103 protein-coding genes and 18 tRNA genes (2 of these 121 running past the window's edge) are annotated in these 110,576 nt (G+C 59.8%); 58 read left to right on the forward strand and 63 right to left on the reverse strand.

The features are described 5' to 3' along the window. From AC22G1_RS06650 to AC22G1_RS06665, 4 genes are all read right to left on the reverse strand, one after another. A protein-coding gene (locus tag AC22G1_RS06650; RefSeq protein WP_487316063.1) for an EAL domain-containing protein crosses the window boundary here: on the reverse strand, positions 1-925 show its 5' portion. Its footprint begins 872 nt before the window's first position; only the first 925 of its 1,797 coding nucleotides appear in the window; its start codon is at positions 923-925; its stop codon lies off the left edge, out of view. 516 nt (positions 926-1,441) lie between these two features. Next, positions 1,442-1,517: transfer RNA gene (locus AC22G1_RS06655), tRNA-Asn, on the reverse strand. 40 nt (positions 1,518-1,557) lie between these two features. Then, positions 1,558-1,633 (reverse strand) — tRNA-Asn (locus AC22G1_RS06660). Positions 1,634-1,689: 56 nt separating this feature from the next. Beyond that, a tRNA-Asn gene (locus tag AC22G1_RS06665) sits at positions 1,690-1,765 on the reverse strand. A 606-nt stretch (positions 1,766-2,371) separates the two neighbouring features. Between AC22G1_RS06665 and AC22G1_RS06670 the strand changes: the two genes are divergently transcribed. Next, positions 2,372-3,697, forward strand: coding sequence for an MATE family efflux transporter (locus tag AC22G1_RS06670; RefSeq protein ID WP_487316064.1), 1,326 nt, complete (start codon positions 2,372-2,374; stop codon positions 3,695-3,697). Then, the gene (uvrB, locus tag AC22G1_RS06675) at positions 3,694-5,706 is read left to right on the forward strand and encodes an excinuclease ABC subunit UvrB (protein ID WP_487316065.1); all 2,013 of its coding nucleotides are present in this window, start codon (positions 3,694-3,696) and stop codon (positions 5,704-5,706) included. The genes AC22G1_RS06670 and uvrB overlap by 4 nt, the downstream gene beginning before the upstream one ends. Before the next feature lie 173 nt (positions 5,707-5,879). Here uvrB and AC22G1_RS06680 read toward each other — a convergent pair whose 3' ends face one another. Both AC22G1_RS06680 and AC22G1_RS06685 read right to left on the reverse strand, forming a co-directional pair. Further along, positions 5,880-7,193, reverse strand: coding sequence for a sigma-54-dependent transcriptional regulator (locus AC22G1_RS06680; RefSeq protein WP_487316066.1), 1,314 nt, complete (start codon positions 7,191-7,193; stop codon positions 5,880-5,882). Continuing rightward, entirely contained in the window at positions 7,174-8,460 is a 1,287-nt protein-coding gene (locus AC22G1_RS06685; RefSeq protein WP_487316067.1) for an ATP-binding protein, read from the reverse strand. The genes AC22G1_RS06680 and AC22G1_RS06685 overlap by 20 nt, the downstream gene beginning before the upstream one ends. Before the next feature lie 217 nt (positions 8,461-8,677). Here AC22G1_RS06685 and AC22G1_RS06690 point away from each other — a divergent pair, with 217 nt between their 5' ends. Then, positions 8,678-9,334 (forward strand): hypothetical protein, encoded by a 657-nt coding sequence (locus tag AC22G1_RS06690; RefSeq protein ID WP_487316068.1) that lies wholly within the window; start codon positions 8,678-8,680, stop codon positions 9,332-9,334. Here AC22G1_RS06690 and AC22G1_RS06695 read toward each other — a convergent pair. Beyond that, on the reverse strand, positions 9,327-10,223 hold the full coding sequence (locus AC22G1_RS06695) for a LysR substrate-binding domain-containing protein (RefSeq protein WP_487316069.1): 897 nt from the start codon (positions 10,221-10,223) through the stop codon (positions 9,327-9,329). The two genes, AC22G1_RS06690 and AC22G1_RS06695, sit on opposite strands and share 8 nt — an antisense overlap. Positions 10,224-10,371: 148 nt before the next feature. On the opposite strand from AC22G1_RS06695, the gene AC22G1_RS06700 reads away from it, so the two are divergent. Next, positions 10,372-11,763 (forward strand): aspartate ammonia-lyase, encoded by a 1,392-nt coding sequence (locus AC22G1_RS06700; protein WP_487316699.1) that lies wholly within the window; start codon positions 10,372-10,374, stop codon positions 11,761-11,763. Between the two features lie 24 nt (positions 11,764-11,787). Here the strand turns inward: AC22G1_RS06700 and AC22G1_RS06705 are convergent, their stop codons facing one another. The 14 genes from AC22G1_RS06705 to AC22G1_RS06770 form a co-directional block, all read right to left on the reverse strand. Continuing rightward, entirely contained in the window at positions 11,788-13,260 is a 1,473-nt protein-coding gene (locus AC22G1_RS06705) for a hypothetical protein (protein ID WP_487316070.1), read from the reverse strand. Positions 13,261-13,356: 96 nt separating this feature from the next. Continuing rightward, on the reverse strand, positions 13,357-14,133 hold the full coding sequence (locus AC22G1_RS06710) for a S1/P1 nuclease (RefSeq protein ID WP_487316071.1): 777 nt from the start codon (positions 14,131-14,133) through the stop codon (positions 13,357-13,359). Positions 14,134-14,220: 87 nt separating this feature from the next. Then, the gene (locus AC22G1_RS06715) at positions 14,221-14,520 is read right to left on the reverse strand and encodes a DUF6587 family protein (protein ID WP_487316072.1); all 300 of its coding nucleotides are present in this window, start codon (positions 14,518-14,520) and stop codon (positions 14,221-14,223) included. Next, positions 14,508-16,352: a ferrous iron transporter B gene (gene feoB, locus AC22G1_RS06720; RefSeq protein ID WP_487316073.1), complete on the reverse strand. Its 1,845-nt coding sequence runs from the start codon at positions 16,350-16,352 to the stop codon at positions 14,508-14,510. The genes AC22G1_RS06715 and feoB overlap by 13 nt, the downstream gene beginning before the upstream one ends. Beyond that, positions 16,352-16,597 (reverse strand): FeoA family protein, encoded by a 246-nt coding sequence (locus tag AC22G1_RS06725; RefSeq protein ID WP_487316074.1) that lies wholly within the window; start codon positions 16,595-16,597, stop codon positions 16,352-16,354. Before AC22G1_RS06725 ends, feoB begins: the two co-directional genes overlap by 1 nt. 159 nt (positions 16,598-16,756) lie before the next feature. Further along, a complete protein-coding gene (locus AC22G1_RS06730; protein WP_487316075.1) occupies positions 16,757-17,674 on the reverse strand; it encodes a LysR family transcriptional regulator in 918 nt (305 codons plus the stop codon). Between the two features lie 81 nt (positions 17,675-17,755). After that, complete coding sequence (locus AC22G1_RS06735) at positions 17,756-18,406, reverse strand: peroxiredoxin-like family protein (RefSeq protein ID WP_487316076.1); 651 nt, start codon at positions 18,404-18,406, stop codon at positions 17,756-17,758. Positions 18,407-18,448: 42 nt separating this feature from the next. Next, complete coding sequence (locus AC22G1_RS06740; protein WP_487316077.1) at positions 18,449-19,006, reverse strand: carboxymuconolactone decarboxylase family protein; 558 nt, start codon at positions 19,004-19,006, stop codon at positions 18,449-18,451. A 142-nt stretch (positions 19,007-19,148) separates the two neighbouring features. After that, positions 19,149-19,799: a DsbA family protein gene (locus AC22G1_RS06745; RefSeq protein ID WP_487316078.1), complete on the reverse strand. Its 651-nt coding sequence runs from the start codon at positions 19,797-19,799 to the stop codon at positions 19,149-19,151. Next, a complete protein-coding gene (locus tag AC22G1_RS06750) occupies positions 19,796-20,932 on the reverse strand; it encodes an FAD binding domain-containing protein (protein WP_487316079.1) in 1,137 nt (378 codons plus the stop codon). The genes AC22G1_RS06745 and AC22G1_RS06750 overlap by 4 nt, the downstream gene beginning before the upstream one ends. A 1-nt stretch (position 20,933) precedes the next feature. Then, the gene (locus tag AC22G1_RS06755) at positions 20,934-22,139 is read right to left on the reverse strand and encodes an MFS transporter (protein ID WP_487316080.1); all 1,206 of its coding nucleotides are present in this window, start codon (positions 22,137-22,139) and stop codon (positions 20,934-20,936) included. Positions 22,140-22,143: 4 nt separating this feature from the next. Continuing rightward, the gene (locus AC22G1_RS06760; RefSeq protein WP_487316081.1) at positions 22,144-23,262 is read right to left on the reverse strand and encodes an alkene reductase; all 1,119 of its coding nucleotides are present in this window, start codon (positions 23,260-23,262) and stop codon (positions 22,144-22,146) included. A gap of 29 nt (positions 23,263-23,291) precedes the next feature. Continuing rightward, complete coding sequence (locus AC22G1_RS06765) at positions 23,292-23,930, reverse strand: DsbA family oxidoreductase (protein WP_487316082.1); 639 nt, start codon at positions 23,928-23,930, stop codon at positions 23,292-23,294. 132 nt (positions 23,931-24,062) lie between these two features. Then, entirely contained in the window at positions 24,063-24,965 is a 903-nt protein-coding gene (locus AC22G1_RS06770) for a LysR family transcriptional regulator (protein WP_487316083.1), read from the reverse strand. Between the two features lie 117 nt (positions 24,966-25,082). Between AC22G1_RS06770 and AC22G1_RS06775 the strand changes: the two genes are divergently transcribed. Beyond that, positions 25,083-25,595: a hypothetical protein gene (locus AC22G1_RS06775; RefSeq protein ID WP_487316084.1), complete on the forward strand. Its 513-nt coding sequence runs from the start codon at positions 25,083-25,085 to the stop codon at positions 25,593-25,595. On the opposite strand, the gene AC22G1_RS06780 is transcribed toward AC22G1_RS06775, so the two are convergent. From AC22G1_RS06780 to queC, 5 genes are all read right to left on the reverse strand, one after another. After that, on the reverse strand, positions 25,592-25,855 hold the full coding sequence (locus tag AC22G1_RS06780; protein WP_487316085.1) for a Rho-binding antiterminator: 264 nt from the start codon (positions 25,853-25,855) through the stop codon (positions 25,592-25,594). The genes AC22G1_RS06775 and AC22G1_RS06780 overlap by 4 nt on opposite strands. A 3-nt stretch (positions 25,856-25,858) precedes the next feature. After that, positions 25,859-26,542 (reverse strand): hypothetical protein, encoded by a 684-nt coding sequence (locus AC22G1_RS06785; protein WP_487316086.1) that lies wholly within the window; start codon positions 26,540-26,542, stop codon positions 25,859-25,861. A 2-nt stretch (positions 26,543-26,544) separates the two neighbouring features. Continuing rightward, positions 26,545-27,240 carry an alpha/beta fold hydrolase gene (locus AC22G1_RS06790; protein ID WP_487316087.1) on the reverse strand — a complete coding sequence of 232 codons (696 nt, stop codon included), beginning with the start codon at positions 27,238-27,240 and terminating at the stop codon, positions 26,545-26,547. Between the two features lie 118 nt (positions 27,241-27,358). Then, positions 27,359-27,721 carry a 6-carboxytetrahydropterin synthase QueD gene (gene queD, locus AC22G1_RS06795; protein WP_487316088.1) on the reverse strand — a complete coding sequence of 121 codons (363 nt, stop codon included), beginning with the start codon at positions 27,719-27,721 and terminating at the stop codon, positions 27,359-27,361. After that, complete coding sequence (queC, locus tag AC22G1_RS06800; protein WP_487316089.1) at positions 27,718-28,386, reverse strand: 7-cyano-7-deazaguanine synthase QueC; 669 nt, start codon at positions 28,384-28,386, stop codon at positions 27,718-27,720. Before queC ends, queD begins: the two co-directional genes overlap by 4 nt. 71 nt (positions 28,387-28,457) lie before the next feature. Here queC and queE point away from each other — a divergent pair, with 71 nt between their 5' ends. The 4 genes from queE (at position 28,458) to AC22G1_RS06820 (ending at position 31,916) form a co-directional block, all read left to right on the forward strand. After that, complete coding sequence (gene queE, locus AC22G1_RS06805) at positions 28,458-29,123, forward strand: 7-carboxy-7-deazaguanine synthase QueE (protein WP_487316090.1); 666 nt, start codon at positions 28,458-28,460, stop codon at positions 29,121-29,123. Between the two features lie 33 nt (positions 29,124-29,156). Then, complete coding sequence (gene corA / locus AC22G1_RS06810) at positions 29,157-30,104, forward strand: magnesium/cobalt transporter CorA (protein ID WP_487316091.1); 948 nt, start codon at positions 29,157-29,159, stop codon at positions 30,102-30,104. Positions 30,105-30,215: 111 nt separating this feature from the next. Next, positions 30,216-31,385 carry a serine hydrolase domain-containing protein gene (locus AC22G1_RS06815; RefSeq protein ID WP_487316092.1) on the forward strand — a complete coding sequence of 390 codons (1,170 nt, stop codon included), beginning with the start codon at positions 30,216-30,218 and terminating at the stop codon, positions 31,383-31,385. Positions 31,386-31,397: 12 nt separating this feature from the next. After that, positions 31,398-31,916, forward strand: a complete 519-nt coding sequence (locus AC22G1_RS06820; RefSeq protein WP_487316093.1) for a GNAT family N-acetyltransferase — start codon at positions 31,398-31,400, stop codon at positions 31,914-31,916. 39 nt (positions 31,917-31,955) lie between these two features. On the opposite strand, the gene cysK is transcribed toward AC22G1_RS06820, so the two are convergent. After that, complete coding sequence (cysK, locus tag AC22G1_RS06825) at positions 31,956-32,924, reverse strand: cysteine synthase A (protein WP_487316094.1); 969 nt, start codon at positions 32,922-32,924, stop codon at positions 31,956-31,958. Positions 32,925-33,014: 90 nt separating this feature from the next. Here cysK and AC22G1_RS06830 point away from each other — a divergent pair, with 90 nt between their 5' ends. The 5 genes from AC22G1_RS06830 to AC22G1_RS06850 all read left to right on the forward strand — a co-directional run bounded on the left by AC22G1_RS06830 (position 33,015) and on the right by AC22G1_RS06850 (position 40,154). Then, positions 33,015-34,097, forward strand: a complete 1,083-nt coding sequence (locus tag AC22G1_RS06830) for an RDD family protein (protein ID WP_487316095.1) — start codon at positions 33,015-33,017, stop codon at positions 34,095-34,097. Further along, positions 34,094-35,206 carry a beta-ketoacyl-ACP synthase III gene (locus tag AC22G1_RS06835; RefSeq protein ID WP_487316096.1) on the forward strand — a complete coding sequence of 371 codons (1,113 nt, stop codon included), beginning with the start codon at positions 34,094-34,096 and terminating at the stop codon, positions 35,204-35,206. The genes AC22G1_RS06830 and AC22G1_RS06835 overlap by 4 nt, the downstream gene beginning before the upstream one ends. Before the next feature lie 180 nt (positions 35,207-35,386). Continuing rightward, positions 35,387-36,574 (forward strand): efflux RND transporter periplasmic adaptor subunit, encoded by a 1,188-nt coding sequence (locus AC22G1_RS06840; protein ID WP_487316097.1) that lies wholly within the window; start codon positions 35,387-35,389, stop codon positions 36,572-36,574. Next, on the forward strand, positions 36,571-39,717 hold the full coding sequence (locus AC22G1_RS06845) for an efflux RND transporter permease subunit (protein ID WP_487316098.1): 3,147 nt from the start codon (positions 36,571-36,573) through the stop codon (positions 39,715-39,717). The genes AC22G1_RS06840 and AC22G1_RS06845 overlap by 4 nt, the downstream gene beginning before the upstream one ends. Positions 39,718-39,860: 143 nt before the next feature. Next, complete coding sequence (locus tag AC22G1_RS06850; protein ID WP_487316099.1) at positions 39,861-40,154, forward strand: hypothetical protein; 294 nt, start codon at positions 39,861-39,863, stop codon at positions 40,152-40,154. Between the two features lie 47 nt (positions 40,155-40,201). Here the strand turns inward: AC22G1_RS06850 and cysZ are convergent, their stop codons facing one another. Continuing rightward, complete coding sequence (gene cysZ / locus AC22G1_RS06855; RefSeq protein WP_487316100.1) at positions 40,202-40,912, reverse strand: sulfate transporter CysZ; 711 nt, start codon at positions 40,910-40,912, stop codon at positions 40,202-40,204. Between the two features lie 196 nt (positions 40,913-41,108). On the opposite strand from cysZ, the gene smc reads away from it, so the two are divergent. From smc to AC22G1_RS06880, 5 genes are all read left to right on the forward strand, one after another. Continuing rightward, the gene (smc, locus tag AC22G1_RS06860) at positions 41,109-44,531 is read left to right on the forward strand and encodes a chromosome segregation protein SMC (RefSeq protein WP_487316101.1); all 3,423 of its coding nucleotides are present in this window, start codon (positions 41,109-41,111) and stop codon (positions 44,529-44,531) included. A 34-nt stretch (positions 44,532-44,565) separates the two neighbouring features. Further along, positions 44,566-45,420 (forward strand): cell division protein ZipA, encoded by an 855-nt coding sequence (gene zipA / locus AC22G1_RS06865; RefSeq protein WP_487316102.1) that lies wholly within the window; start codon positions 44,566-44,568, stop codon positions 45,418-45,420. A gap of 46 nt (positions 45,421-45,466) precedes the next feature. Then, the gene (gene ligA, locus AC22G1_RS06870) at positions 45,467-47,812 is read left to right on the forward strand and encodes an NAD-dependent DNA ligase LigA (RefSeq protein ID WP_487316103.1); all 2,346 of its coding nucleotides are present in this window, start codon (positions 45,467-45,469) and stop codon (positions 47,810-47,812) included. A gap of 7 nt (positions 47,813-47,819) precedes the next feature. Next, the gene (locus AC22G1_RS06875; RefSeq protein ID WP_487316104.1) at positions 47,820-48,215 is read left to right on the forward strand and encodes a hypothetical protein; all 396 of its coding nucleotides are present in this window, start codon (positions 47,820-47,822) and stop codon (positions 48,213-48,215) included. A 155-nt stretch (positions 48,216-48,370) separates the two neighbouring features. Beyond that, a complete protein-coding gene (locus AC22G1_RS06880) occupies positions 48,371-48,910 on the forward strand; it encodes a GNAT family N-acetyltransferase (RefSeq protein WP_487316105.1) in 540 nt (179 codons plus the stop codon). A gap of 27 nt (positions 48,911-48,937) precedes the next feature. Here the strand turns inward: AC22G1_RS06880 and AC22G1_RS06885 are convergent, their stop codons facing one another. Then, positions 48,938-50,044, reverse strand: a complete 1,107-nt coding sequence (locus AC22G1_RS06885; protein ID WP_487316106.1) for an amino acid permease — start codon at positions 50,042-50,044, stop codon at positions 48,938-48,940. 111 nt (positions 50,045-50,155) lie between these two features. On the opposite strand from AC22G1_RS06885, the gene AC22G1_RS06890 reads away from it, so the two are divergent. From AC22G1_RS06890 to AC22G1_RS06900, 3 genes are read left to right on the forward strand one after another with little or no spacing between them, the layout of a single operon-like run. Beyond that, positions 50,156-50,650 carry a cupin domain-containing protein gene (locus AC22G1_RS06890; protein WP_487316107.1) on the forward strand — a complete coding sequence of 165 codons (495 nt, stop codon included), beginning with the start codon at positions 50,156-50,158 and terminating at the stop codon, positions 50,648-50,650. After that, the gene (locus AC22G1_RS06895; protein ID WP_487316108.1) at positions 50,647-51,180 is read left to right on the forward strand and encodes a hypothetical protein; all 534 of its coding nucleotides are present in this window, start codon (positions 50,647-50,649) and stop codon (positions 51,178-51,180) included. Before AC22G1_RS06890 ends, AC22G1_RS06895 begins: the two co-directional genes overlap by 4 nt. After that, positions 51,180-51,680 carry a hypothetical protein gene (locus AC22G1_RS06900; RefSeq protein ID WP_487316109.1) on the forward strand — a complete coding sequence of 167 codons (501 nt, stop codon included), beginning with the start codon at positions 51,180-51,182 and terminating at the stop codon, positions 51,678-51,680. Before AC22G1_RS06895 ends, AC22G1_RS06900 begins: the two co-directional genes overlap by 1 nt. A 13-nt stretch (positions 51,681-51,693) precedes the next feature. Here AC22G1_RS06900 and AC22G1_RS06905 read toward each other — a convergent pair whose 3' ends face one another. Continuing rightward, entirely contained in the window at positions 51,694-52,764 is a 1,071-nt protein-coding gene (locus AC22G1_RS06905; RefSeq protein WP_487316110.1) for a M35 family metalloendopeptidase, read from the reverse strand. Positions 52,765-52,942: 178 nt separating this feature from the next. On the opposite strand from AC22G1_RS06905, the gene AC22G1_RS06910 reads away from it, so the two are divergent. The 5 genes from AC22G1_RS06910 (at position 52,943) to AC22G1_RS06930 (ending at position 59,210) form a co-directional block, all read left to right on the forward strand. After that, a complete protein-coding gene (locus AC22G1_RS06910; protein WP_487316111.1) occupies positions 52,943-53,617 on the forward strand; it encodes a GntR family transcriptional regulator in 675 nt (224 codons plus the stop codon). Further along, positions 53,610-54,080: a DUF2919 family protein gene (locus AC22G1_RS06915; protein WP_487316112.1), complete on the forward strand. Its 471-nt coding sequence runs from the start codon at positions 53,610-53,612 to the stop codon at positions 54,078-54,080. The genes AC22G1_RS06910 and AC22G1_RS06915 overlap by 8 nt, the downstream gene beginning before the upstream one ends. A 2-nt stretch (positions 54,081-54,082) precedes the next feature. Further along, the gene (locus AC22G1_RS06920) at positions 54,083-54,394 is read left to right on the forward strand and encodes a DUF6122 family protein (RefSeq protein WP_487316113.1); all 312 of its coding nucleotides are present in this window, start codon (positions 54,083-54,085) and stop codon (positions 54,392-54,394) included. Between the two features lie 512 nt (positions 54,395-54,906). Next, entirely contained in the window at positions 54,907-57,276 is a 2,370-nt protein-coding gene (locus AC22G1_RS06925; protein WP_487316114.1) for a glucose/quinate/shikimate family membrane-bound PQQ-dependent dehydrogenase, read from the forward strand. A 275-nt stretch (positions 57,277-57,551) separates the two neighbouring features. Further along, positions 57,552-59,210 (forward strand): FMN-binding glutamate synthase family protein, encoded by a 1,659-nt coding sequence (locus AC22G1_RS06930; protein ID WP_487316115.1) that lies wholly within the window; start codon positions 57,552-57,554, stop codon positions 59,208-59,210. Between the two features lie 61 nt (positions 59,211-59,271). Here AC22G1_RS06930 and AC22G1_RS06935 read toward each other — a convergent pair whose 3' ends face one another. Next, the gene (locus AC22G1_RS06935) at positions 59,272-61,605 is read right to left on the reverse strand and encodes a glucose/quinate/shikimate family membrane-bound PQQ-dependent dehydrogenase (RefSeq protein ID WP_487316116.1); all 2,334 of its coding nucleotides are present in this window, start codon (positions 61,603-61,605) and stop codon (positions 59,272-59,274) included. Between the two features lie 290 nt (positions 61,606-61,895). Between AC22G1_RS06935 and ppiC the strand changes: the two genes are divergently transcribed. Further along, complete coding sequence (gene ppiC / locus AC22G1_RS06940; RefSeq protein WP_198173973.1) at positions 61,896-62,189, forward strand: peptidylprolyl isomerase PpiC; 294 nt, start codon at positions 61,896-61,898, stop codon at positions 62,187-62,189. A gap of 24 nt (positions 62,190-62,213) precedes the next feature. On the opposite strand, the gene AC22G1_RS06945 is transcribed toward ppiC, so the two are convergent. The 6 genes from AC22G1_RS06945 to AC22G1_RS06970 form a co-directional block, all read right to left on the reverse strand. Next, positions 62,214-63,743, reverse strand: a complete 1,530-nt coding sequence (locus AC22G1_RS06945) for a glycoside hydrolase family 27 protein (protein ID WP_487316117.1) — start codon at positions 63,741-63,743, stop codon at positions 62,214-62,216. A gap of 444 nt (positions 63,744-64,187) precedes the next feature. Then, positions 64,188-64,263 (reverse strand) — tRNA-Val (locus AC22G1_RS06950). A gap of 130 nt (positions 64,264-64,393) precedes the next feature. Then, a tRNA-Val gene (locus AC22G1_RS06955) sits at positions 64,394-64,469 on the reverse strand. 76 nt (positions 64,470-64,545) lie between these two features. After that, a tRNA-Val gene (locus AC22G1_RS06960) sits at positions 64,546-64,621 on the reverse strand. Positions 64,622-64,752: 131 nt separating this feature from the next. After that, positions 64,753-64,828 (reverse strand) — tRNA-Val (locus tag AC22G1_RS06965). 73 nt (positions 64,829-64,901) lie between these two features. Further along, a tRNA-Val gene (locus AC22G1_RS06970) sits at positions 64,902-64,977 on the reverse strand. Positions 64,978-65,147: 170 nt separating this feature from the next. Between AC22G1_RS06970 and gltX the strand changes: the two genes are divergently transcribed. The 8 genes from gltX to AC22G1_RS07010 all read left to right on the forward strand — a co-directional run bounded on the left by gltX (position 65,148) and on the right by AC22G1_RS07010 (position 68,392). After that, positions 65,148-66,560, forward strand: a complete 1,413-nt coding sequence (gene gltX / locus AC22G1_RS06975; RefSeq protein WP_487316118.1) for a glutamate--tRNA ligase — start codon at positions 65,148-65,150, stop codon at positions 66,558-66,560. Positions 66,561-66,638: 78 nt separating this feature from the next. Beyond that, positions 66,639-66,714, forward strand: a tRNA-Ala gene (locus AC22G1_RS06980). Positions 66,715-66,889: 175 nt separating this feature from the next. After that, positions 66,890-66,965 (forward strand) — tRNA-Ala (locus tag AC22G1_RS06985). Between the two features lie 122 nt (positions 66,966-67,087). Beyond that, positions 67,088-67,163: transfer RNA gene (locus tag AC22G1_RS06990), tRNA-Glu, on the forward strand. Between the two features lie 155 nt (positions 67,164-67,318). After that, a tRNA-Ala gene (locus AC22G1_RS06995) sits at positions 67,319-67,394 on the forward strand. Positions 67,395-67,600: 206 nt separating this feature from the next. Beyond that, positions 67,601-67,676: transfer RNA gene (locus tag AC22G1_RS07000), tRNA-Glu, on the forward strand. 6 nt (positions 67,677-67,682) lie between these two features. After that, a tRNA-Ala gene (locus AC22G1_RS07005) sits at positions 67,683-67,758 on the forward strand. 469 nt (positions 67,759-68,227) lie between these two features. Next, positions 68,228-68,392, forward strand: a complete 165-nt coding sequence (locus tag AC22G1_RS07010; protein ID WP_417356435.1) for a hypothetical protein — start codon at positions 68,228-68,230, stop codon at positions 68,390-68,392. On the opposite strand, the gene AC22G1_RS07015 is transcribed toward AC22G1_RS07010, so the two are convergent. From AC22G1_RS07015 to pxpB, 7 genes are read right to left on the reverse strand one after another with little or no spacing between them, the layout of a single operon-like run. Next, positions 68,389-68,985: an arylesterase gene (locus AC22G1_RS07015; RefSeq protein ID WP_487316119.1), complete on the reverse strand. Its 597-nt coding sequence runs from the start codon at positions 68,983-68,985 to the stop codon at positions 68,389-68,391. The genes AC22G1_RS07010 and AC22G1_RS07015 overlap by 4 nt on opposite strands. Before the next feature lie 14 nt (positions 68,986-68,999). Continuing rightward, complete coding sequence (gene pcp / locus AC22G1_RS07020) at positions 69,000-69,635, reverse strand: pyroglutamyl-peptidase I (RefSeq protein ID WP_487316120.1); 636 nt, start codon at positions 69,633-69,635, stop codon at positions 69,000-69,002. Then, entirely contained in the window at positions 69,632-70,573 is a 942-nt protein-coding gene (locus AC22G1_RS07025; RefSeq protein ID WP_487316121.1) for a DUF979 domain-containing protein, read from the reverse strand. The genes pcp and AC22G1_RS07025 overlap by 4 nt, the downstream gene beginning before the upstream one ends. Then, on the reverse strand, positions 70,570-71,268 hold the full coding sequence (locus AC22G1_RS07030; protein ID WP_487316122.1) for a DUF969 domain-containing protein: 699 nt from the start codon (positions 71,266-71,268) through the stop codon (positions 70,570-70,572). Before AC22G1_RS07030 ends, AC22G1_RS07025 begins: the two co-directional genes overlap by 4 nt. Continuing rightward, a complete protein-coding gene (locus AC22G1_RS07035) occupies positions 71,265-71,945 on the reverse strand; it encodes a 5-oxoprolinase subunit PxpA (protein WP_487316700.1) in 681 nt (226 codons plus the stop codon). Before AC22G1_RS07035 ends, AC22G1_RS07030 begins: the two co-directional genes overlap by 4 nt. A 46-nt stretch (positions 71,946-71,991) precedes the next feature. Further along, positions 71,992-72,903, reverse strand: a complete 912-nt coding sequence (locus AC22G1_RS07040) for a 5-oxoprolinase subunit C family protein (protein WP_487316123.1) — start codon at positions 72,901-72,903, stop codon at positions 71,992-71,994. Next, positions 72,896-73,528 (reverse strand): 5-oxoprolinase subunit PxpB, encoded by a 633-nt coding sequence (gene pxpB / locus AC22G1_RS07045; protein ID WP_487316124.1) that lies wholly within the window; start codon positions 73,526-73,528, stop codon positions 72,896-72,898. Before pxpB ends, AC22G1_RS07040 begins: the two co-directional genes overlap by 8 nt. A 150-nt stretch (positions 73,529-73,678) precedes the next feature. Here pxpB and AC22G1_RS07050 point away from each other — a divergent pair, with 150 nt between their 5' ends. Both AC22G1_RS07050 and AC22G1_RS07055 read left to right on the forward strand, forming a co-directional pair. Beyond that, positions 73,679-74,368, forward strand: coding sequence for an ABC transporter ATP-binding protein (locus AC22G1_RS07050; protein ID WP_487316125.1), 690 nt, complete (start codon positions 73,679-73,681; stop codon positions 74,366-74,368). Next, the gene (locus tag AC22G1_RS07055) at positions 74,355-76,844 is read left to right on the forward strand and encodes an ABC transporter permease (RefSeq protein ID WP_487316126.1); all 2,490 of its coding nucleotides are present in this window, start codon (positions 74,355-74,357) and stop codon (positions 76,842-76,844) included. Before AC22G1_RS07050 ends, AC22G1_RS07055 begins: the two co-directional genes overlap by 14 nt. On the opposite strand, the gene AC22G1_RS07060 is transcribed toward AC22G1_RS07055, so the two are convergent. After that, a complete protein-coding gene (locus AC22G1_RS07060; RefSeq protein WP_487316127.1) occupies positions 76,841-78,172 on the reverse strand; it encodes an NAD(P)/FAD-dependent oxidoreductase in 1,332 nt (443 codons plus the stop codon). The genes AC22G1_RS07055 and AC22G1_RS07060 overlap by 4 nt on opposite strands. A 253-nt stretch (positions 78,173-78,425) precedes the next feature. Here AC22G1_RS07060 and AC22G1_RS07065 point away from each other — a divergent pair, with 253 nt between their 5' ends. From AC22G1_RS07065 to AC22G1_RS07110, 10 genes are all read left to right on the forward strand, one after another. Then, positions 78,426-78,860, forward strand: a complete 435-nt coding sequence (locus AC22G1_RS07065) for a protein tyrosine phosphatase family protein (RefSeq protein ID WP_487316128.1) — start codon at positions 78,426-78,428, stop codon at positions 78,858-78,860. Next, entirely contained in the window at positions 78,860-79,060 is a 201-nt protein-coding gene (locus tag AC22G1_RS07070; protein ID WP_487316129.1) for a YgaP family membrane protein, read from the forward strand. Before AC22G1_RS07065 ends, AC22G1_RS07070 begins: the two co-directional genes overlap by 1 nt. Before the next feature lie 9 nt (positions 79,061-79,069). Continuing rightward, positions 79,070-80,008, forward strand: coding sequence for an efflux RND transporter periplasmic adaptor subunit (locus AC22G1_RS07075; protein WP_487316130.1), 939 nt, complete (start codon positions 79,070-79,072; stop codon positions 80,006-80,008). Next, entirely contained in the window at positions 80,001-83,096 is a 3,096-nt protein-coding gene (locus AC22G1_RS07080) for an efflux RND transporter permease subunit (RefSeq protein WP_487316131.1), read from the forward strand. The genes AC22G1_RS07075 and AC22G1_RS07080 overlap by 8 nt, the downstream gene beginning before the upstream one ends. 8 nt (positions 83,097-83,104) lie before the next feature. Continuing rightward, positions 83,105-83,401, forward strand: coding sequence for a metal-sensing transcriptional repressor (locus AC22G1_RS07085; protein ID WP_487316132.1), 297 nt, complete (start codon positions 83,105-83,107; stop codon positions 83,399-83,401). 198 nt (positions 83,402-83,599) lie between these two features. Continuing rightward, positions 83,600-84,115 carry a DUF2589 domain-containing protein gene (locus AC22G1_RS07090; RefSeq protein WP_487316133.1) on the forward strand — a complete coding sequence of 172 codons (516 nt, stop codon included), beginning with the start codon at positions 83,600-83,602 and terminating at the stop codon, positions 84,113-84,115. Between the two features lie 53 nt (positions 84,116-84,168). Then, positions 84,169-84,867 carry a DUF2589 domain-containing protein gene (locus tag AC22G1_RS07095; protein WP_487316134.1) on the forward strand — a complete coding sequence of 233 codons (699 nt, stop codon included), beginning with the start codon at positions 84,169-84,171 and terminating at the stop codon, positions 84,865-84,867. 48 nt (positions 84,868-84,915) lie between these two features. Then, positions 84,916-85,119: a hypothetical protein gene (locus AC22G1_RS07100; RefSeq protein WP_487316135.1), complete on the forward strand. Its 204-nt coding sequence runs from the start codon at positions 84,916-84,918 to the stop codon at positions 85,117-85,119. Positions 85,120-85,131: 12 nt separating this feature from the next. Continuing rightward, positions 85,132-85,608, forward strand: a complete 477-nt coding sequence (locus tag AC22G1_RS07105; protein ID WP_487316136.1) for a hypothetical protein — start codon at positions 85,132-85,134, stop codon at positions 85,606-85,608. A 54-nt stretch (positions 85,609-85,662) separates the two neighbouring features. Then, entirely contained in the window at positions 85,663-86,580 is a 918-nt protein-coding gene (locus tag AC22G1_RS07110) for a hypothetical protein (protein ID WP_487316137.1), read from the forward strand. Here AC22G1_RS07110 and AC22G1_RS07115 read toward each other — a convergent pair. The 5 genes from AC22G1_RS07115 to AC22G1_RS07135 all read right to left on the reverse strand — a co-directional run bounded on the left by AC22G1_RS07115 (position 86,558) and on the right by AC22G1_RS07135 (position 89,905). Then, positions 86,558-87,895: a LuxR C-terminal-related transcriptional regulator gene (locus AC22G1_RS07115; protein ID WP_487316138.1), complete on the reverse strand. Its 1,338-nt coding sequence runs from the start codon at positions 87,893-87,895 to the stop codon at positions 86,558-86,560. The two genes, AC22G1_RS07110 and AC22G1_RS07115, sit on opposite strands and share 23 nt — an antisense overlap. Before the next feature lie 90 nt (positions 87,896-87,985). Further along, positions 87,986-88,576, reverse strand: coding sequence for a DUF1294 domain-containing protein (locus AC22G1_RS07120; RefSeq protein ID WP_487316139.1), 591 nt, complete (start codon positions 88,574-88,576; stop codon positions 87,986-87,988). Positions 88,577-88,583: 7 nt separating this feature from the next. Continuing rightward, a complete protein-coding gene (locus tag AC22G1_RS07125) occupies positions 88,584-89,024 on the reverse strand; it encodes a hypothetical protein (protein WP_487316140.1) in 441 nt (146 codons plus the stop codon). Position 89,025: 1 nt separating this feature from the next. After that, positions 89,026-89,451: a hypothetical protein gene (locus AC22G1_RS07130; RefSeq protein WP_487316141.1), complete on the reverse strand. Its 426-nt coding sequence runs from the start codon at positions 89,449-89,451 to the stop codon at positions 89,026-89,028. A gap of 73 nt (positions 89,452-89,524) precedes the next feature. Next, entirely contained in the window at positions 89,525-89,905 is a 381-nt protein-coding gene (locus AC22G1_RS07135; RefSeq protein WP_487316142.1) for a hypothetical protein, read from the reverse strand. A gap of 116 nt (positions 89,906-90,021) precedes the next feature. Here AC22G1_RS07135 and AC22G1_RS07140 point away from each other — a divergent pair, with 116 nt between their 5' ends. Beyond that, positions 90,022-90,270, forward strand: a complete 249-nt coding sequence (locus tag AC22G1_RS07140; protein ID WP_487316143.1) for a DUF6489 family protein — start codon at positions 90,022-90,024, stop codon at positions 90,268-90,270. 4 nt (positions 90,271-90,274) lie between these two features. Here the strand turns inward: AC22G1_RS07140 and AC22G1_RS07145 are convergent, their stop codons facing one another. Further along, entirely contained in the window at positions 90,275-90,565 is a 291-nt protein-coding gene (locus tag AC22G1_RS07145) for a helix-hairpin-helix domain-containing protein (RefSeq protein WP_487316144.1), read from the reverse strand. A gap of 37 nt (positions 90,566-90,602) precedes the next feature. Further along, complete coding sequence (locus AC22G1_RS07150) at positions 90,603-91,088, reverse strand: hypothetical protein (RefSeq protein ID WP_487316145.1); 486 nt, start codon at positions 91,086-91,088, stop codon at positions 90,603-90,605. Between the two features lie 60 nt (positions 91,089-91,148). On the opposite strand from AC22G1_RS07150, the gene AC22G1_RS07155 reads away from it, so the two are divergent. Further along, entirely contained in the window at positions 91,149-94,103 is a 2,955-nt protein-coding gene (locus AC22G1_RS07155) for a diguanylate cyclase (protein ID WP_487316146.1), read from the forward strand. A 42-nt stretch (positions 94,104-94,145) separates the two neighbouring features. Here the strand turns inward: AC22G1_RS07155 and katG are convergent, their stop codons facing one another. From katG to AC22G1_RS07175, 4 genes are all read right to left on the reverse strand, one after another. After that, a complete protein-coding gene (gene katG / locus AC22G1_RS07160) occupies positions 94,146-96,314 on the reverse strand; it encodes a catalase/peroxidase HPI (protein ID WP_487316147.1) in 2,169 nt (722 codons plus the stop codon). Between the two features lie 317 nt (positions 96,315-96,631). Beyond that, positions 96,632-97,585 (reverse strand): MBL fold metallo-hydrolase, encoded by a 954-nt coding sequence (locus AC22G1_RS07165; RefSeq protein WP_487316148.1) that lies wholly within the window; start codon positions 97,583-97,585, stop codon positions 96,632-96,634. 100 nt (positions 97,586-97,685) lie between these two features. Further along, positions 97,686-98,195: a hypothetical protein gene (locus tag AC22G1_RS07170; RefSeq protein ID WP_487316149.1), complete on the reverse strand. Its 510-nt coding sequence runs from the start codon at positions 98,193-98,195 to the stop codon at positions 97,686-97,688. 68 nt (positions 98,196-98,263) lie between these two features. Continuing rightward, positions 98,264-99,151 (reverse strand): TIGR01777 family oxidoreductase, encoded by an 888-nt coding sequence (locus AC22G1_RS07175; protein ID WP_487316150.1) that lies wholly within the window; start codon positions 99,149-99,151, stop codon positions 98,264-98,266. A gap of 122 nt (positions 99,152-99,273) precedes the next feature. Between AC22G1_RS07175 and AC22G1_RS07180 the strand changes: the two genes are divergently transcribed. Next, positions 99,274-100,311, forward strand: a complete 1,038-nt coding sequence (locus AC22G1_RS07180) for an AI-2E family transporter (RefSeq protein WP_487316151.1) — start codon at positions 99,274-99,276, stop codon at positions 100,309-100,311. Here AC22G1_RS07180 and AC22G1_RS07185 read toward each other — a convergent pair. The 4 genes from AC22G1_RS07185 to gloB form a co-directional block, all read right to left on the reverse strand. Further along, a complete protein-coding gene (locus tag AC22G1_RS07185; RefSeq protein ID WP_487316152.1) occupies positions 100,281-100,865 on the reverse strand; it encodes an LON peptidase substrate-binding domain-containing protein in 585 nt (194 codons plus the stop codon). The genes AC22G1_RS07180 and AC22G1_RS07185 overlap by 31 nt on opposite strands. A gap of 107 nt (positions 100,866-100,972) precedes the next feature. Beyond that, positions 100,973-102,457: a S10 family peptidase gene (locus AC22G1_RS07190; RefSeq protein WP_487316153.1), complete on the reverse strand. Its 1,485-nt coding sequence runs from the start codon at positions 102,455-102,457 to the stop codon at positions 100,973-100,975. A gap of 109 nt (positions 102,458-102,566) precedes the next feature. Further along, positions 102,567-104,153, reverse strand: a complete 1,587-nt coding sequence (locus AC22G1_RS07195) for a LysM peptidoglycan-binding domain-containing protein (protein WP_487316154.1) — start codon at positions 104,151-104,153, stop codon at positions 102,567-102,569. A gap of 27 nt (positions 104,154-104,180) precedes the next feature. After that, positions 104,181-104,966, reverse strand: coding sequence for a hydroxyacylglutathione hydrolase (gene gloB, locus AC22G1_RS07200; protein WP_487316155.1), 786 nt, complete (start codon positions 104,964-104,966; stop codon positions 104,181-104,183). Positions 104,967-105,059: 93 nt separating this feature from the next. Here gloB and AC22G1_RS07205 point away from each other — a divergent pair, with 93 nt between their 5' ends. Next, the gene (locus AC22G1_RS07205) at positions 105,060-105,764 is read left to right on the forward strand and encodes a methyltransferase domain-containing protein (RefSeq protein WP_487316156.1); all 705 of its coding nucleotides are present in this window, start codon (positions 105,060-105,062) and stop codon (positions 105,762-105,764) included. Here the strand turns inward: AC22G1_RS07205 and AC22G1_RS07210 are convergent. Together AC22G1_RS07210 and rnhA are read right to left on the reverse strand one after the other, a co-directional pair. Next, complete coding sequence (locus tag AC22G1_RS07210; protein ID WP_487316157.1) at positions 105,715-106,482, reverse strand: HAD-IIA family hydrolase; 768 nt, start codon at positions 106,480-106,482, stop codon at positions 105,715-105,717. The genes AC22G1_RS07205 and AC22G1_RS07210 overlap by 50 nt on opposite strands. 1 nt (position 106,483) lies before the next feature. Further along, positions 106,484-106,948, reverse strand: coding sequence for a ribonuclease HI (gene rnhA, locus AC22G1_RS07215; RefSeq protein ID WP_050660887.1), 465 nt, complete (start codon positions 106,946-106,948; stop codon positions 106,484-106,486). A 76-nt stretch (positions 106,949-107,024) separates the two neighbouring features. Here rnhA and dnaQ point away from each other — a divergent pair, with 76 nt between their 5' ends. From dnaQ to AC22G1_RS07245, 6 genes are all read left to right on the forward strand, one after another. Then, a complete protein-coding gene (gene dnaQ / locus AC22G1_RS07220) occupies positions 107,025-107,759 on the forward strand; it encodes a DNA polymerase III subunit epsilon (protein ID WP_487316158.1) in 735 nt (244 codons plus the stop codon). Then, the gene (locus tag AC22G1_RS07225; protein ID WP_487316159.1) at positions 107,756-108,976 is read left to right on the forward strand and encodes a hypothetical protein; all 1,221 of its coding nucleotides are present in this window, start codon (positions 107,756-107,758) and stop codon (positions 108,974-108,976) included. Before dnaQ ends, AC22G1_RS07225 begins: the two co-directional genes overlap by 4 nt. Positions 108,977-109,056: 80 nt before the next feature. Further along, positions 109,057-109,133 (forward strand) — tRNA-Asp (locus AC22G1_RS07230). Positions 109,134-109,236: 103 nt separating this feature from the next. Beyond that, positions 109,237-109,313, forward strand: a tRNA-Asp gene (locus AC22G1_RS07235). Positions 109,314-109,414: 101 nt separating this feature from the next. Then, positions 109,415-109,491: transfer RNA gene (locus AC22G1_RS07240), tRNA-Asp, on the forward strand. Between the two features lie 100 nt (positions 109,492-109,591). After that, positions 109,592-109,668 (forward strand) — tRNA-Asp (locus AC22G1_RS07245). Between the two features lie 391 nt (positions 109,669-110,059). On the opposite strand, the gene AC22G1_RS07250 is transcribed toward AC22G1_RS07245, so the two are convergent. Next, positions 110,060-110,576, reverse strand: partial view of an efflux RND transporter permease subunit gene (locus AC22G1_RS07250; RefSeq protein WP_487316160.1) — the end only. It continues 2,606 nt past the right edge of the window; 517 of the gene's 3,123 nt are visible here — the last part of the coding sequence; its start codon lies off the right edge, out of view; the stop codon is at positions 110,060-110,062.

A 110,576-nucleotide genomic window follows, 5' to 3' on the forward strand; every position in this document is an offset into this window, starting at 1 on the left:
TGGTGTCTTTAACCAGGGCGCCGCCAATGTAGGCGGGCATCTGTTCTTTGGACTGATTGCGAAGGGACATCAGCTCCGCCATCAGGTGCTGGGCAAACTGGTCCAGCTCGCCCAGCTCGCCGGTGGCAACCAGCACCATAAAATCGCTACCCGAGAGGCGATAGCTGCGGCACGCCAGCTTTTTGCCGGACTGGCGCTTTAAGATCTGGGCGAGCTCGCGCAGGTATTGGTCGCCGGCGCTGTAGCCGTCTTCGTCGTTGATGGCCCTCAAGGCCGTGGCGCGAATAAGCAGCAGGCCAACGGCGTTTTTGTTGGCTAGCTCGCGGCCTAATTGGTCGTTAAAGGCGCGGCGGTTGGGCAGGGTGGTAAGAGGGTCGCTCAGCACCTGCTGGCTCAAGGCCTTTATTACCCGTTGCTGTTCGGCGCTTTGCTGTAAGACTCGGGCGCGGGCTTCGGCAATGGCGGCCAGGGTGCCATTAAAGGCATCCACCGAGATGCTGCCGGGCAGCTCTTCACCTTCTTCCAAGTGGTCGATGAGCTGGCTCAGCTCTTGGTCAACGATTTTCAGGCGCTCAAGGATGCGCTTTTTAATGAGGTAGACGAGCACGCCACCTGCCAGGGGAATAAGCAGTGCCAGCAGCAGCGCTATCTCTATCTGGGCATAAAGGGCGGAGCTGTCCAGGCGCCAGCGCAGGGGGCCAAGTTGTTGCTCCTTAGCGCCCAGCAAGGCGCCCATAACGGAAGCGGCCAAGGCGCCGTGGCGAGGGGCGCGGGCCTGAGCCTCGGTGCCGGGGCGCTGCCATTGCAGCCAGTCCGGCGGCGCCGGGGAGTCGGGTTGCTGTTGCCAGGCAATGGCACTTTGCACCGCCAGTTGCTGTTGCTCGGCCAATTGGGCACGACCAATCATCACCAGGCTGAGGGTCATCAGCAGCCAAGCGACAAAAGTTAAGATAAGCAATGAAGAGGCAGACGCTGCACCGGGTTTCATTGTTTTAATTCCCCTCCAATGGGCACTCGGACGGTAGCTGTTGAATTTTAAACTAAAACAGCCTGACTCCAGATCTAAACCATAACCCCTGGCATTTCCATGACAGGCCTGGAAAAAGGCGACGAAGACCGCTGGCAATAAGCCAAATTTCTTATATTGGCGCCGGGTCAAGGAAATAAGGCCTTTTTAAGAAAGTCTGGCGGCGTTGCGCCAGCTGCGTATCGGCGGCCCATCGCCGCACTTTAACGAAGGATGCCTGGCTTTAATAACGATATAACCTGCTAAATGCCTGGCTTCTGCTGCTGTGGGCCTTTGGATTGTGGCTCCCCCGGCTGGACTTGTACGGGGCCGCCCAGATCTGTGACATGGCCTGCCATGCAGGCCTAGTGCTTTGGGGAACACCTATCAAAACCAGGAAAAGAAAAAGGCCAGCTAACGCTGGCCTTTTAGTATTGGCTCCCTCGACTGGACTTGAACCAGTGACATACGGATTAACAGTCCGCCGTTCTACCGACTGAACTACGAGGGAATAAATTGTCTCGCTTGCGCGAACCGCCGTAGCGGTGATTTGGCTCCCTCGACTGGACTTGAACCAGTGACATACGGATTAACAGTCCGCCGTTCTACCGACTGAACTACGAGGGAATAAATTGTGTTGCCCTAGGGGCTGACACCGCGCCAGGCGCCATGTCGTTTTAAACTGGCTCCCCCGACTGGACTTGAACCAGTGACATACGGATTAACAGTCCGCCGTTCTACCGACTGAACTACGGGGGAGCAACGGTGGCGAATGTTATCCACGGCCCCCGGGGCTGTCAACACTAATGATACCCAGAAAAGTCCGATTGCTTGCCTTTTGGGCAAGATGACGGCCCATTGACCAAAAGTGCGTTTTTTCGGCCTGCATGGCCGGTGGGGCGATCAGCTGCTTTCGTTACTTTAAACCGCAAATAAATGACTGATCCGTCCTCACGCCAGAGCCGGTAAGGGCTGGCTTAAGTTATCCACTTTTTCTGTGGATAACTCTGTGGGGAAAGGCGCAAGAGCCGCGCTTGGCGCGGCTTCGCCTGGAATTTGCGAAAAAAAAGCGCTATCGCCGTTCAGGTATTTATTGCTTATAAATCAAATGGTTAAAAGGTAAGTAATTTTCTTACAGTGGGGCGCTTTCAGCTTTGTGACAAAGCTGTAATAGGATATTCAAGGTGTGAATTAACTTGCCGAAATCGGCCGGGCCAGGAGGGAAATGCCCGTGGGGGCGCGTAAGATAACGGCTTGGCCTGAGCCTGGCAAGGGGTGAGTGGGAAAAAGGCAGAAAACATGGTCGTTTTCGGCTTGGGGGCGTAAACTGGCCGCTTTCACGTATTTCTGTCTGGATCTTCATTCATGGCGCGCGCTGCACACGATCTGCTAGCCGGGGACATCAACAGTACCCTCAAGCAGATGACCGTCTCCCTGATGTGGGGGATGGCGACCATGATGACTTTCAACCTGGTCGATACCCTTTTTGTCAGTCGTCTTGGCACCCACCCGCTGGCTGCCATCAGTTTTACCTTCCCCGTGAGTTTTTTCCTTATCAGCCTCACCATTGGTCTGGGGATTGGCACCTCTGCGGTGATCGGCCATGCCCTGGGGCGGCGCTGCGCCGAGCAGGCCAAAGAGCAAGGCAACGCCGCTATCTGGTTGGGAGTACTGCTGGTGGCGATACTGGCGGTACTGGCCTGGCTGCTGCAAGACCCCATCTTCTCGGCCCTTGGCGCCAGTGCCGAGCAACAAAAGCTTATCGCCCAGTACATGAATGTGTGGTTTGCCGGCAGCCCGATGCTGGCCATCCCGATGATCGCCAACGCCGTGATGCGTGCCAACGGCGACACCGTCACCCCCAGCCGCTTTATGGTGCTGGGCGGCATTATCAATGCGGTAATGGACCCGGTGCTTATTTTTGGCCTGGGGCCTTTTCCGCGCATGGAGCTGGCTGGCGCGGCCCTTGCCACGGTGCTGGCTTGGGCCGGCGGCTCGGTTGGGGTGCTGTTTATGCTGTATAAGCGGCAGCTGGCGCAGTTTTGCCTGCCGGGGCTTACCATGGTGCGCCACTGGCGCTCCTTGCTGGTGATTGGCTTGCCGGCGGCTGGCGCCAATATGATGACCCCGCTGGCCATGGCGGCCCTTACCGCCATGGTGGCGCAATTTGGCCCGGCTGCCGTGGCGGCCTATGGTGTTGGCTCGCGCCTTGAATCCCTCTCTACCCTGGTGGTGCTGGCGCTGTCCATGAGCCTGCCGCCCTTTATCAGCCAGAACATGGGCGCCGGGCAGCTCGAAAGGGTGCGAAGCGCCTACAAAGGGGTGGTGCGCTTTGTGCTGGGCTGGCAGGGCCTGTTCTACGTGGGTCTGCTGGTGCTGGCCTTTCCCATCAGCTGGGTGTTCGGTAAGGACCCCAAGGTAGCCGAGTGTATTCGGCTCTTTATCTTTATTGTGCCCCTGGGCTATGGCCTGCAAGGGGTGGTTATCCTCACCAATTCATCTTTTAATGCCATTCATCGCCCGGCCAAGGCACTGACCATGTCGGTGCTGCGCTTTTTTGCCGCTGCCGTGCCTTTGGCTTGGCTCGGCGGGCACTTTCTCGGCTTGCCGGGATTCTTCGCCGGGGTGGTGCTGGCAAATTTGATTAGCGCGACCATCGCCTACCGCTGGTTTACCAAGGAGACGGCATGAGCAAAGACTTTATCCTGCACTCGGCCTACCAACCGGCCGGCGACCAGCCCACCGCCATCGCTCAGCTGGTAGACGGCCTGGAGGCGGGCCTGGCCCACCAGACTCTCCTTGGGGTAACGGGCTCCGGTAAGACCTTTACCATGGCCAACGTCATTGCCACCCTGGGCCGGCCCACCATCGTCATGGCTCCCAACAAGACCCTGGCCGCCCAGCTTTATGGCGAGATGAAAGAGTTCTTCCCGGAAAACGCCGTGGAGTACTTCGTCTCCTACTACGACTACTACCAGCCCGAGGCCTATGTGCCGGCGTCCGACACCTTTATCGAGAAGGACGCCTCCATCAACGACCATATCGAGCAGATGCGCCTATCGGCCACCAAGGCATTGATGGAGCGGCGCGATGTGGTGATCGTTGCCTCGGTGTCGGCCATCTACGGCCTTGGCGACCCGCAAAGCTATTTGTCGATGATGCTGCACATCCGCCAGGGCGACATCATCGACCAGCGCGCCATGCTGCGCCGGCTGGCTGAGCTGCAATACACCCGCAATGAAGTGGCTTTTAGCCGCGGTACCTACCGGGTGCGCGGTGAGGTGATTGACATTCACCCGGCCGAGAGCGACGAAGAGGCGGTGCGTATCGAGCTTTTTGACGACGAAGTGGAACGGATCAGCACCTTTGACCCCTTAACCGGCCAGGTGCTCAGAAGCGGCCTTGGCCGCATCACCATCTACCCCAAGACCCACTACGTGACGCCCCGTGAGAAGGTGCTTGAGGCGGTGGAGAGCATCAAGGTGGAGCTTAAAGGCCGCCTTGAGGACCTTCGCAGCAACAGCAAGCTGGTGGAAGAGCAGCGCCTGGCCCAGCGCACCCAGTTCGATATCGAGATGATGGTGGAGCTGGGCTATTGTTCGGGCATCGAGAACTACTCGCGCTATCTTTCTGGCCGTAACCCCGGCGAGCCGCCGCCGACCCTGCTCGATTACCTGCCGCCGGACGGCTTGATGATCATCGACGAGTCCCACGTCACCGTCTCGCAAATTGGCGCCATGTACAAAGGGGATCGTTCCCGCAAAGAAACCTTGGTGGAATACGGCTTTCGCCTGCCCTCGGCGCTGGACAACAGGCCGCTTAAATTCGACGAGTTCGAGGCCATAGCGCCGCAAACCGTGTATGTCTCCGCCACCCCCGGCAAGTACGAGCTGGAGCGCTCGGCAGGGGAAATCGCTGAACAGGTGGTGCGCCCCACCGGCCTGTTAGACCCGGTGGTGGAAGTGCGCCCGGTTGGCACCCAGGTGGACGACGTGTTGTCAGAAATTGGCAAGCGGGTCGAGGTCAACGAGCGGGTGCTTATTACCACCCTCACCAAAAAAATGGCCGAGGATCTCACCGAATACCTAAACGAGCACGGAGTGCGGGTGCGTTACCTGCACTCGGACGTGGACACGGTGGAGCGGGTGGAGATCATCCGCGACCTGCGCCTGGGCGAGTTTGACGTGCTGGTGGGCATTAACTTGCTGCGCGAGGGCCTGGATATGCCCGAGGTGTCTCTGGTGGCCATTTTTGATGCCGACAAAGAAGGCTTCCTGCGCTCCGACCGCTCCCTTATTCAGACCATAGGCCGGGCCGCCCGTAACCTTAACGGCCGCGCCATCCTTTATGCCGATAAAATCACTGGCTCCATGCAGCGGGCCATGGATGAAACGGCGCGCCGGCGGGAAAAACAAGAAGCCTTCAACCTCGAAAACGGCATTGTGCCCAAGGCGCTCAACAAGAAAATTGCCGATATCCTGCAACTGGGCGACAAGAACGACAGCGACGGTAAGGCCAAAGGGAAAGGCAAGGGCCGCAAAGACAGCGCTCCTTTGCATCTGGACGCCAAAACCCTGGCCAGCGAGATGGAAAAAATCGAGAAGCAGATGTACCAGCACGCCCAGAACCTGGAGTTCGAAGAGGCGGCGCGCCTGCGCGATCAATTAACTACCATGAACGCGCAGCTTAAAGCGTTGTAAAAAAGGCGGCCTGTGGCCGCCTTTTTAAAACCCCAGCTCGCTGGCGTAGTAGTAAAGGGCCAGCATCACCAAGGTGATGATAATGAGCGCTGCTGCTTGCCAGAACTTTTTCATAAGGCGTTCCTGCTTTTTTCCTTACGTTAATGCCTGGGCGCCTTTTTGTTAACCGCTTTTTATGACAGGCCGTGTTTTTCCAGCCGGTATAACAAGGCTTTATAGCCAAGGCTGAGGTAACGGGCGGTCTGGCGTTTGTTGCCGCCGTTAAGGGCCAGGGCCTTGTCCAGGCAGTGGCGCTCAAAGGCTTCCCAGTCCAGCCCTCCGGCCGGCAGCTTGACGCTGAATTCGCTGGCACCCTCGCCAAGGGGGCTGATGGGCATGTCTTCTCCCAGCAGCACCAGCCGCTCCATGCGGTTGGCCAGCTCCCGCACGTTTCCCGGCCAGTGGTGGCTCATCAGCTTTTCCAAAAGGCCATGGCCTAAGGCCGGCGGGTTAAGGCCGTGGCGGCGGGCATAGAGCGCCAGAAAGTGGCGGCTAAGGGCCGGAATGTCGTCGCGGCGCTCGCGAAGGGGCGGCAGGGTCAGGGGCACCACGTTCAGGCGATAGAAAAGGTCTTCGCGAAAACGCCCGGCCTGCACCTCGGCTTTGAGGTCACGGTTGGTGGCGGCGATGATGCGCACATCGATGCTGCGCTCCTGGTGCTCGCCAAGGCGGGTCACCTTGCCCTCTTGCAGTACCCGCAGCAACTTACTTTGCAGCACCAGCGGCAGCTCGCCTATTTCATCCAAAAAGAGGGTGCCGGTGCTGGCCGCCTCAAACTTGCCGGTTTTGGCCTGGGTGGCGCCGGTGTAGGCGCCTTTGTCGGCGCCAAAGAGTTCGCTTTCGGCCAGGGCTTCAGGAATGGCGCCGCAGTTGATGGCTACAAAGGGCTTTTGGGCGCGGCGCGACAACTGATGCAGGGCGCGGGCCGCCAATTCCTTGCCGGTGCCGGACTCCCCTTCGATAAGCACGGTGGCGTCGGTGTCGCTGATGCGCGCCAGCCGGCTTTGCAGCTGCTGCATGGCGGCGGAATTGCCGATGATCTCGGTGAGCTTGTGCTGGTCGGCCAGGGCCTGGCTTAGCCGCTGGTTGTCGGTTTTGAGGCGCTGGGCGCGGCTGACTTTTTCAAGGGTCAGCTCCAGCTCCTGGCGGCTAAAGGGCTTGGAGAGGTAATCGTCGGCGCCCTGGCGCATGGCGTCCACGGCGTGGCTGATGGTGCCGTAGGCGGTCATCATCACAAAGGCCGGGCTCTGGCTAAGGCGCTGGGCGGCGCGCAGCAGCATCAGGCCGTCGCCGTCGCCAAGCTTCCAGTCGCTCAGCACCAAATCGACCTTGCCAAGATGCGGCTGGGCCTCGGCCACCGAGGCGGCCAGCACCAGCTCATAGTTGCCCAGCAGTTGGGCCAGCAATTGCCGTTGGTCGGCGTCGTCTTCAACCAGCAGCAGGCGCATGGCTGTTCTCCGGCAGATAAAGGGTGGCGACGGCGCCGCCTTGGGGGTGGTTGTCGAGGCTCAGGCGCCCGCCGTAACGCAGCCGCACCAGCCTTTCGGCAATATACAGGCCCATGCCGGCGCCGTCGGCCTTTTGGGTGGCGTGAGGGGTAAAGAGCCGGGCTTTGGCGGCGTCACTGAGCCCCGGGCCTTGGTCGCGCACCTCAATTTCAAGGCCACCGGCCAGTGCCGTCACCCTGAGGCTGGCCTCCTTGCCCGGGGCCGCCTCCAGGGCGTTACTCATCAGCGAATGCAAGATGGCGCGAAGCTCCGACTCGTCCCCTTTCAAGGTGCAATGCTGGGGCAGTTGCAGCTGCCACTGGCCGCCGATGCTCAGGCGCACATCGGCCAGCAGTTCGGCCAGCACCAGGGGCTGCTGGCGGTTTACGCCCTGGGCCGAGAGGGTCAGCAGCGCCTTGATGTTGCTGTCCATCTGTTTGAGTTTTTGGCGGATGGCGTTTTTTTGCGGCTCATCCAGCTCCCCTTCCAAAGTGAGGCCTATGGTGTGGATGGGGTTACGCAGGCTATGGGCAAGGCCACGGGCAATATCGCCAAGCTCTGCCAGGTGGGCCTGGGCCCGCACCCTTTCTTCTTCCTGGCGCAATCTTTCCAAGTCTCGGCTCATATGGTTAAAGCCTTCGATGGCGCTTTTCATCTCCCGCATGCCCTGGGGCTTTAAGGTGACCCCTTGCTCGCCTTTGGCAAGACGACTAAAACCGCTGGCCAGCAGCTCAAGGGGCCGCGAAAAGGCGTGGGCCAGCAGGTAGATCCCCAGCAGCGCCAGCAGCGAGGTGACCCCAAGGCCTATCCACAGCTTGATGTTGGCGCTTTTGACCACGGTAAAAGAAGGCGAAGGGGTGATGCGAAAGCGCTGCTGCTGGGCCTTTTTCAGCGCCTCACTTGCCTGGCGCCGGGCTTTTTCTACCTCCAGGCGCATTTTTTCCTGGTTGCGCTGGAGCTCGGCGCTTTTGATGCGCAGCACCTCTTGGCGCAACTGGGCGGCGTCTTTAGGGGCGTATTGGTCAAGCTCAGGCGGTACTTCGATATTCACCTCTGGCGGCTCCGGCACTTTGATGTCGTCCAGGACTTTATCCACCATTTCGTTGCTGATGGCCGCCACTTCAAAGTTGATGTCGTCTTTTAAGCTTCTCAGTAGCCACATCTGGGTGCCGGCCAGCAGCAAGAACAGGGCGCCAAAAAGGGCAAACAGGCTGTGTTTAACGCGCATAGAACCTCCGTTTGCAAGCACCCTAGCAAAGGGCCGGGGCGGCGCCTAGCGCCCACCGGCAGGCGCTTTGTTGGCCAGCGGGCGCCTCAAATGGGGGCAGAGTCCCCATATGGGGACATCCCAATTTGCCGTGTTTTTGTTAATGCACTGAATTTAAAGGCATTTGTGAGTTGGCATGACTTTCTCAATAGTGAGAGCCCAATCCAAGGAGCGTCTTATGAAAATGCTATCGCTATTGAGTCTTGCCACCCTGGCTGCCCTGCAAAGTGCCTGCGCCGCCGACGCCAATACCTCCAAAGCCGCGCCGGTGGCGATGACGGCCCCGAGCCCTGACGCCACGCCGCCCAATGCGCCACTCCAGGCGGCCCCAGAGGTGCCTAAGGACGTGCCTGCTGCCAGCGCCGAGCCAACAGCAATGCACAAGCACCGCTTGGTGATAAACACCGAGAATCACCACCTGGACTTGTCGGCGGCCAGTGACGAGGAGCTGCACCAGGCGTTGGTCAAGGAGCTTGGCAGCGAGGAAGAAGCGCGCCAGTTGGAAAAGGACATTACCCAGCAGCTAAAAATGGCCGAAATTGAGCGTGAAAAGGCAATGAAAATCGCCGAAGTGCAGCGCATCAAGGCCCAGAAGATAGCCAAGGTGGCCATGGCCCGCGCCCAAAAGGAGCTAAAGCGGGTACAGATTGAGCTCAAGGCCCACAGCGCCGAGCTAGGCAAGCTGCGGGTTATGCCGCCCATCCCGCCCCATATCGAGGTGCCAGACATCAAGGACGTGGATGTGATTGTCGATTTTATCGACCAGGCCGAGCTTAGCGACAGCGACCGCCAGACCATCGCCAAGGCATTGGAGCGCAGCAAGGCCGCTAAGTAGCGGCCAGTTGCTGCCAGAGCCGGTCAAGGGCGGCCTTGTGCACCAAGGTGCAGCGATAAAGGCGAATTTCAAGAGGGGCCTGGTAACGCGCCGGGCCCAGCTCTAAAAGGCGCCCGTCTGCGAGCTCCTGCTCGATGCAAAGCCTTGGGAGCCAGGCCACCCCCAGCCCTTTTAAGGCCATGCCTTTGAGGCCGTCGGCCATGGCGGTCTCAAAGAGGGTGCGAAGGCGAAGGCGAAGGCCGTCGTTGGCCAGCATCATGCGAAGGGTGCGGCCCAAAAAGGCGCCCTGGGTGTAGGCCAGCAGTGGCACGGTTTCGTCGGTTTCGAGATTCCAGCGCGCCAAGCCGTCTTCTCCTGGCGCGCACACTGGCACCAGGGCGGTGCTGGCAAGAGGCAGGGAAGGGAAGGTGGCGCTATCGAGTTGCAGGGCCGAGAGCGGATCGTAATAGACCAGCATCATATCGCACAGGCCTTCTCGCAGCTGGTGCACCGCCTCTTCCACGTTTAGCGCCGCCAGGCGGATGGACTGCTGGCTACCCAGAGGCAGCTGGCTAAGCCAGTCTGGGAAAAAGCTGTTGGCCAGGGAATGGGCGGCGGCGATATCCAGCACCTGGGCCTGGGCCGGTTGCAGGCCCCGCACCCTCGCCACCGCTTCGGCCAGTTGGTCGGTAACAGAGCGGGCGGTGAGCAAGAACAGCTGGCCTTCGCTGGTTAAATCCACCGGGGTCTTGCTGCGGTCAATCAGCGCCGCCCCTACGGCGTCTTCCAGGGCGCGAATGCGGCGGCTAAAGGCGGGCTGGGTAACGTGGCGGCGGGCGGCGGCCTGGGAAAAGCTGCGGCAACTGGCCAGGGCCAATAAGTCTTCAAGCCACTTGCTGTCGATATCCATGGGGTTGTCCGTTGGTTATGCCGAAACGGCATGAGCCTTGAAACAATAGCATTGGCAAAAGCCCTGGCCAAGGCCTCACCATAGCGCCACTTTTCACCCACAGAGCAGTACCGTGACCGCCTTTCCCCACCCCGCCAGTGACGCCCCCCTGTTTCGCCAGGAAAAAGACTTGTTAGGTTATTTGGATGTGCCTGCCGATGCCTATTACGGGGTGCAAACCCAGCGGGCTTTGGACAACTTCCAGCTGACCGGTGTGCCCCTGTATCACTTTCCCAAGCTGATTTTGGGCCTGGCCATGGTGAAAAAGGCGGCGGCGCTGGCCAACGCCGAGCTTGGCCATTTGCCGGCGGCTAAAAAAGACGCCATCGTGCTGGCCTGCGACCGCATCATCGCTGGTGAATTTCACGACCATTTCGTGGTGGACATGATCCAAGGCGGCGCCGGTACCTCCACCAACATGAACGCCAACGAGGTGATAGCCAATATCGCCCTTGAACACTTGGGTCATGCCAAAGGCGCATACCAAGAGCTGCACCCTAATAATGATGTCAACCTGTCCCAGTCCACTAACGACGCCTATCCCACCGCCATCCGGGTCGGCCTGCAACTGAGCCATGCCGAGCTGGTGGACAGCCTGGCGGCGCTGCGCGACGCCTTTGGCACCAAGGCCGGCGAGTTCAAAGACATCATCAAAATGGGCCGTACCCAATTGCAGGACGCAGTGCCCATGACTCTGGGCCAGGAGTTTGGCGCCTTCGCCACCACCTTGGGGGAAGACATCGAGCGTATCGAGGGGCTTTACGATCTGTTGCGGGAAGTGAACCTCGGCGGCACCGCCATCGGTACCGGCATCAACGCTGACCCTCGCTACGGCGCGCTGGCCACGGCCCATCTGTCCGACATTTGCGGCCATCCCATGCGTTTGGCCAAAGATTTGATTGAAGCCACCTCCGACATGGGCGCCTTCGTGCTCTTTAGCGGCATGACCAAGCGCCTGGCGGTGAAGCTTTCCAAGATTTGTAACGATCTACGCCTGCTCTCATCCGGCCCCCGTACCGGCTTTGGTGAAATCAACCTGCCGGCCCAGCAGCCGGGCTCCAGCATCATGCCCGGCAAAGTGAACCCGGTGATTCCCGAGGCGGTGAACCAGGTGGCCTACCAGGTGATTGGCAACGACTTGGCCATCACTCTGGCCGCCGAGGCCGGGCAGCTGCAGCTCAACGTAATGGAGCCGCTCATTGCCTACAAGATTTTGGAATCCATGCGCCTTCTGCGCCGGGCCATGGACATGCTGCGCGAGCGCTGCGTGGTCGGTATCAGCGCCAACGTGGAGCGCTGCGAGGCGCTGGTGAACCAGTCCATCGGCCTTATCACCGCCCTTAACCCCCATATCGGCTACGACAACGCCACCCGCATCGCCAAGGAAGCCCAGGTAACCGGCAAGGGGGTGCTGGAGCTGGTGCGAGAAGAAGGGCTTTTGGACGAGGCGCTGCTGGCCGAGATATTAAAGCCGGCCAATATGGTCCGGCCCCGGATGTAAAAAAGGCCCCGTTCGGGGCCTTTTTTATAAGCTGCTGTGGCTGCGGCTTAGCCGCAGGCTGTCACTGGCGGCAAGCGTACTGGCCTGGCTTTGCTGCTGGGCCAGGCTTTCAAGCACGGTGCCGTAGTAGAGGGCGTCGCTGCCGCCGAGGTTGTCGTCCCGCTGGTCTTGAAAGAGGGCGCTTTCGCTGCCACTTAGCAATTTCACCGTCACGCTGCCAGCGGCAAGGTCACTGGCGCTCATCAGCAGGTTGCCGCTGCTGTCTACCACCTTGGGCAGATTGACCTGGCTGGCGGCCGGGCCCAGCACCTGCATGGCCATGTACACCTTGCCGCTACTGCTGTAGGCCGACACCAGGGTGCGCTGGTAATCAAACTGGCTGGCCGAGGCGCCGCCCAGGGTGACGCAGGCAAAGCCGGCGCCGCTGCAGCTGGCGCTAGTTTGCGGGTCGGCGTCAGACAGATTAAGGCTGCCGAGCAAGTCTACGTCTACGCCAGCGTCCGGGGCGCTGATGGCGCTGTGGCGGGCGATGTCCCAATTGAGGTAGCTGCCGTTGGCGCGGTAGTACCAACTGGCGCTGGCCAGACTGTCGCTGTAGCCAAAACGGGTGTCGCTGGCGGCGAGGGTTTGCCAGTTGTAGATGTTGCTGTCAGACACCACTTTGAGCACCGCGTTGTCGGTGGCGTCCTCGTTTAAAAAGCTGATGGCCGGGGTTTGGTCGAGGGCGACCAGGTCGACCCCGTCGCAGCTGGCGCTTTGGCTGCAAAGGGCGCTGGCGCTGATAAAGGCGTAACCCACCATGTCGCTGGCCTTGCCGGTGTCGCTGTCGTATTGGCCGTAGGCGGTAACCAACAGCGGGTGGTCTTGGTAGACGGTCAGGGTCAGCTTGGTGTTGCTGGCGGTGGTGGTGACATCAACGCCGTTATCCAGCCGGTAAATCACCGGCGCGACGCTAAAATCGCTGGGCACGTTGATGTTCATATAGCCGGTGCTGCTGGCCGGCTCGCTGTAGGTGCCGCTCACGCAGCTGCCGCTGGTGGTGCTGCTGGCCACGCTTACGGTCATGGCCCCCAGCAACGAGGAAGAAAGCGCCGTGACGTTGTACTCGGTAAAGGCCTGGCCGGTGGTGGTGGTGGTGACCGCCAGGTAGCCGCCGCTTGGCACGTCGCTGTCGTAAACCTTGACCTTGCCGTCGCTGTCGACGCTAAGGCGGGACGACAAACTGCCGTCGGCGTTGTAGAGGGCAACGGCCGGGTCGGTAATGGCGGTGGCGTAATAGTAGGTGGCGTCGCCTTCACTGTTGCTGCTACCGGTCTGGTAATAGACCTGGCATTTGGCGCTGTTGGTATTGGCGAGGCTATCGGATTGCAGTGTCACCAGTTGCAGGGTAAAGCTGCTGCCTTTGGTGTCGGTGCTGTCCGAGCCACCGCCGCCACAGGCGGCCAGCAGCAGGGCGCTGAAAAAGGGAACAAGAAAACGCAGATTATTATTGGGCATGGGCAAGGTCTGATAAGGGCGGGTATGACACCCGCCCTGTATAACCCCAAGCCGGGCCGTTACCAATAACGGCCCGGATGTTTCCTTGGTTTTACCTTATTTGTCAGCGCCTTTGTCGTAAATGGCGTTGAGCATGCGCGCCAGGCGCTCGGCGCCTTTTTCCATGCGCGCTTCAAGCACCGGCCCGAAGTGGTCTACGTATTCCTGGCCCATGGTCTTGTGCTTGGCGTAGTAGCGGTAAATGTCTTCGGTCACCTTGTAAGAGCCGTTGGCCCAGGCCAGCGGCTGGCCACCGGCGTCTTTGGCGCTGGCAAGGCTGGCGAGCTTGTCACCAAAGTGCTTCCAGTCGTCGCCGCCCATGTGGCTGAGCATGCCGTAGTCCCAAATGCCGTGCAGGTTCTTCTGCTCGCCAAAGAAATCGCCCATGGCCTTGTTGCCGCCCCAGTCGTCTTCATAGCTCACGTGCAGAGGTTGGTGCAGATCGCCCACAAAGTGCGACAGGAAAAAGAGCGCCTGCCAGTCACTGGGGTCTTTGCTCAGCACCGCCTGATAGTGGCGGATACCCGAGAGCACGCAGCCGTGCGGCGCGCAGTCGCCAGCGTCAACCTCGGTGGCGCCACGTTTGACGTTGATGTAGTGCAGCGGCTTGGACCAATCCCATTGGTGATCTTTTTTGATGTCGTCAGCCCAGGTGCAGCTCTCGGCAAAAGAGCCGTACTGGCCTTGGCTGGCCACCACTTTATCCAGGGCGTGCTGGGTCTTGGGGGTAGTGAGGTCGTAGGCGGCCTGGCAGAACGCCTTGTGGCCGTTAAAGCCAAAGGCCAGGGCCTGGGTAGATAAGAGCAGGGAAAGAAGCCAGAAAAAATGACGCATGGTTGTTATCTCCTGTTTTTGTGGCGCCATTTTACCCGGCTTTGATGACAAGGCCAGAACGGCGAGACAGGAGGTCTGCGCGGCAGGTCAGACTTTGGTGCGAAAGATCTCCGGCCCGCTATGGGTGGGCTTACTGGGAGCGCAGCCTTTGCAGCTGCCGCAGCCGTCATCACTGCCGCAACCACCGGCTGCCGACAGCTGGTCGTGCAGCTTTTTCCCCAGCCAGCGGGCCGGGGCGCTGCGCCCCGGGGTCAGCAGTTTGTCGGCCAGGGCGCCTTGCAGGCGCTTGGTGGCGGGTACGTATTTTTTCAGGGCCATCAACAGGGCGGTCAGGACCACCATGGCCACGATAACCCCTTGAACCACTTCAAATATCACAGTAACCACTCCGCGAGTTGATAGGTGGCCATGGCCGCCAGGTAGGCCAGGGCAAAGAGGTAAACCAGCGCAAAACCCATCACCTTCCAGGAGTTGGTTTCGCGGCGGATCACCGCCAGGGTGGAGATGCATTGGGGGGCAAACACATACCAGGCCAGCAGCGCCAGGGCGGTGGGCAGAGACCAGGTCTGGGCGATCACCTGGCCCAGTTGGTTGGCTATCATGTCTTCGCTGCCGGACATGGCATAGACAGTACCCAGGGCCGACACCGCCACTTCGCGGGCCGCCATGCCGGGCACCAGGGCGATACAAATCTGCCAGTTAAAGCCCACCGGCTCGAAGACATAGGCCAGCCAGTGGCCGATGACCCCGGCAAAGCTGTAATCGATGGCAGGGCCCGTTGCCCCCTCGGGAGCGCCGGGGAAGGTGCACAGCACCCACAGCAGCACGGTCAGGGAGAAGATAATGCCCCCCACCCGTTTCAAGAAAATCTTGGCCCGTTGCAGCAGGCCAAAGGCCAGGTCGCGAAGGTGTGGCAGGCGGTAGGCCGGCAGCTCCATCAGCAGCGCATGTTCGCGCTTGTCGCGGCGCAGCCACTTCATCACGTAGGCCACCAGCAAGGCGCTCAAGATCCCGGCAAAGTACAGGCAAAACAGCACGATACCTTGCAGGTTAAAGGTGCCGGCCACGGTTTGCTGGGGGATAAAGGCGGCAATAAGCAGGGTATAGACCGGCAGGCGCGCCGAGCAGGTCATCAGCGGCGCCACCAAGATGGTGGTTAAGCGATCGCGCGGGTCGGAGATGGTGCGGGTCGCCATGATGCCGGGAATGGCGCAGGCAAAGCTTGAGAGCAGCGGAATAAAGGCCCGGCCGGTAAGGCCGGCGCGAAACATCATCCTGTCCAGCAGGTAGGCGGCGCGGGGCAGGTAACCCGATTCTTCCAGCACCAGGATGAAGAAGAACAAAATCAGGATCTGCGGCAAAAACACCAGCACGTTGCCAAGGCCGGCGAAAATGCCGTCGTTAAGCAGGCTGAAAAGGGCGCTGTCTTGAGGCAGGGGGCTGGTGGCCCAGGCCCCAAAGACGCTGATGCCGTCGGTGATGGCGTCCATGGCAGGCTCTGCCCAGGAGAACACCGCCTGGAAGATAAAGAACATCAGCACCGCCAGTACCCCAAGGCCCAGCACCGGGTGCAGGAACAAGGCGTCAAGGCGGTCATCGAGGGTGGTGGCGGCGCTGTCGTAGCTCACCACGCTCGACATCAGGCTGCGCACCCGCTGGTGGCGCTCTTCAAGGGTGAGTTCTTCACCGGCCTGGCGGCTGGCCCAGTCGGGGCTGTTGAGTTTGTCCACCAAAGCCCGGGCGCCGTCTTTGCTGATGGCGACGGTTTCTACCACCGGAATGCCCAGTTCTTTGGACAGCGCCTGGGTGTCGATGCGAATACCGTGCTTGCGGGCGGTGTCCATCATGTTCAGGGCCAGCACCATGGGCCGGCCCAGGGCAATGAGTTCCAGCACAAAGCGCAGGTGCAAACGCAGGTTGGTGGCGTCGGCCACGCACACCAGCACGTCGGGCTCGGCTTCGCCGCGGTATTGGCCGCGCAGCACGTCGCGGGTCACCGCTTCGTCGGGGCTGGTGGCTTCCAGGCTGTAGGCGCCGGGTAAATCAAGGATATGAATGCTGTTGCCGTCGGCGGCGTGGTAAATCCCTTCTTTACGTTCGACGGTCACCCCGGCGTAGTTGGCCACCTTCTGGTTGCTGCCGGTGAGTTGGTTGAAGAGGGCGGTTTTGCCGCTGTTGGGGTTACCCACCAGGGCGATACGAAGACTGCTGGCACTCATCAGGATGCGAACTCGCTTTGAATTTGGATGCGTTGGGCTTCTTTTTTGCGAAGAGCAAAGCGGGTTGCCCCCACCTGCACCACCAGCGGATTACCGCCCAGCAGGCCGCGGGCCACTACCCGCACCGGCTCGCCGGCGACAAAACCCAGCTCCCGAAGGCGCCTGGCGATGGGGTCCTGCTCGTAGGCGTCTACCACGTCAACAACGATGGCTGGCACGCCTTTTTTTACTTCGGCTAGATTCATCTGCTTTTCTTTTGAGCACAAACGCTAATAGTTCTCACTATAAAGGTTTTCTGCGCCAGAGAGAATGCCCAGATTGTCTACCGCGCTGTCTCGCTCAGCTTACAGCCAGGCTGTTAACGGTGCTGAAACTGGTTGATAAATATCCAGTTACACCCGCTGCTACTTTTCGGGGGCTGGTGAGGGGAGGGTGGGCGGCGGCTCGAACAGCCCCTGGACAAATTCCACAAAAAGCCGGGCCTTGGTGGTGCTGTTGCGCCCGGCTGGAAACACCGCCCATAAGTCCACCGGCGGCAATTGCCAATCGGGCAGTAATACTTCTACGGCTCCCGAGGCCAGCTCTTCGGGGAACATCCACTGTGAGGCGAGGGTCAAGCCAAGGCCGGCAAGGACCGCCGCCCTTTGGCCCTGGGCGGCGCTGACTTTGAGCCTGCCTTGCACTTTTACCTGCTGCTCGTTGCCGTCTTTATTGAAACGCCAAACATCAACGGCGTCGCGCTGGCTGTAAATCACCGCCTGGTGGCTGGCAAGCTCAGCCGGGCTTTGCGGGCGGCCGTGGCTGGCAATATAAGCCGGGGTGGCCACCACCATCCGTTTGCCGCTGGTGATTTTGCGTGCCACCAGAGAGGAGTCCGCCAAGTTGCCCATGCGCAGCGCCACGTCGATACCCTCTTCAACCAGGTCGATGGCCCTGTCGTCCAGCACCACTTCGATGTGCAAGTCAGGGTGGGCGGCCATAAAGGGCCCAAGCCTTGGCACCAAGTGCAAGCTGGCAAAGGTGACGGCGGCGCAAATGCGAAGGCGCCCGCTAAGGCCGCTCCCTGAACCTCGTGCCAATACCTGCGCGTCGTTGGCTTCACTGAGGGTGCGCCTGGCCCCTTCATAAAAGGCAAGGCCGGCTTCGGTGGGGGTTAGCCCCCGGGTAGAGCGAATGAGTAGATGCACCGCCAGCTTTTCTTCAAGCTGGGCAATGGTTTTGGACACCGCCGGCTGGCCAACCCCAAGGCGCCGGGCCGCGGCTGAGAAGCTGCCGCTATCCACAACGGCGGTAAAGGTTTCCATGGCGGCCAGCATGTCCATCAGTATGCCCTTTGGGAATAAGTGTGAGGCCAGTGTAGGGCCTTTTGCCAAACGGCAAAAGCCGCCCGGGGGCGGCCTGTATTAGAGGTAAGGCAGGAGATCGCCGGGCTCAGGGCGCTGGGTGTAGTCGGGGTTAACCTCGGCGTAGCGGATGATGCCGTCGCTGCCTATCACATAGCGGGCCGGCATGGGTAAGGTCCAGCTGTTATCGCCGTTCACCACCGGCAGGTTGTTACCCAAAGCGCGATACAGCTCTGCCAGGTAGTCAGGCAGGGTAAAGCGCAACCCAAAGGCCGCGGCCACCTCGTTGGCGCTGTCGCTAAGGATGGGGAAATCCAGGCCATTGCTGCGCACCGATTTTCGGCTGTTGACCGGGGTTTGCGGGGAGATGGCCAGCAGCGCGGCGCCTTTTGCCAAAAACTGCGGCAGGCTTTGCTGCAGGGCTTGGAGTTCCATATTGCAATAGGGGCACCACACGCCTCGGTAAAAGCTCAGCACCAGCGGGCCTTTGGCCAGCAGCTCGCGGCTGCTCACCGCCTTACCCTCTGGGTCTGGCAAGGTAAAGGCCGGGGCCTTGTCGCCGGCTTTAAGGGCGCGGTCAGCGGCGCCGCTGGCAATCAGCTCTTTGGTGGCGCGCTCCATAATGGGGTGAATGTGGGCCGGAGCATTGTAGGGCGGCTTGCCGGCTTTGAAATCGGCTTTAAAAGCATCGAGTTTGGCTTGCAGGGTCATGGCGTTCTCCTTAAGTGATGGCCCCTGGCGGGGCCAGCTTGGTCATGCAGTGGGTTTGGTCCACTCGTTGCCTTTCATGAAGTCGTCCAGGGGGGTATGAACGATGTGGTTGGTGTAGTTGCTCAGCAGCTTGGTGGCCGTGCCGAGGATGACCTCCAGCACGTTTTGGCGGGTAAAGCCGGCGGCCAGGAACTGCTCGACGGCGGCGTCGCCGACAAAGCCGCGCTCTTGCACCACGGCCTTGGCAAATTGGTGCAGGGCCTCAAGGCGAGGGTCGGGCAGCTCAAAGCCGTCACGCAGGGCGTCGATAACGGCGGGGTCCATTTTCTGCATCTGGGCCAGGGTGGTGTGGCCGGCCATGCAGTAGTGGCAGTTGTTCTCGAAGTTATTGGTGAGATACACCACTTGTTGCTCGTGAACACTAAGGGTGGACTTGCCAAACAGATCCCAAAGGGCGCTGTAGCCGGCCAGCAGCTCGGGAGACTCGGCCATGTAGCCTTGCAGGTTAGGCACAAAGCCAAAGGCTTTTTTGGTGGCGGCCAGCAGCGGTTTGGCGGTTTGCGGTGCGTTGTCTTCGTTGTAGCGAGTAAAAGTGGTCATGGTATTTGCCTCGGTGTGTGTAATTGACGGGGCCATTGTGGCTTTGGCCGAGGGGCGCCAGTAGAGAGGCGATGGCGATATCACTCATTCCAAATGGGAATGGCTGGAAGCAAAAAAAGCCCGGGCACTTGCCCGGGCTTTTTTACTCGGCGCTGCCTTGCAGCGCTTTTTGCAGGTCTTCTTTAAAAAGCGCCGGGCGGCTCAGGTAATGGCCAAAGGGAAATACCTGCCACTGACCGTCTTGCTCCAGCACAAAGCCCGGTACGCCTCGAAAGCCAAGCTGGCCTACCATGGCGCGGGTGTCGTTGATGTGGCTATCCACCTGGCCAAGGGCCTGGCTGTAAGCGGCTTCAAAGGCACCTTGGTCAAGGCCCAGTGCAGTGGCTTCTTTGAGCAGCTCATCGAACTCGGCAATGGGCCGGCCTTGCTGGTAGTAGGCCAGTTGCAGCCTTTTGAGCATGGCCACCCCAAGACCCCCCAGGGCCTCGGCAGCCATCATGGCGGCGATGGGCGGATCGGAGTCCAGGCGCACGTTGGTGCTTTCCAGCACGTTTTGCAAATAGGCCGGGGAGAAGGTCTGTTTGCTGTAGGCGGTGATGCGCTCTTCATGGGGGCGCACAAAGTCGCGCCACTCGGGGGAGGTCAGCTTGCTGTCCGGGCCCGATACCAGGCCGTAGCCGTGGGGGTTGATGGCAAGGCCTTCTATCTCGCTGGCGGCAGACACCATGGGGGCGGCGCCATAGCACCAGCCGCAGAAAGGGTCGTAAAGGTAATGCAGGGTTGCAGTGTTCATTTAGCACCTCCTTTGGGGTGAGGAATCGCCATCAGGCGGTTACCCATACGCACGCCCCAGTCCACCATGCGTTGGCCTTGGGTCAGCTGCTGCTGTTGCCACTGGGCCAGAGCCGGTTCAAGGGCGCTGTGATGTTCAAGAATCCGGGCTAAAGCCAGGGCATTGGCGGCAGCTTTGGCAGTGCTGCCGGCGGTATGAGGGCGGGGAATAAAGGCGGCATCGCCCAGCAGCAAGGCCCTGCCAAAGACCATGCGCGGCACTTTCAGATCCAAAATGGCTTGCACAAAGAGGTCGTCTGTCAGGCGCACCAGTTCTTTAAAGGCCGGGTTGAGCTGGGTATCGGCCAGGGCGCGAAAACGGCCCTCTTCACTGGCGGCCAGCAGGCCCGGCGGCACCGAGTGGCCCCGGCGAATGCCGTTTTTGTCGGTAAGGGCCGCTTCAAGGGCGTCGCCTTCGGCCTTGATGTACCAAAGCCAGTTGTTGCGCCTAAGGCCAGGGGTCAGCTCGCTGTGGCTGCCGGGAACCTTGTATTGGAGCATCAGGGACTCTGGGTTTTGCTGGAACACAAAATCATCGCCCAGGGCCTTGACGACAAAATCCGGCAAGCGGTGTTCGTCTACCAGGCCACGCCACACCAGGTAACCGGCGTATTGTGGCGCCAGCCCCGGCAGCAGTTGGCTGCGCACCTGGGAGCTGGGGCCGTCGGCGCCAATCAGCAGGTCGCCTGTGGCCTCGCGGCCATCGGTAAAGAAGGCCCGGACACCGTGCTCGTCTTGCTCAAAGTGGCTGAGCTCGGCGCCCTGGTGGTAATGGGCGCTGTCCAGCGCGCCCTTGAGATAGCCATACAGCAGGTTCCAGGAGGTTTGCATCTGGGGCTGGCGAGCGTTACCTATCATCAGCCCTGATGCGTCCAGATATTGGCGGCCTGGCGCTGTTACCCCCAACTCGCCGCTGGGGCGGATGCTTGAGAAAACAAAGGCTTCTACCACTTCCGGCTGCAGGACTATGCCACCACCACGGCTGTCCAGTTCAGACTCGGAGCGCTCAAACACCTCAACTTGCCAGCCAATGGCTGTTAATGCGTTGGCGGTAAAAAGGCCGGCCAGTGAACCGCCGATGATGATGGCTTTCATGTCAGGCTCCTTTGATGGCAACGGGGGCCGAGGCTGAGACTTTCAGGAACACCAGCAGGGCGATAACCGGCATGGCGGCCCCGGCCAGGGCAACCCCTGTCCAACCGGCATGTTCATAAAGGCTGCCTGCCACCGACGATCCCACGGCGCCGCCGATAAAGATGCTGGTCATATACAGGGCGTTGAGGCGGCCACGGCTGGCCGGATCCAGGGCGTAGACGGCGCGCTGGCCCAGTACCATGTTCATTTGCACCGCAAAGTCCAGCAGTACCCCGGTGATGGCCAGTGCCACCACGCCAAGGGACAGATGCAGTTGCAGCGCCACGAGGCCCGGCACAAAGGCCACCACTGCCAGCAGCTTGGCAAAGTGCGACAAGCGCTGAGTGTGGCCGGCATCGGCTAGGCGCCCGGCGATGGGAGCCGCGATGGCGCCCATGGCGCCCACCAGGGCAAAGACGGCAATCTGGGCCTGGCTAAGGCCGTACTCGCGGGCCAGGGCGATGGGCGAGGCGGTCCAGAACAGGCTGAAGGCGGCAAACATCAGCGCCTGGTACAAGGCGCGCTGGCGCAGTACCGGCTGGCGCTGAAAAAGATGCCACAAGGAGGCCAGCAGGGCGCCGTAGCTGGCGCTGTGGGCCGGTTTGCGATGGGGCATGAACAGTGCCACGGCAATGGCAACCACCACCATCACCCCGGCTGCCACCATAAACACGGCGCGCCAGCCAAAGAAGTCAGCCACCAGGCTGGAGGCGGGCCTGGCCAGCAAAATGCCCAGCAGCAGGCCGCTCATGATGCTGCCAACCACCCGGCCACGGCTTTCCTCACTGGTGAGGTGGGCGGCCAAGGGAATGATCATCTGCACCGCGACCGAGCTCAGGCCAATCAGCACCGAGGTCAACAGCAAGGTGCTGGGATGGGCGGCAAAGGCGGTGCCCAAGAGGCTTGCAAAGCTCACCGCCAGGGTGGCGAGGATAAGCTTGCGGTTCTCAACCAAATCGGCCAGCGGCACCAGGAAGAACAGGCCCACGGCGTAGCCGATTTGGGTTAACGACACCACCAAACTGGCGGTGCTGTTAGTGAGGTTGGCATCGGGCGCCATCAGCTCGATGATCGGCTGGGCGTAGTAAATGTTGGCGACGATGGCGCCACAACAAAACGCGAACAGCAGAATAAGGCCGCGGCTCATGGTTTGGGATGGGGTGCTCATGGGATTACTCCTGTGCCCAAGCGGGATAGTCGATGTAGCCTTTGGCGTCGCCGCCAAAGAAGGTGGCGCTGTCGCCGGCGTTCAGGGCCAGGCCGTCAAACAGGCGGCGCGGCAGATCCGGGTTGGCAATAAAAGGCCGGCCAAAGGCGATGATGTCGGCGCGACCGTCGGCCAGGGCCTGCTCGGCGCTTTTCGCGTCATAGCCACCGGCCAGCATCAGCACACCACGGTAGTCCTGGCGCAGCTGATGGATGATGGCGTCCCAGCGCGGGTCGATATTTTCGTCACGTACCGTGCCCACCATCACCGGCTCAACCAGGTGCAGGTAGGCCAGGGATTTGTCGTTCAGGGCGCGGGCGATGTAGCCGAAGGTTTCTTCGGGGGTGTCGTCGCCCATGCCCATAAAGCGGCCCATGGGGGTCAGGCGCACCGCTACCTTGCCTGGGCCCAGCAACTCAACCAGCGCATCGACTATCTCCAGCAGCAGGCGGGCGCGGTTTTCAATGCTGCCGCCGTATTGGTCGCCACGCAGGTTGGAGGCGCTGTTGATGAACTGGTCCAGCAGGTAACCGTTACCGGCGTGGATCTCCACCCCGTCCATGCCGGCGGCCATGGCATTAAGGGCGGCCTGGCGGTAGTCGGCGATGATGCTGTTAATGCCGCTGATACTCAGCGCTTCTGGCACCGGCATGTCGGCCCAAATACCGTCGCCGTTGGCATCGGTAATAAAGGTTTTACCGGGCGCGGCTTGGGCACTGGGGGCGACCGGCGGGCGGCCACCGGGTTGAAACTGCGGGTGTGACACCCGGCCCACGTGCCAAAGCTGCATGAAAATACGGCCCTTGGCGGCATGGACAGCATCACTGACCCGCCTCCAGCCCTCAATCTGTACCTTGGTATGAATGCCAGGGGTCCAGGCATAACCCTGGCCTTGTTGGGATATCTGGGTGGCCTCGGTGATGATAAGTGCGGCGCTGGCGCGCTGGCGGTAGTACTCCACGTTCATGGCGGTGGGGATGTTACCCGGCTGGCCAGCCCGCGAGCGGGTCAACGGTGCCATGGCGACCCGGTGGGGCAGAGTCAAGGTACCTACGTTGATGGGTTGCTTAAGTTGTGCGGTCATAGCGAAGTCCTCAAAAAGGGCTGTCAGGGTTAAAGGGGGGAGCTGGTAATGGCGCGGCGAAACACGCTAATCGGCTGCGCGCCGGTGACCCGATGGCCGTCGATATCAATGAGCGGCACCTTGTCGATACCCTGCTGGCGGCTTTCAGCCAGCAGTACACGAAGTTCACTAAGCCCCTGGGCTTTATTCAGGGCTTTGAGGCTGGCGCCTGCATCCAGGCCAACGCTGGCGGCGATGTCGGCCAGCACTTGGTGTTTGCCAATATCCAGGCCCAGGTGGAAATAACCGTGGTAAATGGCGTCCACCAATGCCGAGGTTTTGGCCGGGGCAGATTGCTGGGTTTGCCACACCAGCAGGTGCGCGGCGAGGGTTTGGGGCACGTTGTTGATGCGGTCAAAGCGAAATTCCAGGCCTTGCTCTTGGCCAGCCGCGCTGACCTGGGCGTCCAGCAATTGGGCGCGGGCCCAGCTACCGGCCTTGGCGGTGCAGTAATAGCGCCGGTCCATGCCTTGAGGCGTAATGCTGGGGTTTTGCAAAAAAGGCCGGTAGTGAAGCTGGGCCTGCTGCAAGGCACCGGCTTCGCCAAGGGCCTGGTGCAGGCGGTGCTCGGCTATCCAGCACCAGGGGCTGGTAAAGTCGCCAAAGACATCAATGGATAAAGGGCGCATGGCTGGCTCACTCCGGGGTTGTCGGGATGGGCCTAAGGTAGGTGTTGCGCCTTTTGCTGAGAATCGGGCGGGCGGGCAAGGTAGCGTTGCGTAAAAGGCAAAACCATTGCCGCCACTGGCTTTAGGGGGTGGTTAGGCGTCTTCGAGGATGCCGGAAATAAACTCGATAAAGGCCTTAACGCGCTTTGACCCCCGGTGATTGGGCAGGTAAAGGGCGCTGATGGCGGCGCTGGCGTTGTTGGGATTAACGGTATAGTCGTGAAAAATCTGGGTCAGCAGGCCACTTTCTACATCGTTATAAGCCAGCCAATCGGGCAGCAGCGCCACCCCGTAGCCGGAGCGGGCCAGCTCTTGCAGCACTTCAATATTGTTGCTTTTGGTGCGGCCCTGCACCGGAATGCGCCATTGCTGGCCATCTTTTCCAAAGGTCCACACCTGGTTGGCGGCGCCGTAGTTAAAACGCAGGCATTCATGGCTGCTAAGGGCCTCTGGCTCTTGCGGCTCGCCGCAGCGCTCCAAGTATTCGGAGCTTGCCACCACCAGCCGTTTAAAGTGCCCTACCGGGCGGCTTATCACCTCTTCCATGGGCGCCGGGGAGCCCAGGCGGATGGATAAATCCACCCGTTCGGCAAAAAGATCAACAATCTCGTCAGTCAGGGTGATGTCCAGCTCCAGGCGTGGGTAACGGGCCAAAAAGCGGCCCAGGTGCGGGGCGATAATGCTGCGGCCAAAGGCGGTGGGCACCGAAACCCGCAGTGGCCCTGAGGGCTCTTCCTGGCTGTCTTTGATGGCGGTGTCGGCTTCTACCACGCTGTCGAGAATGTGGCGGGCACTGAGGTAATAGGCCATGCCGGCTTCCGATACGGTCACCTGGCGGGTGGAGCGATTGAGCAGCACGGTGCCAAGTTCTGCCTCCAGGGCGTCTACCATCCGCGATACCGACGAGGTGGCGATATCCAATTTGCGGGCGGCGGCCGAGAAGCCTTTGGCATCAACGGTCTCAACGAACATGCGCATGGCAAGCAGCTTATCCATGGCTTTCCTCGGCAAAAGCACAGGCTGTCATGGTAGCAGCATTGTTAGGGCGGTATTCACATCATATTGAAATCACACTGTTAACTTAGGGTTTGTGTGATGTGCAGGGAGTGCTGGATGAAAGCGTTTGTTTGGATGATGCCGCTGTTGCTGGCGGCTTGCTCGCTTAGCCCAAAGCTGCAACCGGTCACGGTGGATGGCTTTGCCAAGGCCCGTTTTGGCGACACCCTGGCCACCTTGAAAAAGGCGGTGGGCAAACCTCTTTACGGCGGTAGCGACAGTGCGGCCCAGTGCCAGATGCTGTTTGAAAACCCCGACGCCAGCCAGCAATTTGGTATGGCCTTTATGGTGGAAAACGGCCGCTTTGTGCGCCTGGACGTGGACAGCCCGGGCTACCTGAGCCCAGGCGGTATCAAGGTGGGCGACCCCCTTGCCAAGGCCGAGCAGGTATTTGCTGGCCGCAGTGAAACCCTGCCCCATAAATACGAAACCGGCGCCCAACTGCTGGTGGTAAGCGACCCTGCCTGGCAAGGCAAAAAGCTGGTGTTTGAGGCTGGCGCCGATGGCCTGGTACGAAGCTGGCGCTTAGGCGTGATGCCAGCGGTGCTGTATATGGAGCGCTGCGGCTAAGGGGCCAGCACAACCCGGCCAAAGCGGGCGCCGCTATCCAAAGGGGTAATGGCGGTGATGGCATCGAGGCGGTACTCAAGCATCGCCTCACCCTTTTGCAGGGTTAAAAACTCTTCGCCCCCTTGCACCCGGGTGGTCAGGGCCTTGGCCTCAAAAGCCTGGCCCGAGGCCAGCTCCACCTGCAACCGGTAGCCAAAAAGGCAGGCTATTTCCAGATAGTCGTATAGGTCGCAACGGATGGGCTGATAGGGGGGCTTCAAGGTTTAGACCTCCAAGGCGAAATGGTCCGCCGGGCGATGCCAGGTTTTCACCGCTTCTGCCAGCACGAACATCCACAGCGCCAACAGTATCAGTTGCAGCACCATGTCCAGCACCGCAAGGCCCTCGCCAAGGGGCAGGTAGCCAAGCGCCGCCATAAAAAGCTCCCCAAGCATTTTCTCCATAAACACCAACATCCCCAGGGCCAGCCAGTGCTGTCTGCCCACCTTAACGCCTTGGCGAAGCCCCGCTACCCCGTTCATCGCCACCAGCGGCAGCACCGGGTAAAAGGCGCCGAGCATGGCATAGGCCAGCCATTTGGCGAGGTTGATGGCAAAGCTTGGCGAGGTTAGCTCGGCGAAAAGCCCGGTAACCAGCAGCGGCACTTGCATCACCAGCAAGGTAGCGAAGGTTAGCGCCACGCTGGCCAGGCCCAACAGCAGGGCGCGCCCGGCAAGGGTGGGCAGCGGCTCGTCTTTTGCGGGTAGCGCAAAACGCAGGCATTGCAGGCAATAGACCAGGGTCACCACCATGCCTGCCACCCGGGCGGCAACGGCAAGCGTAGCCGTGGTGGCAGCCAAGGCCAGCAGCACTTGCACCAACCCCAGAGCCGCTAATTGATAGCGCTGGGATCGCGCCAATAAAAAAGGCGTGACACAGCCGCGCTGCACTATGGCCCAAAGCGCCATGGTCAGTCGGTAATGAGGGTGGTGAGCAGCGTGGCCAGCTTTTGGGGCTGCTCTAGAGGCAGCATATGGCCGCTATCGGAAACTTCCTCAAAGTGGCTATGGCCGATGCGCTGGTGCATTACTTTGAGGGCTTCAGGGGAGGCCATACGGTCATCGCTGCTGGCAATGATATTGATGGGGAAGGGGGCCTTGGCCAGCGCTGGGCGCAGGTCGGGGCGATTGGAGGCGGCCATCATGTGATAGCGCACCACAGAGCCCCCTAAATCTTGCTCCATCTCACGGATGGTGGCTTTGGCCTCGGCGGCCAACGGGCTTTTATCGCCCACCATCATCGCCAGGCGCGCCTCGGACATGGGCTTGAACTGGCCCCGCTCCAGGCTTTTGATGATCTGGGCCCGCTGGGCTTCTTCCTGGGGGCTAAGGCCGGCGGCATCAAAACCAATCAGGGTCAGTGAGGCTACCTGCGCCGGGTTATCCAGGGCAAAACGGCTGGCAATGTAGCCGCCCATGGAAAAGCCCACCAGATGCACCTTGTCGCCCTCGGCGCCGTAGTCGGCCAAAGACAGCATCTGCTCCAGGGTTTCGGCCCATTGCAGCGGTACATAACGCCTGTCGTCGATGCTCATCAGCCGCCAAAGGGGCAGGAAGACGCGCTCATCACACTGGGTGCCGGGAAAGAACAACAGGGGTAAGGTCATGGATCGCAACCGCAAAAAACAGGTGGCCGATTAGTAACATAGCCGGGCTGTAAGTGCCAGGCCAAGGGCGCTGGCGCCCGGCTGCGGGCATAAAAAAGGCCGCAGCGCGGCCCATTTATCAATTGCCGTTATAAAGGCAACCAGAGGTGCAGGTTTCCCGTACCCAAATCGCAGAAAGCAGCGGTAGTTTGGGAGCGAGTTTGTCCCAAATCCACTTGGCCAGCACTTCCGAGGTGGGGTTTTCCAGGCCTTCAATCTCGTTCAAATAGCAGTGGTCGAGCTGGTCAATCAGCGGTTTGACCACGGCTTTGAGGTCAGCAAAGTCCATCACCCAACCGGTGTAAGGGTCCACTTCGCCGGTTACTTCCACCCGCACCCCGAAGGTGTGGCCGTGGAGGTTGCCGCACTTGTGGCCGGCCGGTACGTGGGGCAGGCGGTGGGCGGAGTCGAAGGAAAAGTCTTTGTACAGCGTCTGTTTCATAACATCTCACGGGTCAGGTAAGGCAGGGGATCTTCCAGGTGGTTTTCGCGGAAGGCTTCCAGCCTTTCCTGACAGGCGCCACAGCGGCCACAAGCCGCCTCGCCGCCCTGGTAGCAGGTCCAGGTATTCTCGTAGCTCAGCCCCATCTTCAGGCCGTCGGTGAGGATCTCACCTTTGGTGGCCAGCAGATAGGGCGTTTCGATGCTTACCGGCTCGTAGTTGGCCACTTGCGACACGGCGTTCATGGCTTTGACAAACTCGGGGCGGCAATCGGGGTAGATGGCGTGGTCGCCGCCATGGGCGCCGTAGTAGACCTTGTCGGCGCCAATGCTCACCGCTTTGCCGATGGCCAAGGAGAGCAAAATCATGTTGCGGTTGGGCACCACGGTTTGCTTCATGTTGGCTTCATGATAGTGGCCTTCTGGCATGGCGATGTCCGAGGTCAGCGCCGAGTTGGCGATCAGACTCTGAATGGCGCTGATGTCCACCACCTCATGGGCAATGCCGAGCGCGGCGGTCACCTTGGCGGCCACTTGCAGCTCCTTCACATGTCGCTGGCCATAATTGAACGACAACGCATGGACTTCATGCCCGTCGTTAATGGCCTTGTGCAGCAATGTGAACGAATCCATGCCGCCGGAATAGATGACTACAACTTTGCTCATGACGCCTCACCTCGGTTGGGGCCAGCATTTTATGGTAGCATCCGCCCCCTCTCAACCTTGAGGCACAAAAGATGCGCTATCCGGTCAATGAAATTTTCGAAACCTTGCAAGGTGAAGGCCGTTTTACCGGGATGCCGGCCATCTTTGTGCGTCTGCAAGGCTGCCCTGTGGGGTGCAGTTGGTGCGATACCAAACACACCTGGGAGCAAAACAGCGAAGACGAGCGCCCGCTGGGGGACATTCTGGTGAAAACCGCCGCCACCAGTTGCTGGGCCTGGGCGACCGCCGAGGCGATGCTGGCCACCTTCGCCGAGCGCGGCTTTAACGCCAAACTGGTGGTGATTACCGGCGGCGAGCCCTGCATGTTTGATCTGGTGCCGCTTTGCGAGGCGCTGCACGGCGCCGGCTACACAACCCAAATCGAGACCTCCGGCACTTTTGAAATCAAAGTGCCTCAAGAGACTGTCATCACCCTGTCGCCAAAAGTGGGTATGAAAGGAGGCTACGCCATCCTCGATTCGGCCCTGGAGCGGGCCGATGATATCAAGCACCCGGTAGCCCGGGAGCGCGACATCGAGGATCTCGACGCTCTTTTGGCCCGCTGCAGCACCGATAAACCCGTGTATTTGCAGCCGATAAGCCAAGGGAAACGGGCCACAGAGCTTTGTATAACGACTTGTATCAAAAGGAATTGGCGCTTGTCGGTTCAGTTACACAAGTACCTTGGCATAGAATAAGCTAGCTAAATTACCTCCCGCCAGGAAGCGCCTATGATCAATGCCTATGTGCGCAACGGCCAGATGCTGGACGTACAAGAACTTTCCATCGAGGACCGTCTCCCTGCCCACACCCTGTGGCTGGACGTGTTCAAACCCACCGACGAAGAGCGTCAGTGGATGTCGACCTATTTCCAGGAAGAAGTACCGGAAGAAGACGACATCAACGAAATCGAGGCTTCGGCCCGTTTCTACTCCGACAAAGACGGCCTGCATATCGTCTCTTTGTTCCCGCACCGGGTAGGCAAAGAGCTGCGCGGCGTCAACGTGTCCTTCACCCTGCGTGACAACCTGCTCATTACCCTGCGCGAAGAAGACTTGGGGTTGATGCGGCTGTTTCGGGCCTACCTGCGCCAAAACAAGCTGGAAGCCACCGATCCGGCCTCCTTGCTGGTGGAAATGCTGATCCTCAAGGTGGAATACCTCTCTGACCTCCTCGAAGACGTCTACACCGTACTGGAACAGACCGGCCAAGAGGTCTTCGAAGCGGAAGAGCTGGACGAGATCTTAAAGAACATCACGGTGCAGGAAGACATCAACGGCAAAATTCGTTTGAGTCTGTTGGATACCCAGCGCTCTTTGCGCTTTCTTACCCGCAACCAGCGGGGCCGGTTGGACGAAGAAAACCGAAAAGAAATCAAAGATATGCTGCAAGATATCGAGTCTCTGCTGCCCCATACCCAGTTTTTGTTCGACAAAATCAACTTCCTGCTGGACGCGGCCATGGGCTTTACCAGCCTCAAGCAGAACAAGATCATCAAGATCTTCTCGGTTGCCGCCGTGGTGTTCCTGCCGCCCACCGTGATTGCCTCGGCCTACGGCATGAACTTTGACATCATGCCAGAGCTGCACTGGCGCTTTGGCTACCCCCTGGCCATCGCCCTGATGTTCGCCTCCGCTGCCGGCACCTACTTTTTCTTTAAGCGAAAAGGTTGGCTCTAAAGCAAACAAAGCCCGGCAACGCCGGGCTTTGTTCAACGGCGCCTTGGCGTAAAGGCCACTCTAAAACTTGTTGCTAAACTGTTGAATCAGTTAGGTTGTTAACATTGCAACTTGATTAAAGCCAAGCCGATGTCGCTGTTCCGTTTCCCAACCCGCTTTGCCCTGCTGGGCGCGCTGTTGCTCAATGTTGCTGGCCTGGCCCAGGCCGCCGCAGTGCCGCCCGTCCTCGACCAGCTCTTCAGTAAGGCTGCCGCCAGCCCCACAGTGCCGGGGCTAAGCGTCGCGGTTGCCGACGCCAAGGGCTTAGTCTGGGCCAAGGGTTACGGCTATGCCGACCTGGAAAACCGGCTGCCGATGCAGGCAGACGATAAGCTGCGTATCGGCAGCGTCGCCAAGGTGATGACCGCCGCTGGCCTGATGCGCCTTTACCAGAACGGCAAAATCGACCTCGACAAAGCTGTCAGCGACTATGTGCCGGCCTGGCCGAAGGACAAGGCGCCGCTGACCGTGCGCCAGTTGGCGTCGCACACGGCTGGCATCCGCCACTACAAGGAAGGGGCCAACGAATTTTTGATGAACAAGCCCTTTGCCAGCGTTACCGACAGCCTGGCTGTGTTTAAGGATGACTCTTTGCTGTTCAAGCCCGGCACCGCCTTTAGTTACTCCACTTTTGGCTGGACACTGATCAGCGCCGCCATGGAAGGGGCTGACGGCAAACGTGATTTCAAAACCCTGATGCGTCAGGAAGTGTTCGAACCTTTGGTCATGCACGACACCGCCTTTGACGAGCAATACCGGCTTATCAGCCACCGGGTTCGGCCCTATAGCGTCAAGGAAGGCAAGCTCATCAATTCCCCCCAGACCGACCACAGCTATAAGTGGGCCGGCGGCGGCATCATTGCCAGCGCAGCCGATGTGTCCCGCTTCGCGGTGGCGCAAATAGACGGCCACTACTTAACCCCGGCAACCAGCCAGCTGATGCTGACCAAGGCCAAGTTGGCCGATGGCACGCCGGTGCCAGTGGGCATCGGCTGGTTTATCGGTTTTGACAACGTGAAGCACCGTAAACAATACCGCGACAACCCCGAAGCCCAGGCTTTGATGGCGGCACTGCCCCATGCGGTGATGCATTCCGGCGGTAGCATGGGTGGCATTACCATGACCATACTGGATACCGACCAGCACAGGGCGGTGACGGTGGTCAAGAACGTCGATGGCGATACCAGTGCCGATGTTCTGCTGCTGGCGCTTAAAACCCTGGTCTATTACCACCAGCACTGAGGCCAAGTTGCCATGCATCTAGACACTGAACGCCTGACCTTAAGCCCGCTAACTGCAGCCGACCGGGATTTTTACTTTGCCATCGAGGGCGAACCCTCGGTGATGGCCTTTGTTGCCGATAACCGCAGCGACGCCGATATTGAGGCCATGTTCCAAAGCGCATGCCGCCCTTGGCAAAAAGAGAGCGAGCACTGGTTGAGCCTGGTGGTGCGAGAAAAGGAAAGTGGCGCGCCCATCGGTATTCACGGCTTTCGCGCCACCTGGGCTCACCGCCAGGCAGAGCTGGGTTTTTTGTTTATGCCGGCCTTTCAGGGTAAGGGCTATGCCAAGGAAGCCACCCAGGCCATTATCGCCCTTGCCAAAGAGCTGAGCTTTCACAAGCTCACCGCTGTGGTGACTTCTGGCAACGCCGCTTCGGCCAAACTTTTGGAGAAAAATGGCTTTGAGCGGGAAGGGGTGCTGAAAGAGCACTTTTTATTGCATGGCCAGTGGCACGACGACTGGCACTACGGCCTTATCCTGGGGCAATAAAAAAGGCCCTGGCGGGCCTTTTTTGTCTGGACTCTTCCCTTACTGGGACAGTTCCTGCTCGGTGAATACATCGGCAAACAGCGGCGAGGTCAGGTAACGCTCGGCAGCAGAAGGCAGAATCACCACAATCTTCTTACCGGCAAACTCCGGGCTCTCGGCCAGGCGCTTGGCGGCTACCACGGCGGCGCCGGAGGAGATACCGGCCAGGATGCCTTCTTCTTTCATCAGGCGATGGGCCATGGCCATGGCGTCATCGTTGGAAACCTGCTCCACCCGGTCAATCAGCTCGATATCGAGGTTGGCGGGGATAAAGCCGGCACCGATGCCCTGAATTTTGTGCGGGCCGGGTTTGAGCTCTTCACCGGCCAGTTTTTGGCTGATAACCGGGGAGTCAGTGGGCTCGACAGCCACAGTGGTAATGGCTTTGCCTTTGGCGTTTTTAATGTAGCGGGACACGCCGGTGAGGGTGCCGCCGGTACCGACGCCGGCAATAAACACATCCACTTCACCGTTGGTGGCGTCCCAAATCTCGGGGCCGGTGGTTTTTTCGTGGATGGCCGGGTTGGCCGGGTTTTCGAACTGCTGGAGCAGCACGTATTTGCTGGGCTCGGCGTCACGAATGGCGTTGGCCTTTTCGATGGCGCCTTTCATGCCTTTGGCCGCTTCGGTCAGCACCAGTTTGGCGCCCAAGGCCTTGAGCAGCTTGCGGCGCTCCAGGCTCATTGACTCGGGCATGGTCAGGGTAATGGGAATACCGCGGGCCGCGGCCACGAAGGCCAGGGCAATACCGGTGTTGCCGGAGGTGGGCTCGATGATCTCTTTACCCGGGCCCAGCAGGCCTTTTTGCTCGGCATCGTCAATCATGGCGGCGCCGATCCGGTCTTTGACCGAGAAGCTGGGGTTGCGAGATTCTACCTTGGCGTAGACTTCGCCACCGGTTACGCGGTTTAGTTTGACCAGGGGAGAATTGCCAATGGTCTGGGAATTGTCTTTAAATACTTGGCTCATAACGAAAACTGCCTCACTGAGGGTTTTGACACAAGGTAGCGGTAGCGCCACCGGGTGTTAAGGATTTTCTGGTTATAAGGATATAAATAGATGAATAAACACGATCCTGATTACCAATCGGCCCTGTCTGCCTGGCGCGAAGGCAAGGAAACCCGGGCCATTATTACGCCTTTCGCATTCAAAGTAGACGATACCCTCTTGGGCCACCCCCTTGGCAAGCCTTGGCGACGGGCCATGGCCATGGGGGTAGACCTGTTGCTGGTGGCCATGCTGAGCCAGGTTTCAAGCCTGCTTATCGCCTTGGTGGCGGCGGTGGGCACCTGGCAGCTTGCCAAGCGCCACGACCAGGTTATTCACCCCTGGGCCCGGCGCTGGCTGCGTATTTTGGCGGTGCTGGTGGCCTTTGTGGTGGTTATCGTGCTGGCCGATAGTGTCAGCGACCGGGTCAAAGGCCGTAGCAGCAGTGAAGATAACTCGATAGTCACGGTAGGCGCCCTTGGCGCTGTGGGGATGGCTACCGCTTTGTGTAAAGACACCGCTTGCCTTGATAAAAAGGTGCCGGCCCTTAAAAAGGTGCTTGATGCCAATTTCCCCGGCGAGCTTAACTCGCGCCAGGAGCTGGCCGACGAAATCTTTGACGACATGGACTTTCTAACGGCCGAGCAAAAGGCGGCCTACAAAGCGCAGATCATGGACGGCGCTAGAGCGCTCCAGCAGCAGTACAAAGATGAGCTGGCCGACGCCAAGGTTGCCAAAAAAGCCAAGGAGAGCGAAGAGGCCGAAAAACCTAAAAGTTACGGCTACTCGCTGCTGAGCTGGGCCAAGGGCATCATTGCCGACCTTGGCCTCGGGCTCAGCTGGGGCGCGCTCTATTTCACCCTTTTCACCGCCGTGTGGCGCGGCCGCACCCCGGGTAAAAAGCTGCTGGGCTTGAGGGTAGTGCGCCTTAACGGCGAGCCCTTGACCCTCTGGGCTTCCTTTGGCCGCTACGGCGGCTATGGCGCCGGCCTTGCCACTGGCCTGCTGGGGTTTATGCAAGTGCTTTGGGACAACAACCGCCAGTGTATTCAGGATAAAATCGGCGAAACAGTAGTGATTTTGGATACAACGGCGATCCGCTATACTGGGCCGCTATTAGATAACGCCAGTGAGCAGCAAGAGGAAAAGGCGTGAGCGAAATTGTCATCAGCGGCACCGGGCTCTACACCCCGCCCAATGCCATCAGCAACGAAGAGCTGGTCAAAGCCTTTAACCAGTACGTCGACAACTTTAACGAAGAAAACGTCGCCGCCATTGAAGCCGGGCAACTGCAGGGCCTGGCCCATTCCAGCGTGGAATTTATCAATAAGGCCTCCGGCATCAAGAGCCGTTATGTGGTCAGCAAGGACGGTATCCTCGACCCGGAAGTGATGATGCCCCTTATCCCCGAGCGCAGTAACGACCAGCCCTCGGTGATGGTGGAAATGGCCATGCACGCCGCCGACCAGGCCCTTAAAGCCGCCGGCCGTGAGCCAGAGGAAGTGGATCTCATCATCTGCGCCGCCTCCAACACCCAGCGCGCTTATCCTGCGATGTCGGTGGAGCTGCAGCACTTTATCGGTGCCAAGGGCTTTGCCTTTGATATGAACGTGGCTTGCTCTTCTGCCACTTTCGGCATTGCCACCGCCGCCGGTCTTTTGCGCTCTGGCAACGCCAAGGTAGCGCTGGTGGTTAACCCCGAGATTTGCTCCGGGCACCTTAACTTTCGTGACCGCGACAGCCACTTTATTTTCGGCGATGCCTGCACCGCCACCGTGCTTGAGCGCAGCGAAGACGCGGTTAGCGCCGAGCAGTGGGCCGTGGTGGGCGAGAAACTGGTCACCGAGTTCTCCAACAACATCCGCAACAACTTCGGCTTTTTGAACCGCACCGCCCCCGAGCACCAGTTCGACCGCGACAAGCTGTTCGTGCAGGAAGGGCGCAAGGTGTTCAAGGAAGTAGTGCCTATGGTGAGCGACCTTATCAGCGGCGAGCTGGCCCGCCAGGACCTAGCTCCCAACCGGCTCTGGCTGCACCAGGCCAACATCAACATGAACCTGTTTATTGCCCGTAAAGTGCTGGGCCGCGACGCTGACGAAATCGAGGCGCCGGTGATTCTCGACGAATACGCCAACACCTCCAGCGCCGGCTCCATCATCGCCTTTCACAAGCATCGCAGCGATCTGGGCAGTGGCGATGTGGGCATTATCTGCTCCTTCGGCGCCGGCTATTCCGCCGGTTGCATCACGGTCCGGAAAAAATAACCCCGGCCACGCCGTAAAGGGGCCCATCAGGGCCCTTTTTTATGGCCCAATATAACCTTGGCAACATGTCGTACACATTTTGCAAAACAATAAAATACTTGCCCTGTATAAGCAGTCAGGGCCTTCGGCTATAACAGCCGCATTACATATTGTCGGCGCTGGAAAATCAGGGAAGCTTGCATGAAAAGAGTTGCGATTGGGTGCTTATTGCCCTTGGCGGTGTTGGTGGTGGCGATAGCGGGATTCGTCGGTTTGATGATGACCAAGAAGCCGCCCCAAAAAGCCGAAGAAGCACGGGCCCCGGTGATGATCTCGGTGGTCACTGCCAAAGCATCGCCGGTGCACTACCAAATCGAATCTCAAGGTACGGTGCAGCCGAAAACCCAAACCTCCCTGGTGGCGGAAGTGGGGGGCCGGGTGGTGTCGGTCTCTGACCAGTTCCGCTCCGGCTCCATGGTGCAAAAGGGCGAGCTGCTGGCCCAGATTGACCCCGCCGATTACCAAACCGCCCTGAGCGCCGCCGAGGCCGATCTGGCCCAGGCCATTGCCGCCTACGAGCAGGAAAAGGCCCAAGGCCGGGTTGCGGCCCAGGAATGGCGCAGCGTGTCTCCGGATAAAGTCACCGACATCGCGCTGCGTAAACCCCAGCTCGCCAGCGCCGAGGCCTTGGTGCAATCGCAAAAAGCCCGCCTTGAAGAAGCCAAGCGCAACCTGCAACGCACCGAAATTCGCGCCCCTTACGACGGCCTGGTGCGCCAGCGCAATATCGCCCTCGGCCAATACGTTACCCTGGGCACCCAACTTGGCATGATTGACGACACCGCCGTGGCCGAAGTGCGGCTGCCGGTATCTGACGAAGAGCTGTCCTGGCTGGGCCTGAGCGATGGCGACCGTAGCGGCATCACCATTTCCCTTGCCAACACCGTGGCCGGCCAAACCCACCACTGGGACGCCGAACTGGTGCAAGGCTCCGGGGTGCTGGATGCCCAGTCGCGGATGAGCTTTGTTATCGCCGAGGTGCGCGACCCTTACTCGCGGCTCAAGGCCGGTGGCCATTGGCTCAAGTACGGCACCTTTGTCAGCGCCCAGATGCGCTCCGGCAAAGAGCGCCCCTTGATTGTGCTGCCCAAAGAAGCGGTGCGGGGCGATGAAGTGGTGCTGGTCGATAGCGATAACCACATCCGCCGCCTGAAAGTGCAGGTGGACCGCACCGACACTGAAAACGCCTATATCTCCAGCGGCCTGCAAGACGGTGACCGGGTATCTCTAACCTCCCTTAGCAACGTGGTGGACGGCACCCTGGTGGCCATTGCCCCCGAGCCGCCCAAGGCCGAGCATCAAACGCAACTGGCGGTAAGTGAAAAATGAGCGAGAAACAAAAGGGCGTTATTGCCTGGTTTACGCACAACACCGTTGCCGCCAACCTGCTGATGGCGGTGATCATCATCGGCGGCATCATCAGCGCCTTGCTTGTTCGCAAAGAGGTATTCCCGCAGCTGGATCTGCCCTATATCTCCATCCAGGTGCCGTACCCCGGCGCCGCGCCCCAGGAAGTGGAAGAGGGCATCGTGCTCAAGGTGGAAGAGGCCATCGAGAACATCGAGGGCATCAAGGAGGTGAAATCCACCGCCAGTGAGGGCAACGCCTCCATTCAGGTGGAAGTAGAGCCTTCTTACAACACCACCGAGGTGCTCAACGAAATCAAGATTCGCGTTGATGCCATCCCCACCATGCCCGAGCAGGCTGAAAAACCGGTTATCTACGAAATTCGCCCCGAGCAGGAGGTGATCTGGGTACAGGTTTATGGGGATCTCACCGAGCGCGGCTTCAAGGAATACGCCAAGTCCATCGCCGATGACCTCAAAGACTTGCCGGGCATTACCCGCGCCGACGTGCAGGGCTCGCGCAATTATGAGGTGGGCATTGAGGTATCCGAAGACAAGCTGCGCAAATACGGCATGACCCTGGACGAGGTGGCAAGAGCGGTGCGCAACAGCTCGGTGGACATGCCCGGCGGCTCCATCAAATCGGCAACCGGCGATATCCTGCTGCGCGCCAAAGGCAAGGCCTACCGAGGTTACCAGTTCGACAAAATCACCCTTTTGACCCGCAATGACGGCACCCGGGTGCTGGTGAGCGACGTGGCCAAGGTGATTGACGGCTTTGTGGAGCAAGACAGCTTTGCCCGCTTTAACGGCAAACCCGGGGTCTCCATCGGTGTGGTGGCGGTAGGGGACCAAGACGCGCTGAAAATCGCCGAAGCGGTAAAAAAATACGTCGCCGATAAGAAAAAGAACCTGCCGGCCGGGGTGCAGCTCGACTACTGGGGCGACAGCTCCAAGTTCTTGTCTGACCGCCTGGACATGATGCTCAGCAACATGGTGATGGGCGGCATTCTGGTGTTCTTGGTGCTGAGCCTGTTCCTGCAAGTGCGGCTCGCTTTCTGGGTGATGATGGGCATTCCGGTGTGCTTCCTTGGCACCTTGCTGATGATGCACCTGCCGATGTTTGATATCACCATCAACATGATGAGCCTCTTTGGCTTTATTTTGGTGCTGGGCATCGTGGTGGATGACGCCATCGTTATCGGCGAGAGCGTGCACTCGGAAATAGAAGAGCGCGGCGCCGGGGTGGATAACGTGATCCGCGGCGCCCAAAAGGTGGCGGTACCCGCTACCTTCGGGGTGCTGACCACGGTGGCGGCCTTTGCCCCCATGCTGATGGTCACCGGCTTTATGGGCGCCATTTTCGAGGCCATCGGCGTGGTGGTGATCCTCTGTCTGGTGTTCTCCCTGATTGAGTCCAAATTCATTTTGCCAGCGCACCTTAAACATGTGCGCATCAGCCACGGCGAGAGTAAAAATCCACTGGTGCGCCTCAAAGCCCGCTTTAACCGCGGCTTTGACAACATGGTGCTCAATTATTACCGCCCGGCCCTGAATTGGTGCCTGCGCTATCGCTACATCACGGTGTCGGTGTTTATCGCCATGATGATCCTGGTGGCCGGGTTGGTGGCGAGTGGCAACGTACGCTTCGTGTTCTTCCCCAATATCCCGTCGGACTTCGTGCAAGGCCGACTGGAGATGGTGAGTGGCACCGCCTCCACCCAAACCAACCAGACCCTGGAGAAACTCCAAGAGGCCCTGTGGCGGGTGGACGATCGCTTAAAGCGTGAAACCGGCAACCGGGTGGTCAAGCACGTTTACGTGTGGAACCAATCCACCACCGAGGGCCGTTTTGTGGTGGAGCTGACCAGCTCCGAGAGCCGCTCCATCGGCACCTTTAAGCTTGCCGACATGTGGCGTCAGGAGATTGGCCAACTGCCCGGGGTGAAAACCCTGAAGATAAACGCCTCTATCAACGGCGACTCCGGCGGCGGCGCCATTGCCTTTACCATCCGTGGCAAGAACCTTGATGAGCTGAAAGCCGCCACCGGCGAGCTGAAGGCGGCCATGGCCAAGTACGACGGGGTGTTCGATATCGAAGACAGCCTGTCGTCCGGTAATCTTGAGGTGCGCCTTAAAATCAAACCCGCCGCCCAGGCTCTGGGCCTTAGCCTGACCGACCTTGCCCGCCAGGTGCGAGAAGGCTTCTACGGCGCCGAAGTGCAGCGTATTCAGCGTGACGACGAAGAAGTCAAAGTCATGGTGCGCTACCCGCTGGCCGAGCGTGAATCCCTGGCCAACCTGGAGAACATGCGCATTCGTACCAGCGATGGCAGCGAAGTGCCGTTCTCCTATGTGGCCGATGTGGAGCTGGGCGACGGTTACTCGCGGATCTCCCGAGTCGACGGGGTGCGGGCGGTGACGGTCAGCGCCGATGCCGACAAAAACAAGGTGGAGCCGTCCAAGGTCATTGGCGAGCTGATGAAGGACGTGGTGCCGGGCCTCAAGGCCAAGTACCCGGGTATTTCGCTGCGCATGTCCGGCGAAGCCCAGGACGAGGCGGACAACAACACCCAGTTGGCGTTGGGAGCCCTGCTGGCGCTGTTTGTGATTTACGCGCTGCTGGCCATTCCCCTCAACTCCTACCTGCAGCCCTTTATCATCATGTCGGTTATTCCCTTTGGCATCATCGGCGCCATTGTCGGCCACTGGCTGCTTGGCTTGTCGGTGTCGGTATTGTCGCTGTTTGGCATCATTGCGCTGTCGGGGGTGGTGGTGAACGACTCCTTGGTGATGGTGGATTTTGTCAACCAGGCCCGCAAGGAAGGGGTGGCTATTCGCCAGGCGGTGGTGGACTCAGGCATCAAGCGCTTTAGGGCCATTATGCTGACCTCGCTCACCACCTTCCTGGGCCTGGTGCCCATTGTCACCGAGACCAGCCTGCAGGCGCAGATCATCATCCCGATGGCGGTGTCCCTGGCCTTCGGTATCCTCTTTGCCACCGTCATTACCCTGGTGTTGGTGCCGGCCCTCTACCTCATCCTGGAGGACTTTAAAAAGTGGGTCTCTGGGCATCTGCACTGGACCTTCGGCTCGGCCAAGGCCGACGCCGAGCACGGCGGATAACGGTAAAAAGCCCGGCTTAGCCGGGCTTTTTGTTGACACTTTTTTTCTGCATTTTCAATCAGGTTTTGACGTTTCACCCTGTCGTAATCGCCAAAGCCGTGCCATCTTTGTGGTGCTGGATGCACGGCGGCAAAGGAGGGCTGGTGAGCCACGAACGACAAAGCATCTTAAATGGCGTCTTCTACGCCCTTCTCCATCTCGACTCCTTAGAGCCGGTCAAAGCCAACCGCTTTGCCTACAACATCTTCCCCAATTTTAAAGACCGCTACGACGAGGAGCTGCAACAAAAGACCCTCGCTGCCATCCGCTGGGCCCTGGCCCAGGACGATATCGACAGCTGCTGCTCCCTCGAAGACGTTCCCTTTGACGGCGCCTTTAAGCGCGAATACCTCAACATTTTGCTGGGCCACCTGCTGGACGTGCGGGTATCGGCTTAGGCTCGGGCGTATTTTTATCCCATAAAAAAGGGCCTTACGGCCCTTTTTTAGCGTCTTAAAAGGTGTGGTCTAAACCGCTCGACCCACATGGCGGTGGCGCCGCACACCGCTACCGGCATCACGATAAGGTTCAATATCGGCACCATGGCCAGCAGGGTAGCCAGTATGCCGAAGCTAAAACTGGCGCTGCGTTGGTACTTGAGGGCCAGTTTCATGTCCTCAAAGGGAATTTTGTGGTTATCGAAGGGGTAATCGAGGTACTGGATGGCCATCATCCAGGCGGTAAAGAAAAACCACAGCGCCGCGCCCAGGGTCTGGCCCACCACCGGCACTAAAAACAGCAGCAAAAAGCCGATGGCCCGAGGCAGGTAGTATTTGAGCTTGGCCCACTCGCGGCCAAAAAGGCGCGGCATGTCTTTAACGATGTCCAGCATGCCGGTGTCGGGCAGCGGCTCGCCGGTGAGTTTCAGCTCCACCCGCTCGGCCAGCAGGCCGTTAAAGGGCGCCGCTATCCAGTTGGCGATGGCGCTAAAAAGATAGGAAAATACCACCAGCACTGAGAGTATCGCCAGCGGCCAGATAAGGTATTCAAGCCAGTCCAGCCAATGGGGCAGATAGCCCAGCACCCAGTTGACCATGTCTTTGATGCGATAAGTTAGCCAGCTAAAGGCGGCAATAAACAGCACCAGGTTGACCAGCAGCGGAATAAGCACAAAGCGGCGCAGGCCCTTTTCCCGGATGAGGGAAAAACCGCGCATAAGATATTGGGCTCCGGATACGGGATTAGCCACCTTGCTACCTCCTTAACAATCACAACGGCTACGCGTTGCATTCTGCAAAAAGGCCAGTATAAAAAGAGTGAACGCGCCGCGCCTAGCCCGGATTTGTTACAGAAACTGTGGTAGATTGCCGACTGCTTAATTTGCCACACCATAACGAGAGCGCCGGGGACAGATGCGCCTGAAAAGTATCAAGCTGGCAGGATTCAAATCCTTCGTGGACGCCACCAACGTGCCTTTTCCCAAGGCCATGACTGCCGTGGTGGGCCCGAACGGCTGTGGTAAATCCAACATCATTGACGCCGTGCGGTGGGTACTGGGGGAATCCAGTGCCAAAAACTTGCGCGGCGACGCCATGACCGACGTCATCTTCAACGGCTCCTCTGGCCGAAAGCCGGTGTCTCAGGCCAGTGTCGAGCTGGTGTTTGACAACAACGACGGCACCGCCACCGGCCCGGTGGCCCAATACGCTGAGATCGCGGTCAAACGCCTGGTCACCCGCGACGGCCAATCCCAGTACTTCTTGAACGGCAGCCGTTGCCGGCGCCGCGACATCACCGACATCTTCCTTGGCACCGGCCTTGGCCCCCGCTCCTACGCCATTATCGAGCAGGGCATGATCTCCCGGCTTATCGAGTCGCGGCCCCAGGAACTTCGGGTCTTTATCGAAGAAGCGGCCGGTATCTCCAAGTACAAGGAGCGGCGCAAGGAAACCGAAAACCGCATCCGCCACACCCGCGACAACCTCGAGCGCCTAACCGACGTGCGCGAAGAGCTGGGCGCCCAGCTCGACAAATTGCGCCGCCAGGCCGACGCTGCCCGCCGCTACCGCGATTATAAAAAGCAGGAGCGCACCAATAAGGGCCAGTTGGCGGCGCTGCGTTTTCGCCGTTATCAAGACGCCATCACCACCTTAAGCAGCGAAATTCGCCATTTCGAGACCGAGCTGGAGCGCTTTATTGCCCAAAGCCGGGGCGACGAAAAGGCCATGGTCGAACTTAAAGAAGCCCAGCACGATGCCAAGGGCCAGGTAGAGCAGGCCCAGAGCCGCTACTACCGGCTGGGGTCGGAAATCGCCCGCGCCGAGCAAAACCTGGTTAACGCCAAAAGCCGGCGCAGCCAGCTTGATGAACAGCTTTCAAAGCTTCAGCAACGGGCCGAGCAAGCGCGGCTGACCCTCGCCCAAGACGAGGCGCGCCAGAGCGAGGCCGACGACGAGCTAGAGATGCTAAGCCCCGAGCTTGACGAGCTGCGCGAGCAGCTGGCCGAGGTGCGCCTCAATCGCGAGAGCCTCGAAGGGCGCCACCGCGCCCAGCAGCAGGCCCTTGCCCAGCGTTTGCAGCGCCAGGGGCAATTGCAAACCCGGCTGCAGGTACTGGCGACCCGTATCGATAACCTCAAAGCCAATATCAGCCGCGATCAGGCGCGGCTCACCCACTTTACCGGTCACGACAACGAAGCGCTGCTTGAGCTTCGGGAGCAGGGCGAGGCGCTTCGCATCAGCCAGGAAGAGGCGGCTGAGGCCCATGACCTGGCGCGCCAGCAGGCTTTACAGGCAAAAGCGGCCGAGCAGGGCGCCCAGCAACAGCTGCAAGATGGCCAAAATGCCCAGCGCCAGGCCGAGCGAGCCTTGGATGCCCTCAACTCGCGCCTGTCTCAGCTCAGCCAATTGATAGACGCCGCCGGGGGCAAGGAAGAGTTGCCGGCGCTGGCGGCGCTGCCGACCCTGCTCTCTACCCTTCGCATTGACGGCGCCTGGCACCGGGCCGCCGAGCAGGTGCTGGGCACCTGGCTCAGCGCCCGGGTCGGCGACGACGCCCCCTTTTTAGATGCCAGCCAAAGTGCGGCGCTGCTGCGCCCCGGCGCCATGGCAGCCAAAGCTGGCACCCTGGCCCAAGTGGTAACCGCGCCGGTGGCCCTGCCTTGGCTAAACCAAGTGTACCTGGCCGATAGCCGCGAGCAGGCCCTGGCCCGGCGAGGCAGCCTGGGTGAGTATGAATCGGTTATCACCCCGGACGGTTTCTGGCTGGGCCCGGATTTTGTCTCCACCGCCCCAGGGCAAAGCCAGGGGCTGAGTCTGGTGGCAGACCTTGACGCCCTAAGCGCCCAGCAACCGGCCTTGGAAGATGCTCTCGCTGCGGCCAGCGAGCAATTTGACGCAGCCAAGGCGCAGCTCACTCAGCGCCAGCAACAGGCCGAAAACGCGCAGCGCCAGGAGCAATTGGCCCAGCAACAGGCCCAGGATGCGCGCCAGCAGCTGGCCATCTTACAATCAAGGCTGGCCAGCCTTGAAGAGCAAGCCCGGGCCCGAAGCGAAGAGCGAGCCGCCTTGGTGGAGGCCATCGCCGCACAAGAGCTGGAACTTGCCGAGCTTGGCGAAGAGCAGCTGATGCTGATGGAAGACGCCGAGCAAGCCGAGGAGCAGGACACTCCAGAGGATCTGGAGCCGCAGCTGGCGGACGCCAGGGCTCAAGAAGAGCAGCTGCGCGGCCAGGCCCAGCAGCTGCAAATCCGCGTTGAAACCCTTAAATCCCAGCGCCAGGCCTTGGCCGAGTCTTGCCAGCGGGCCGGTATGCAGGTTGAGGAAGTCACCGAACAGCTCGAAGCGCTTTTGGAAGAGCAGCAACTGCTGGAAGAACCCGGCCAGGACCAGCAAAGCCAATTGGAGCTGTGGCTGGCCGAGCACAAGGAAGTGGAAGAGCAGCTTGGTACCCTTAACCAGCGCATGGCCGAGCTTGACGAGCGCATGGCGGTGCTGGAAGAAGGCCAGGCGGCGGCCTTTTCCAAGGTGCAAAGCATGCAGGGCGAGATTGACCGGCGCCGCCTGGAAATAGAAGGCCACAAGGTGCGGGCCGATGGCGCCCGCGAGCAGCTTGATGAGCTGGAGCAGAACATCGACGAGGTGCTGGCGGCCCTTACCGACCAAACCGAAGAGGCTCTGGCCCAGGAGATTGACCGCCTGGTGAACGCCGTGGCCCGCCTTGGCGCCATTAACCTGGCGGCCATTGAGGAGTTCGAGCAGCAGGCCGAGCGCAAACAGTATCTCGATGAACAGGACGCTGACCTCAACGCCGCCCTTGAGACCCTGGAAAACGCCATCCGCAAAATCGACCGGGAGACCCGCGCCAAATTCAAAGACACCTTTGATGTGGTCAATGCCGACTTGCAGCGCCTCTTTCCCAAGGTGTTTGGCGGCGGCAGCGCCTACCTGGAACTGACCGGCGAAGACTTGTTGGATACCGGGGTTACCATCATGGCTCGGCCACCGGGTAAACGAAACGCCACCATTCACCTTCTCTCCGGTGGTGAAAAGGCGCTGACCGCTTTATCATTGGTGTTTGCCATTTTCAGGCTAAATCCAGCACCTTTCTGTATGCTGGACGAAGTGGATGCGCCACTGGACGACGCTAACGTTGAACGATACTGCCGCCTGGTCAGGGAAATGTCAGACAGCGTCCAGTTTATTTACATCAGCCATAACAAAGTCGCTATGGAAATGGCCGACCAGCTCACCGGGGTCACCATGCACGAACCCGGTGTGTCGCGCATCGTCGCCGTGGATATTGAACAAGCCGTCGCACTGGCGGAAGCAGGCTAGAAAAACGAGACAGGAAGCCTAGATGGAAATTTTTTTGCTAATTGCGGGTGTGTTGATCATCGGTGCCATTTTTGCCCACGGCCTTAAAACCATCCGCAGCCAGGGCCAGGCCAAGATGAAGACCAAAGCGGTCAAACCCATCGCCACCCAAAAAGACAAAGACACCTCAGGCTTTGACGACGACGGTATCGGTGAAGTGCGGGTCGTGGCCAAGCGCCGCCATGAGCCCAAGATGGAGCAAATGGACCTCAACCTCTCAAGCGAGGCCAAGGCCGTGCCAGAGGCTGCGGTGGTTGAGGAAGAACAAGCGCCTGCGCCTGCCCCCGCTTTTGAGCCAGAGCCGGTGGCCAAAGCCCCCTCCGCGCAAGTGAGCGAGCCCGAAGCCCCCTTTATGCCGAGCATCCAGGCCGAAGCAGCCCCTGAGCCGGAACTGGCGCCAGAGGCCCCCGAGCCGCAAGATGTGCTGGTACTGCATGTGGTTGCCAAGGAAGACGAGCCGATTGAAGGCGCCGAGCTGCTGCCGCTGCTGCTCACCCTGGGTATGCGCTTTGGCGAGATGGATATCTTCCACCGCCACAAAGAATCCTCTGGCCGTGGCCCGGTGCTCTTTAGCATGGCCAACATGGTCAACCCCGGCACCTTCGATGTGGACAACATGGAGCAATTCAACACCCGCGGGGTGGCGCTGTTTATGACTCTGCCCAACGCCGGCGACGCCATGAAGGCCTTTGCCATGATGCTCTCTGCCGCCCAGAAGATGGCCGAAGAGTTCGGCTGCCAGGTGCTGGACGGTGACCGTAACCTGGTCACCCAGCAGACAGTGCAGCACTACCAGGGCCAAATCCGCGAATTCACCCGGCGCCAGCTCCTTGCAGCGGGCGGCCATTAAAGCCTTTGTCAGCCCGGCCTGTGCCGGGCTTTTTTGTTAGAGCGCCATGAACGACATCCAAAGCCAACTCGACACCCTTCGCCGCGAAATCGACCAGCACAATATCCGCTATTACGTCGACGACGCCCCCAGCATTCCCGATGCTGAATACGACCGGCTGATGCGCGAGCTGCAAGCCATTGAAGCCGCCCACCCCGACCTTATCACCCCCGAATCCCCCACCCAGCGGGTGGGTGCCAAGGCCGCTGCCGCCTTTGGCGAAGTTGCCCACGAAGTGCCGATGCTGTCGCTGGGTAACGCCATGGACGAGGGCGATTTCATCGCCTTTGGTGAGCGGGTCGAAAAAGGCCTGGGCCACAGCCCAGCCTGGTGCTGCGAGCCCAAGCTCGACGGCCTGGCGGTAAGCCTTTTGTATGAAAACGGCGTGCTGGTGCGCGGCGCCACCCGTGGCGATGGCGCCACCGGTGAAGACATCACCCAAAACGTGAAAACCATCCGCGCCATTCCCCTTAAGTTGCAGGGCGAGTATCCCCAGCGCATCGAGGTGCGCGGCGAGGTGTTTATGCCTCGGGCCGGTTTTGACGAGATGAACAAAAAGGCCCTTGAGAGCGGCGACAAACTCTTTGCCAACCCCCGTAACGCCGCCGCCGGCTCCCTGCGCCAGCTCGACTCGCGCATTACCGCCAAAAGGCCGCTGAGCTTTTACGCCTACGGCCTTGGCGTGGTGGAAGGCGGCGAGCTGCCCGCCGGCCAGTATGCGCGCTTAATGTGGCTGCGCGGCCTGGGTTTGCCGGTCAGCAAAGAAGTGACAAGGGTTGAGAGCCTTGAGGCGGTCAAGGCCTACCATGACGCCATTTTGCAAAAACGCGACGCCCTGGATTTCGATATCGACGGCGCCGTTATCAAGGTTGATGGCGTCGCTGACCAGGAAGAGCTGGGCTTTGTAGCCCGCGCCCCGCGCTGGGCCATCGCCTGGAAGTATCCGGCCCAGGAAGAGCTGACCGTGCTTGAAGACGTGGAGTTCCAGGTGGGGCGCACCGGCGCCATCACCCCCGTTGCCAAGCTCAAACCGGTGTTTGTGGGCGGGGTGACCGTCTCCAATGCCACCTTGCATAACGCCGACGAGATAGCTCGTCTGGGCGTCAAAATTGGCGACACGGTGATCGTGCGCCGCGCCGGCGATGTTATTCCGCAGGTGGTGTCGGTGGTGGAGGAGCGCCGTCCGGCAGAGGCTAAAGACATTGCTTTTCCCACCGCTTGCCCGGTGTGCGGCGCCCATGTGGAGCGAGAAACCCTGCGCACCCGCCTTAAAACCAAGGTCATCGAGCGCGAGGGCACCGCTTATCGCTGCTCGGGCAGGCTTACCTGCTCGGCCCAGCTCAAACAGGCCCTTATTCACTTTGCCTCCCGCAAGGCCCTGGATATCGAAGGCCTGGGGGATGTGGTGGTCGAAAAGCTGGTGGATGCCGAGCGTCTGGCAAGCCCGGTGGGTATCTTCGAGCTTAAACGCGAAGATATTTTGGGCCTGGAAGGCTTTGCCGAGCTGTCCACCGACAAGCTGCGCGCCGCCATCCTTCGCAGTAAAGCCACCCCCTTTAATCGGGTGCTCTACGCCCTTGGCATCCCGGAAGTGGGGGAGGAGACTGCCAAGCTTATGGCCGCCACCCTCGGCAATGTGGACAACATCCGTCAGGCCCCCGTTGAGCTTTTAACCTCTATCCCCGATGTGGGCCGGGAAGTCGCCTTTCACATTAGCGAGTTTTTCAACGAGCCCAACAACTGGCAGGTGGTTGAGGGATTGCGCGGCCAGGGCCTTAACCTGGGTGAAGCAGGCGCCAAGGTTAGCCTTGCGCCCATGAGCTTTAGCGAGTTTATCAACAAGCTCGATATCGTCGGCGTCGGCCCTGGCGCTGCGGAAAAGGCGGCCAGCCGCTTTGAAAGCCTCGATGCCCTTATCCAGTGCGCGAAAGACGAGCAAAACCTCTTTAACGCCCTTGGCGGCACCAAGGCGGCAGCTAAAGGGCTGGCAGCCTTCTTTGCCGACAGCGCCAATGCCGAGCGGGCGCGGGATATCGAGGCGCGGCTCCTGGCCCTTGACGTGCACTGGAGCAGCGAGCGCGAAGTGACAGAAGCGGCCGAGCTGCCGCTTTCTGGGCAGACCTTTGTCATCACCGGCACCTTGTCGGTGCTGTCTCGCGACGAAGCCAAGGCCCACTTGGAGGCGCTTGGCGCCAAGGTGGCCGGCTCGGTGTCGAAGAACACCGACGTGCTGGTGGCTGGCGAGAAGGCTGGCTCAAAGCTTGCCAAGGCCGAGAGCCTGGGGGTTGCCACCTGGGACGACCAGGCGTTGATGGCATTTTTGCGCGAACAAGGGGTTATCGATGCTGCATAAGTGGCTGATGCGTTTATTTATTCTGCTTATTCTGGTGCTGCTCTACACCTACGGCATTGCACTGGTGATGTATGGCGTTGGCATCAGCGTGCCCAAGCTTCCTTACCTTAACTGGCTGAGCGATCCGGCCCAGCCCTGGAGCCTGCTGCTGGTGGCGTTGGGGATGCAGCTGCTCTCTGCCCCCACCGGCTTTGCGGTGGCGCGCCTCGAGCAGGAAATGCCGCTGTGGCTGGCCTTTATGATCGCCGTGCCAGCGCCCGGCATGTTGCTCTGGCAAGACTGGCACACCCAGCTCAGCTTTATGGGCTACGCCTTGGAGCCTTTGGTGGAGCTTGCCAGCCTGCCGCTTTGGACCTGGTTCTGGCTGCGCCGGGAGCGCAAAAAGCAGGGCTTTTCTGCCTGAGTAAACGGGTTTTGCCGGCGGCCTTTTATCTCAGATAACGGGCCGATCGGCGAAACCCATTGCCGTTATCGACAAAGCTGACCACTCAGGGGATTGTCTCGGGGGCCGGTGATTTGTTAACTTCAAGCAATCTAACTGCGCCGAGACCCACCACCTTGCCCGTACTACCCCAGTTTCGTTTGGCCCACCTCGACGATGCCGCTGCCATCGCCGATCTGTTGGTGCGTGCCTGGCAGCAGAGCTATCGCCAGTTTCTGCCAGCGGAATTCCTGGAAAAACTCAATGCCGTTGGGCGTTTAGGGCTGGTAGAAAGCCTGCTGCGCCAGCCTTTGAGCCAGACCTGGTTGGTGGAAGATGCCGGCCAGTTGCTGGGGTTTGTCAACACCGGCCGCTCCCGCGACCCGGATGTGTCTCGCCGCACCACCGCCGAGCTGCGCGCTTTGTACCTGGACCCTGAAATGATTGGCGGCGGCCTGGGCTCCAAACTCTTGGACAAAGCCTTGGTGGCCCTTCGTGAGCAGGGGTTTGTGTCGCTGAATTTGTGGGTGCTGGAAAATAACCAGGCCGGCATCAAATTCTGGCTCAAGCACGGTTTTAAAGAAGACGGCTGTCACCGCATTGAAGAGCGCGACGGCACCGAGCTCAAGCAGCTTAGGCTGCACCGGCTACTGAATAAAGCCATCGGCAAACAGTAAATAAAAAAGCGGCCAAGGCCGCTTTTTTCATCCCGCCAACTGGGCCACAAACACCAGCGCCGCCACCGCTAACAGCAGGGCACCTTCGGGGTGCCTTTTTTGTTGGTGGCTCATCACCGCCGGCAGCACCAGCGCCATAAAGGCCAGAGCCAGGGCGGCAAAGCCCAAGGCGCTGATAAAGGCGTTGGGGTAGAACAGCGCCACTGCCAGCGGCGGGGTAAAGGTGAGCAGCGCGGTTTGGCTGCGCCCGGCAAGGGAGCTTTGGCGGTTAAAAAGCGCCGCCAGAAAATCGAACATCCCCACCGCTACCCCAAGGAAAGAGGTGGCCAGGGCCAAGTCGGCAAAAAGGTGAATACATTGGCTGAGCCAGCCTTGCTGCTGGTGGGTAAGGGCCCCTATCAGCACCTCGAGCTTGCCGTCGGTGGCGGCCAGGGCCTCTGGGGTGAGGCTACCCAGCACCACCGCCTGCCAGATAAGGTAAAGCGCCAGCGGCAGCAGCGTGCCCCAGGTGATGGCAAGGCGCAGCTTTTGGCGGTCCTTTTCCAGGTAGTTAACCAAGGTGGGTAAGGAGCCGTGGTAGCCAAAGGCGGTATAGATAATGGGCAGCGCCGCCAGGGGCATGACGCCGCCCTGGCTAAGGCTGGCGCCGTCGATGCTTGGCATCAGCCCGGCGATAACCAGCGCCAGCGCCACCATTTTCAGGCTAAACAGCAACCGGTTGGAAATATCCACCACCTGGGTGGAGAACATCACCAACAGCCCAACCACCAGCGAGGCAAAAAGCGCCGCTAAGCCCTGACCAAAGCCAAGGCTAGCGCCAATCAAACTGGCGCTGCCGGACACATAAGCGGCCATCAGCGCGTAATAGAGCATGCCCATGGCCAGCGCCACCAATACCCGCCCCATAGGGCCAAAGGCTTTACGGCCCAGGGCGTCGAGAGAAGCGGGGCCATCTAAAGCAATGCAGTGGTCAATCATCATCCAGGCGGCCTTGACGGCCAGCAGCGCAAAGATCACCAGCAGCAGGCTGCTTAAGGCAAAACCCAGTTTGGCGGTAGCAAGGGGCAGGGCAAGCATGCCGGCACCGATGGTGGTACCGGCCACGATAAGGGCTGAACCCAGGGTTTTGTTCATCCGAACCTCGAGGGCGGGCATGGCGCGGCGCTTGTAAGGGGCTTGTTAAAAGGCCGGGCTTCGTTGTTAGAATGGTGCTCACACTAAAAGACCCAAACAGTGGGGTCAAGCATGGCCAACAGTCCGGTTATCAACATTCAGAAACTGACGTACCGCAGCCACAGCCATGGCGACGAGTATTTCGCCAGGGTGGCCTCGGTGGCACAAGCCATTGGCGCCAAGGAGCTGGGATTTCGGGTGGTACGGGTTCAGCCGGGCAAAAAAGCCTGGCCGCGCCATGCCCATCTTAACAACGAGGAGATGTTCTTTATCCTCGAAGGCAGTGGCACCCTGCTGATGGGTGAGCACAGCCACCCGGTGCAGGCCGGGGATTTTATCTCCTGCCCGGCAGGGCCGGATAACGCCCACCAGCTGGTTAACTCCGGCCTCAAAGAGCTGGTGTACCTGGCGGTCTCCACCATGAAACAGCCCGATGTGATGCTCTATCCCGATTCCGGTAAATACGGGGTGGTAGCGGGCTGCGCGCCGGGCGGAGACAGCAAGGAGCGCAGCTTTGCCATTTTTGGGCGCAGCAACCAAGGCCTTAACTATTGGGACGGCGAATGAATAAATCGGTACTGCTACTCGTTACCTTGTTGGCGGCTCTGCCGGCCTGGGCCCAGTTTGATGGGTTGGCGCCGGCCCTTGCCAAGCTTAAGGCCGCCACCCTTGCTCAGGATGCTCAAACCCTGGTGGCCATGACCCACCCCAAGGCCGTTGCTGCCCAAGGGGGCGAAGAGGCCGCGCTTATCAATGCCCAGGAGAGTTTTTTAAACCTCGAGCGGCGCGGCCTTAAGCAAAGCGCCTTGACCCTCGATACCCCCACCCAGTTTTACCCCACCAAGGATGACTGGGTGGCCTTTGTACCCACCCACAGCCGTTTGCAGAGCAAAAACCAGGTGGTGAGCGAAGACGGCTACCTTATTGCCATTCGCCCCAAACAAGACGGTAGCGCCTGGCATTTTATCGACGGCGCCGGGGTTGAGGTGCCGCAGCAGATCTTCGATTACTTCCCGGGATTGCCGCCAGACATTTCCATTCCCAAAAAAAGCAGTAAGATCCGCCTCATCACGCCCTGGACTCCGAGTAAGAAGTAATGAAAACCATCCAATGGCAAGGTCAATGGCAGCAGCACCAAATCGAGGTGCAGGTGCTGCCGAGGTTGTTGCTGACCGAAGTGAGATTGCTGATTGACGGCGAAGAGCGGGACAAATCCCTGCTGTTTCGCACCTTAAAGCCCCATCAGCTGTGCGCCCTGGCCATCCCCAAGGCCGCCATGGGCCTGGTGGAAGTGAGCTTTGACGGCACCACCCTGGCGGTATCGGCCAACGGTGAGGTGCTGACCGAGCAGGCTCCGCTGTCGAGCCCAGAGCCCAAGGCCCTGGCAGAGAAAAACGCGCTGTTTAACGGCCTTGGCATCTTTGCCATCGCCAGCCTGTTTTTGCTGATTTTCAACGTCTTTGCCCAAGGCTTTCCGTTTCAGGTGATGCCGTCGTTCAACCCGCCTTTGGTGCTGGGGCTGGTGATGGCGCTTTACTACTACGCCGACACCAAAAAACGCATCAGCTTTCGCCAGTCATTAAAAAAGGCGCCTTAAGGCGCCTTTTTCATCAGGGCAGGCTCGGCGTGTTCTCAGCAAAATACTCGTGAGAATCGGCGTTCTGAATGGCCTGCGACGGGCTCGACAGGGCCAGGGACTTGGCGCCTGACTGGCCGTAGACGATATCGTCGGTACCGGCCACCACATTGAAGTGGCTCAGCTCGTGGACAATGGTGCCGGCCTTGGAGTCGGTGCCGTTGGTGGGCGCTGACCAAAAGGCGTTACACAGGTAAATGGTGTAGGGCTGGTTGGCATACACGTAGGCGTAGGCGCTGTCGTTACAGGCGCAGTTGAACACCAGCGGCTTGGTGCTGGCAGCATTGGCGATAGCCGAGAAGTGGCTGGTCACGGTGCTGTAGCGGCTGCTGCTGTAGGTGCCAAACCAGGTTTTATAGCGGGTTGAGCCGCTGGGGTTGCTGTTGCCTTGCAGGTAAGCCAGGGCGGCGTTACTGATGGACTGAGCCGCGCTCACCGCATTGTTGATGCTCGATTTCTCGCTGTTGGTACAGCTGCCTTGGTAACCGATGCTGCTGATGCCGATATCCGCCACCTTGGGCTGCTCAATGGCAATGCCGTTGTCTTCAACCCCATCGACCCAGAAGCTGATGCTGGCCGAGCGCAGCACGTCGGGGCGCGCCAGCAGGGTTTGCTTGAGCGACGGGGTGTCGGCCCCGGCCTGTTCGACCTCATAGCTCACCGCATAGGTGCCGGCTTCGCTCATGTCATAAAAGGCGGACAAGTCCAACTGTTGGCTAAGGCTCTGGCCTGCCTTGATGGTCACATAGTCTTTGGCGGTGGGGGCCGGGCGCTTGTAGTGGCGGCCGATGTACTCCACCGCTTTGCCGTCACGGGTCACGGTAAAGAGGTTGTCGGCAAGGGCGCCGTCTTCTGCGGTAAACCAGCGCAGGATTTTTACGTCCTTCTTGCCGGTGTTGGTAAAGCTGACGGTCAGCTCAGTGGGGCTGGCATCAGTGCTGGCCAGGGCATCGGCGGCTTTCAGGCCCACTTGCAGATCGGCAGCCTGGGCCAGGCTGCACACACCGCTCAAAAGCGTTGCCGAGATAAGGGCGGTTTTCTTCATGTTGTGTCCTCCATTGCATATTGTCAGCGCCTTCATGGCGCCGGTTATTGTTGCCTCCTTACCTTGATTGAGTTGACCATTGGTTAAAAGATGTCTTTTTGTGGTGTTGTTTTTGCCGATGGAGCCGCACAAAAGAAGCCGATATACTGCTGCGATTGTCTGCCTTTTTGCATCGACCATGAGCAGTAAGCCCGCGACCACCATTCATAAAACCCGCACCGCTTTTGTCCTGGACAGCCTGCGCGACGCCATTTTGTCCGGCGAGCTCAAGGCCGGTGAGCCGCTGCGCCAAAATCTCATCGCCGAGAGCCTGAATGTCAGCCGTATTCCGGTGCGCGAGGCCATGATGCAGCTGGAGGCCGAAGGCCTTATCGACTTCGAGGCCCACAAGGGCGCGCGGGTAACGCCCTTGTCGGTGGAGCAGGCCGAGGAATTGTTTGATATCCGGCTACTGATTGAGCCGGATCTGCTGGCGCGCTCCATTCCCCACCTCAGCGCCCTTGATTTGCACCAGTCCCAGGGCTTTTTGCTGCAAATGGATGCCGCCCTTAAGGAAGACTCCATCCAAAACTGGGCCGGCCTTAACCGACAGTTTCACCTGAGCCTGTACGTGGGCGCCAACCGGCCACGGACCCTGGAGCTGATCCAAAACCTCAATCTCCATGCCGACCGCTACGTGCGCCTGCACCTGATGCTGGACGGCGGTGTCCAGCGGGCTGAGGGCGAACACGAAGCGCTGCTGGCCTGTTGCCGCGAGCAACGCATCGACGACGCGGTGGAGCGCCTTAGCCACCATATCCGCGATGCCAAGCAGGACGTGCTGAACATGATCCACGCCAACCGCCATGGTTGAGCCGGTATTTCACCCCGGGCAGTTGGACGCCAAAGGCCTCTTTAAACTGCCAAGGGCCCTTTGGATCTTGCTGTTCTGGCTGCTGCGCTACCCCATTATCTGGCTGGGCTCGTTGATGGGCGGCGCCAGTGGTGGCGCCTTTTTAGAGTGGCTGATGCCCGATTTCAGCCAAGCCTGGCCGCAATTGTTGCCGGCCATCCCGGCGCTGCTGTGCCTGTGGCTGAACGGCCTGCGGCAAGTGGACAGCAAAGACGGCTTTTGGTGGGCCTGGCGCCAGCAGGGCTGGCTGCTAAAAGTGGCGATGCTGGCCGATCTTGGCCTGGTAGTGTTTGACATCAGCCAGGGCCATGGCGATTACAACCCCTGGCAGGCCATCCAACTGGCGGTAAGCAGCTGGGGCCTAGTGTATCTCCTGAGCTCGCGCTACCTGCCACACCTGTGGCGCGACCGCCCGCAAAGCTGAGCATGCTGTCGAGCAACCTGCATATGGTGCTGCACTTTCTGGTGCCGCTGGTGGTGGCACTGGTGTTTTGGCGAGCCCAGTGGAAGAAGGCGCTGCTGGTGATGTGGGCCACCATGCTGGTGGATGCCGACCATCTGCTGGCCACCCCGGTGTTTGACCCACTGCGCTGCTCCATCGGTTTTCACCCGCTTCATCAACCCTGGGCCATTGCCCTTTATCTGGTATTGGCGCTGCTACCCAAAACCCGCTGGGTGGGGGTAGGGCTGCTTATTCACATGGCCCTCGATGGCCTGGATTGCCTTAAATTGATTTAAAAATAAAAAGTATGCTGGTATTACCAGAGCCGTTTTTGTTTAAAAAGAATTCATTCTTTCAATTTTTAAGCAATTGAACCGGTTTTGGTTTTTTATAAACGGACTTTTACAATAAGCGTTCTTTATCAGTTAATTGTTTATAGCTATTATCCCCGCCTTAAACAATTTCCCTAATTGCCGATACAGGCAAAGGCGAATTGTTCTTCTGCCACCCTACATTTCACTCCCGAGCCGGGCGCCGGCCACCCCAGGTGGTCGCGGATAAGGTGCCAAAGCGCCAAGCCAAGCCGGAGCGCAACAAGACGATCAGCGGTTTCAATACCTGCCGGCACAGGCGGCTGCCCGATGCGGTGACAAGCAATGTCACTTTCGGGCAACGCTCGCCATGGCGTTTCGATTAAAAAATCCGGTATTTACGTCAACGTAAAAGGCGGGTTTGTTTTACCGAGGATTGTCGTCTTAACTTATATTTCTAGGTGTCGCGCTTTACGCCTTCATTAATGGTTGGTTATATGAAAAGCAACGAGTCCAATTCCAGTTTACTGGTAACGTTAACGGTAATCTTTGCCGCACTTACCGGGCTGTATTTATTTGCCGGGGGCATCTGGCTTATCGCCATCGGTGGTTCCTGGTATTACCTTATTGCCGGTATCTTGATGCTGGCAGTGACGGTGCTGCTGAAAAAACGCAGGGCTGCCGCCCTGCTGCTTTATGCCGTGCTGCTGCTGGGCACCATGATCTGGGGCCTGGCGGAAGTCGGCTCCGACTTCTGGGCCCTGACGCCACGCTGCGACGTGCTGGTGTTCTTCGGCATCTGGCTGATGCTGCCGGTTATCTGGCGCAAACTCACCACGCCGTCAAAGCTGGCCTACCCGGCCCTTGGCTCGGCGCTGGTGATTAGCGGCGTTATCCTGGCCTACGCCGTGTTCAACGACCCGCAGGAAATCAACGGCGAGCTGCCTACCGCAGCCAGCGGCCCGGTGGTTGACACCGAGGTTGCCGACGGCGACTGGAGCGCTTACGGGCGCACCCAGGAAGGCCAGCGTTACTCGCCCCTTAAGCAGATCAACGCCGACAACGTGCACGAGCTTAAGCAAGCCTGGGTGTTTCGCACCGGCGACATGAAGCGCGCCAGCGACCCGGGTGAAATAACCGACGAAGTAACCCCGCTCAAAGTGGGTAACACCCTGTACCTGTGTACCCCGCACCAGATGCTGTTTGCCCTGGATGCGGCCACCGGCCAGAAAAAATGGGTGTTCGATCCTAAGCTCAAGACCGACCCGTCCTTCCAGCACGTAACCTGCCGCGGCGTGTCTTATCATGCCTTTGCTGCCGATGACGCCCGCCTCAAGGGCGGCGCTTGCAGCCGGCGCATTTACCTGCCGGTTAACGATGGCCACCTCTATGCCGTGAATGCCGACACCGGCGCCCTTTGCGATGATTTTGCCGACAAAGGCGTGCTGGATCTGCAAGACCGTCAGCCGGTGCAAACCTCCGGCATGTACGAGCCGACTTCGCCGCCCATCGTGACCGACCAGACCATCGTCGTGGCTGGCGCCGTCACCGACAACTTCTCTACCCGCGAGCCCTCCGGCGTTATCCGCGGCTTTGACATTGTCACCGGGGCTTTGAAGTGGGCCTTTGACCCGGGCGCCAAAGATCCCAATAAGATCCCAGGCGAGGGTGAGCACTACACCTTCAACTCCCCCAACTCCTGGGCGCCCTCTGCCTACGATAAAAAGCTGGATCTGGTCTATATCCCTACCGGGGTCACTACCCCCGATATCTGGGGCGGTAACCGCACCCCTGAGCAGGAGCGTTACGCCAGCGCCATTTTGGCCCTCAATGCCACCACCGGTAAGCTGGCCTGGTCTTATCAGACCGTGCACCATGACCTGTGGGACATGGACATTCCGTCCCAGCCGACCCTGGCCGACATCAAAGACAAAGACGGTAACGTCGTGCCCGTGGTGTATGCCCCGGCCAAAACAGGCAACATCTTTGTGCTGGACCGCCGTAACGGCAAGCTGGTGGTACCGGCTCCGGAGAAAGCGGTGCCCCAGGGCGCTGCCAAAGGCGACTACGTCTCCCCAACCCAGCCTTTTTCTGACTTGAGCTTCAGGCCCAAAGAGAATATGAGCGGCGCCGACATGTGGGGCGCCACCATGTACGACCAGCTGGTGTGCCGGGTTATCTTCCACAAGCTGCGTTATGACGGCATCTTCACCCCGCCTTCCGAGCAGGGCACCTTGGTGTTCCCCGGTAACCTCGGCATGTTCGAGTGGGGCGGTATCTCGGTTGACCAAAGCCGTCAGGTGGCCATTGCCAACCCCATGGCGCTGCCTTTTGTGTCTCGCCTGATGCCCCGTGGCCCGGGTAACCCCATGGAGCCCGAGCCGGGTGCCAAAGGCACTGGCACTGAGTCGGGTATCCAGCCGCAATACGGCGTGCCTTATGGCGTGACCCTCAACGCCTTCTTGTCACCTTTTGGCCTGCCTTGTAAGCAGCCGGCCTGGGGCTATTTGACCGGTGTTGACCTTAAAACCAACAAGGTGGTGTGGAAAAAACGCCTGGGCACGGTGCGTGACAGCTCGCCGCTGCCTTTGCCGTTCCGCATGGGTATGCCGATGCTGGGTGGCCCCATCAGCACCGCCGGTAACCTCATCTTTATCGGCGCCACTGCCGATAACTACCTGCGCGCCTTTAACATGACCAACGGCGAGCAACTGTGGCAGGCGCGCCTGCCGGCCGGTGGCCAGGCTACCCCCATGACCTATTCGGTCAATGGCAAGCAATACGTGGTGATTGCGGCCGGTGGCCACGGCTCCTTCGGCACCAAGCTGGGCGACTACATCGTGGCCTACGCCTTGCCCGATAAATAAGGCATTCGCCTGTTAAAAAACGCCCCAGATGGGGCGTTTTTTTATGGCTGCAAAAAAGGGCTGAAACGCTCTCTTACAGCCAAAAGGCTGTTAACCGGTGGCAATGTCCTTATGCTAATGAGGCCTCAATATGAGTGAGGGCGGTAAAGGCCGGGGAAGCTGCCTTTACTGGGAAACTTGACTCACTCCCGTTGCTGGCACAGCCTGTCTGCTATGCAGCTGGCCGTCGCCAACGAGCTCGGCCTTATAAGTCACTTTTTCAAGGACAATAACGGATGAAATTATCACTGCTGAGCCGCTACGCCTTCTTTGGCGGCTGCATTCTTATTACCCTTCTGGTTATTCCCTTTCTGTCCCAGCATCCGGGGCTGTGGGCGCTGTTTATCCTGACCGGCCTGTTGACCCTGGTGGGCATTCACGACCTTCGCCAGGAGCGCCATTCGGTGTGCCGTAACTACCCGGTGCTGGGCCATATCCGCTACCTGGTGGAGTTTATCCGCCCGGAAATTCGCCAATACCTGCTGGAAGGGGACGACGAAAAGCTGCCCTTTTCACGGGCCCAGCGCTCCTTGGTGTATGCCCGCGCCAAGAACGAAGGAGGCGAGAAGGCCTTTGGCACCCTGGTGGATGTCTACAAGCCGGGCTTTGAATTTATCGGCCACTCCATGCGGCCACTGCCGGTCAAAGACCCCATCGAATTTCGGGTGCAGGTGGGCGGGCCCCAGTGCCGCCAGCCTTACTCGGCCTCTATCTTCAATATCTCTGCCATGAGTTTTGGGGCGCTGTCGGCCAATGCCATTCGCGCGCTCAATAAAGGCGCCCGGATGGGCAACTTTGCCCACGACACCGGCGAGGGCAGCATCAGCCCCTATCACCGCGAATTTGGCGGCGACCTTATCTGGGAGCTGGGTAGCGGCTATTTTGGTTGCCGTAACGATCAGGGCGGCTTTGACCCAAACAAGTTTGAAAGCCAGGCCCAGGACCCCCAGGTCAAGATGATTGAAATCAAGCTCAGCCAGGGCGCCAAGCCGGGCCATGGCGGCATCTTGCCCAAGCACAAGATCACCGCCGAAATCGCTACCACCCGTGGCGTGCCCATGGACCGCGACTGCGTGTCACCCTCCAGCCACAGCGCCTTTTCCAACCCTACCGAGCTGATGCACTTTATCGCCCAGCTACGTGAGCTGTCGGGAGGCAAACCGGTGGGCTTTAAGCTGTGCCTCGGCCACCCCTGGGAGTTTATGGGCATCGCCAAAGCCATGCTGGAAACGCAAATCCTGCCCGACTTTATCGTTATCGACGGTAAAGAAGGGGGCACCGGCGCCGCGCCGAGGGAATTTTCTGACAACATCGGCCTACCGCTTCGCGAAGGTTTGCTGTTTGTTCACAACACCTTGGTGGGCATTAACTTGCGGGACAAAATCAAGCTGGGGGCCTCGGGCAAGATTGTTTCGGCCTTTGATATTGCCAGCATCATGGCCATCGGCGCCGATTGGGTAAATGCCGCCCGCGGCTTTATGTTCGCCATCGGTTGTATTCAGTCCCAGTCTTGCCATACCAACAAGTGCCCCACCGGGGTAGCGACCCAGGATGCTCTGCGCCAACAGGCGCTGGTGGTGCCGGATAAAGCGCAGCGGGTTTATAACTTTCACCGCAATACCCTGCACACCCTGGCCGAAATGCTGGCCGCCGCCGGCATCGACTGCCCCGGTGACATCGGCCCTCACCACCTGGTGCGCCGTACCAGCACCACCGAGGTGCGTTTGTTCTCGCAGATCCACGTCTTTCTCAAACCCGGCGAGTTGCTGGATGAGAGCTTTGAAGGGGAGTTTTATTCGAGGATGTGGAAAATGGCCCGGGCTGACAGCTTCGATGCCTGCAATATCGACGTGCTGCCCTCGGCCCGCGCCGTGCGCGGCAAGATGGCGCTCTAGCTCTAAGAGCAGCGCAATAAAAAGCCCGGCATCTGCCGGGCTTTTTGTTGGGGTTTATCCCTTAGTGCTTGAGCTTGTAGGCCACCACGTAGTCGCCGATGGTGGTACCGATGGAGCCGTGGCCCCCGGCAACCTGCACCACCATTTGCTCGCCTTTGCTGTTGACGTAGGTCATGGGGGTGGCCTGACCGCCGGCGGGCAGGCGGGCCTGCCACAGCACCTTGCCGGAAGTCAGGTCGTAGGCGCGGATGTAATCATCCACCGCCGCCGACATAAACACCACGCCTCCGGCTGTAATAACCGGGCCGCCGATGCCGGGCACGCCCATCTTGATGGGCAAGGGCAGGGGGGTCATATCGTGGATGGTACCGTTCTTGTGCTGCCACACTTTTTTACCGGTGCTCAGATCCACCCCTGCCACATAGCCCCAGGGAGGCTGCTGGCAGGGCACACCAAGGGGCGACAAGAACGGCTTCATATCAACCGCATAAGGGCCGCCTTCGTTGGCGTTAAGGCCATGTTCCCCTTGGTTGGCCGGGCCCAGGTCGGAACCGTCTTTTTTCACCAGGGTGGAGGTAAAGGCCAGATACAGCGGCATGCCGAACATCACCTGGCGTTTTGGGTCTACCGCCACGCTGCCCCAGTTGAAGACCCCAAAGTTACCGGGGAAGACAATGGTGCCCTTGGTAGAGGGGGCCGTGTACTGCCCTTGGTAGTTGAGGGTTTTAAACTCGATGCGGCACCACAGCTGGTCCAGCGGGCTGGCGCCCCACATGTCGGACTCTTTAAGACTCGGCGGCTTGAAGTTAAGCGCCGAGCTCGGCTGGGTGGGCGAGGTGTGGTCGCCTGGAATATCGGTGCCCTGGGGCGCCGGCTCTTCGGTGATGGGGAAGATGGGCTGGCCGGTGGCCCGGTTTAGCACATAAACGTCCCCTTGCTTGGTGGGTACCACCAGCGCCGGCTCCAGGCCATTTTGGGTTTGCAGATCCAGCAATACCGGTTGGGCAGGAGTGTCCATGTCCCAAAGGTCGTGGTGAATAAACTGCTGCACCCAGGCAGGCTTACCAGTGTCGAGGTTCAGCGCCAGCACTGAAGTGGCGTATTTCTCCTCGGCGGGACTTCGATACATGCCCAGTTGGTCCGGGGTACGGTTACCCATGGGGAAGTAGGCCAGGCCCAGTTTCTCGTCGGCACTGGCCACAGACCAGCTGTTGGGGGAGCTGGGGGTGTAGACCTCGCCGGCGCCCAGAGGGGCGGTTTGGTCCGGGTTACCGGAGTCGAAATTCCACAGCAATTGGCCGGTGCGGGCGTCAAAGGCGCGGATCACCCCGGAGGGAGAGTTGACCGCGTAGTTGTCGTTTACCGAGCCTGCGACAATCACCTTACCCTTTGCTACCAGCGGCGGCGAGGTGGAGTAGTAATAGCCGTGCTGCTTAAAGGGCATGTGCTGGGTGAGATCCAGCACGCCGTTGTCGGCAAAGTTCTGGCAGCGAGCGCCGGTTGCCGGGTCCAGGGCGATGAGCTTGGCATCAGAAGTCGGTAAGAACAGCTCGGCATCGCAGGCGATTGGCGCCAGCGACTCGGACGGCGCGTCCATCACCTTGGCCACCGGCAATTGGCCAGAGGTGCTGGGCAGATAGGATACGCCGCGGCAGGTTTGGTGCTGGCGCTGCAAGTCAGGCTCAATGGCCGCCTTGTATTGCCACACCTTTTTGCCAGAGTCGGCGTCCAGGGCCACTAACCAGTTATGGGGCGTACACAGGTAAAGGGTGTTGCCCAGCTTAAGAGGGGTTGCCTCGTAAGTGGTTTCGCCCACATCCCCGGGGCCTTTTTTATCGCCCGTCTGGTATTGCCAGGCAAGCTCAAGGTTGTTGACGTTAGCGGGGGTAATTTGGTCCAGGGGCGAGTAGCGCTGGCCCATGTTGCTACGGCCATAGGCTTGCCAGCCGTCAGCGGGGGCGTCGCCAAGATTGGGTGCTGCGACCTTGATTTCGGTGCTGAGCTCGCCGTCAATCTTGTGTTTGTCCACCAAGGTAGAGGCGAGGGTGCCAACCACTAACACGGCCCAAACCGGCAGCAGTACCTTGACGCCGCCTTTGTTGCTTTTGGTCGCGAGCAGCAGCGGAATGGCCAGGATCAGGAACAGGCCCATGCGGGTGGCAAGGGGCCACCAGTCGTAACCTGATTCCCACAATGCCCAAACGGCAGTTGCCACCAGGAATGCGGCATAGAGCAGGCGGGCGGAGGTGCGGCGGTTTTTGGTGAGGGCGCCCACCACCAGCAGTACTAGGCCGGTGACGGCGTAGTACCAACTGCCACCCAGGGCTATCAGCCAGACACCGCCTACCAGCAGCGCCAGGCCGAGCAGAAGAAAGATAAGAGAAAACACAATCATAATACAATAATCCTTTATTTAAGGCGTGGTAAAGTTACCACATGTCTGCCCTTGATTTCAGGGATAACTGCATTAATACAGCCTAGGCTTTTTGCAGAAAAATAAAAGTGTGGCAATAAGTTACGTTCATGTGCATACACTTTTGCAGCGACTGCAAGAACCATGTGGTAGGGCGTTGTACGTTTCTTGATTGTCAAAAGATGGCTGGCTACGAATAAAGTGAAAGCCATGGCGGCCTTGGCGGCGAAGGCTGGCAGTGGGACAATAACGGCCTTAGCAAGAGGAGCAAAATGATGGCCACAGCCAGCGCATATCACATTCTGGTGAAAACCCAGCAAGAGGCCGAGAAGCTGCTTGAGCAGCTGAAAAAAGGGGCCGACTTTAACAAACTGGCCAAGCAGCATTCCCTGTGCCCCTCCAAGCGCCGGGGCGGCGATTTAGGGGAGTTTCGCAAGGGCGATATGGTCAAAGCCTTTGACGATGTGGTCTTTAAAAAACCGCTTTTTGAAGTGCATGGCCCGGTGAAAACCAAGTTTGGCTGGCATCTCATCAAAACGGTGTACCGCTCCACCGATATCAAATAAAAAAGGCCGCAGATGCGGCCTTTTTTACAGCGGGCTACCGCTTACCTGAAGTAGCGCCGCACCATGGGCCGGGAGCGTAATGTGCCGGGTATCCGCAGCCAGTGCCTGATGCGCCCAAAGGTCGCGAAGGGTCGCCAATTGGCTTAAACCGGCGTCTTTGGCGCTAAATTCGACGCTCTGGGGGGTATCGGTGCGGTTAAAGAGCGCCAGGGCAACGGCGCCGCCAGCAAGGGGTTTGGCCCAAATCTCAGCGCCGTTAACCTTTCGCACCGCCTGGCCTTGAATGCCGTTGGGATCTTGGTCGATGGCGATCACCTCGGGGTTTTCCAGCAGGCTGGCGGTTTGCTGGTCCATGGTGCGAAGGTCGTGGCCCATTAATAGCGGCGCCGCCGACATGGCCCAGAGGGTCATATGGGTGCGGTATTCCTCAACACTCATGCCACCGTTGCCCACTTCCAGCATGTCTGGGTCGTTCCAGCCGCCGGGGCCGGCATGTTGGGGGCTGCCGTTGCCATCAAAGCCGAGCTTGGCCATGACCTGATACTTATCTTCAATGTCACCTGTGGTGCGCCACAGGTGGCCACCGACGTTCCTCCCCCAACTGCCCACATCGCCGCGGCCGTATTCGCAAAGGCTATAGACGATGGCGCGGCCGGTGGCGCGTAGCGCCTGACCCATCTCCTGGTAGCTGGCGCGGATCTGCTCGGCGTTTTGATAGAAGGCTTCGCCCGAGCAGAGATCGTATTTCAAATAATCAATGCCCCAGGCGGCGTAGGTGGCGGCGTCTTGCTGAATATGGCCATAGCTGCCCTCGTAACCGGCGCAGGTCTTGGGGCCGGGTGAGCTGTAGATCCCCAGCTTCAGGCCCTTGCTGTGCACGTAATCGGCCAGGGCTTTCATATCGGGAAAGCGAGGGTTGGGCTGGATCTGGCCATCGGCGCCGCGCTGGCCTTGCCAGCCGTCGTCAATATTGATGTAGCGATACCCGGCGTCGCGAAGGCCGGAGCTGACCATGGCATCGGCAATTTCGCGCACCGTTTTATCGTCGATATGATCGGCAAACTTGTTCCAGCTGCTCCAGCCCATGGGCGGCGTTTGGGCAAGGCCGTCAGGGGAAAGCTCGGCATAAGGGGGCAGGGTGGTTAGATGAAAGCGGCGCTTTTCGGCGTCGGCTTGGCTGCCGCGCACCGCATCGTTGTCGAGCTTGCCATACCAGACCTCGCCAGTGACATGGAGCTTGTCGCCATCAAGGCGAGCCGTCCAGGTTCTAACCGGTACCCGGGCATTGCCGTTGAATATGCCAAAGGTGGCTACCCCGTCTTTCACTGTCAGGTCCTTCATCGGCATGGGGCCGTACCAGTCGGTGGTCATGGTGCCGGTGTAGCCGTCTCCCTGGGCCTTTATCTCTATCATCCGCACCCCAGGGAAGTCCTGAACCTCTTTACCAAACAGCCACACTCCAGCCAGCGGGCTGGCCTGCTGGCTTTGGCAAGCAGACAGCGCCAAGGCCGCTAGCAGGCTGACAGCTGCCATAGGGAAGTAACGCTTTACCATCGCCGATTCCTTTTTGTATACGGTATATTAAATACCATTAGCATGAATGACAGAGCGTTCACAAGCGGCAAGGGTCGGGAGAGGGTGGCTTTCAATAGGGTGGGTGATACCGGGTTGGCGCTGTTACCCCCGGTGCTTGTATTGGCGGGAGGAGCTGCACCTTGGTCATCGTAATAAAGCAAAAAGCTACCCGAAGGTGGCTTTTCAATAGGGTGGGTGACACCAGGTTGGACCTGTTACCTCCGGTTCTTGTATCAGCGGGAGGTGCTTCACCTTGGCAATCAAAGTCCGATAAGCAAAAAGCCACCCGAAGGTGGCTTTTCAATGTGGTGGGTGATACCGGGCTTGGACCTGTTACCCCCGGTTCTTGTATCGGTGGGAGGTGCTTCACCTTGGCAATCAAAGTCCGATAAGCAAAAGCCACCCGAAGGTGGCTTTTCAATATGGTGGGTGATACCGGGTTCGAACCAGTGACCCCCTCCTTGTAAGGGAGGTGCTCTCCCAGCTGAGCTAATCACCCTAAATCTGTAGTGGCGTCCTGGGAAGCATGACGACACGTTGTATATGGTGGTGATACCAGGTTTAAGCCTGTATCCCCGGTTCTTGTATCAGCGGGAGGTGCTCTCGCAGAAGGCAAAAACCAATTTATATGGTGGGTGATACCGGGTTCGAACCAGTGACCCCCTCCTTGTAAGGGAGGTGCTCTCCCAGCTGAGCTAATCACCCTAAATCTGTAGTGGCGCCCTGGGAAGAGTGACGACACGTTGTAGGTTACCGAACTTATTTCGCTAACCGATTTATATGGTGGGTGATACCGGGTTCGAACCAGTGACCCCCTCCTTGTAAGGGAGGTGCTCTCCCAGCTGAGCTAATCACCCTAAATCTGTAGTGGCGTCCTGGGAAGCATGACGACACGTTGTATATGGTGGTGATACCAGGTTTTAGCCTGTTATCCCCGGTTCTTGTATCAGCGGGAGGTGCTCTCGCAGAAGGCAAAAACCAATTTATATGGTGGGTGATACCGGGTTCGAACCAGTGACCCCCTCCTTGTAAGGGAGGTGCTCTCCCAGCTGAGCTAATCACCCTAAATCTGTAGTGGCGTCCTGGGAAGCATGACGGCACGTTTTAATTTGGCTGGCAGGTTCCTCAAGAGGAATATGGTGGGTGATACCGGGTTCGAACCAGTGACCCCCTCCTTGTAAGGGAGGTGCTCTCCCAGCTGAGCTAATCACCCCTGCCATGTGGAGCGGTATTATAGGGAGGGCTTTTTCACTGTCAACCCAATTCACCGCAACCCCGCTTGAATGCTGAATTTTTCAGCGCCTTGGGTGTTTGGGTCCCTTGGTTGCGGTGCTAGAATAAGCCCCTTGTCCCGCTCCGGCCTTTCAACAGATAAGTGTGTCCATGAAAGTCAAAACTCGCTTTGCTCCCAGTCCTACTGGTTTCCTTCACGTTGGCGGCGCTCGCACCGCTCTGTATTCCTGGCTGTTCTCCCGCCATCACCATGGCGAGTTTGTGCTGCGTATTGAAGACACCGATCTGGAACGCTCCACTCCGCAAGCCATTGAAGCCATCATGGATGGCATGAACTGGCTGGATCTGAAATGGGACGAAGGCCCTTACTACCAAACCAAACGTTTTGACCGTTACCGCGATGTCATCGCGCAGATGTTCGAAGCCGGCACTGCTTATAAATGCTATTGCTCCATCGAGCGCCTCGACGCCATGCGTGAAGAGCAAATGGCCAAGGGCGAGAAGCCCCGTTATGACGGCAAATGCCGCCATGACCACAGCGAGCATGGCAGCGACGAGCCGTTCGTTATCCGTTTTAAAAACCCCGAAGACGGCAGCGTTATCTTTGATGACCAAATCCGCGGCCCCATCGAGATTGGCAACAAAGAACTGGACGACCTCATCATCCAGCGCACCGACGGCAGCCCTACCTACAACTTCTGTGTGGTGGTAGACGACTGGGACATGGGCATCACCCACGTGGTGCGCGGTGAAGACCACATCAACAACACGCCGCGCCAAATCAACATCCTCAAAGCCCTGGGCGCGCCGGTGCCGGTGTATGCCCACGTGTCGATGATTTTGGGCGACGACGGTAAAAAGCTCTCTAAGCGCCATGGCGCCGTGTCGGTCATGCAATACCGTGACGACGGTTACCTGCCGCAGGCACTTTTGAATTACCTGGTGCGTTTGGGGTGGTCCCATGGCGACCAAGAAGTGTTCAGCATCCAGGAGATGGTCGAGCTCTTTACCCTCGAAGCGGTCAACAAAGCCGCCAGTGCCTTTAACACCGAAAAGCTCAACTGGCTGAACAACCACTACATTCGTACCCTGCCAGCCGCGGAAGTGGCCAAGTTCCTTGAGTGGCACATGGCTGACCAAGCCATCGACACCAGCAATGGCCCAAGCCTTGAAGCCGTGATTGCCGTGCTGGGCGAGCGGGTCAATACCCTCAAAGAACTGGCTGCCCAAAGCCGCTACTTCTTTGAAGACTTCAGCGAGTTTGAAGAAGGCGCCGCCAAGAAACACCTGCGCCCCGTGGCCAAAGAGCCGCTGGAGCTGGTGAAGGTAAAGCTGGCTGCGCTGACCGATTGGACAGTTGAAGCCATCCACGAAGCTATCCAAGGTACCGCCGACGAATTGGGTGTGGGTATGGGTAAAGTGGGTATGCCGCTGCGCGTTGCCATCACCGGCGCCGGCCAGTCTCCGTCTTTGGATGTGACCGCGCACCTTATCGGTAAAACCCGCTGCCTGGCCCGCCTGGACCAAGCCGTTGATTTTATCGCCAAACGCGCAGCCGACTGACAAAAGCGTGTTGACAGGAAAATAGGGGCTGCATAGAATGCGCCTCGCACTGAAGGGGAGCACGCCTCCCCTAGCATTGGGGCTATAGCTCAGCTGGGAGAGCGCTTGCATGGCATGCAAGAGGTCGGCGGTTCGATCCCGCCTAGCTCCACCAAATTCAGGAAATAGGCGGTTTTCGGCGTTGCCGGAAAAGAGGTCGGCGGCAAAGGTTGCCCCGTTCGCTCCCGCCTAGCTCCACCAAACACCGATTGCGGCTTCATAGCGGCAATCAGCTCTGAAAAGAGTGACAATTCGGCCTGCACCAGCAAAGCAGGTTGATACAGGGTTTTGGGGTTATAGCTCAGCTGGGAGAGCGCTTGCATGGCATGCAAGAGGTCGGCGGTTCGATCCCGCCTAGCTCCACCAAATAAATCATCGATGTCCTAGCATCGGTGTGAGGTAAAAGCGGCTAAACCGCTCGACTTTGACCAGCAAAGTCAGCCTTACAAAAATCGGTGCAAAGCAGCGCTTTGCAAAACCTGATTTTTGTCCCCTTCGTCTAGAGGCCTAGGACACCGCCCTTTCACGGCGGTAACAGGGGTTCGAATCCCCTAGGGGACGCCAATTTAGAACTGAGGTGACGCTTACCAGAAGCGTTTCCTAGGGGTGAGAAGCCCTGCAGTTCGACTAAAACGCAACGCGTTTTAGAACAGCCGAAAGGCTGGCCCGAAGGGAGAATCACCGAAGGTGATTCGTAATCCCCTAGGGGACGCCAATTTGGGGTTATAGCTCAGCTGGGAGAGCGCTTGCATGGCATGCAAGAGGTCGGCGGTTCGATCCCGCCTAGCTCCACCAATTAGGAACAAAGCGGATTTCGGTTATGCCGGAAAAGAGGTCGGCGGCAAAGGTTGCCCCGTTCGATCCCGCCTAGCTCCACCAAATAAATCATCGATGTCCTAGCATCGGTGTGAGGCAAAAGCGGATAAGCCGCTCGACTTTGACCAGCAAAGTCAGCCTTACAAAAATCGGTGCAAAGCAGCGCTTTGCAAAACCTGATTTTTGTCCCCTTCGTCTAGAGGCCTAGGACACCGCCCTTTCACGGCGGTAACAGGGGTTCGAATCCCCTAGGGGACGCCACAATTTGGGGTTATAGCTCAGCTGGGAGAGCGCTTGCATGGCATGCAAGAGGTCGGCGGTTCGATCCCGCCTAGCTCCACCAAATTGAAGGCCACTCGTAAGAGTGGCCTTTTTCTTTTTCAGGTTCAGAACGGCAGAGTCACTGCCGTGCAACCAGTGTCTCTATAAAGAACTGCGGTATAAGCCGTCCCTGGCGCCGCCTGCCGGCTCGGCCGTCCTGGCCTTGCGTAAAGCTGTGCCCAAAGCGGTGCTTCGGGCTTCGAGCTTTACCCAGCCTGGCTCCACTAAAACCAAGGGCCACTCGAAAGAGCGGCCTTTTTCTTTATCTGCGTTGTGGTTAGGCGGCACTTTGCTGCCAGCATCCTTTCGATGTCTGCATCATAAACCGTCCATGGCGGGTATTTGCGGCTCGCACGTCCTGTGCTCCTGTAAAGCGGTGCTTCGAGCTTTAAGATTTACGCCGCGCTTTTATTGATCTGCTTTATGGAGAAAACCCTGCTCGGGCAATAGGATAGAAGTGACATAACAATCAAGCAGCAAGGGTGGGCGCTATGGAAGCATTCTGGGTTTCATTTGGCATTTTCTGCTTTGGCATCGCCATGCTGGGGTTTGGCTTTAACAACCGGGCCCAAAACTCCGGTGTGTTGATGATGTGGATAGGTACCCTCGCCATCCTTGGCTTGATTTGCTATCGCATCTTTGTGGCTATCGGTTAGCGAAGGGCTGGGCTCACATCCTGCCACACCGCTTCCATGATCAGCGGCTGGGCCTTGGCGGTGGGGTGAATGCCGTCGGCCTGGATCATGCCGTTATCAAGGGCGATATCCTTGCCGAAAAAGGGCAGCCAGGTGGCGCCAGTGGTGTCGGCAACGGTTTTAAAGGTGGCCTTAAAGCGGTCGAGGTAACGGGGGCCGTAATTGGGAGGCAGCCAAATCTCCATCACCATCACCTTGGCACCGGCCTGCTGGCTGAGCCTGACCATCTTTTCGAGGTTTTCTTGCATGGTGGCGATGGGGTAGCCGCGCAGGCCGTCATTGCCGCCCAGCTCAATCAGCACCAGCGCCGGCTTTTGTTCCTTGAGGATGGCTGGCAGTCTTCTTAAGCCGCCGGCGGTGGTTTCGCCGCTGATGCTGGCATTGACCACCTGCCAGCCATCGGCTTGGTCTTTTACCTTGTCAGACAGTAGCTTAACCCAGGTTTGGTCGGTTTTAAGGCCATAACCGGCGCTCAGGGAATCGCCCATGATAAGCAGCGTCTTGCCCCAGCCAAGGGGGCTGACAATCAGCAGCAATAACAGCAGTTTGCGCATGGAGGTTTCCTTTATCAGTGGGTGGTGCCGGCGCTGGTGTGAAGCTCATCGCCTCCGGCCAGCAGGGCATCAATCAGCACCTTCAGGGCCGTTATCTGCTCGGCAAGGGCCATGGCTGGGGCATGGCCGTTACGCTCTGCCTGCTCCGGTAAAAAGGGGATATGGACAAACCCTACCGAAGGCCTGGAGGGAAGGCTTTGTGCCAGGTGGCAAGCGCCGAAGAATACATGGTTGCACACATAGGTGCCGGCACTGAACGATACCTGGGCCTCGATTTGCTTTTCCTTCAGGGCCGCTGTCAGGCGTTTAACCGGCAACGAGGCAAAGTAGGCGTTGGGCGCCCCTTCGATAACGGCACTATCCACCGGCTGGGCCCCGGCGTTGTCGGGAATGCGGGCGTCGTTGAGGTTAATGGCGACCTTTTCAAGGCTAATGCCGCTTCGCCCACCGGCCTGGCCCACCGAGAGGATAACCTCTGGCTCCAGCGCCCTTGCCACATCTCCCAGCACCTCCAGGCTTTTATCAAACACGCAGGGCAGCATCAGGCTCACCACCGCGTCGCGGTAGCCCGCCAGGGCCTTTACCGCCTCCCAGGAGGGGTTGATAGGCTCGCCCCCGAAGGGCTCGAAGCCGGTCAGCAATATCTTCATAGCAACCACCATAACAGCAGGATATTGGCCCCCAGCAGCATCAGGCCGGTGGGCAACTGGGCTTTTATCACCCCATGCCGGTCGTCCAGTTCCAGCAAGGCGGCGGGCACCAGATTGAAGTTGGCGGCCATGGGCGTCATCAGGGTACCGCAGTAGCCGCTGAACATGCCGATGGCCGCCATCACGGCCGGGTTGCCGTGGTAATCGTTGATAAGAAAGGGGATACCGACACCGGCTGTTATCACTGGGAAGGCGGCAAAGGCGTTCCCCATGATCATGGTAAACACTGCCATGCCAATGGCGTAGGCGGCGATGGCCCAAAACTCGACGCCCTTGGGTAGCACCTCGCCCACCAGGCTTGCCACGCTGTCTCCGACACCGGCCTTGGCAAACAAAATGCCCAAGGTGGCCAACATCTGCGGTAACAGCAATGCCCAGCCGATGGCGTCTACCAGGCGGCTGTTTTCTTTGAGCCCTTGTAGAGGCGACTCGCGGGTGAGATGGCAGGCAAGGGCAAAGGCGATAACGCAGGCGATACCGAGGCTCACCAGGGTGGCGTTGCCCGACACCCAGTCAAAGCCCTGCTCCTTTAGCCAGGGAAAGGCGAGGCTGCCAGTCAGAGTGATAGCGGGAATACAAAGGGCCGGCCAGAACAGACGGCTGCCAAGGCGCAGCGCCCCTTGCTCACGGGCCTTGGTGTCAGGCTCTTGATGGGCCTTGGGTTTAACAAGGTTCAGCCCCCCCAATAGCCCCATCAGCAGCACCAGGGCGCCGCACAGCACTGGCGGCAGCCAGTCGCCCAGTAAAAACAGCAGCCCGTACACTCCCCAAAACAGGCTTGAGGCCAAGCGCCTGGGGTGGCTGTTATCCAGCGCCGTTAATACGGCGTTACCCAACAGCAAAACCCCGGCCAGGGCGTAGAAAAAACTGATGCTCACCGCGGCCTCCGCAGCCGGCCTTTGGCCAGTTGTCTGTCAAGGTAGAGTACCCGGCTGCCATGGATTAACAGCGCGCAAAGGGCGGTGGGAATACCCCAAAAAGCGATATGCAGCGGCTCCACGTCAATGCCGTTTTCGGTGAGAAAGCTGTGCATCAGCATCACCGCGCCAAAGGCCACGAAGATGTCTTCGCCGAAAAAGAGGCCAACGTTGTCGGTAGCGGCGGCCATGGCGCGAAGCCTTTGCTGCTCTTCATGGCTCAACGGGCCAAAGGCCTTGCCCGCTGCTCCTTCGGCCATGGGCGCCAGCAAGGGGCGCACCATCTGTGGGTGGCCGCCAAGGCTGGTAAGGCCGAGGGCGGCGGTGACTTCCCGGGCCAGCAGGTACAGCGCCAGCAGGCGCCCGGCGGAGATGCGCTGAAAGCGGCCAATCCAGTTGCCGGCTTGCTCGCGCAGGCCGTTACGCTCCAAAAGACCGATAACGGCCAGCGGCAGCACCAAAATCAGGCTCAAGGTGCGAGTGTGGGTAAAACCTTCGCCCAGATAGCGCAGAATTTGGGTAAAGGGCAGGGCGGCGGCAAGGCCGGTTGCCACCCCGGCCAGGGTCACCACCAGCAGCGGATTGGCGCGAAGGGCAAAGCCGACAACGACCACCAATACCCCCAACAATGGCCAGTAGGAAACGGCGTCCATCAAGGGGCCTCGATATCAATGCCAAGGGCGCCAAGGCGCTGATTAAGGCGCTTGGCAAGGCTCAGGGCATGGGCGTTGTCCCCATGCAGGCATAGGGTCTGAGCGGCAAGGGCAATAGGCTGGCCGTTAGCGGCAATAACTTCACCGCGCTGCACCATGGCCAGCACCTGGGCTTGCACCTCGTCGTCGTCACTCAATACCGCCCCCGGCTGGCTGCGGGGCATCAGGCTGCCATCACTTAAATAGCGCCTATCGGCAAAGACTTCGGATACGCTTTCAAGCCCGGCGTTTTGGGCTGCTTGTAGCGACAGGCTGCCCGCCAGGCCATAGAGCTTGAGTTTCGGGTCGAGGGCTTTGACGGCTTTGGCGATGGCGCCGGCCAGGTCTGCGTCTTTGGCGGCCTGGTTATAGAGGGCGCCGTGGGGTTTGACGTGGTGCAATGTGCCGCCTCTGGCCTCCACCAGGGCTTTGATGGCGCCGCATTGGTAGAGCACCAGGTCGAACACCGCATCAGGGCTCAGCGCCATAGGGGTGCGGCCAAAATTGGCTTTATCGTCAAAGCTGGGGTGAGCGCCGATGGCAACGTTGTGCTCCAGAGCTAAGTCGATGGTGCGGGCGCTAAGGGCTACATCGCCGGCATGAAAGCCACAGCTGATGTTGGCCGAGCTCACCAGCGCCATCAGCTCCCGGTCAAAGGGCGCGCCTTCGCCAAGATCGGCATTAAAATCAATTCGCTGCAACGTACTGCTCCACATGCTTAAGGTAATCGCAGTGCTGCTGCCAGGCCTGGCGCGCCTCGTCCTGGGTGGTGGGGATAAAGCTTATTTGCCGCCCCGGGCCCAGTTGCCCCATCTGCCACAGATCGCTCGCCACGATCACCCCAAATACCGGGTAACCGCCAGTGGCCTGGGCATCGACCCCAAGGATAATGGGCTGGCCATTGGCCGGCACCTGCACCGTGCCCGGCACCACCCCGTGGGAGGGCAGCTCGTCCCCCACCAGCCGGTGCAGGCTGGGGCCAGCCAGGCGATAGCCCATGCGGTTGGCATCGGCAGTGATTTTCCAGTCGGTGTGCCAGAAAATGCCCTGGGCCAGTTTGTCGAAGGTTTGAAACTCCGGCCCTGGCAGCACCCTAAGGCGCCCGGTCTCCGGCACCCTCACATAAAGCGGGCCGTTAAAGTCACCAGCGGGTTGCCAATCAAGCTCTTCGCCGGTGGCAAGGGGCTTATTGAACCCCGAGCCCAAGTCCACGCTGGCAGAGCCCAGTACCTTGGGCGCCGCTATCTCGCCGCTCAGGGCCAGATAGGCGCGAAAGCCGTGCTTGGGTTGGCGAAAATGCAGAATTTGCCCGGGCTCGACCTTAAAACGCCAACCCGGGGTAATGGGCTCGCCGTTAAAGCTGGCGCCAAGGTCGGCACCGGTCAGCGCTACCCAACCGGCTTTTTTAAAGCGCAGCTGGGTCTGGCCGAAGGTGATTTCGATTGCCGGGGCGTCGGCCGGCTTTTTCAGTAGCAGGTTGGCTACCGCCAGGGCCAAAGGGTCCATGGCGCCACCGGCTGGTACCCCCTGGCTGCGATAACCCGGGCGGCCGCCGTCTTGGAGGCTGGCCATGATGCCGCCTTTGAGCACTTCAATCACGGCTCACCTCAAACTGAATTTGGTCGCCGGGCTGCAGCAGGGCCGGGGGCGTTTGGCTGATGTCAAAAAGCGGCGAGTCGGTGTAGCCGATGATCTGCCAGCCGCCCGGGCTTTGGCGCGGGTAGATGCCGGTTTGCTGGCCGGCAATGGCCACGGCCCCGGCCGGTACCTGAAGCCGTGGCTCGGCGCGCCTTGGCATGGCCAGGCGTTTATCCATGCCGGTCAGATAGGCAAAGCCCGGCATAAAACCGACAAAGGCCACCTCGTAAACCACCTGGCTGTGGCGGGCGATGACTTTGTCTTCGGTAAGACCGGTGTATTCGGCAACTTGGTGCAGATCTGGGCCCTTGTAGCGCACCGGGATGCGGTGCAATTTGCCCACGTTGGCCGCTTCCGGCCGTTCTTGCCACAGCGCCAGCGCTTTTTTGGCCAGGGGCGCCATGGGGCAGGCCGGGCTTTCGAGTAATAAGGTGAGGTTGCCCATGCCAGGCACGGTTTCGCTTACCCCTTGGCAAGCCGCCAATTGTTTGGCCAACCAGTGCAACTGGCGCTGGGCCTGGGTGTCGCACTGATCCAGGGTCAGCACCAGCGCCCTGTCTCCCAGGGCAGACCAGGTTAAATTCATAAAGATCCCCCAAATGTCATGGCCTTAAGCTATCCGGTCTGCGGCCAAATTGCATCTTAACTGCGACTAATGGCTAACAGCCGCTGCCCGCTTGGCGGCAACGGCAAAGGCAGGTAAGGTCAAACAGATGCTGCCCCACAGGATGCCCCCATGAGTAATGCCGTAATTGAAGTGCGCCAGTTGGCCAAGTCCGTTGTCAGTGCCGACGGCTCCGCCCTTGAGATCTTGAGCGGCGTTGAGCTTAGGGTCGAGGCAGGCCAGACGCTTGCCATCATGGGCGCCTCCGGCTCCGGTAAATCTACGCTGCTTGGGCTCTTGGCGGGGTTGGACCAGCCGAGCATTGGCTCGGTGAGCCTCTCGGGTAAAGACATGGCCAAGCTCAGTGAAGATGAGCTTGCCGCCCTTCGCGCCAGTGAGCTGGGGTTTGTGTTCCAGCAGTTTTTGCTTATTCCAAGCCTGACCGCCCTTGAAAACGTCATGATGCCCGCCGAGCTCAAAGGCGACCGCGACGCCCGCGCCAGGGCCAGCGAGCTGTTAGAAAGGGTGGGGCTGGGTAAACGGCTGGGGCATTTCCCGGCGCAGCTTTCCGGCGGCGAGCAGCAGCGGGTGGCCATTGCCCGCGCCTTTATCACCAACCCGGCGCTGCTTTTTGCCGACGAGCCCACCGGCAACCTCGACACCCACACCGGCGAGCACGTGGCAGACCTGTTGTTTGCCCTTAACCGCGATTTTGGCACCACCCTCATTCTGGTAACCCACGACCCGGTGCTGGCCCGGCGCTGCCAACGGGTGCTGAGCCTCAAAGACGGCCGCCTGGAGGTGCAGGATGATGCGGCCTGAGCTGATTGGCCGCTTTTTCTGGCGGGAGCTGAAGCGGGCCGATGTGCTGATCATGTTGTTTGCCATCTTGCTGGCGGTGGCATCGGTGGTGTCGCTGGCAAGGTTTTCCGAGGTGCTGAGCCAGGCCTTTAACCGCAAGGGCTCAAGCTTTTTGGCGGCCGACTTGGTGCTGCGTTACAGCCAGCCGTTACCTAAGGCCCTTAGCGCCAAAGTAGAGCAAAGCGGTCTTACCCAAAGCCGCCAGACCCGCTTTTCCACCATGCTTATTCACGATGACGCCATGCAGCTAGGCGCCGTTTATGCCGTCGACAACCACTACCCGCTACGAGGCGAGGTGAAAGTGGCCGACAGCCTCACCGGGGCGACGCAGATGGCAAGGGGCGGCCCGGCTCCCGGCGCCATTTGGCTTGACCCACGGCTGGCCCAGGCCCTTGGGGTCAAACGGGGCGATAGCATCGAGGTGGGCTATGCGAGCCTCAAACTGACCCGCTTTTTGATTGAGGCGCCAGACGTGGGCCTTAACGTCTTTGCCGCCGCGCCGCCGGCGCTGATGAACCAGGCAGACCTTGCCGCGACCCGCATTATCCAGCCGGGCTCCAGGGTCAGCTGGCGCTGGCTCTTTACCGGCTCTCCCAAGGCCCTTAAAGACTTTGAAGCGAGCTTTGACGGCGAGCTGCCTCCCAGCGCCGAATTTACCGATATCAGCCGGGCCAACTCGCCCATCAGCGTGGCCCTGAAACGGGCCGATCGGTTCTTGCTGCTCTCAAGCCTGATGGGGGTGTTGTTGGCGGCGGTGGCCATCGGTGTGGCGGCGCGGCGTTTTTGCGACTCGCATATCGACACCGTGGCCCTTATCAAGGCCCTGGGGGGCTCGCGCCGCCAAGTGGTAGCGCTTTTTGCCGGCCAACTGCTGCTGGTGCTGGGCACCGGCTCGCTGCTGGGCCTGGGGGTGGGCCTTGGCCTTGTAAAAGTGCTTATCGCCCAATACGGCGAAATGCTGCCCAAAGAGCTGCCGCCCGCCACCTGGGAGCCGCTTTGGCTGGGGCTGGCGGTGGGCAGCATCTGCACCCTGGCGTTTGCCGCCTGGCCGCTTTGGCGCCTGTTAAAGGTGCCGCCCATCCATGTGTGGCGCGAAGGGGCCGGCCAGCAAGGGCAGGGCCGGGGCCATTATCTGCTGGTTTTAGTGGCGCTCTTTGCGGCGGTGGGGCTGTTCACCCGTGACCTCAAACTCACCCTGGCGGTGGCGGCCGGGGTTGGGGTAGCGGTGGTGGCGGTGGCGATAGTCAGCATGGTGCTTTTAAAACTGCTGGGCCGCACCCGGCATCTGGGCGGCGCCTGGCGCCTGGCGGTGGCGGGCCTTGAGCGGCGCCGGGGCGCCACCTTGGTGCAGCTGGGTAGCTTTACCCTGGCGCTGATGCTGATGATATTGGTGCAGCTTATCAAGACCGACTTATTAGCCGATTGGCAAAAAAGCCTGCCAGAAGACGCTCCCAACTACTTTGTGGTGAACGTGGCGCCCCAGGAAGTGCAAGATGTTGAAAGCTTTCTTGGCCAGTACGGCACCCAATCGTCCGATCTCTACCCCGTGGTGCGGGCACGTTTGGTGGCCATCAACGGCGAAGAAACAAGCGAGCCCGGCGCCGAGGGCGACGACAACGCCCGTGGCGGCCGGGTGGGTATCGACCGGGAACTCAACCTCACCTGGCGCCAGAGCCTGCCACCCCAAAATACCCTCATCGAGGGCAAGTGGTGGCCCGAAGATGACGCCCAGGGTGAGGTATCGGTGGAGTCTGGGGTGGCCAAGCGCCTTAACCTCAAACTCGGCGACAGCGTCACCTTTCGGCTGGGGGCCGACAATTTCTCGGCCAAGGTCACCAGTATCCGCAAGGTGGACTGGCAGTCCATGCAGCCTAACTTTTTCATGATCTTCAGCCCGGCGGTGCTTAAGGACTTCCCGGCTAGTTATATTGCCAGCTTCCACTTGGACAGCCAGTACCGGCCGCAGCTTGCCGAGCTGCTGCGCGGCCATCCCACCCTGACCCTGATTGACGTGGATGCCATTCTTAGCCAGATCCGAAGCCTTATCGGCCAGGTGGCGCTGGCGCTACAATTTGTCTGGGTGCTGGTGGTGGCGGCATCGTTGTTGGTATTGCTGGCGGCGGTGCAGGCGAGCCTGGATGAGCGGCGCCGCGACCTTGGCGTGCTGCGCACCCTTGGCGCCTCGGATAAAACCCTGTTTCGCGCTTTGGGAATAGAGTTCTTGCTGCTCGGGGCCCTGGCTGGGCTGATGGCGGGGCTGACCAGCCAGCTCAGCCTTTATCTGCTGCAAACCCAGGTGCTGGAGCTACCGGTGAACCTGCATTGGCTACTGGCGGTATCGGCCCTGGTGGGCGGCGCTATCGGCGTGGCGCTGCCAGCCCTGTTGCGGCTCTGGCCGCTCCTTAGGCGCACGCCGCTTCGGCTTATTCGAAGCTAACGGCCTACCAGCAGCAGCTCTTCCATGGCCAGCAGGATGCGCTCAACCGGCAGGTCGGGCATTTCTTCGCGAAGGCCGGCAACAATCCGCGCTGCCGGTTTGGGCACCTTGGCCAGCTCCAACAAGCGCCGGGCCACTATGCCCGACACGAAGATGGAGGCTTTGGCTGGGCTTTGGGCGCTGGAAACAATAGTGCCGGGGCTTAAGGAAGGCTGAGTGGTGCGAAAGCGCCAGAAATCGGCGCCGGCCCAGCGCTGCTCGGCCTGATAAAGCTGGCCGTGGCTGCGAAGGTAATGGCTAAACTCCCGGGCCAGGCTGTCGTGATAGGCGCATAAGAATTTCTCTGACCCTCCCAAGCTTTCCACCACCGCCCTGGCGGCCTGCACCCCGGTGCAAAGGGCATGGCTAAGGCCGCTTTCAGCCACTGGATCGTGGGCGGCGGCGGCGTCACCGGCCGCCACTATGGGAGCGTCCATGGCCGGGCGCAGCAGCGCCGAAAAGGCCGGTTTGGCCCGAGGCGTGGGCAGTATCGGCGGGCGCTCTACCTGCGCTGCGATATGGCGGCTTTGGGCCAGCAGGGCAAACCAGCCCTGAGGGGAGGCGAGCCGATGCTTTCTCACCAGCTCCATGTCACTCATCAAGGACACCACGGTGCGTCCGTCACTTTGGGGCACCGCGCTCCACCAGCCCCACTCATTGCTCTCCACCCGCGCTGTGTCATCAGCGTCAGGGTGTTTGGGCAGCCAGTTGGAGAGGCTTAGCAGATTGTCGTAGCGCACCCTGTTGGCGCCGGCCAGTAGCGACCAAGGCGAGGTGCGCCCGGCAGCGTCTATCAGGTAGCGACAAGCGATGGCGCTGTCGCGGTTGTCCTTGTCCGTTACCTGCAATTGCCAGCCATTGGTGGTGCGATGGGCCTGGCGCAACTGGCTGCGGGTCGAGACCTGGCCACCACTTGCCTTGACCTGCTCTGCCATCAGCAAATCAAAGGCCCGCCGGTTGATATGCCAGCTGTGGCCGAGCTGGCCAAAATGCGGCGCGTCGTCATCGAGCCAAGGGTGGCCCCAGGCGCTTTGCTGGCCCCAAAGGCTCAAGGGCTGTTGCTGGCAAAGGGGCTCCCACACTCCCAGGTATTGCAGCAGATCGCAGATGCCGGCTGAAATGGCTTCGGCCACCTTTTCTTGCTGGTAATCACCCCGCTCCAGCACCAGTACCGACAGCGCCTGCTGCTTAAGTAAGGTCAGGGCCGCTGCCGTGCCGGCCGGGCCGCCGCCAATCACCACCACATCAAAATAGGCGGCAGGCTCCAAGGGCAAGGCAGCGTTCATCATGGCCGCCCCCTAAGGGGGGCAAAAAAGGTCACGAGTGGGGGTAAAACGCGGGTGGTACTTGGGGCCATGAGTGCCGTTCCCTGACGCTGCAAAATTGCCGTGATACATCCTGTATGGCTTTGAGTGTTGTTGGCATTTTGCCAATAAGCAACAAAAAAACGCCTTATTTTACCTACTTAGCATTTATACCCCTTGGGGTATATTGATCTTTCCATTCTCTCTTAATACCCTTGGGGGTATAAGGAGGTGTGCCATGTCTTTACCTGTTTCAGCTTGTCATCTGTATCAAGACGGCCTGTTCTGCGCTGGTCAGCCCTCGGCCGAGGAGCTGGCGCTGTGCGCCGAGCAGGGCGTTAAAACCGTTATCAACCTGACCTTGGCTAGCGAGCAGTCCTTTGACGAGCAACGCGTGGCGACGGGTCTTGGCCTGGGCTATCACCATCTGCCTATCGCCGGCCCCAAGGATATGAACGCCGACAATTGCCAGGCGCTTCGGGCCTTGCTGGCCGAAGCGCCCAAGCCGGTGCTGCTGCACTGCGGCACTGCCAATAGGGCGGGGGGTATGTTGGCGGCCATGGCCTATCACTGCGAAGGGGAGTCCTTGGACAGCGCCCTGGCCCAGGGGCGCCGAGGCGGCCTGACCATGCTCGAAGGCGCGGTGCGCCAGGCCCTTTGTGGAGGTGAATGATGAACATCGACAAACTGGTGCTGCGTTTTGCCGGTGCCATGGTGCTGGTAAGCCTGCTGCTGGCCTGGCTGGTCAGTCCCTATTGGCTGTGGCTAACCGCCTTTGTGGGGGCCAATCTGCTACAAGCGTCCTTTACCGGCTTCTGCCCCTTGGCCATGGTGCTTAAAAAGCTCGGGGTCAAGGCCGGGCAGGCCTTTTAAGGAGCCACCATGCTGCGCTACCTGTTGCTGCTGGCCATGGCGTTGCCGGCCTTTGCCCAGACCCAAACCCTGACGCTGACCGAGCAGCCTTTGCCGGAGCTGCTGCAATTGCAGGGGCTGGTAGAAGCGCGTAACAGCGCCACCGTCTCGGCCCAGACCTCGGGCCGGGTTGCCGAGGTGCGGGTGGACGTGGGCGACACCGTGGTGGCTGGCGACGTTATTGTCCGCATCAACAGCATCGAGCAGTCTCAGGCTTTCGACAGAGCCAATGCCAACCTGGCGGCAAGCCTTGCCACCCAGGTGCAGGCCGAGCGCGATTGGCAGCGCGTCAGTAGCCTTGTTGCCCGCAAGCTGCTGCCCAAGGCCGACCTTGACCGTGCCCGCAGCGCTCGCGACAACGCCGATGCTGCGGTAAAAGCCGCTAAAGCGGCGGCGGCCACCGCCAGCGAGCAGCTCTCTTATACCGCCATCCGCGCGCCTTACGGCGGTGTGGTCAGTGCCCGGCTGGTGGAGCCAGGAGAGCTGGTGCAGCCGGGTACAGCGCTGATGAGCGGCTTTGATCCCACTACTTTACGGGTGCATGTGGAGCTGCCCCAGCAACTGGCGGCGAGCGCCCGCCAATTTGGCTGGGCCAGGGTGGCTGGTAAGGCGCCCACAGCGCTGCTGTTTTTCCCCACCGCCGACAGCCACTCTGGCACAGTGCGGCTACGTTTGATGCTGGCGGCCGATACCCAGGCGCTGCCCGGCCAGTGGCTGGCGGTCAGCGTCAAGGTGGGGGAGCACCAGGGCCTGCTGGTACCCAAAGATTTCATCGTGCAGCAAGGGGAGCTGACCCTGGTAAAAATGCAAGACGGCAGCTGGCGGGCGGTGCGCCTGGGTAGCACCTTTGGTGAGGAAGTCGAGGTACTTAGTGGCCTTGCCGGCGGCGAGGTGATAGTCCATGGCTAAGCTTGGCATCGCCGGGCGCCTGGCGGCCTGGGGCGAGCGCTCACGGCTGACGCCGCTGCTGGCGCTCTTTGGCTTGCTGCTGGGGCTGTTGGCGGCGGCCATCACGCCGCGAGAAGAAGAGCCGCAAATCGATGTCACCATGGCCGATGTGCAAGTGGCCTATCCTGGCGCCAGGGCAGGTGCGGTAGAGAGCGAGTTGGCAACGCCCCTTGAGCAGCACCTGGCGCGCATGAGCGGTATCGACCATCTCTATTCCCAGTCCCGCCCCGGCCAAGCGCTGGTAACGGTGCAGTTCAAAGTGGGTGTGCCCAGGGCCAAGGCCCAGACCGAGCTTTTTGATGCCATGGCATCCTGGCAAGGTAGCAGCGCTTATGGCCAGCCTCTGATTAACATTCGCGGCATAGACGATGTGCCCATTTTGGCCCTGACCTTAAGCGGCGAGGGCAATCTCAAATCCCTTGCCGATACCCTCAAAGGGCCGCTACAAAACGTGCCGGGGGTGCGCCAGGTGCGCATTATCGGCGCCGAGCCTGAGCAGGTTGAGCTGACCTTAAAGCCCGGCGCCATGAGCCGCCTGGGGGTGGATGTGGCCAGCCTCAGCCGCGCCATTGCCGCCCAAAACCCCAGCGCCCAGGCCGGTTATCGCCTGGGGGAGGGGCTCTTGATACCGGTGCAGGCCGGCAGTTTTATCAATGACTCCGATACCCTTAATAACCTGGTGGTGGCGGTGCGTGGCGGCAAGCCGGTGCGCTTGTCGCAGCTTGCCGATATCCACCAGGGGCCATCGGTGCCCAGCCGCTATGTGTGGACCCGCGATAAGGGCCAAGGGGCGGTACCGGCCCTGACCCTTGCCATCACCAAAAAGGCTGGCGAGAACGCGGTGAGCGTCTCCCAAGCGGTGTTGGCCCGGCTTGCTACCCTAACAGCCCAGTGGCTGCCGCCGGGGCTTAAGGTGGAGGTGAGCCGCAACTACGGCCAGACCGCCAACGACAAGGCCAATACCCTCATTCATAAGCTTATTTTTGCTACTTTGTCGGTGGTGGCGCTGGTGCTGTTTGCCTTAGGAAGGCGCGAGGCGCTGGTGGTGGGTAGCGCTGTGGTGCTGACCTTGGCAGTCACCTTGTTTGCCTCCTGGGCCTGGGGTTTTACCCTCAACCGGGTGTCGCTGTTTGCGCTGATTTTTTCCATCGGCATTTTGGTGGACGACGCCATCGTGGTGGTAGAGAACATCCACCGCCACCTGGGGCTGGGCAAAAGCCTTAAAAGCGCCATACCCGGCGCCGTGGACGAAGTGGGCGGCCCCACCATCCTTGCCACTTTTACGGTGATCGCCGCGCTGCTGCCCATGGCCTTTGTGTCGGGGCTGATGGGGCCTTACATGAGCCCCATTCCCATCAACGCCTCCTTGGGCATGGGGTTGTCGCTGCTTATTGCTTTGACCGTAACGCCCTGGCTGGCCCGGCATCTCTTGAAAGACAGCAAGGCCCCCCCCGAGCAGCCGCCTCGCGCCCAGCGCTTTTTTACCTGGCTGATGGCGCCTTTTTTGGCCCGGCGCCGCAACCGCTACCTGCTGGGCTTTGGGCTGATTGGCCTTATCGCCTTGGCGTTGGGGCTGGCGGCCGTGGAAGCGGTGGTCTTAAAAATGCTGCCCTTTGACAATAAATCCGAGCTCAAGCTGGTGCTGGACATGCCCGAGGGCACCAGCCTTGAGCGCACCAATGCCGTGCTGCTGGCCATGGCCAAAAAGCTCGATGCCATAGACGAGGTGGTGGCCACCCAAATCTACGCCGGCAGCGCCGCGCCCATCGGCTTTAACGGCCTGGTGCGCCAGTATTACCTGCGCCAGCAGCCCAACCTTGGGGACATTCAAGTCACCTTGGTCGGCAAACACCAGCGCCAGCGCTCCAGCCACCAGTTGGCGCTGGCCATTCGCCAATTGCTCACGCCCTTGACCCAAGGCGGCGTGCTCAAAGTGGTGGAAGTGCCCCCCGGGCCGCCGGTATTGGCGCCCATTGTGGCTGAGGTGTACGGCCCAGATAACGCCAAGGCGGCCCGCACTGTGCAGCACGCTCTGGCCGCTACCCGCGGTATTGTGGATTTGGATACCACCCTGGTGGCTGATGCCCGCGAGGAGCTATGGCAGGTTAACCGCCAAAAGGCGGCGCAGCTTGGGGTCAGCCCCGAGGCGGTTACCCAGGCCTTGCAGGGGGCGCTCGGCGGCATCACCGTCAGCCATCTGGCGCTACCCGGCCAAACCGAGCCGGTGGCGCTGACCCTTCGCCTGCCCGGCAGTTGGCAGGGGCAGCTGGCCAACCTGATGAACATCACCGTCACCAGTAGCCAAGGGGTCAGCGTGCCGGTTGGCGAGCTGATTGAGCGCCAAACCCTGCCCTTTGCCCAGCCCCGTTATCACAAGGATCTGCGCCCGGTGGTGTACGTCACGGCGGACATGGCCGGCAAGCTCGACAGCCCCCTTTATGGCCTGTTTGCCGCCGCTGGCAAGCTCACCTTGCCGCAAAACTTTACCCACCAGCCAGACATCTGGACCGGCGCCGCCGTCAAATGGGACGGCGAATGGCAAATTACCTTTGAGACCTTTCGCGACATGGGGCTCGCCTACGCTGTGGGGCTGCTGCTGATTTATCTCTTGGTTGTGGGGCACTTTGGCAGCTACGCCACGCCGCTGGTGATCATGGCGCCCATCCCCCTTACCCTGATTGGCATCATGCCGGGCCACGCGCTCCTTGGCGCCCAATTCACCGCCACCTCGATGATCGGCATGATTGCCCTGGCGGGCATTATTGTTCGCAACTCGATTTTGCTGGTGGATGTCATTCGCCATGAGGTGGCGGCAGGGATGAGCCTGGATGAGGCGGTGGTGTTTGCCGCCAGCGTGCGGGCCAAACCGATAGTGCTGACCGCCGTTGCCGCCATGCTGGGGGCGACTTTTATCCTCGATGACCCCATCTTCAACGGCCTGTCGGTGAGCCTTATCTTCGGCATGGCGGTGTCCACGGTGCTGACGCTACTGGTGATACCGCTTTTGTACGCGGCGCTGCTGCGCCGCACTGGACAGCCACCACAATAGGCGGGATCATGGCCAGCATCGCAATGAAGGAAACCGGCATGCAACCGACACCGGAACAACAAGACAAAATGCTCAAGCGCCTGGCCCGGGTAGAGGGGCAGGTTCGCGGCGTGCAAAAGCTTATCCGCGAAGAAGCCGATTGTGAGAAGGTGATGCAGCAGCTCACCGCTTCACGTAAAGCCTTGGATAAAGCCTTTTTCGAAATGATGGCCTGCGTGATTGAGGGCAACGTGCTGGATAACGGCGCGGCTGACAACGCCGAGCGCATGAGCGAGATTCGCCGCCTGCTCACCAAATACGCCTAAGCTACCTGCCAAGTGGCGCCGCCCTGGCGCCGTGCCCGCTCCGGCGGGTGAGTGTTAATTCCTTTTATTTCAGTGTGTTGCGTTATCTCTCACCCGGCCGGGTGAGGCCTTTCACCCGGTCGGGTGATGGCTCGCCTTGTGCCGCATCCTTAGACTTTTCCCCTATCAATGGTCAGGACAGCCAGCAAGGGGCAAGGGATGATCAACCTCGAATCGTTAGTGGCGGTGGTACATACCAGCGTGCACTCGGCCAACCAGGCCCTGCAAGACCGGCAGCAGCAACTCTTTGAGCGCTTTTTTGAGCAAGTCGAAGCCCCGGACACCCGGGTCAAAGCCGTTGACGGTGAAGCCCAGCCCACCCGCGCCCATTACCGGCCCAAAACGGTCAGCATGCTGTTTCCCCAAGAAGGCCCCAATGGCGTTGAAACCGTGCCGGTGGACATTCCCATCCTAACCCTGGTGCCCATGGGCAACGCCCGGGTGCAAAAGGTGCGCTTTAAAACCCGCCTGGAAGTGAACCTCAACGACAAAAACGAGATGCAGCTGGCCTTTCCCTCACCCAAGGGCCGCCGCGGTCTTTTTGGCGCTGACAACGACACCCCCACCCATGTTGCCGAGCTGGAGATCGAGCTTGGCGAAGATACCTCGCCCGATGGCCTCAAGATGCTGATCGAGGGGTATGAACGAGCACTGCGGGCACAGATCCCCGGATAGGTGACCGCCCCAGTACGTGCAATTGACTGCAACCACAGATAAGGAGATTTATCATGGCAGATCCTGTCAGCACAGGCCCCGAGCTGGTGTCCATGGCCCAGCAATTTACCGGCCTGCCGATGCGTTCATTGATTGGCGGCCCGTTAAACGCCGCCGCCCAGGCCAACAGCATGATGGCGATGACTCAGACCAAATTCATGCTCGACACCTGTTTTACCAGTAAGTCCGAGGCTGACGCCGATGGCAAAGCCAACGACACCCTGACCCCGATCATGGTCACCATGGAGATCACCCGTGGGGTGATTGGCCAGAACGTGGGCGAGAACGGCAGTACTAGCGCCAACATTACCAACGTCACCACCCGCTTTGACCTGCCGCTGCTGACCTTGATCCCCCTTAACGCCCTGGGGGTCGACAATGTGCAAGTGGATTTCGAGATGGAAGTGAAATCCAGCTACAGCGCCGAGTCGTCTGAGTCCAGTAGCGAAGCCAGCCACCAGGAAGGCTCGTTCGCAGCCAAGATGGGTAGCGGCTGGTTCTCGGTGGAAGTGAATGGCAGCGTTAGCCACGACAGCAAAAGCGAGTCGTCCTCCTCCAACAGCTACCAAAAGAGCAACAGCGCCAAGTACACCGTCAGCGTGCACGCCGGCCAGCTCCAGCTGCCACAGGGGGTCACCACCATCATCCAGGCCTTCACCAACAGCATCAGCCCCGTCACCCTGGGCAATTCTGCCCCAGCCAAAGCCAGCTGATAGCCCGGCCCGGCGCTTTGGCTGCCGGGCCTTTTTAAGGAGCACGTTATGAAAACCACCATTCCCTGCCCCCAATGCGGTGGCGCCATCGCCATGGAAACCACCACCTTGCTGCAAGGGGCGCGCTTTGCCTGCCAGCGCTGCGGCGCCAATATTGGCCTTAGTGCCAGCAGCCGCCCTGTGGTGTCCGACGCCATGGACGCCTTTAGCAAGCTCAAAGAACAGGCCGGCCAAAACAAAACCTGCCACTAAAAAGGAGGGCCCATGCAGTGGCAAGCCGGTTTGTTGGCACCCAGCACGCTGGCGGCGCTTATTCTGGCCAGCAGCGAGCGCATTGCCTGTGCCATCAGTAGCGGCGCCGGCGCGGAGATCTGGCTGCAAGTGGAGTTGGCGCTATTGCTTTGCGAGCAAGGCGCCAGTGTCGAGCGCCAGCTTTGCTACCCGGCGCCGCGCCAGCGCTGGCATCTTGATTTATGGGCCGAGCTGCAAGGCCAGTTGCTGGCCATTGAGCTCAGGGTAGAAAACGCCGCCAACAGCGGCAGCATGTTGCTAAACCAGGTGCATCAGGAACTGGCCAAGCTGGTGTACTTCACCCCGGTGCCCATCGAAGGGCGCTGGGTGGCGGCTCTGGCCCACAGCAACGCCGGCCGCGCCGCCCTCAAACGTTTCAGTGGCGACCCTGATAATCATGGCCATTATTTTGAACAGGCTGATCTGGGGCTGCTGTTGGCGCAACCTTAGGTCTTAACAGCCACTTCTATACAGGGATGTGGCGCTCAATAAAGGAACCGAGCTATGGAAAACGCAACCAAACTGACCCTTGAAAACCTGGTGCCCGGCGACGTGCTGGTGATGGTGGGCGACCTTCGCGCCTCCAACCCCACCCGCGCCTTGACCGAGCTGATTACGCTGCTTACCGACTCTGATGTCAGCCACAGTGCGCTCTTTGTGGGCAAATCGGCCGATGGCAAATACCAGTTGATAGACGCGGCCCTGAGCGGTGTGGGCCTGACCAGCATTGCCGACAACGACAACACTGACGACCCGCGCTATGCCCGCTGGTATGTGCGGCGCATGGCAAAACCCTCCTTGGCACCGGTGGTGCAAAGCGCCGAGTCCTACATTGGCCGCGCCGTTTACGACAAAGCCTGGCTGGTGATGCTCGGGGTGCTGCTGGTGGTGGAGAACATCCTGCCAAACGGCCCCAAGGAGCGGTTGGCGTTGCAGCTGCTTAAGCACTTTTTCTATGCCATCGATCAGCGCCTTAACCGGGGCGACAACGCCCATTTTGTCTGCTCCGAATACGTGGCGGTGGCCTTTAAAGATGCCGGTAGCGACTATGAGCTCAAATTCAAGCGCGGCGCCCTGGTGCAAAAGGCCAACCCCATGGACATGCTAAAACGCCAGTTCCCCGCACTAGAGGCCAAGGCCTTGGCGGATGACGAACTGGCCGAGGTCACCCGGGGCCTTAACCTGCAGGAGCCGGCGCTGAACCTCGGGGCAAGCCTTGGCCGCAGCCTGGAAGAAGACCTGCTCAACGACGCGGCCAAGTTGGTGGTCAAGCTGCTAAAAGACACCGATCTCAGCACCCGCACCCGGCTGCTGAGAAAGGCCGCCGATTATCAAAGCGCCTTCGTTACCCCGGCCTGCCTTAAGGACGACTGCAAAAACCTGAGTGATGAAGGGCAGATCACCCTGGGCTACGGACAATAGGCACCCCCGCTAACGCCAAATCGGCAAAAAAGCGCGCCGCCTCCGCGGGCGGCATCACCGCCGCCACCAGGGTTTGCACATTGGCCAGCCGGCTGTCCGGGCTGGCCATTTGCGTTTTCATGGCCTCGGCCATGGTGGCCACCAGGGCGTCGTCTTTTTCCCGCACCGCAATGCTCAAAAGCACCAACTGCAAACCGGCCTGGATGGTCTGGTTATAGAGCATGGCTTGGCGGGCCAGACGCTTGGCCTCGGGGTAGTCGCCGGCCCAGTAGTAAATCAGGGTTTTACCGGCATAACAGCGCCCCGAGTGGTGGCCGTCCGGGAAGATACTGAGGTAGCGGTCGTAGCTCGCCTGGGCTTCTTGGTAGCGGCCGTTAAGGGCCAAGACCTGGCCAATAAGAAACAGCGCATATTCCATGGCCGGGTTGATGATAAGCGCCTGGCGAATATGCACCAGCGCCTCGTCATGGCGCTGGCTGACCATGCAATAGAGGGTGAAAGCGAGGTGGGCATAGGCCGAGTCGGGGGCCATGTTGCAGGCCTGCTGGGCGCTGGCGGCCATTTCTTCGAGGCGCTCCGGCGCCGCTTCCAGGCAGCCTTCAAGCATGGCCACATAAAGCACCAGCACGTTAAAGCAGTGCATCAGCGGCCATTGGGGGTAGCGCCGGCGCAGCTGCACCATCAGGCTGCGCGCCTCCAAAAGCTGCTCGGTACTGCGGTGGCGCAGTTTAAACTCGGCGCTGTAAAGGGCCTCAAAACCGCTCGGCATGCGGCTCTCGGCGCGGCTCAAGGTGGCCTGGTTGCCCTGCATCTTGGCGACGATAAGCGCCGCGTAGTGCAGCACCGTCTCTTCACTGCCAGCGCTGATGGCAGGGCCCGTCCACAGCAGGTATTGCTGCGGGCCGGGTTCCTGGTAGGTCAGTACCAGCCGCTGGCGGGCATCGGGGGTGTCTTCTATCCGCAAACTGTAACCGGTATCAGCCAGCCCCTGGCTTAGGTGAATTAGCTCAAAGCGGGCCAGGGCATCGGTCAGTGCCGTGACAAACTGGGCGGTGGCGGCCAATTGGCCCTGGCAGGTGAGCACCAGCGCCATACGTTCGCCAAGGGCGGCGGTACGGGATTGGTGCTCAAACCATACCGAGGCCTCGGTGCGGTTACTCAGGTTTAACTGCTTGAGGATATTGGACAGGTGGGTCTTGACGGTGTTTTGCGAGAGGTTCAGCAATTTGGCGATGTCGGGGTTGGAGCAGCCTTTGCTGACCAATTCCAAGATCTCGAGCTGCCGTTCGCTAAGTTGGGGGCTGTCGTCTGCCATTACTGTCCCTTCCCTGATTGGCTACAGCGCTGCCGTCATGCCGGTGCGTCATTTAAATAAAAACCATGGCGCCATGGTGTGCCACAAAGGCTATTGGCTGACAAGCTGCCCGTTTAGCCAGTAAAGCCCGGCGATATTGGCCACCACCGTCAGCCAAAACACCACGCGAAAGGCGGTCTTTTTTGATTTGTGGCGAAAAAGATATTGGGCCATGGCGGCGCCCGGCCAGCCCCCTGCCAGCGCAAAAAGGTGCAAGGTGTTCTCCGGGGTGCGCCAGTAGCCGCGCTGGGCGGCGTGTTTATCCCGGGCGTAGAGCGCAAAGCTGATGAAACTGGCGCCGATATAAAGGCCCGCTATTGCCATCGGCACTATTTTAAGCGCCCCAAGGGCGATGATGACCAGCAAAAACGCCAATCCCAAGGCCGAGCCCAAGCCGCCACTTTTGGCCGGGCGATGGGCAGACGTTTTTTTATCCCTGACCAGGCGTACCGCGCGCGCCTGCCGGCGGCCTTTGTCGTCTTTGACCACCTCGTAATGGATAAGGTCGCCCTCAACCGGGCGGCGGCTTGGCCCGGTAAAGGCCGAGATATGCACAAAAGCGCGCTCACCGCCGCCATTGGGCTCGACAAACCCAAAGCCTTTGTCATCGTTCCAATTGCTAAGGCGTCCTTGGTAGCGCATGGGGTTCCTAAAAGGTCAGGCCAAGAGCCAGCACCAACGCCAGGCACAGGGCAATCAAGGTGAGGTTAATCAAGGCGCGCAGCCAAAAAGGGCTGGCGCCATAGCCAAGAGGCAGGGTTTTACTGAACGCTACCAGCAGCCCCATCAGGGCAAACCAGGGCGTGAACAAAAAGGCGCCGCTGCCGCGCACCAGCATGGTGACGGCGTCGTGCAATGCGCCGCAGCCCACAAAGGTTAACCACAGCGCCAGGGCCGCTGGAATATACCGGGCCAAAGGCCGGTACAGGCGATACCCCAGGTAGTAGCTGAAAATAGGGTTCCAATAGACCCAAAAGCGGTCAAAGGAGCCGGCGCCAAAGGCCCGCCTTAGCATCTGGCCAAGGGAGCCTTTGGCCCCAAGCGGCAGGCCGGTGCGTTTTTTAACGTAAAGGCCGAGGCTAATGGCCATCTCAGGCGGGGTAGGCCGGTATCTTGGCGGGCAGGGCGGCCGCGCTGCGCCAGGCCTTGATGGCGATGGCGCACAGCACCAGCGCCGAGAGGTCGATGGCGATATGGCTGTTGTCTTGGATGATCATCACTCCGACTGCCCGGTAGGTACTTAAGGCGATAAAAACGCCGCCTAGCTTCACGCCAAGAATTTGCAGGCCATAGAGGATGGCGCTAAGGCTCAGGGCGCGGCGTTGGCGCTGCACCACCAGGTAGCCCAGCAGCACCTTTAACAGCGGCAACACAATCAGCATGGCGCCGTGAAAACGATCGCTGGCGATGATGTCGCTAAATGCGCTGTTGGCCTCTATCAGGCCGCCGATGGCATCGAGAAACAGCAGGCCGGCCATCACCTTGGTCCAGGGGGTATGGCGTGAAAAACGGTTCATGGCGTCTCCTTGTTATTTTTTGACTCTACCGCGAGTAGGCGCCCAGCGGGAAATGCGAAGGGTTTCAAAGTGTTTAAAAAGCGTAACGAAACACCGCCACCAGCATTGGCATCAGCAGCAGGGTGCTGAATATAGCAAGGAGCCTGGCGTTACCGGCGCCCAGTTGCGCTTTGGCGAAACGTAGCTTGGCTGAGCGAAGCGGCGCCCAAAGCGACAGGGCTAGGGTGATAACCAACCACAGCTGCCAACACCAGGGCGCCAGCAGCGCCGGGGTGGCAAACACAAAGCTGGCAAAAGGAATTAGCCCTGCCACCAGCCACAGGGTGTTGGCCCATTCTTCGGCCACCACCTTTTGGGGCCGCGGCTTCGAGCCGCGACAAAGCGCAACCAGCTTAAAAGGCAGCGGCGCCAGCAGCAGCGCGGCGGTTAGCCAGAAGGCGAGCATCCATAGCATTGGCATTCCTCCTTGCGGTTTACCATTTTTCTTTTACCAACAACCGCTTGCATTGCCAAGGCCCTGGCGATGCACTAGCTTGAAGGCAAGGTTTTTATCCAAAAAAGGAAGCCGTGATGAAGGTCACCATCAACGTGGAATGCACCCCTGAAGAAGCCCGGGCGTTTTTGGGGCTGCCAGATCTCAAGCCGCTGCAGGCCTCGATGATGGCCGAATTTGAAGAGCGGCTACGCACCGGCCTTAATGAAATGGACCCCCAGGCCCTGGCCAAAAACTGGTTTGGCGGCGCCAACATGAAGGCCTTCGAGGAGATGCAAAAAGCGTTCTGGACCCAGATGACGGGCAAGGCCGGTAAAGGGGAATAAGCCGTTACAGCGCCGGGTATAGGCGCTTTCGCTGCGCGGTAAAGACCCACCAGGGCTGGGGGTCGCCCCCTGCCATAAAATCTGTCACCGACATCAGCACGTCCAGCACGCAAGGGTCTTGGCGGCTAGCGGTCAGCTGGCAAAGACGCTGATACAGCGCCAAAGGGTCTTGGCCTATTACATCTTCTGGCTTGAAAATCCCCAAGAGGCGTAAGTCCTCGGCCGAGGCTTTGCCGATATTGGGTAAATCGGTGAGGCGGCTGAGGTTATCCCGAGACACTTTGGCGGGGTTCATCCATTGGCTCCTGCTGCCCTATTAAGGGGCCCTGTCGTTAAAAAGCGCCGGCTATCTTCCAAAGACCCAGCAGCGGTAAAACCACCGCCCAAATAAAGAGCGCCGGCAGCAAAAGGTATCCCCATTTGTTGCTTACGACTCTGGTCTTGGCCGCTGGCCAATTGCTGTTATCCAACGCCACCATGCCAAAGTCACTCTCAAAGCGCCCGGCAACCTCGGCGCAGCCGGTGCTTAGCGCCTCGTCGATGGCCGCCTTTAAGGCCTGCAACCCTTCTATGTTACCGACAATGGCATCATCCCAAGCATCGTCATAAATCTTTACCCAAGGGGTTTTATCAGGCATTGCCTTAAGTTCTCTTATTTTATTGCCAGGGTCTTTGGGTATTTCTACCTGGCTTTTTCTGTCAAGTGAATGCTGGTTTTCTACCCAAAAGCGCTGCAATGAATAAGGAAATGCCAAAATCGTGCGGCCAAAGGCGAAATAACCGCAGTGTCCGGTCTGTGCCATCGGTTTGAAATCCATTATTGTTAAGCTTTGTTACACATTATCGCGATTCGCTTTAGCAGGACCCTGCCACCGCTCATGAGCCCGCTTTGTCGCCTACGGCTGTTTGCCGCAATTTGTCTGTTCTGGGCCGGCCAGGCTGTCGCTGCCCCCGCTTCGGCCATGGCGCCGCTGAGCCACTATTTCAAATCGGTTTGGACCACCCGCGAGGGCCTGCCCCATAACACCATCAACAGCATTGCCCAAACCCCGGACGGTTATCTTTGGCTAACCACCTGGGAGGGGATAGCCCGCTTTAATGGCAAGGAATTCAAAGTCTTTGGCCGTGATGCCGGTACCGGACTGCCGGATGCGGGTATTCGCGCCGTTTATGTGGATACCAAGGGCCGCCTTATTATCGGCGGCGCCCGGGGCGGCCTTGCTACCGTGACCGATGGCCATTGGCAGGCTTATAAACCGCTTGGCTTTTTGATTAACCGGGTCTGGGCCGATGAGGCAGGCGCCATTTGGGTGGGCACCGAAGGGGGCGGGCTGTTTCGGGTTGACAGCCAACAACAGGTTAGCCGCTGGACCACCGCCGATGGCCTGCCCAGTAACGCCATCTACAGCATGGTCAAGGCCGATAACGGCGGTATCTGGATTGGCACCGCCAAAGGCCTAGCGCTGTGGCGGGCGGGCAATGTCTCGGCCGTTAACGGGGTGCCAGAGGTGCCGGTTTTTGATTTACGGCATTACCAAGGCCAATTGCTTATCGGCAGTGAGCGCGGCCTATACCGCCTGAGTGGCAACCGGGCCGAGCCAGTGGCACCAGCGCTCTTGGACCTGGCCATTACCCAACTGCTGGCCGACCACCAGGGCAGCCTCTGGGTGGGTACGGTACAACGAGGTATTTACCGGCTCAGCCAGCGCTACGGCCTTGAGCATCTGGATATGTCCTTTGGCCTGCCCAGCAACAGAGCGCTGGGGCTTTTTGAAGACCGGGAACACAGTATCTGGGTGGGCACCAACGGCGGCCTGCTGCGGCTGCGCAACTCGCCGTTCTCGGCGGTTACTTCCGATGTGGGGCTGTCTGGCAACTATGTGCGCACCGTCCTTGAAGACCCGAGCGGCGATATCTGGATAGGCACGGCCCGCGGCCTAAACCGTTACTCACCCAGCAAGGCCCGGGTGGTGGAGACGGTGATGCAAAAGCAATCCATTTTGAGCCTGGCCTTTGATACGGACGGCAGCCTGCTGGTGGGCACTTACGCCTCTGGGCTTTATCGTTACCGGCATGGTAAGGCGAGCCTCTTTTTAGACCGGGACAGCGGCCTTAGCTCTAACGAGGTGCGGGCGTTGTTGCCCGAAGCCGACGGCAGCCTCTGGGTGGGCACCTCTCAAGGGCTTAACCAGGTCAGCCAAAGCGGTATCAAAAGTTTTGGCAGCAGTGACGGCCTGCCAGGGAATTTTGTGGTGGCGCTCACCCGTTTTGATAACCGGCTCTGGATTGGCACCGGCACCGGCCTTGGCACCTTCGATGGCAAGGGGTTTAAAGCCGTACCCATTCGCCAGCATGACAAGGCCGAGTACGCCTTTGGCTTTTATGCCGAACCGGCCAACAAGCGGCTTTGGGTAGCCACCGACCGGGGCCTTTTGCGCCTCGATGCTGGCAGCGGCAAGAGCGCCTTTATCGGCCGCCAGCAGGGATTGCCCTTTGATAAATACTTCCAAGTCTTTATCGACCGGCAACATAACCTGTGGCTGACCAGCAACCGAGGCATTTTGCGGGTCAGTGAAAGTGATGCCAACGCCGTGGCCGATGGCATCGAGCCAAAGCTCAAACCGGTGCTTTATGGCGAAAGCGACGGCATGCTCAGCGCCCAGGCCAATGGCGGCTCCAACCCCACCGTGATTGAGGGGCGAGGTGGCGATATCTGGATAGCCACTGCCGTTGGCGCCAGCCATGTCCAGCCTTCACGGCTCGACGAAGTGGGGCACTATATTCCCGAAGTGGCAATCGAAGGGCTGTGGGTGGATGGCCAGAGCCACAGCCTTACCGGCAAGCTGGTGCTGGCGCCGACGGTGCAGCGCCTGCAGGTCAAATTTGCTGGGCTCAGCTTTATTTTGCCAAGCGCGCTTCATTACCGTTCGCGCCTGGAGGGCTTTGACAGCGATTGGCATGACAACGGCACCGTTGACCAACTGGAATTTACCAACCTGGCGCCGGGGCGCTATGTGCTCAGTATCGAGGCCGCCAACCGCGGTGGTGATTGGAGCCTGCCAGCCAGGTTGGTGATCATCAAGCAGCCGTACTGGTGGCAGAGCCACTGGGCACCCTATCTGGCTCTTGTTTTGGCGCTGTTGCTGGTGGCGCTACTGGTGTTTTGGCGTACCCGGCATTTGCGCCGCTCCGAGCTGCGGCTACTGGAACTGGTAGCCAATAAAACCGACGAGCTAAAGCGCCAGACCGAAAGCCTGCGCCAGGCCAACCAAGAAAAGTCCCAGCTCCTTGGCCAGTTGCAGGTCCAAGCCCTGGCCCTTGAAAAACAAGCCCGCCAGGACGTACTGACCGGCCTTGCCAATCGCCGTGCTTTTGATGAGTCCTTGTCGGCCGCCTTTGCCCGGGCCGAGCGCCATCAACCCCTCACCCTCGCCTTTATCGATATCGACCACTTTAAAGCCATCAATGACCGCTTTACCCACGGCGTGGGGGACCAGGCGCTGGTGCGAGTAGCGGCGCTGCTAAAAAGCCAATGCCGCGAGCAGGATTTGGTAGCCCGCTGGGGCGGCGAGGAATTTGCGTTGTTGCTGCCAGATACCTCCCTTGCTGACGGCTGCCGCCTTTGTGAGCGGCTGCGCCAGGCGATAGCCGACATCAATGGCGATGACATTGCCAAAGGCATGGCGCTGACGGTGAGTATCGGGGTGGTGTGCTCGGAGCAGGCAAGTAGCAGCGCCGCCTTGCTGCAAGCGGCGGACGAGGCACTTTATCTGGCTAAAAACACCGGCCGAAACCAGGTGGTGGCCAGCGCGGGCGCACTCAATCCGACATAAAAAACGGCGCCCTGGGGCGCCGTTTTGCCAAGCCTTGGCGGCTTATTTAAGGTCGTAACGGTCGGCTTCCATGACCTTGGTCCAGGCCGCCACGAAGTCGTTAACAAACTTCGCTTTAGCATCGTCCTGGGCATACAGCTCGGCGATGGCGCGCAACTGGGCGTGGGAGCCAAACACTAGGTCAACCCGGGTGCCGGTCCACTTGAGCTCACCGGATTTACGGTCTCGCCCTTCAAACTCGGTCTGGGCACTGTCAGTGCCTTTCCAAACTGTGTTCATGTCCAGCAGGTTCACGAAGAAATCGTTGGTGAGCTTGCCGGGGGTCTTGGTCAGCACGCCATGCTGGTTGCCCACATTGGTGCCCAGCACCCGCATGCCGCCCACTAGCACTGTCATCTCGGGGGCAGTGAGGGTCAGCAGTTGGGCACGGTCTACCAGCATGTCTTCGGCGCGGCAGGCAAACTTGGCTTTCTGGAAGTTACGAAAACCGTCGGCAACCGGCTCAAGGGGCGCAAAGGAATGCGCGTCGGTCTGCTCGGCTGTGGCGTCGGTGCGGCCTGGATGGAAGGGCACTTTCACCTCAAAACCGGCGTCTTTGGCGGCTTTTTCCACGCCAGCATTACCGGCCAGCACTATCAGGTCAGCCAGGGAAACCTGCTTGCCGCCGGTTTGCGCCTTGTTAAATTCACTGACGATCCCATCGAGCTTGCCCAGCACCTTGGCCAGCTGCGCCGGTTGGTTAACTGGCCAGTCTTTCTGGGGCGCCAAGCGAACTCGGGCGCCGTTGGCGCCGCCGCGCTTATCTGAGCCGCGGAAGGTAGAGGCCGAGGCCCAGGCGGTGGAAACCAGCTCAGAGACACTCAGGCCCGAGGCCAATATCGTGGCTTTGAGGGCGTCGGCGTCGCTGGGCTCAATCAGCTTGTGGTTAGCCTTGGGCAGGGGATCTTGCCAAATCAGCTCTTCGGTGGGCACTTCCGGGCCCAGATAACGGCTCACCGGCCCCATGTCCCGGTGCACCAGTTTGAACCAGGCGCGGGCAAAGGCATCGGCCAGCTCATCGGGGTTTTCATAGAAATGGCGGGAGATTTTTTCGTAGGCCGGGTCAACACGCAGCGACAAGTCGGTGGTGAGCATGGTGGGCAGGCGGTGGCCCTTGCCGTGAGGGTCCGGGATCACTGCGTCGGCGTTTTTGGCTTGCCACTGCTTGGCGCCAGCCGGGCTGGTGGTGAGTTCCCACTCATAGTTGAACAGGTTCTCGAAGAAGTAGTTGCTCCACTGGGTGGGGGTTTGGGTCCAGGTCACCTCGGGGCCGCCGGTGATGGCGTCGCTGCCCTTGCCAGAGCCAAACTTGCTTATCCAGCCAAGGCCTTGTTCTTCAAGACCAGCCGCTTCCGGCTCGGGCCCCAGCAGGGAGGCATCCCCGGCGCCGTGGGTTTTACCGAAGGTGTGGCCACCGGCGATAAGGGCCACGGTTTCGTAGTCGTCCATGGCCATGCGGGCGAAGGTTTCGCGGATGTCCTTGGCTGCCGCCAACGGGTCGGGGTTACCCTCAGGGCCCTCGGGGTTGACGTAAATCAGGCCCATGGTGGTGGCCGCCAGGGGGTTTTCCAAGTCGCGCTCGCCGCTGTAGCGCTGGTCGGTGCCGAGCCAGGTGCTCTCGCTGCCCCAGTACACGTCTTTTTCAGGCTCCCAGAGATCTTCGCGGCCACCGGCAAAGCCGAAGGTTTTCAGACCCATGGACTCAAGGGCCACGTTACCGGCCAGGATCATCAAGTCGGCCCAGGAAATTTTGTTGCCGTACTTTTGCTTGATGGGCCACAGCAGGCGGCGGGCCTTATCCAGGTTGACGTTGTCGGGCCAGCTGTTGAGCGGGGCAAAACGCTGGTTGCCGCCACCGGCGCCGCCGCGGCCATCGGCGATACGGTAAGTACCGGCGCTGTGCCAGGCCATGCGGATAAAGAGCGGGCCATAATGGCCGAAGTCGGCCGGCCACCAGTCCTGGGAGTCGGTCATCAGGGCGTGCAGCTCCTGTTTGACGGCTTTGAGATCCAGGGAGTTGAAGGCGGCTTTGTAATCGAAACCTTTGTCCTCGGGATTGGACAGGGAAGAGTGCTGATGCAGGATATCGAGGCGAAGCTGGTTAGGCCACCAGTCGCGGTTGGATGTGCCTTCCTTTGAGGTGTGGCCCATCGGACATTTACCAGTAGACATTGCATTCCCCTTATTATGTGAGTCAGTTGCAACCATCAGCATTGGTTATAGTCGCTGCGGTCGCCAGCGTCCCAATATGCCCTAAAAATCATACAGATTGGTTTAATTGAGCCAGCCGATTGGCCCGTAAAAAAGCGGGCTTTTCAGCGTGTTGCAAACCAAGAGGAAGGGTGCAGGCCAGAGTGGGCAAGGGGTGGCAACAGCATGCCCACTCTGGAGGGTGCCCTATTCACCCTGGCTGGAAACAGACTTTTGCCGCCAGGGTGTTTAGATGCCGTTTAAAAAACGCGCAGCCAAGACGGCTTGGCGCCAGAGCGTTACTGACAACCGGCGGTGCAGTTGCCTTTGCTGTCGAAGGTCAAGGTGCGGCCAGAGAGCGGCAGCAAGGTGTCGGCGTTGGTGGCGTCCATAAAGCGCGCGGTCTTGCTGCCGGGCACCACTTTGCCGCCCAGGGTGGCCACTTCGTTGGCGTGAGAGGGGATAACCGAGGTGGGCTCAAGCCACTGGTTCAGCACAAAGGCCGCCTCACTGGGCCCGGTGGTGTAGGTATCGCCGATGTTCATCACCGCCAGCTTGGCATGATAGTGGTCGTGCACCACCAGCTTTTGCTCGGCGCTAAGGCCAGTATCCCCAGAAAGGTAAGCCACCAGGCCGTTACTGAAGGTGAGCACATAGCCGGTGGCCGGGCCCACGTCGCCGGCGATACCGGCCGCCTTCATCTGAGCGCCTAGCTCGCCGCCGATAAGGTCGGGAGCCACGCCGTTACTGTGAAGGGCGGGCACCGTGGCAATTTTCACGCCGCCCACCGTTACGCTAGCGCCAAAGCGGGCCAGCACCGAGTCCCGCGGGTCGCCGCCTGCAGCTTTGAGTTTGGCGGCGAAAAAGGCTGGCATTTCCGAGCCGGTAACGATTTTGGCGCCTTTGGCCAGCGCGATGGCAACCGCGTTGGTCTCTGGCACATCAGAGACCATCTGCGGCGTGTCGGCGCAGCCGGCGTTGGGGGCCTTGATATGGGCGCTGCCTACATGGTCGCCATGCATATGGCTCACCAGCACCACATCAATCTTGCCAAGGCGCGGGTCGTTTGCGCCAGCTACCGTCATGCCCGGGTCGTAAAGGATGCGGGTGCCCTTGGGATCTTCAAAAACCATGGCCCTGTCCTTGGGGCAAAACTCCCCTTGCTGGCTGCCAAGGGGGGTGACTTTGACGCCGGCGGCGAGAGCCGGGGCTGAGGCGAGCATCAAAAACAACGCGGCGGTCCGGTGCAACATGGTGATTCCTTGAGGGTGTGGTTGATCCCCTAATGAGTAAAGCATGGCAGGGCGAACAGCAACGCCTGTGGCCGTGAAAAGCGCGCTATCTGGCGCAGCCTCAGCTTTGGGGCGGTTCGCGCTTGTAAACGGTGCCGCCAAACCAATAGCCGAGAATTTGCCCGACCCCGGCGGTCAGCACCCCGAACAGAATTTGGATCTCGCCTATCAGCGAGTTGTCGCCCTTTTTCATGTTGAGGGTGTCGCTGGCTTCGACCACCAGCATCGACGACAGCAAAATAAAATACACCGCCAAAAACAATACGCTGAGGATGATTTGCGGCAACTGGCTGTGGCCGGAGTGCCGCACGGCCTTCACCGGCGGCAGGCCGCTGGCGGGGTCGACATTGAGCCCCTTAAGCTCTTGCTTGATCTCGCTGTCTACGGCTTGCAGTTTTTTGATGTGCTGGGGGTCGCTTAACATTAGCCGCAGCAATTCGGCCAGAGGTTTGCCCGGTGCTTCACTGCCCAGGCGGTTTTTAAGGCGGCTGACGGCCATGGCAGACAGGGGGCCTGAGAGCAGCGCGGCAAGGGTGGGCGCTACCTGGCGTAGCAGTTGGGAATGGGCCATGGTCTCCTCCTGAGATGGGGTGCTCAGGCACAACTCACCACGGGCCCCGAGTTGGCGCCAGGGGAAGCCTATCCCAGTGCGGCTTTGAAGGCCTCGTCAAGCTCGGGGTAACGAAACTCAAAGCCCGCTTCCAGTAGCCGTTTGGGGAGCACCTTCTGGCCATCCAGTAGCAAGGTGGCGCCTTCGCCCAGCAACAGCTTGGGCACGAAAGCAGGCATGGGCAGCAGGGCCGGGCGGCCCAGCGCGGCGCCAAGGGTTTTGGCAAAATCGCGGCTGCTGACCGGGGTAGGGGCGGTGCAGTTAAAGGCGCCACTGAGATCGCTTCTTTCCAGCAAAAAAAGAATGGCGGCTACCATGTCGTGGTGGCTTATCCAGCTCATCATCTGCTGGCCCGAGCCCACCGGGCCCCCCAGGCCCAGCTTAAAGGGCAGCAACATGCGCTGTAGCGCCCCGCCTTGGCCTATCACCACGCCGGTGCGCAGCACACAGACCCGGGTAAACTCCTGGGCTTTGAGGGCTCGCTCTTCCCAGCCTTGGCAAAGCCGGTGGCCAAAGTCGTCGCTGATGCCGGTGTAACTCTCGGTGACCAAGGTGTCTGGGTCTTGGGGGCCGTAAAAGCCGATGGCCGAGCCGCTGATAAAGACCCTCGGCGGCGCGGCGCTCATGGCCGTAACCAGCTCTTCGGTCAGTTGCCAGCGGCTTTGGATAATGCGTGTTTTCTGGTGCTCGCTCCAGCGCTTGGCGGCGATGGGTTCGCCGGCGAGGTTAATCACCACCTGCACCCCACTGAGGTCGGGCACATTGGCGCAGAGTTCGACCTCGGGGCCCAGCAGCTGGCGGGCCGTGCGGTTATCGCGCACCAGGGCGGTGATGGCGAACTTGTCTTTAAGCCGCTGGCACAGCGCCTTGCCGATAAAACCGGTGGCGCCGGTGATAAAGAGTCTGTCCTTTGTCATGAGAGCCTCCTGGGACTTACCTTGAGTATTAGGGAAAAAACCTAGAAACTCATCATGTTGTCGCCGGCTGGCGATAACCTTCATTCACCTTCTGGCCCTGATGGGAAGGATCTCGTTACACCATGAGCCGATCTTGGATAGTGGGGCTGGCCGCCCTTATCATCGTGCTGGCGGGCATCAAGCTCTCCGCCGATCTACTGGTTCCTTTGTTGCTGTCTGCCTTTATCGCCATTACCTGCAATCCGCTGGTTAACTGGCTGGAGCGGCACAAGGTGCCAAGGCCGCTGGCGGTGGTGTTGATCATCTTCCTTATCGTGCTTATCGGCTTGATGCTGACCGGCCTTGTCGGCAGTTCGGTGAACCAGTTCACCGCCAATATTCCCCAGTACCGGGCCAAATTGCTGACCCAGTTTGCCTGGGTAACGGACCAACTGGCCCGCCTTAACATCCATCTGGACCGCAAACAGCTGCAAACCATTATGGACCCGGGGGCTGCCATGAACATGGCCGCCAATACCCTGACCAGCCTCGGCTCCTTACTGACCAACTTCTTTGTGATTTTGCTGACCGTGGTGTTCATGCTGTTCGAGGCCGCCAGCTTGTCAGAGAAAGTGCACCGGGCCAGTGGCGGCGCCGAGCATGTCTATCAGGCGCTGCACCGCTTCTTTACCTCGGTGAATCATTATCTGGCCATCAAAACGGTGGTGAGCCTGGGCACCGGTATCTTGATTTGGGCCTGGACCTGGGGCGTGGGGGTGGATTTTCCGCTGCTCTGGGGTGTGCTGGCGTTCTTGCTTAACTACATCCCCAATATCGGTTCTATTATCGCGGCGGTGCCGGCGGTGCTGCTGGCTTTGCTGCAACTGGGCCTTGGCCATGCCGGTATGACCGCCCTTGGCTTTTTGCTGGTGAACACCCTGATGGGCAACGCCGTGGAGCCCAGGCTCATGGGCCGCGGCCTTGGCATCTCCACCCTGGTGGTGTTTTTGAGCCTTATTTTCTGGGGCTGGTTGCTGGGCTCGGTGGGCATGCTGCTGTCGGTGCCGCTGACCATGATCATCAAGATTGCCCTGGAGTCCAACCCCTCCACCGCCCATATCGCCATCTTGCTGTCGGGCGACCTGCCGGCTCAGGAAGAGGCCAAGGACGCGCGCAGCTGAAAGCACAGAAAGTGCAGGGCACTTTGGCAGTCGGCACTTTCGATAAAGGGGTGGCGCTCGGGGCCTGACAGCGGCAGGATCTCCAGCCAACGGGCGGTGAGCCAGGCGGCGTCGTCAAAGTGAGGGGCCGGGTACAACTCGGCCAGTTCCGGGTGCTCGTCAAAAAGCTGGGCCAGCAGGTTTTTAAGGATATCGGCGTCGTCCGGCAAGGGCGCCTCCGGCCAGTTGTCCAGCAAGGAGACCTTTGCCACATGGAGCTTGTCGTCTTCCTGATGGTTACTGATGATGCGATAGCGCTGGCGCCCTTCTACGGTGATGCCAAGGCGCCCGTCATCCAGGGTCTCAAAATCCACCACTTCCACTAAGGTACCCACCGGGCAGAGTCTTGCCGGGGTGTTAAGGGGCGCCTTGGGGTTGGGCATGCAAATGCCGAAGGGGCGGCGCCCGGCCATGGCGTCGGCCACCATGCGAAGGTAACGCGGCTCAAACACCCGTAGCGGCATGCGCCCGCCGGGCAGGATTTGGGTATCAAGGACAAACTGGGCAAGATCCATGGGGCTTCTCACTGTGACTTCTGAGCGGTTATACCCCTGCGCGGCGCGGGTAGATCAGCGCCAATAAAAAAGCCCGGCTTGTGCCGGGCTTTTGGGTCTATCGAAGCTTAATAGGCGCTTTTGATAAAGGCGCGGATGGTGTTGGCCAGCTTCTCGCGGGAGGCGGGCTGCACGTACATCATGTGCCCGGCCGGGTAGTAGCTGAACGACACGTTCTTCTCGATGCTGGGCTCAAGGCCCATATGGCTGAAGGTGTACTCGGTGGCGAAGAAGGGGGTTGCCATGTCGTAGTAGCCGTTGGCCACCATCACCTTGAGGTGGGTGTTGGTGCTCATGGCATGGCGCAAGTCTTCGGCCACGTTGGTGTAGCCTTTCCAGCCACCTTTACCCCAGTCCCAACCCATGTTCACTTTGTAGGACAGGATTTGATACTCGCTGTCGTCCTTGAACTTGAGCTCGCGGCGCACGTAGTCGTTAAAGGCGGCGGTGTAGGGGCCCATGATGGCGGTGTAGCTGGGGTCGTGCTCGAAGGTCTCGCCAGCCGCGTCGTGGTCGATGCCTTCAAAGCGGCTGTCCAGGCGGCCAACGGTGCGGCGTTTGTCCCGCAGCAACTCTTTGGTAAAGCGCATGATGTCGATGCGCAGGTTGGTCTGGTCCAGGTAGGCCTTGGACAAACCGGTGTACTGGTGCAGTTTGTCGATGATGCGGGCCTTTTCTTCGGCGCCGATATCGCTGCCTTTAAAGAGCGCTGCAGCGTATTCACCACCGGCAAAGGCGCGCACTTCTTTTAAGAAGGCTTCCAAGTCCTTGGGCTTGTTCGGCAGGGCGTCGTGATACCAGGCGGTGGCGGCGTAGGTGGGCAGGTAGGTGATGTAGGGCAGATCGTTGCCCGGGTTGAAGCTGATGGTGGAGAAATCCAGCACGCTGGACATCAGCACCACGCCATTCATGTACACGCCGTGGCTTTCCAGCTCATCAACCACAGCGGCGCTGCGGGTGGTGCCGTAGGACTCGCCGGCCAGGAATTTAGGAGAGTTCCAGCGCTCGGCTTTGGTCAGCCACAGGCGGATAAACTCGGCCATGGCCTTTTTATCGCTGTCCACGCCCCAAAAATCCTTACCTTCCTTCTTGCCTTCGGCCTTGGAATAGCCGGTGCCGACCGGGTCGATAAACACCAGGTCTGTGGTGTCGAGGATGCTGTCTTTGTTGTCTACCACGTCAAAAGGTGCGTTGGCCGGCTGAGTAACGTCGGGGAACTTGACGATACGCGGGCCAAGGGCGCCCATGTGCAGCCACACCGAGGACGAGCCCGGGCCGCCGTTGTAGGCAAAGGTAACCGGGCGCTTGCGCGCATCGTCTACACCGTCTTTGGTGTAGGCAATGTAGAAGAAGCTGGCGGTGGGGTTACCCTTGTCGTCTTTGAGCACCAGGGTGCCGGTGGTGGCCTTGTATTGGACCTTGTCACCTTGGATGCGCACGCTGTGCTCGGTAACCACTTGTTGTTCTTTGACGTCCGGCACCGGAGCGTCGGCCTTGTCGGCGGCCCACAGCGGGGCGGCAACCAGGGCCAGGCTAAGCAGGAGAGTTCTCACGGACACTGTCTCTGTTGTTATGGATTTGCCTGAGTATTACCACCCCGGCGGCCTCGGTAAAACCCCGGCGCGACAAAAAGCAAAAGGCCCGCGTTCTGCGGGCCTTTTATCAGGAGCGGGTCACATCCACCAGCAACTTGAGCACCTGGCCCGGTTGCAGGTAGTTGTCGGCCTCCAGTTGGTTCCACTTCATCAAATCTGCCACCGACACCTTGAACTTGCTGGCGATAGTCGACAGTGAATCGCCGCTGCGCACCTTGTAGCTGACGTTGCGGTTGACCCCTTTGACATCGGAGTCCAGGCGCACGGTCAGCTTCTTGTTCAGTGACAGGGTGTCCTTGGTGGACATGTGGTTCCAACGGGCCAGATCCTTGACCTTGACGTTGTACTTGTGGGCGATGGTCCACAGGCTCTCGCCGCTGCGCACACTGTGGGTCAGGGTGGCGGTGCGGTTGGCAACGGCCTGGCTTGGCCGGCCGTCGGCCAGGGCTTGGCTCGACAGCGGGATCATCAAATCCTGGCCAACCCGGATAAGGTTGCCCTTGATGTGGTTGGCCTTGCGAAGGGCGGCTACGTCGGTGTCGTAGAGGTGAGCGAGCTTGAGCAGGCTGTCACCGCTTTTGACCTTGTGCATGGTCCAGCGCAGGCGGTCCTTGGCCGGCAACGCGGCCAGCTTGGTCTCGAAGGTTTCGGCCTTGGCCTTGGGCAGCAGCAACGTTTGGGTGCTGCCCGGGCTGGTGGCCCAGCGGTTAAAACCGGGGTTTAAGGCATGCAGCTTACTGACGCTGATCCCGGCCAAGTCGGCTGCAACCGACAAATCCAGCTGCTTTTTCACCTTCACCTGGGCCAGGCGCGGCTCGTTGGCCACCGCATTGAAGTGATTGCGGCCTTGTTCGCTTTTCAATATCTCGGCCAGGGCCAGCAGTCGCGGCACATAGGCGCGGGTTTCCTTGGGCAGGGCCAAGTGCCAGAAATCGGTGGGCTTATTGTGCTTCTTGTTGTAGGCGATGGCCCGCAGTACCCGGCCTTCGCCGGAGTTGTAAGCGGCCAGGGCGTTGAGCCAGTCACCGTCAAACATCTCGTTGAGGTATTTGAGGTAGGCAATGGCGGCCTTGGTGGAGGCCAGCACGTCGCGGCGGCCGTCGTACCAGTAGTCTTGCTCAAGGCCAAAGCGGTCACCGGTACCGCTGATGAACTGCCACATGCCGGCAGCACGGCCATGGGAGTAAGCAAAGGGGTCGAACGCACTTTCCACTATGGGCAGCAGCGCCAGCTCGGTGGGGACCTTGGCGTCTTCAAGCTGCTGGACAATCAAGAACAGGAAAGGCTCGGCCCTTTTGGATACCCTCTCGAGGTATTTGGGGTGTTTTTCAAACCAGCGCTTTTGCGCCAGGATGCGCGGCTCTTCGGTGTTGTAGTTGAGCGCGAAATCGTTGGCGATGACGTCCCAAAGATCGTCAAAGGGCGCTACTTGCTCACCGTTTTGGTCGGCATCGGCCAGCACGTCCACCTCGGAGCTTTCAGGCTCTGGCGGCAGGGTTTCATCACCGGCGGCAGCGACTGCGGTGTCGTCGCCTGGGGTATCGGTGGCCGGGCTCAGCGCAACCGGCAGCGGCTCGGCCTGCTGAGCGGTTTTGGTCATCTGGCAGCCGGCCAACAGTACCGGCAGCAATAAGGCTAAAGCGGTCTTTTTCATCAAAATCTGCATTGTCGGGGGGCAAATTCAGCTTTCATCTTTAAAGCGTCGCAAAGCCGCAAAAACGTCGACTGCTGTCGGGCAGGGCACCTTGGCGTAAGCCTCGGCGGCTTCCTTGACGGCAGTCTCCTGGGCGCGCAAAAAAGGATTGATGGCCTTTTCTTTCGCCAGTGTGGAGGGCAGGGAGGGCAGGTTTTGCTGCCTGAGCTCTGCCACATCCTCCATGTAGGTTTTCAAGGCCTGGTTAGAAGGCTCTATCTTCCAGGCAAACCGCAGGTTGGCCTGGGTGTATTCGTGGGCGCAGTAGACCCGGGTCTCGTCCTTAAGGGCCGCCAGCTTGGCAAGCGAGCGGAACATGGTAGGGGCGTCACCTTCGAACAATCGGCCGCAACCTGCGCTGAACAAGGTATCGCCACAAAACAGCATTCCCTGCCCGTGGTAGGCAATATGGTCCAGAGTATGCCCGGGAACGCTAATTACTTGCAAAGGGCTAAGATCTTGAAGTTGAACCTGATCACCCTCTGAAACCGGATGGCTAATGCCATCAATGGCTTTGTTGGCGGGGCCATACACCGGCACCGCAAATTTTTCCAACAAAGCGAGAATGCCGCCGGTGTGGTCGTTGTGGTGATGGGTGATGAGGATGGCGCTGAGGGTCAGTTGGCGCTCGGCCAGGGCGTCGAGCACCGGGGCGGCGTCGCCCGGGTCCACTACGGCCACCTTGCCGGGGCCGGTCTCGATGGCCCAGATATAGTTATCTTTAAAGGCGCTGATGGCAAAAACGGGGTCTTGATGAGGCAACGGCTTGTTCATCGCTCGCTCCGCAGGCACAGTGTCATTGATACAGATTGGAAAGGTTGGTTGGCGATGCTGTTTGGCCCCATAAAGAGGCATCATTCGGGCACCATGCCTGAGTCCTGGCAAAGTCTCAAGGACGGTAGCTGGCTGCTCGAACAGGAGGCGTGCCGGTTGAGCCTGTGGTGGCCGCGGTTCTACGGTTACTACCTGGTCAAGCTCGGCCCCCTGGCCGGCGCCTTTGACACTTCGGCGGCCAGGATGCAGCGCCAATGGCATATGGGCGCCACCGGCCAGCTGCATTTTGCCGGCAGCGAGCTGCCGCTGCAGGGCCGCAGTGTCGATGTGCTGGTGCTGTGCCACAACCTCGAATACAGCAAGGACCCACACCAGTTGATGCGTGAAGCCGAGCGGGTGCTGGTGGAAGGCGGGCATTTGGTGCTGACTGGCTTTAACCCCCTGTCATTGATGCATTTAACGGCCTTTTGGAAGCGCTCTCCGCCCTTTGATGGCCATTTTTATCATCCGCTGAGGGTCAAGGATTGGCTGGCGCTGCTGGGCTTTGAAATTTTGGCCGACGACCGCCTGCTGTTTGGGCCGCTCTCCTCCAAGACCCCACACTGGCTCGAAGCCCTGGGCGAGAATTACGCACCCTTTTTCGGCGGTGTCTACATGCTGGTGGCCCGTAAAAGGGCGATTCCCATGACCGTCCCCCCGGCGCTGAGCCGCCAGCGTAAAAGGGTGGTGGCTCCCTTGGCAGGGCCCGTTACTGGCCGTGTAGCCAGGCTGGAAGCGCCCAAAGCCCCTCGAGAATAACGTCGCTTTGGCGCCCTTTAAGCTGGCTGCTGCGAAACTTGCCGGTTGTCACCAAAATGCCGGTCAGGCCAGCGTCCATGGCCGCCAGGGCGTCGGTGTTGATGTCATCTCCTACCATCGCCACCTCGTTTGGGGGCAGGTTTAGCAGCCGCGCCCCCAGGTGAAAAGTCTCACGGCCCGGTTTGCCGCACACCACTAAGGGGTTGCCGCTGCTTTGGGCCAGGAGCCTGGCAAAGGGCCCCACATCCAGCATCAGCTGGTCCTTGCCTTGGTAAAAATCTGACAGGCCCAGGCTTATCACCGGCACCTTGGGGTGCTCGATCAGGTAGTTAAAAGCGGCGTTCAGAAGCGCATAGCGCCAATCCTTGCCAAGGTCGGCCACCACCAGCGCCTGGGGGCGGGTTTTGTCCAGCACAAAGCCGTCAAAGGCGCTTTTAAGGTTAGGGTTTGCCAGCAGCCAGATGCGCTCAAGGCCGCGCCCTTCAAGCTCGGCCCTGGCTACCGTTACCGGGGTGATGATGTGGCTGGCAGGAATGTTGACCCCCAACTGGCCAAGCTTTTTGGCCAACATGTCGCTTGAAGCGCTGGTGGTGTTGGTAACAAAAGCCAGGGGCACATTGGCTTTTTGCAAGGCATGGATGGCTTCAACGGCTCCTGGCAGCGCGCCTTGGTGCTGATAAACCACGCCGTCCAGGTCGCAAAGGATGCCCCTGACCATCTCAGCCCTCGAACCCGCTGTCTTCCAGCAAATTGCTCGATTCGGCCGCTTCCCTGGCCAGTTGGTCTACCTTTTCGTTCTCGGGGTGGCCAGAGTGGCCCTTGACCCAGTGCCAGCGGATGTCATGCAAACTGGCGGCAGCGTCCAGACGTTGCCAAAGGTCTTGGTTTTTCACCGGTTGGCGACTGGCGGTGCGCCAGCCGTTTTTCTTCCAGCCGGCCATCCAGGAGGTAATGCCCTGGCGCACATATTGGCTGTCGGTCCAGATATCGATAGAGCAGGGCTCTTTAAGCACCTCCAGCCCCTTGATGGCGGCCAGCAGCTCCATGCGGTTGTTGGTGGTGAGCTTGTAGCCCTGGCTCAGGCATTTTTCATGCTGGCGATAACGTAGCAGTACGCCATAGCCGCCTGGGCCCGGGTTACCCAGGCAGGAACCGTCGGTATATAGGGTTATCTGTTTTTGCACTGCGCTTTCATTGGTAAGATGCCGATAATCTTTCAAGTGTGCCTTTCTCGGCGCCTGTCAGCAAACACAAGGTGTTATGAGCGAACAACTGCATCGTCAGGTGGTACTGGATACTGAGACCACCGGTATGAACCAGGATGTGGGCCCCCATTGGGAAGGCCACCGCATTATCGAAATTGGTTGCGTGGAGGTGATAAACCGCCGCCTGACCGGCCGCCATTTTCATGTGTATTTGCAGCCAGACCGGCCGGTAGACCCGGAAGCCTTTGAAGTTCACGGTATTTCTGATGAGTTCTTGAAGGACAAACCCCGCTTTGCCGAGGTGGCCCAGGAGTTCATCGAGTTTATCCGTGGCGCCGAGCTGGTTATCCATAACGCCCCCTTCGACATCGGCTTTATGGACTTTGAGTTTCGGATGTGGAACCCCCAGCAGCCGCCCACCCAGCAGTTTTGCACTGTAACCGACTCGCTGGTGCTGGCGCGCCAGATGTTCCCAGGCAAGCGCAACAACCTGGACGTTTTGTGCGACCGCTTCTTTATCGACAACTCCGGCCGTACCCTGCACGGCGCTTTGCTCGATGCCGAGATCCTGGCCGACGTTTACCTGGCCATGACCGGTGGCCAAACCAAGCTCAATCTGGTGGCAAGCGGCGGTGACGGCTCCGATACCGGCGGCAATGAAATTCGCCGCCTGGCCCTGGCTGCCGACGCCTTAAGCGTGGTGCGGGCCAGTGCCGACGAGTTGGCGGCCCACGAAAGCCGCCTCGATTTGGTGGAAAAGAAAGGGGGCCACTGCCTGTGGCGGCAATGAAGGCCAGCCTGGGCCTGGCGGCCCTTTGCCTTGCAAGCCAGGCCTTGGGCGCCGAGCCCAAGGACACCTTGCCTGAGTCGCTGTTGTACCTGCAAAACGTCTTTCATCTTCCCAAAGGCCCCTACTATCAAGTGCTGCGCCGTAAAAGCGGCAGCGACTCGCTGATCTTGGTGGGCCCCGATGGCAACAAATTCTACAGCGACCGCCACCCCGACACCGTGGACTGGTATTCAGCGCCGGGCATGGATATCGTCCGCATGAGCCAACCAACGCCTGGTCCCTGGCAGGCTATCGGTGACTTTACCGGTCGTTACCCCTTCAAGGGCTTTACCTTTGGCGCACCCTCTTGGCCCAACCCCCGTTACGTGGGGGAACAGACCGAGCTTTGCCAGCAGATCGCCGAGCCAGCCGGCAGTTTAAGCGCGGCGGAATTTACCCGGCTGGTTGACGCCCGAACCTGGTTTACCAGCAGCCACGTGGGGAAAGACGACAACTTTGCCTTTGGTTCTACCGCCAAGGTGCACCTCAAAGGGCAGGGCGGCCGTTATTGCGTCACCCTCAACGTGCCCACCCTGGCCGGGCACTATCAATGGTCACTGCGCGATTCGGCGGTGTTTGACAGCCAAGAGTTCACCCAGGAGCTGCTGCTAAAACCCCTGCCGCTCACCATCGACACGCCACTGCCACAAGACGACCTTAGCCCGCTGATTTACCGGGCCACCCTGAACGACGACACCCTGGACCCGCAATCGGTGCGGATAGCCCTTACCCTGCATCTGGCCAACAACCAACAGGCCAAGCGGATTTTGCGCCCTTTTAACGGTGTGGCCGAACTTCGTTATTTGCAGACGCCGGGGCACGCCATCACCGTTAGCGGCAAAGTGGATTTTATCGACGCCGAGGGCACGGCAAGGGAGCTGCAACTGCCTGACAGGACCCTGGTTTCGGTGCCGCCGCCCAAACCCAAGCCCCCTGTCGACCCGCAGGCCGATGCGGCGAAGCCAGCAGCAAATTCCGGCTTTTCGGCGTGGTGGCTGCTTTTTGCACTGGTGCCTGTGATTTTTGGCACACTTTGGTGGTGGTTAAGGGCCCGTAAACGCCAAGAAGCTTTGCCTCCAGAGGAGGCTCAATTGCCCGAATCTCAACCGCAAACGCCGGAAAATGATGGCTTTTTGCTCGATTTGAGCCGCCCTGACGATGTAGACGAAAAAAATTAAGAAAAGGTGTTGACGCTAGACGCGCGCCGAACGTAGTATTTGCGCCGCACCGGGGGGATGACCACCGGATAGCACTGAGCGGAGTGGTAGTTCAGTTGGTTAGAATACCGGCCTGTCACGCCGGGGGTCGCGGGTTCGAGTCCCGTCCACTCCGCCAACTAATTTAATGCGATGAGGACCTGGTTCTTGTCGTCGCGGGAAACCGCCAGTGACAATGTACCAATCGGTTGCACGCCGCTTGGTAAAAAAGAACAAAGTGCGGAGTGGTAGTTCAGTTGGTTAGAATACCGGCCTGTCACGCCGGGGGTCGCGGGTTCGAGTCCCGTCCACTCCGCCACTAATTTAATACAATAAGAACCTAGTTCTGATTGCAGCGGGAAACCGCAGTGACAATGTATCAACCGGTTGCACGCCGATTGGTAAAAAAGCATAAAGTGCGGAGTGGTAGTTCAGTTGGTTAGAATACCGGCCTGTCACGCCGGGGGTCGCGGGTTCGAGTCCCGTCCACTCCGCCACTAATTTTTGTATTGAGGGCTTGGCTCTTGATGCAGCGGGAAACCGCAGTGACAATGTATCAACCGGTTGCACGCCGATTGGTAAAAAAGCATAAAGTGCGGAGTGGTAGTTCAGTTGGTTAGAATACCGGCCTGTCACGCCGGGGGTCGCGGGTTCGAGTCCCGTCCACTCCGCCACTAATTAAAAAGCCCGACCTTGTGTCGGGTTTTTTATTGTCTAAACCGCGCCCCGAAGCCCTTGCTGGTTTTTGGTTCGCGGACCCACGCTGGCGGCGTTTAATCCCGGTTTTGATGCCGCTAAAACAAAACTTTCGCCGGACTGCGATGGGCATTCCTGGCTGGCCGGCTGTGGGCTATCGATGGCTTAGGCCGGCGCCTATCGGCGCCCTGCATCAGCCTGTCTCCCATAAACTCACTGTGGCTCGACATGCATCGCCGATGTCGAGCCGAGTTCTTTCCCGTAAAGGTCTCTAAATGCCTGCTAAGAGTTTTTTATGAGGAGCTTTGACCTCTAATTGCGGACATAAAAAAAGCGCCCATCAGGGCGCTTTTTAGTAAGCCTGTCGGCTTAGTTCTCTATTTTCTTACCCACCAGCTTGTGGGAGAGGCGCTCAACCAGCACAAAGAACAGCGGCACAAAGAAGATCCCCAGGGCGGTGGAGGCAATCATGCCACCCAATACCCCGGTACCTACCGCGTTCTGGCTGCCAGAACCGGCGCCGGTGCTGATGGCCAGCGGCACAACACCGAGGCCAAAGGCCAGCGAGGTCATCAGGATGGGGCGAAGACGCATCCGCACCGCATCCAGGGTCGATTCCACCAAGCCCCTGCCATTGTCGAACTGCTCTTTGGCAAACTCGACGATAAGGATGGCGTTCTTGGCCCCCAGGCCGATGATGGTCAACAGTGCCACCTGGAAGTAGACGTCGTTAGACAGGCCGCGCGCGTCGGTTGCGATGAGGGTACCCAGCACCCCCAGTGGGATCACCAGCAGTACCGAGAACGGGATGGACCAGCTCTCATACAGGGCTGCAAGGCACAGGAACACCACCAGGATGGACAGGGCATAGAGACCCGGCGCCTGG

This window comes from Gallaecimonas zhanjiangensis (genome assembly GCF_057624825.1).

What these genes read in the sequence shown, in the direction of transcription:
- AC22G1_RS07085 (WP_487316132.1), top strand. Translation starts at nt 83,105, where the DNA reads ATGGCCAGCATCGCAATGAAGGAAACCGGCATGCAACCGACACCGGAA.
- AC22G1_RS06875 (WP_487316104.1), top strand. Translation starts at nt 47,820, where the DNA reads ATGCGTTTATTTATTCTGCTTATTCTGGTGCTGCTCTACACCTACGGC.
- AC22G1_RS06770 (WP_487316083.1), bottom strand. Translation starts at nt 24,965, where the DNA reads ATGGATAAGCTGCTTGCCATGCGCATGTTCGTTGAGACCGTTGATGCC.
- AC22G1_RS06680 (WP_487316066.1), bottom strand. Translation starts at nt 7,193, where the DNA reads ATGCGCCTGCTGCTGGTTGAAGACGACGCCGACCAACGGCAATTGCTG.
- AC22G1_RS06705 (WP_487316070.1), bottom strand. Translation starts at nt 13,260, where the DNA reads ATGCCCAATAATAATCTGCGTTTTCTTGTTCCCTTTTTCAGCGCCCTG.
- AC22G1_RS07195 (WP_487316154.1), bottom strand. Translation starts at nt 104,153, where the DNA reads ATGAAAAAGACCGCTTTAGCCTTATTGCTGCCGGTACTGTTGGCCGGC.
- AC22G1_RS06740 (WP_487316077.1), bottom strand. Translation starts at nt 19,006, where the DNA reads ATGACCACTTTTACTCGCTACAACGAAGACAACGCACCGCAAACCGCC.
- AC22G1_RS07125 (WP_487316140.1), bottom strand. Translation starts at nt 89,024, where the DNA reads ATGGCCATTAGCCTCGGCCTTTACGTTAAAAAACGCACCGGCCTGCCG.
- AC22G1_RS07225 (WP_487316159.1), top strand. Translation starts at nt 107,756, where the DNA reads ATGAAGGCCAGCCTGGGCCTGGCGGCCCTTTGCCTTGCAAGCCAGGCC.
- pcp (WP_487316120.1), bottom strand. Translation starts at nt 69,635, where the DNA reads ATGAAGATATTGCTGACCGGCTTCGAGCCCTTCGGGGGCGAGCCTATC.
- AC22G1_RS07070 (WP_487316129.1), top strand. Translation starts at nt 78,860, where the DNA reads ATGAACATCGACAAACTGGTGCTGCGTTTTGCCGGTGCCATGGTGCTG.
- AC22G1_RS07170 (WP_487316149.1), bottom strand. Translation starts at nt 98,195, where the DNA reads ATGGCCCATTCCCAACTGCTACGCCAGGTAGCGCCCACCCTTGCCGCG.
- AC22G1_RS07150 (WP_487316145.1), bottom strand. Translation starts at nt 91,088, where the DNA reads ATGGATTTCAAACCGATGGCACAGACCGGACACTGCGGTTATTTCGCC.
- AC22G1_RS06925 (WP_487316114.1), top strand. Translation starts at nt 54,907, where the DNA reads ATGAAAAGCAACGAGTCCAATTCCAGTTTACTGGTAACGTTAACGGTA.
- AC22G1_RS06830 (WP_487316095.1), top strand. Translation starts at nt 33,015, where the DNA reads ATGAATAAACACGATCCTGATTACCAATCGGCCCTGTCTGCCTGGCGC.
- AC22G1_RS07210 (WP_487316157.1), bottom strand. Translation starts at nt 106,482, where the DNA reads ATGGTCAGGGGCATCCTTTGCGACCTGGACGGCGTGGTTTATCAGCAC.
- AC22G1_RS07135 (WP_487316142.1), bottom strand. Translation starts at nt 89,905, where the DNA reads ATGCTATGGATGCTCGCCTTCTGGCTAACCGCCGCGCTGCTGCTGGCG.
- AC22G1_RS06775 (WP_487316084.1), top strand. Translation starts at nt 25,083, where the DNA reads ATGAAAGCGTTTGTTTGGATGATGCCGCTGTTGCTGGCGGCTTGCTCG.
- AC22G1_RS06765 (WP_487316082.1), bottom strand. Translation starts at nt 23,930, where the DNA reads ATGCGCCCTTTATCCATTGATGTCTTTGGCGACTTTACCAGCCCCTGG.
- AC22G1_RS07155 (WP_487316146.1), top strand. Translation starts at nt 91,149, where the DNA reads ATGAGCCCGCTTTGTCGCCTACGGCTGTTTGCCGCAATTTGTCTGTTC.
- queC (WP_487316089.1), bottom strand. Translation starts at nt 28,386, where the DNA reads ATGAGCAAAGTTGTAGTCATCTATTCCGGCGGCATGGATTCGTTCACA.
- AC22G1_RS07175 (WP_487316150.1), bottom strand. Translation starts at nt 99,151, where the DNA reads ATGACAAAGGACAGACTCTTTATCACCGGCGCCACCGGTTTTATCGGC.
- AC22G1_RS07060 (WP_487316127.1), bottom strand. Translation starts at nt 78,172, where the DNA reads ATGATGAACGCTGCCTTGCCCTTGGAGCCTGCCGCCTATTTTGATGTG.
- AC22G1_RS06895 (WP_487316108.1), top strand. Translation starts at nt 50,647, where the DNA reads ATGAATAAATCGGTACTGCTACTCGTTACCTTGTTGGCGGCTCTGCCG.
- feoB (WP_487316073.1), bottom strand. Translation starts at nt 16,352, where the DNA reads ATGAGTGCCAGCAGTCTTCGTATCGCCCTGGTGGGTAACCCCAACAGC.
- AC22G1_RS07205 (WP_487316156.1), top strand. Translation starts at nt 105,060, where the DNA reads ATGCCTGAGTCCTGGCAAAGTCTCAAGGACGGTAGCTGGCTGCTCGAA.
- AC22G1_RS06710 (WP_487316071.1), bottom strand. Translation starts at nt 14,133, where the DNA reads ATGCGTCATTTTTTCTGGCTTCTTTCCCTGCTCTTATCTACCCAGGCC.
- AC22G1_RS06945 (WP_487316117.1), bottom strand. Translation starts at nt 63,743, where the DNA reads ATGGTAAAGCGTTACTTCCCTATGGCAGCTGTCAGCCTGCTAGCGGCC.
- uvrB (WP_487316065.1), top strand. Translation starts at nt 3,694, where the DNA reads ATGAGCAAAGACTTTATCCTGCACTCGGCCTACCAACCGGCCGGCGAC.
- AC22G1_RS06920 (WP_487316113.1), top strand. Translation starts at nt 54,083, where the DNA reads ATGCTGTCGAGCAACCTGCATATGGTGCTGCACTTTCTGGTGCCGCTG.
- AC22G1_RS06745 (WP_487316078.1), bottom strand. Translation starts at nt 19,799, where the DNA reads ATGAACACTGCAACCCTGCATTACCTTTACGACCCTTTCTGCGGCTGG.
- AC22G1_RS07100 (WP_487316135.1), top strand. Translation starts at nt 84,916, where the DNA reads ATGAAAACCACCATTCCCTGCCCCCAATGCGGTGGCGCCATCGCCATG.
- gltX (WP_487316118.1), top strand. Translation starts at nt 65,148, where the DNA reads ATGAAAGTCAAAACTCGCTTTGCTCCCAGTCCTACTGGTTTCCTTCAC.
- AC22G1_RS06755 (WP_487316080.1), bottom strand. Translation starts at nt 22,139, where the DNA reads ATGAGCACCCCATCCCAAACCATGAGCCGCGGCCTTATTCTGCTGTTC.
- AC22G1_RS06935 (WP_487316116.1), bottom strand. Translation starts at nt 61,605, where the DNA reads ATGATTGTGTTTTCTCTTATCTTTCTTCTGCTCGGCCTGGCGCTGCTG.
- AC22G1_RS06820 (WP_487316093.1), top strand. Translation starts at nt 31,398, where the DNA reads ATGCATCTAGACACTGAACGCCTGACCTTAAGCCCGCTAACTGCAGCC.
- AC22G1_RS06915 (WP_487316112.1), top strand. Translation starts at nt 53,610, where the DNA reads ATGGTTGAGCCGGTATTTCACCCCGGGCAGTTGGACGCCAAAGGCCTC.
- AC22G1_RS07080 (WP_487316131.1), top strand. Translation starts at nt 80,001, where the DNA reads ATGGCTAAGCTTGGCATCGCCGGGCGCCTGGCGGCCTGGGGCGAGCGC.
- corA (WP_487316091.1), top strand. Translation starts at nt 29,157, where the DNA reads ATGATCAATGCCTATGTGCGCAACGGCCAGATGCTGGACGTACAAGAA.
- AC22G1_RS07075 (WP_487316130.1), top strand. Translation starts at nt 79,070, where the DNA reads ATGCTGCGCTACCTGTTGCTGCTGGCCATGGCGTTGCCGGCCTTTGCC.
- AC22G1_RS07095 (WP_487316134.1), top strand. Translation starts at nt 84,169, where the DNA reads ATGGCAGATCCTGTCAGCACAGGCCCCGAGCTGGTGTCCATGGCCCAG.
- AC22G1_RS07120 (WP_487316139.1), bottom strand. Translation starts at nt 88,576, where the DNA reads ATGCGCTACCAAGGACGCCTTAGCAATTGGAACGATGACAAAGGCTTT.
- AC22G1_RS07055 (WP_487316126.1), top strand. Translation starts at nt 74,355, where the DNA reads ATGATGCGGCCTGAGCTGATTGGCCGCTTTTTCTGGCGGGAGCTGAAG.
- AC22G1_RS06905 (WP_487316110.1), bottom strand. Translation starts at nt 52,764, where the DNA reads ATGAAGAAAACCGCCCTTATCTCGGCAACGCTTTTGAGCGGTGTGTGC.
- AC22G1_RS07165 (WP_487316148.1), bottom strand. Translation starts at nt 97,585, where the DNA reads ATGTTGCACCGGACCGCCGCGTTGTTTTTGATGCTCGCCTCAGCCCCG.
- AC22G1_RS06790 (WP_487316087.1), bottom strand. Translation starts at nt 27,240, where the DNA reads ATGACCTTACCCCTGTTGTTCTTTCCCGGCACCCAGTGTGATGAGCGC.
- AC22G1_RS07050 (WP_487316125.1), top strand. Translation starts at nt 73,679, where the DNA reads ATGAGTAATGCCGTAATTGAAGTGCGCCAGTTGGCCAAGTCCGTTGTC.
- AC22G1_RS06690 (WP_487316068.1), top strand. Translation starts at nt 8,678, where the DNA reads ATGAAAATGCTATCGCTATTGAGTCTTGCCACCCTGGCTGCCCTGCAA.
- AC22G1_RS07105 (WP_487316136.1), top strand. Translation starts at nt 85,132, where the DNA reads ATGCAGTGGCAAGCCGGTTTGTTGGCACCCAGCACGCTGGCGGCGCTT.
- AC22G1_RS07065 (WP_487316128.1), top strand. Translation starts at nt 78,426, where the DNA reads ATGTCTTTACCTGTTTCAGCTTGTCATCTGTATCAAGACGGCCTGTTC.
- AC22G1_RS07010 (WP_417356435.1), top strand. Translation starts at nt 68,228, where the DNA reads ATGGAAGCATTCTGGGTTTCATTTGGCATTTTCTGCTTTGGCATCGCC.
- ppiC (WP_198173973.1), top strand. Translation starts at nt 61,896, where the DNA reads ATGATGGCCACAGCCAGCGCATATCACATTCTGGTGAAAACCCAGCAA.
- AC22G1_RS06910 (WP_487316111.1), top strand. Translation starts at nt 52,943, where the DNA reads ATGAGCAGTAAGCCCGCGACCACCATTCATAAAACCCGCACCGCTTTT.
- AC22G1_RS06725 (WP_487316074.1), bottom strand. Translation starts at nt 16,597, where the DNA reads ATGAATCTAGCCGAAGTAAAAAAAGGCGTGCCAGCCATCGTTGTTGAC.
- AC22G1_RS06685 (WP_487316067.1), bottom strand. Translation starts at nt 8,460, where the DNA reads ATGCGCGTTAAACACAGCCTGTTTGCCCTTTTTGGCGCCCTGTTCTTG.
- AC22G1_RS06885 (WP_487316106.1), bottom strand. Translation starts at nt 50,044, where the DNA reads ATGAACAAAACCCTGGGTTCAGCCCTTATCGTGGCCGGTACCACCATC.
- pxpB (WP_487316124.1), bottom strand. Translation starts at nt 73,528, where the DNA reads ATGAATTTAACCTGGTCTGCCCTGGGAGACAGGGCGCTGGTGCTGACC.
- katG (WP_487316147.1), bottom strand. Translation starts at nt 96,314, where the DNA reads ATGTCTACTGGTAAATGTCCGATGGGCCACACCTCAAAGGAAGGCACA.
- AC22G1_RS06730 (WP_487316075.1), bottom strand. Translation starts at nt 17,674, where the DNA reads ATGGACATGCTGGCCGCCATGGAAACCTTTACCGCCGTTGTGGATAGC.
- AC22G1_RS06845 (WP_487316098.1), top strand. Translation starts at nt 36,571, where the DNA reads ATGAGCGAGAAACAAAAGGGCGTTATTGCCTGGTTTACGCACAACACC.
- AC22G1_RS07145 (WP_487316144.1), bottom strand. Translation starts at nt 90,565, where the DNA reads ATGAACCCCGCCAAAGTGTCTCGGGATAACCTCAGCCGCCTCACCGAT.
- AC22G1_RS07130 (WP_487316141.1), bottom strand. Translation starts at nt 89,451, where the DNA reads ATGAACCGTTTTTCACGCCATACCCCCTGGACCAAGGTGATGGCCGGC.
- queE (WP_487316090.1), top strand. Translation starts at nt 28,458, where the DNA reads ATGCGCTATCCGGTCAATGAAATTTTCGAAACCTTGCAAGGTGAAGGC.
- AC22G1_RS07185 (WP_487316152.1), bottom strand. Translation starts at nt 100,865, where the DNA reads ATGGATCTTGCCCAGTTTGTCCTTGATACCCAAATCCTGCCCGGCGGG.
- queD (WP_487316088.1), bottom strand. Translation starts at nt 27,721, where the DNA reads ATGAAACAGACGCTGTACAAAGACTTTTCCTTCGACTCCGCCCACCGC.
- cysK (WP_487316094.1), bottom strand. Translation starts at nt 32,924, where the DNA reads ATGAGCCAAGTATTTAAAGACAATTCCCAGACCATTGGCAATTCTCCC.
- AC22G1_RS06670 (WP_487316064.1), top strand. Translation starts at nt 2,372, where the DNA reads ATGGCGCGCGCTGCACACGATCTGCTAGCCGGGGACATCAACAGTACC.
- AC22G1_RS07090 (WP_487316133.1), top strand. Translation starts at nt 83,600, where the DNA reads ATGATCAACCTCGAATCGTTAGTGGCGGTGGTACATACCAGCGTGCAC.
- AC22G1_RS06760 (WP_487316081.1), bottom strand. Translation starts at nt 23,262, where the DNA reads ATGACCGCACAACTTAAGCAACCCATCAACGTAGGTACCTTGACTCTG.
- AC22G1_RS06695 (WP_487316069.1), bottom strand. Translation starts at nt 10,223, where the DNA reads ATGGATATCGACAGCAAGTGGCTTGAAGACTTATTGGCCCTGGCCAGT.
- smc (WP_487316101.1), top strand. Translation starts at nt 41,109, where the DNA reads ATGCGCCTGAAAAGTATCAAGCTGGCAGGATTCAAATCCTTCGTGGAC.
- AC22G1_RS06890 (WP_487316107.1), top strand. Translation starts at nt 50,156, where the DNA reads ATGGCCAACAGTCCGGTTATCAACATTCAGAAACTGACGTACCGCAGC.
- AC22G1_RS07140 (WP_487316143.1), top strand. Translation starts at nt 90,022, where the DNA reads ATGAAGGTCACCATCAACGTGGAATGCACCCCTGAAGAAGCCCGGGCG.
- AC22G1_RS07115 (WP_487316138.1), bottom strand. Translation starts at nt 87,895, where the DNA reads ATGGCAGACGACAGCCCCCAACTTAGCGAACGGCAGCTCGAGATCTTG.
- cysZ (WP_487316100.1), bottom strand. Translation starts at nt 40,912, where the DNA reads ATGCGCGGTTTTTCCCTCATCCGGGAAAAGGGCCTGCGCCGCTTTGTG.
- dnaQ (WP_487316158.1), top strand. Translation starts at nt 107,025, where the DNA reads ATGAGCGAACAACTGCATCGTCAGGTGGTACTGGATACTGAGACCACC.
- ligA (WP_487316103.1), top strand. Translation starts at nt 45,467, where the DNA reads ATGAACGACATCCAAAGCCAACTCGACACCCTTCGCCGCGAAATCGAC.
- AC22G1_RS06750 (WP_487316079.1), bottom strand. Translation starts at nt 20,932, where the DNA reads ATGAAAGCCATCATCATCGGCGGTTCACTGGCCGGCCTTTTTACCGCC.
- AC22G1_RS07180 (WP_487316151.1), top strand. Translation starts at nt 99,274, where the DNA reads ATGAGCCGATCTTGGATAGTGGGGCTGGCCGCCCTTATCATCGTGCTG.
- AC22G1_RS07015 (WP_487316119.1), bottom strand. Translation starts at nt 68,985, where the DNA reads ATGCGCAAACTGCTGTTATTGCTGCTGATTGTCAGCCCCCTTGGCTGG.
- gloB (WP_487316155.1), bottom strand. Translation starts at nt 104,966, where the DNA reads ATGAACAAGCCGTTGCCTCATCAAGACCCCGTTTTTGCCATCAGCGCC.
- AC22G1_RS06840 (WP_487316097.1), top strand. Translation starts at nt 35,387, where the DNA reads ATGAAAAGAGTTGCGATTGGGTGCTTATTGCCCTTGGCGGTGTTGGTG.
- AC22G1_RS06930 (WP_487316115.1), top strand. Translation starts at nt 57,552, where the DNA reads ATGAAATTATCACTGCTGAGCCGCTACGCCTTCTTTGGCGGCTGCATT.
- AC22G1_RS06785 (WP_487316086.1), bottom strand. Translation starts at nt 26,542, where the DNA reads ATGGCGCTTTGGGCCATAGTGCAGCGCGGCTGTGTCACGCCTTTTTTA.
- AC22G1_RS06735 (WP_487316076.1), bottom strand. Translation starts at nt 18,406, where the DNA reads ATGACCCTGCAAGCCAAACTCGATGCTTTTAAAGCCGATTTCAAAGCC.
- AC22G1_RS07035 (WP_487316700.1), bottom strand. Translation starts at nt 71,945, where the DNA reads ATGGCGCTGGTGAGCTCGGCCAACATCAGCTGTGGCTTTCATGCCGGC.
- AC22G1_RS07110 (WP_487316137.1), top strand. Translation starts at nt 85,663, where the DNA reads ATGGAAAACGCAACCAAACTGACCCTTGAAAACCTGGTGCCCGGCGAC.
- AC22G1_RS06900 (WP_487316109.1), top strand. Translation starts at nt 51,180, where the DNA reads ATGAAAACCATCCAATGGCAAGGTCAATGGCAGCAGCACCAAATCGAG.